This window comes from Leclercia sp. W6 (genome assembly GCF_003336345.1).
In the GTDB taxonomy this organism is placed as follows: domain Bacteria; phylum Pseudomonadota; class Gammaproteobacteria; order Enterobacterales; family Enterobacteriaceae; genus Enterobacter.
The window spans coordinates 1,319,043-1,433,465 of record NZ_CP031104.1 but is presented as its reverse complement, the minus strand read 5'-3'; the positions used below and the strand labels follow the sequence as shown (position 1 = coordinate 1,433,465).

At 55.6% G+C, this 114,423-nt stretch carries 108 protein-coding genes and 4 pseudogenes (2 of these 112 running past the window's edge); 73 read left to right on the top strand and 39 right to left on the bottom strand.

What is annotated here, in order from left to right; all coding sequences use genetic code 11:
- The 15 genes from DVA43_RS06940 to DVA43_RS06870 all read left to right on the top strand — a co-directional run.
- Positions 1-201: the 3' portion of a terminase large subunit domain-containing protein gene (locus DVA43_RS06940; RefSeq protein WP_114315055.1), read on the top strand. Its footprint begins 1,104 nt before the window's first position; the window shows 201 of its 1,305 coding nt (coding positions 1,105-1,305); its start codon lies off the left edge, out of view; it ends in the stop codon at positions 199-201.
- A gap of 3 nt (positions 202-204) precedes the next feature.
- Positions 205-1,608, top strand: a complete 1,404-nt coding sequence (locus tag DVA43_RS06935; RefSeq protein WP_114315054.1) for a DUF4055 domain-containing protein — start codon at positions 205-207, stop codon at positions 1,606-1,608.
- A gap of 1 nt (position 1,609) precedes the next feature.
- A complete protein-coding gene (locus DVA43_RS06930) occupies positions 1,610-2,713 on the top strand; it encodes a phage minor head protein (protein ID WP_114315053.1) in 1,104 nt (367 codons plus the stop codon).
- A 124-nt stretch (positions 2,714-2,837) separates the two neighbouring features.
- On the top strand, positions 2,838-3,590 hold the full coding sequence (locus tag DVA43_RS06925) for a DUF6651 domain-containing protein (RefSeq protein ID WP_114315052.1): 753 nt from the start codon (positions 2,838-2,840) through the stop codon (positions 3,588-3,590).
- Positions 3,591-3,609: 19 nt separating this feature from the next.
- Complete coding sequence (locus DVA43_RS06920; protein ID WP_114315051.1) at positions 3,610-4,746, top strand: P22 phage major capsid protein family protein; 1,137 nt, start codon at positions 3,610-3,612, stop codon at positions 4,744-4,746.
- Positions 4,747-4,785: 39 nt separating this feature from the next.
- Positions 4,786-5,019 (top strand): hypothetical protein, encoded by a 234-nt coding sequence (locus DVA43_RS06915; RefSeq protein ID WP_114315050.1) that lies wholly within the window; start codon positions 4,786-4,788, stop codon positions 5,017-5,019.
- 2 nt (positions 5,020-5,021) lie between these two features.
- A complete protein-coding gene (locus tag DVA43_RS06910; protein WP_114315049.1) occupies positions 5,022-5,504 on the top strand; it encodes a DnaT-like ssDNA-binding protein in 483 nt (160 codons plus the stop codon).
- A gap of 1 nt (position 5,505) precedes the next feature.
- Entirely contained in the window at positions 5,506-5,859 is a 354-nt protein-coding gene (locus tag DVA43_RS06905; protein ID WP_114315048.1) for a hypothetical protein, read from the top strand.
- 2 nt (positions 5,860-5,861) lie between these two features.
- Positions 5,862-6,461 (top strand): hypothetical protein, encoded by a 600-nt coding sequence (locus DVA43_RS06900; protein ID WP_114315047.1) that lies wholly within the window; start codon positions 5,862-5,864, stop codon positions 6,459-6,461.
- Positions 6,439-6,900, top strand: a complete 462-nt coding sequence (locus tag DVA43_RS06895; RefSeq protein WP_246842283.1) for a DUF4128 domain-containing protein — start codon at positions 6,439-6,441, stop codon at positions 6,898-6,900. Before DVA43_RS06900 ends, DVA43_RS06895 begins: the two co-directional genes overlap by 23 nt.
- 46 nt (positions 6,901-6,946) lie before the next feature.
- A complete protein-coding gene (locus tag DVA43_RS06890; protein WP_114315045.1) occupies positions 6,947-7,879 on the top strand; it encodes a phage tail tube protein in 933 nt (310 codons plus the stop codon).
- Positions 7,880-7,919: 40 nt separating this feature from the next.
- The gene (locus DVA43_RS06885) at positions 7,920-8,258 is read left to right on the top strand and encodes a phage tail assembly chaperone (protein WP_114315044.1); all 339 of its coding nucleotides are present in this window, start codon (positions 7,920-7,922) and stop codon (positions 8,256-8,258) included.
- Positions 8,259-8,275: 17 nt separating this feature from the next.
- Positions 8,276-8,563 (top strand): DUF1799 domain-containing protein, encoded by a 288-nt coding sequence (locus DVA43_RS06880; protein WP_114315043.1) that lies wholly within the window; start codon positions 8,276-8,278, stop codon positions 8,561-8,563.
- Positions 8,563-11,481 (top strand): phage tail tape measure protein, encoded by a 2,919-nt coding sequence (locus tag DVA43_RS06875; protein ID WP_246842282.1) that lies wholly within the window; start codon positions 8,563-8,565, stop codon positions 11,479-11,481. The genes DVA43_RS06880 and DVA43_RS06875 overlap by 1 nt, the downstream gene beginning before the upstream one ends.
- A 336-nt stretch (positions 11,482-11,817) precedes the next feature.
- On the top strand, positions 11,818-12,204 hold the full coding sequence (locus DVA43_RS06870; protein ID WP_127472154.1) for a hypothetical protein: 387 nt from the start codon (positions 11,818-11,820) through the stop codon (positions 12,202-12,204).
- A 506-nt stretch (positions 12,205-12,710) separates the two neighbouring features.
- Here the strand turns inward: DVA43_RS06870 and DVA43_RS06865 are convergent.
- Positions 12,711-12,986 carry a DUF4236 domain-containing protein gene (locus tag DVA43_RS06865; RefSeq protein ID WP_114315042.1) on the bottom strand — a complete coding sequence of 92 codons (276 nt, stop codon included), beginning with the start codon at positions 12,984-12,986 and terminating at the stop codon, positions 12,711-12,713.
- A gap of 315 nt (positions 12,987-13,301) precedes the next feature.
- Here DVA43_RS06865 and DVA43_RS06860 point away from each other — a divergent pair, with 315 nt between their 5' ends.
- The 7 genes from DVA43_RS06860 to DVA43_RS25250 all read left to right on the top strand — a co-directional run bounded on the left by DVA43_RS06860 (position 13,302) and on the right by DVA43_RS25250 (position 23,853).
- Positions 13,302-13,652, top strand: a complete 351-nt coding sequence (locus DVA43_RS06860; protein WP_114315041.1) for a phage tail protein — start codon at positions 13,302-13,304, stop codon at positions 13,650-13,652.
- Positions 13,652-14,422, top strand: coding sequence for a phage minor tail protein L (locus tag DVA43_RS06855; RefSeq protein WP_168194647.1), 771 nt, complete (start codon positions 13,652-13,654; stop codon positions 14,420-14,422). The genes DVA43_RS06860 and DVA43_RS06855 overlap by 1 nt, the downstream gene beginning before the upstream one ends.
- A gap of 12 nt (positions 14,423-14,434) precedes the next feature.
- Complete coding sequence (locus tag DVA43_RS06850) at positions 14,435-15,166, top strand: C40 family peptidase (RefSeq protein WP_114315039.1); 732 nt, start codon at positions 14,435-14,437, stop codon at positions 15,164-15,166.
- The gene (locus DVA43_RS06845) at positions 15,154-15,747 is read left to right on the top strand and encodes a tail assembly protein (protein ID WP_114315038.1); all 594 of its coding nucleotides are present in this window, start codon (positions 15,154-15,156) and stop codon (positions 15,745-15,747) included. The genes DVA43_RS06850 and DVA43_RS06845 overlap by 13 nt, the downstream gene beginning before the upstream one ends.
- A gap of 54 nt (positions 15,748-15,801) precedes the next feature.
- Positions 15,802-20,736, top strand: a complete 4,935-nt coding sequence (locus tag DVA43_RS06840; RefSeq protein WP_114315037.1) for a DUF1983 domain-containing protein — start codon at positions 15,802-15,804, stop codon at positions 20,734-20,736.
- Between the two features lie 54 nt (positions 20,737-20,790).
- Positions 20,791-22,830: a pyocin knob domain-containing protein gene (locus DVA43_RS25080; protein WP_246842281.1), complete on the top strand. Its 2,040-nt coding sequence runs from the start codon at positions 20,791-20,793 to the stop codon at positions 22,828-22,830.
- A gap of 891 nt (positions 22,831-23,721) precedes the next feature.
- A complete protein-coding gene (locus DVA43_RS25250) occupies positions 23,722-23,853 on the top strand; it encodes a hypothetical protein (protein WP_256387105.1) in 132 nt (43 codons plus the stop codon).
- A gap of 122 nt (positions 23,854-23,975) precedes the next feature.
- Here the strand turns inward: DVA43_RS25250 and arsC are convergent, their stop codons facing one another.
- Genes arsC through DVA43_RS06820 form a run of 3 tightly spaced genes read right to left on the bottom strand, consistent with a single transcriptional unit; the run spans position 23,976 to position 26,068 of the window.
- Complete coding sequence (gene arsC / locus DVA43_RS06830; protein ID WP_114315036.1) at positions 23,976-24,401, bottom strand: glutaredoxin-dependent arsenate reductase; 426 nt, start codon at positions 24,399-24,401, stop codon at positions 23,976-23,978.
- A gap of 12 nt (positions 24,402-24,413) precedes the next feature.
- Complete coding sequence (locus DVA43_RS06825; RefSeq protein WP_114315035.1) at positions 24,414-25,703, bottom strand: arsenic transporter; 1,290 nt, start codon at positions 25,701-25,703, stop codon at positions 24,414-24,416.
- A gap of 44 nt (positions 25,704-25,747) precedes the next feature.
- Positions 25,748-26,068: a transcriptional regulator gene (locus DVA43_RS06820; protein ID WP_114315034.1), complete on the bottom strand. Its 321-nt coding sequence runs from the start codon at positions 26,066-26,068 to the stop codon at positions 25,748-25,750.
- 85 nt (positions 26,069-26,153) lie between these two features.
- Here DVA43_RS06820 and arsH point away from each other — a divergent pair, with 85 nt between their 5' ends.
- From arsH to DVA43_RS06800, 4 genes and pseudogenes are all read left to right on the top strand, one after another.
- The gene (gene arsH / locus DVA43_RS06815; protein WP_114315033.1) at positions 26,154-26,852 is read left to right on the top strand and encodes an arsenical resistance protein ArsH; all 699 of its coding nucleotides are present in this window, start codon (positions 26,154-26,156) and stop codon (positions 26,850-26,852) included.
- 327 nt (positions 26,853-27,179) lie between these two features.
- Positions 27,180-28,475: pseudogene (locus DVA43_RS06810) on the top strand (MFS transporter); the annotation flags it as partial.
- A gap of 127 nt (positions 28,476-28,602) precedes the next feature.
- Complete coding sequence (locus tag DVA43_RS06805; RefSeq protein WP_114315031.1) at positions 28,603-30,147, top strand: MFS transporter; 1,545 nt, start codon at positions 28,603-28,605, stop codon at positions 30,145-30,147.
- 228 nt (positions 30,148-30,375) lie between these two features.
- The gene (locus tag DVA43_RS06800; RefSeq protein WP_114315030.1) at positions 30,376-31,836 is read left to right on the top strand and encodes a mannitol dehydrogenase family protein; all 1,461 of its coding nucleotides are present in this window, start codon (positions 30,376-30,378) and stop codon (positions 31,834-31,836) included.
- A gap of 39 nt (positions 31,837-31,875) precedes the next feature.
- Here DVA43_RS06800 and DVA43_RS06795 read toward each other — a convergent pair whose 3' ends face one another.
- Complete coding sequence (locus tag DVA43_RS06795; protein WP_103824467.1) at positions 31,876-32,562, bottom strand: GntR family transcriptional regulator; 687 nt, start codon at positions 32,560-32,562, stop codon at positions 31,876-31,878.
- Between the two features lie 91 nt (positions 32,563-32,653).
- The gene (gene ydfG, locus DVA43_RS06790) at positions 32,654-33,400 is read right to left on the bottom strand and encodes a bifunctional NADP-dependent 3-hydroxy acid dehydrogenase/3-hydroxypropionate dehydrogenase YdfG (RefSeq protein ID WP_114315029.1); all 747 of its coding nucleotides are present in this window, start codon (positions 33,398-33,400) and stop codon (positions 32,654-32,656) included.
- Between the two features lie 153 nt (positions 33,401-33,553).
- On the opposite strand from ydfG, the gene dcp reads away from it, so the two are divergent.
- Both dcp and DVA43_RS25075 read left to right on the top strand, forming a co-directional pair.
- Positions 33,554-35,599, top strand: coding sequence for a peptidyl-dipeptidase Dcp (gene dcp / locus DVA43_RS06785; protein ID WP_114317091.1), 2,046 nt, complete (start codon positions 33,554-33,556; stop codon positions 35,597-35,599).
- Between the two features lie 308 nt (positions 35,600-35,907).
- A complete protein-coding gene (locus DVA43_RS25075) occupies positions 35,908-36,042 on the top strand; it encodes a hypothetical protein (RefSeq protein WP_246842280.1) in 135 nt (44 codons plus the stop codon).
- A gap of 117 nt (positions 36,043-36,159) precedes the next feature.
- Here the strand turns inward: DVA43_RS25075 and DVA43_RS06780 are convergent, their stop codons facing one another.
- Positions 36,160-37,293, bottom strand: a complete 1,134-nt coding sequence (locus tag DVA43_RS06780; protein WP_114315028.1) for an acyltransferase — start codon at positions 37,291-37,293, stop codon at positions 36,160-36,162.
- Positions 37,294-37,363: 70 nt separating this feature from the next.
- Between DVA43_RS06780 and DVA43_RS06775 the strand changes: the two genes are divergently transcribed.
- The 12 genes from DVA43_RS06775 to DVA43_RS06720 all read left to right on the top strand — a co-directional run bounded on the left by DVA43_RS06775 (position 37,364) and on the right by DVA43_RS06720 (position 48,469).
- Positions 37,364-38,484, top strand: a protein-coding gene (locus DVA43_RS06775; RefSeq protein WP_087451024.1) for an IS3-like element ISSen4 family transposase whose coding sequence is annotated in 2 segments (ribosomal slippage) — positions 37,364-37,622 and positions 37,622-38,484 — 1,122 coding nt in all. Because the reading frame shifts where the segments join, the coding sequence is not laid out codon by codon here.
- A gap of 332 nt (positions 38,485-38,816) precedes the next feature.
- Entirely contained in the window at positions 38,817-39,140 is a 324-nt protein-coding gene (locus DVA43_RS06770) for a hypothetical protein (protein ID WP_114315027.1), read from the top strand.
- A 311-nt stretch (positions 39,141-39,451) separates the two neighbouring features.
- Positions 39,452-40,555 (top strand): cobalamin-independent methionine synthase II family protein, encoded by a 1,104-nt coding sequence (locus DVA43_RS06765; protein ID WP_114315026.1) that lies wholly within the window; start codon positions 39,452-39,454, stop codon positions 40,553-40,555.
- A gap of 203 nt (positions 40,556-40,758) precedes the next feature.
- Positions 40,759-42,030, top strand: coding sequence for an urea ABC transporter substrate-binding protein (gene urtA, locus DVA43_RS06760; protein ID WP_114315025.1), 1,272 nt, complete (start codon positions 40,759-40,761; stop codon positions 42,028-42,030).
- A gap of 23 nt (positions 42,031-42,053) precedes the next feature.
- A complete protein-coding gene (gene urtB / locus DVA43_RS06755; protein WP_114315024.1) occupies positions 42,054-43,628 on the top strand; it encodes an urea ABC transporter permease subunit UrtB in 1,575 nt (524 codons plus the stop codon).
- Positions 43,628-44,701: an urea ABC transporter permease subunit UrtC gene (gene urtC / locus DVA43_RS06750; RefSeq protein ID WP_114315023.1), complete on the top strand. Its 1,074-nt coding sequence runs from the start codon at positions 43,628-43,630 to the stop codon at positions 44,699-44,701. Before urtB ends, urtC begins: the two co-directional genes overlap by 1 nt.
- Positions 44,701-45,498 (top strand): urea ABC transporter ATP-binding protein UrtD, encoded by a 798-nt coding sequence (gene urtD, locus DVA43_RS06745; RefSeq protein WP_114315022.1) that lies wholly within the window; start codon positions 44,701-44,703, stop codon positions 45,496-45,498. The genes urtC and urtD overlap by 1 nt, the downstream gene beginning before the upstream one ends.
- A gap of 9 nt (positions 45,499-45,507) precedes the next feature.
- Entirely contained in the window at positions 45,508-46,206 is a 699-nt protein-coding gene (urtE, locus tag DVA43_RS06740; RefSeq protein WP_114315021.1) for an urea ABC transporter ATP-binding subunit UrtE, read from the top strand.
- A 67-nt stretch (positions 46,207-46,273) separates the two neighbouring features.
- Complete coding sequence (gene zinT / locus DVA43_RS06735) at positions 46,274-46,915, top strand: metal-binding protein ZinT (RefSeq protein WP_114315020.1); 642 nt, start codon at positions 46,274-46,276, stop codon at positions 46,913-46,915.
- A gap of 142 nt (positions 46,916-47,057) precedes the next feature.
- The gene (locus DVA43_RS06730; protein ID WP_114315019.1) at positions 47,058-47,774 is read left to right on the top strand and encodes a hypothetical protein; all 717 of its coding nucleotides are present in this window, start codon (positions 47,058-47,060) and stop codon (positions 47,772-47,774) included.
- Positions 47,775-47,777: 3 nt separating this feature from the next.
- Entirely contained in the window at positions 47,778-47,972 is a 195-nt protein-coding gene (locus tag DVA43_RS25070; RefSeq protein ID WP_114315018.1) for a hypothetical protein, read from the top strand.
- A gap of 17 nt (positions 47,973-47,989) precedes the next feature.
- Positions 47,990-48,469: a type VI secretion system tube protein TssD gene (locus DVA43_RS06720; RefSeq protein ID WP_114315017.1), complete on the top strand. Its 480-nt coding sequence runs from the start codon at positions 47,990-47,992 to the stop codon at positions 48,467-48,469.
- 68 nt (positions 48,470-48,537) lie between these two features.
- Here DVA43_RS06720 and ydeE read toward each other — a convergent pair whose 3' ends face one another.
- Positions 48,538-49,731 (bottom strand): efflux MFS transporter YdeE, encoded by a 1,194-nt coding sequence (gene ydeE / locus DVA43_RS06715; RefSeq protein ID WP_114315016.1) that lies wholly within the window; start codon positions 49,729-49,731, stop codon positions 48,538-48,540.
- Positions 49,732-49,922: 191 nt separating this feature from the next.
- Here ydeE and eamA point away from each other — a divergent pair, with 191 nt between their 5' ends.
- Positions 49,923-50,822: an O-acetylserine/cysteine exporter gene (gene eamA, locus DVA43_RS06710; protein WP_114315015.1), complete on the top strand. Its 900-nt coding sequence runs from the start codon at positions 49,923-49,925 to the stop codon at positions 50,820-50,822.
- A 32-nt stretch (positions 50,823-50,854) separates the two neighbouring features.
- Here eamA and marB read toward each other — a convergent pair whose 3' ends face one another.
- The 3 genes from marB to marR are packed head-to-tail and all read right to left on the bottom strand — an operon-like array spanning position 50,855 to position 51,960.
- Positions 50,855-51,070 carry a multiple antibiotic resistance protein MarB gene (gene marB, locus DVA43_RS06705; protein ID WP_103179554.1) on the bottom strand — a complete coding sequence of 72 codons (216 nt, stop codon included), beginning with the start codon at positions 51,068-51,070 and terminating at the stop codon, positions 50,855-50,857.
- Between the two features lie 53 nt (positions 51,071-51,123).
- Positions 51,124-51,507, bottom strand: coding sequence for an MDR efflux pump AcrAB transcriptional activator MarA (marA, locus tag DVA43_RS06700; protein WP_139156372.1), 384 nt, complete (start codon positions 51,505-51,507; stop codon positions 51,124-51,126).
- 18 nt (positions 51,508-51,525) lie between these two features.
- Positions 51,526-51,960: a multiple antibiotic resistance transcriptional regulator MarR gene (gene marR, locus DVA43_RS06695; protein WP_103824448.1), complete on the bottom strand. Its 435-nt coding sequence runs from the start codon at positions 51,958-51,960 to the stop codon at positions 51,526-51,528.
- Between the two features lie 257 nt (positions 51,961-52,217).
- On the opposite strand from marR, the gene DVA43_RS06690 reads away from it, so the two are divergent.
- Positions 52,218-52,883, top strand: a complete 666-nt coding sequence (locus DVA43_RS06690) for a MarC family NAAT transporter (protein ID WP_103824447.1) — start codon at positions 52,218-52,220, stop codon at positions 52,881-52,883.
- Between the two features lie 39 nt (positions 52,884-52,922).
- Here DVA43_RS06690 and DVA43_RS06685 read toward each other — a convergent pair whose 3' ends face one another.
- Positions 52,923-54,119 (bottom strand): sugar transporter, encoded by a 1,197-nt coding sequence (locus DVA43_RS06685; RefSeq protein WP_114315014.1) that lies wholly within the window; start codon positions 54,117-54,119, stop codon positions 52,923-52,925.
- A 175-nt stretch (positions 54,120-54,294) separates the two neighbouring features.
- Between DVA43_RS06685 and DVA43_RS06680 the strand changes: the two genes are divergently transcribed.
- Positions 54,295-55,083, top strand: a complete 789-nt coding sequence (locus tag DVA43_RS06680; RefSeq protein ID WP_114315013.1) for a PhzF family phenazine biosynthesis protein — start codon at positions 54,295-54,297, stop codon at positions 55,081-55,083.
- Positions 55,084-55,100: 17 nt separating this feature from the next.
- Entirely contained in the window at positions 55,101-55,898 is a 798-nt protein-coding gene (locus DVA43_RS06675) for a PhzF family phenazine biosynthesis protein (RefSeq protein ID WP_114315012.1), read from the top strand.
- Here the strand turns inward: DVA43_RS06675 and DVA43_RS06670 are convergent.
- The 7 genes from DVA43_RS06670 to DVA43_RS06640 all read right to left on the bottom strand — a co-directional run bounded on the left by DVA43_RS06670 (position 55,895) and on the right by DVA43_RS06640 (position 62,375).
- Positions 55,895-56,431, bottom strand: a complete 537-nt coding sequence (locus tag DVA43_RS06670; RefSeq protein WP_114315011.1) for a DUF924 family protein — start codon at positions 56,429-56,431, stop codon at positions 55,895-55,897. The two genes, DVA43_RS06675 and DVA43_RS06670, sit on opposite strands and share 4 nt — an antisense overlap.
- A gap of 179 nt (positions 56,432-56,610) precedes the next feature.
- On the bottom strand, positions 56,611-57,288 hold the full coding sequence (locus tag DVA43_RS06665; RefSeq protein ID WP_114315010.1) for an SDR family NAD(P)-dependent oxidoreductase: 678 nt from the start codon (positions 57,286-57,288) through the stop codon (positions 56,611-56,613).
- A gap of 1 nt (position 57,289) precedes the next feature.
- Positions 57,290-57,760, bottom strand: coding sequence for a YhcH/YjgK/YiaL family protein (locus DVA43_RS06660; protein WP_114315009.1), 471 nt, complete (start codon positions 57,758-57,760; stop codon positions 57,290-57,292).
- Positions 57,757-58,836, bottom strand: coding sequence for an exo-alpha-sialidase (locus DVA43_RS06655; protein WP_114315008.1), 1,080 nt, complete (start codon positions 58,834-58,836; stop codon positions 57,757-57,759). Before DVA43_RS06655 ends, DVA43_RS06660 begins: the two co-directional genes overlap by 4 nt.
- 1 nt (position 58,837) lies before the next feature.
- Positions 58,838-60,250 (bottom strand): sodium:solute symporter family protein, encoded by a 1,413-nt coding sequence (locus DVA43_RS06650; RefSeq protein WP_114315007.1) that lies wholly within the window; start codon positions 60,248-60,250, stop codon positions 58,838-58,840.
- Between the two features lie 77 nt (positions 60,251-60,327).
- Positions 60,328-61,212 carry a dihydrodipicolinate synthase family protein gene (locus DVA43_RS06645; RefSeq protein ID WP_114315006.1) on the bottom strand — a complete coding sequence of 295 codons (885 nt, stop codon included), beginning with the start codon at positions 61,210-61,212 and terminating at the stop codon, positions 60,328-60,330.
- A gap of 17 nt (positions 61,213-61,229) precedes the next feature.
- A complete protein-coding gene (locus tag DVA43_RS06640; RefSeq protein ID WP_114315005.1) occupies positions 61,230-62,375 on the bottom strand; it encodes an iron-containing alcohol dehydrogenase in 1,146 nt (381 codons plus the stop codon).
- Between the two features lie 169 nt (positions 62,376-62,544).
- Here DVA43_RS06640 and DVA43_RS06635 point away from each other — a divergent pair, with 169 nt between their 5' ends.
- The 3 genes from DVA43_RS06635 to DVA43_RS06625 are packed head-to-tail and all read left to right on the top strand — an operon-like array spanning position 62,545 to position 65,507.
- Positions 62,545-63,765, top strand: coding sequence for a four-carbon acid sugar kinase family protein (locus DVA43_RS06635; protein WP_114315004.1), 1,221 nt, complete (start codon positions 62,545-62,547; stop codon positions 63,763-63,765).
- Positions 63,758-64,744, top strand: a complete 987-nt coding sequence (locus DVA43_RS06630; RefSeq protein ID WP_114315003.1) for a D-threonate 4-phosphate dehydrogenase — start codon at positions 63,758-63,760, stop codon at positions 64,742-64,744. Before DVA43_RS06635 ends, DVA43_RS06630 begins: the two co-directional genes overlap by 8 nt.
- 1 nt (position 64,745) lies before the next feature.
- The gene (locus tag DVA43_RS06625) at positions 64,746-65,507 is read left to right on the top strand and encodes a DeoR/GlpR family DNA-binding transcription regulator (protein ID WP_103179569.1); all 762 of its coding nucleotides are present in this window, start codon (positions 64,746-64,748) and stop codon (positions 65,505-65,507) included.
- A gap of 3 nt (positions 65,508-65,510) precedes the next feature.
- Here DVA43_RS06625 and DVA43_RS06620 read toward each other — a convergent pair whose 3' ends face one another.
- Positions 65,511-66,455 carry an L-lactate dehydrogenase gene (locus tag DVA43_RS06620; protein ID WP_114315002.1) on the bottom strand — a complete coding sequence of 315 codons (945 nt, stop codon included), beginning with the start codon at positions 66,453-66,455 and terminating at the stop codon, positions 65,511-65,513.
- Between the two features lie 150 nt (positions 66,456-66,605).
- Here DVA43_RS06620 and DVA43_RS06615 point away from each other — a divergent pair, with 150 nt between their 5' ends.
- Positions 66,606-67,088, top strand: coding sequence for a GNAT family N-acetyltransferase (locus DVA43_RS06615; RefSeq protein ID WP_114315001.1), 483 nt, complete (start codon positions 66,606-66,608; stop codon positions 67,086-67,088).
- Here the strand turns inward: DVA43_RS06615 and DVA43_RS06610 are convergent.
- Positions 67,042-67,920, bottom strand: a complete 879-nt coding sequence (locus tag DVA43_RS06610) for a LysR family transcriptional regulator (protein WP_114315000.1) — start codon at positions 67,918-67,920, stop codon at positions 67,042-67,044. The two genes, DVA43_RS06615 and DVA43_RS06610, sit on opposite strands and share 47 nt — an antisense overlap.
- A 99-nt stretch (positions 67,921-68,019) precedes the next feature.
- Here DVA43_RS06610 and sad point away from each other — a divergent pair, with 99 nt between their 5' ends.
- The 12 genes from sad (at position 68,020) to DVA43_RS06545 (ending at position 83,751) form a co-directional block, all read left to right on the top strand.
- Complete coding sequence (gene sad / locus DVA43_RS06605; RefSeq protein WP_114314999.1) at positions 68,020-69,402, top strand: succinate-semialdehyde dehydrogenase; 1,383 nt, start codon at positions 68,020-68,022, stop codon at positions 69,400-69,402.
- Positions 69,403-69,659: 257 nt separating this feature from the next.
- Complete coding sequence (locus DVA43_RS06600; RefSeq protein ID WP_114314998.1) at positions 69,660-71,237, top strand: methyl-accepting chemotaxis protein; 1,578 nt, start codon at positions 69,660-69,662, stop codon at positions 71,235-71,237.
- 63 nt (positions 71,238-71,300) lie between these two features.
- Positions 71,301-72,206: a glutaminase B gene (gene glsB / locus DVA43_RS06595; RefSeq protein WP_114314997.1), complete on the top strand. Its 906-nt coding sequence runs from the start codon at positions 71,301-71,303 to the stop codon at positions 72,204-72,206.
- Positions 72,207-72,389: 183 nt separating this feature from the next.
- The gene (locus tag DVA43_RS06590) at positions 72,390-73,841 is read left to right on the top strand and encodes a GGDEF domain-containing protein (protein ID WP_114314996.1); all 1,452 of its coding nucleotides are present in this window, start codon (positions 72,390-72,392) and stop codon (positions 73,839-73,841) included.
- A gap of 181 nt (positions 73,842-74,022) precedes the next feature.
- On the top strand, positions 74,023-75,015 hold the full coding sequence (locus DVA43_RS06585; protein WP_114314995.1) for a diguanylate cyclase: 993 nt from the start codon (positions 74,023-74,025) through the stop codon (positions 75,013-75,015).
- A gap of 51 nt (positions 75,016-75,066) precedes the next feature.
- Positions 75,067-76,032, top strand: a complete 966-nt coding sequence (locus DVA43_RS06580) for a sensor domain-containing diguanylate cyclase (RefSeq protein WP_114314994.1) — start codon at positions 75,067-75,069, stop codon at positions 76,030-76,032.
- 166 nt (positions 76,033-76,198) lie between these two features.
- Positions 76,199-77,650 carry a tagaturonate reductase gene (locus tag DVA43_RS06575; protein WP_114314993.1) on the top strand — a complete coding sequence of 484 codons (1,452 nt, stop codon included), beginning with the start codon at positions 76,199-76,201 and terminating at the stop codon, positions 77,648-77,650.
- A 231-nt stretch (positions 77,651-77,881) separates the two neighbouring features.
- A complete protein-coding gene (locus tag DVA43_RS06570; protein WP_103824423.1) occupies positions 77,882-78,796 on the top strand; it encodes a bestrophin family protein in 915 nt (304 codons plus the stop codon).
- 152 nt (positions 78,797-78,948) lie between these two features.
- Complete coding sequence (locus DVA43_RS06565; RefSeq protein ID WP_114314992.1) at positions 78,949-79,944, top strand: alpha/beta fold hydrolase; 996 nt, start codon at positions 78,949-78,951, stop codon at positions 79,942-79,944.
- Positions 79,945-79,992: 48 nt separating this feature from the next.
- Positions 79,993-80,733 (top strand): response regulator, encoded by a 741-nt coding sequence (locus tag DVA43_RS06560; RefSeq protein ID WP_114314991.1) that lies wholly within the window; start codon positions 79,993-79,995, stop codon positions 80,731-80,733.
- The gene (locus DVA43_RS06555) at positions 80,730-82,025 is read left to right on the top strand and encodes an ATP-binding protein (RefSeq protein WP_114314990.1); all 1,296 of its coding nucleotides are present in this window, start codon (positions 80,730-80,732) and stop codon (positions 82,023-82,025) included. The genes DVA43_RS06560 and DVA43_RS06555 overlap by 4 nt, the downstream gene beginning before the upstream one ends.
- A 535-nt stretch (positions 82,026-82,560) precedes the next feature.
- Positions 82,561-83,751, top strand: a complete 1,191-nt coding sequence (locus tag DVA43_RS06545; protein WP_114317090.1) for a cytochrome c biogenesis protein/redoxin — start codon at positions 82,561-82,563, stop codon at positions 83,749-83,751.
- Here DVA43_RS06545 and tam read toward each other — a convergent pair whose 3' ends face one another.
- Together tam and DVA43_RS06535 are read right to left on the bottom strand one after the other, a co-directional pair.
- A complete protein-coding gene (tam, locus tag DVA43_RS06540) occupies positions 83,752-84,510 on the bottom strand; it encodes a trans-aconitate 2-methyltransferase (RefSeq protein WP_114314989.1) in 759 nt (252 codons plus the stop codon).
- Between the two features lie 87 nt (positions 84,511-84,597).
- Positions 84,598-85,183: pseudogene (locus tag DVA43_RS06535) on the bottom strand (NUDIX domain-containing protein).
- A gap of 86 nt (positions 85,184-85,269) precedes the next feature.
- On the opposite strand from DVA43_RS06535, the gene DVA43_RS06530 reads away from it, so the two are divergent.
- From DVA43_RS06530 to DVA43_RS06500, 7 genes are all read left to right on the top strand, one after another.
- Positions 85,270-86,025 (top strand): DeoR/GlpR family DNA-binding transcription regulator, encoded by a 756-nt coding sequence (locus DVA43_RS06530; RefSeq protein WP_103179585.1) that lies wholly within the window; start codon positions 85,270-85,272, stop codon positions 86,023-86,025.
- 82 nt (positions 86,026-86,107) lie between these two features.
- The gene (locus tag DVA43_RS06525) at positions 86,108-86,449 is read left to right on the top strand and encodes a hypothetical protein (protein ID WP_114314988.1); all 342 of its coding nucleotides are present in this window, start codon (positions 86,108-86,110) and stop codon (positions 86,447-86,449) included.
- A gap of 152 nt (positions 86,450-86,601) precedes the next feature.
- On the top strand, positions 86,602-86,904 hold the full coding sequence (locus DVA43_RS06520; protein ID WP_327061351.1) for a metalloregulator ArsR/SmtB family transcription factor: 303 nt from the start codon (positions 86,602-86,604) through the stop codon (positions 86,902-86,904).
- Entirely contained in the window at positions 86,894-87,325 is a 432-nt protein-coding gene (locus DVA43_RS06515) for a YeeE/YedE family protein (RefSeq protein ID WP_114314986.1), read from the top strand. The genes DVA43_RS06520 and DVA43_RS06515 overlap by 11 nt, the downstream gene beginning before the upstream one ends.
- A 9-nt stretch (positions 87,326-87,334) precedes the next feature.
- The gene (locus tag DVA43_RS06510; protein ID WP_114314985.1) at positions 87,335-87,748 is read left to right on the top strand and encodes a DUF6691 family protein; all 414 of its coding nucleotides are present in this window, start codon (positions 87,335-87,337) and stop codon (positions 87,746-87,748) included.
- An 88-nt stretch (positions 87,749-87,836) separates the two neighbouring features.
- Positions 87,837-88,472, top strand: coding sequence for a glutaredoxin 2 (grxB, locus tag DVA43_RS06505; RefSeq protein WP_114314984.1), 636 nt, complete (start codon positions 87,837-87,839; stop codon positions 88,470-88,472).
- 111 nt (positions 88,473-88,583) lie between these two features.
- Positions 88,584-88,901, top strand: a complete 318-nt coding sequence (locus DVA43_RS06500; protein WP_114314983.1) for a YebG family protein — start codon at positions 88,584-88,586, stop codon at positions 88,899-88,901.
- A gap of 173 nt (positions 88,902-89,074) precedes the next feature.
- On the opposite strand, the gene catA is transcribed toward DVA43_RS06500, so the two are convergent.
- Positions 89,075-89,737, bottom strand: a complete 663-nt coding sequence (gene catA, locus DVA43_RS06495; RefSeq protein ID WP_114314982.1) for a type A chloramphenicol O-acetyltransferase — start codon at positions 89,735-89,737, stop codon at positions 89,075-89,077.
- Positions 89,738-89,968: 231 nt separating this feature from the next.
- On the bottom strand, positions 89,969-90,925 hold the full coding sequence (locus DVA43_RS06490; protein WP_114314981.1) for a sensor domain-containing diguanylate cyclase: 957 nt from the start codon (positions 90,923-90,925) through the stop codon (positions 89,969-89,971).
- A 132-nt stretch (positions 90,926-91,057) separates the two neighbouring features.
- Here DVA43_RS06490 and DVA43_RS24680 point away from each other — a divergent pair.
- A pseudogene (locus DVA43_RS24680) lies at positions 91,058-91,228 on the top strand (AbrB/MazE/SpoVT family DNA-binding domain-containing protein); the annotation flags it as partial.
- 137 nt (positions 91,229-91,365) lie between these two features.
- On the opposite strand, the gene DVA43_RS06480 reads toward DVA43_RS24680, so the two are convergent.
- Both DVA43_RS06480 and DVA43_RS06475 read right to left on the bottom strand, forming a co-directional pair.
- Positions 91,366-92,133, bottom strand: coding sequence for an alpha/beta fold hydrolase (locus tag DVA43_RS06480; protein WP_114314979.1), 768 nt, complete (start codon positions 92,131-92,133; stop codon positions 91,366-91,368).
- A gap of 74 nt (positions 92,134-92,207) precedes the next feature.
- Positions 92,208-93,029: an alpha/beta fold hydrolase gene (locus DVA43_RS06475; protein ID WP_114314978.1), complete on the bottom strand. Its 822-nt coding sequence runs from the start codon at positions 93,027-93,029 to the stop codon at positions 92,208-92,210.
- A 150-nt stretch (positions 93,030-93,179) separates the two neighbouring features.
- Between DVA43_RS06475 and DVA43_RS06470 the strand changes: the two genes are divergently transcribed.
- Positions 93,180-93,647 carry a MarR family winged helix-turn-helix transcriptional regulator gene (locus tag DVA43_RS06470; RefSeq protein WP_114314977.1) on the top strand — a complete coding sequence of 156 codons (468 nt, stop codon included), beginning with the start codon at positions 93,180-93,182 and terminating at the stop codon, positions 93,645-93,647.
- Here DVA43_RS06470 and DVA43_RS06465 read toward each other — a convergent pair.
- Positions 93,591-94,013, bottom strand: coding sequence for a hypothetical protein (locus tag DVA43_RS06465; protein WP_246842279.1), 423 nt, complete (start codon positions 94,011-94,013; stop codon positions 93,591-93,593). The genes DVA43_RS06470 and DVA43_RS06465 overlap by 57 nt on opposite strands.
- Before the next feature lie 35 nt (positions 94,014-94,048).
- Positions 94,049-96,592 carry an excinuclease ABC subunit UvrA gene (locus DVA43_RS06460; protein WP_168194646.1) on the bottom strand — a complete coding sequence of 848 codons (2,544 nt, stop codon included), beginning with the start codon at positions 96,590-96,592 and terminating at the stop codon, positions 94,049-94,051.
- A gap of 228 nt (positions 96,593-96,820) precedes the next feature.
- Between DVA43_RS06460 and DVA43_RS06455 the strand changes: the two genes are divergently transcribed.
- Entirely contained in the window at positions 96,821-97,708 is an 888-nt protein-coding gene (locus DVA43_RS06455) for a LysR family transcriptional regulator (protein ID WP_246842278.1), read from the top strand.
- A 61-nt stretch (positions 97,709-97,769) separates the two neighbouring features.
- Here DVA43_RS06455 and DVA43_RS06450 read toward each other — a convergent pair whose 3' ends face one another.
- From DVA43_RS06450 to DVA43_RS06435, 4 genes and pseudogenes are all read right to left on the bottom strand, one after another.
- Positions 97,770-98,096, bottom strand: a complete 327-nt coding sequence (locus tag DVA43_RS06450; RefSeq protein ID WP_114314974.1) for a multidrug efflux SMR transporter — start codon at positions 98,094-98,096, stop codon at positions 97,770-97,772.
- On the bottom strand, positions 98,093-98,419 hold the full coding sequence (locus DVA43_RS06445; RefSeq protein WP_114314973.1) for a multidrug efflux SMR transporter: 327 nt from the start codon (positions 98,417-98,419) through the stop codon (positions 98,093-98,095). Before DVA43_RS06445 ends, DVA43_RS06450 begins: the two co-directional genes overlap by 4 nt.
- Before the next feature lie 343 nt (positions 98,420-98,762).
- Positions 98,763-98,961 (bottom strand): annotated as a pseudogene (locus tag DVA43_RS06440) (ISNCY family transposase); the annotation flags it as partial.
- 258 nt (positions 98,962-99,219) lie between these two features.
- The gene (locus tag DVA43_RS06435) at positions 99,220-100,125 is read right to left on the bottom strand and encodes a LysR family transcriptional regulator (RefSeq protein WP_114314972.1); all 906 of its coding nucleotides are present in this window, start codon (positions 100,123-100,125) and stop codon (positions 99,220-99,222) included.
- Positions 100,126-100,241: 116 nt separating this feature from the next.
- Here DVA43_RS06435 and DVA43_RS06430 point away from each other — a divergent pair, with 116 nt between their 5' ends.
- Together DVA43_RS06430 and DVA43_RS06425 are read left to right on the top strand one after the other, a co-directional pair.
- Entirely contained in the window at positions 100,242-101,651 is a 1,410-nt protein-coding gene (locus tag DVA43_RS06430; RefSeq protein ID WP_246842309.1) for an MFS transporter, read from the top strand.
- 92 nt (positions 101,652-101,743) lie between these two features.
- A complete protein-coding gene (locus tag DVA43_RS06425) occupies positions 101,744-102,580 on the top strand; it encodes an alpha/beta fold hydrolase (RefSeq protein ID WP_114314970.1) in 837 nt (278 codons plus the stop codon).
- Between the two features lie 47 nt (positions 102,581-102,627).
- On the opposite strand, the gene DVA43_RS06420 is transcribed toward DVA43_RS06425, so the two are convergent.
- The 5 genes from DVA43_RS06420 to DVA43_RS06405 all read right to left on the bottom strand — a co-directional run bounded on the left by DVA43_RS06420 (position 102,628) and on the right by DVA43_RS06405 (position 107,599).
- A complete protein-coding gene (locus DVA43_RS06420) occupies positions 102,628-103,809 on the bottom strand; it encodes a PLP-dependent aminotransferase family protein (protein WP_114314969.1) in 1,182 nt (393 codons plus the stop codon).
- Positions 103,810-103,942: 133 nt separating this feature from the next.
- Positions 103,943-105,937 carry a TonB-dependent receptor domain-containing protein gene (locus DVA43_RS06415; protein WP_114314968.1) on the bottom strand — a complete coding sequence of 665 codons (1,995 nt, stop codon included), beginning with the start codon at positions 105,935-105,937 and terminating at the stop codon, positions 103,943-103,945.
- Positions 105,938-105,947: 10 nt separating this feature from the next.
- Positions 105,948-107,009 (bottom strand): YncE family protein, encoded by a 1,062-nt coding sequence (locus DVA43_RS06410; protein ID WP_114314967.1) that lies wholly within the window; start codon positions 107,007-107,009, stop codon positions 105,948-105,950.
- Positions 107,010-107,114: 105 nt separating this feature from the next.
- A complete protein-coding gene (locus DVA43_RS24465) occupies positions 107,115-107,255 on the bottom strand; it encodes a type II toxin-antitoxin system HipA family toxin (RefSeq protein ID WP_147271012.1) in 141 nt (46 codons plus the stop codon).
- 92 nt (positions 107,256-107,347) lie between these two features.
- Positions 107,348-107,599 (bottom strand): helix-turn-helix domain-containing protein, encoded by a 252-nt coding sequence (locus tag DVA43_RS06405; RefSeq protein ID WP_103824398.1) that lies wholly within the window; start codon positions 107,597-107,599, stop codon positions 107,348-107,350.
- 815 nt (positions 107,600-108,414) lie between these two features.
- Between DVA43_RS06405 and DVA43_RS06400 the strand changes: the two genes are divergently transcribed.
- Positions 108,415-112,206, top strand: coding sequence for an NAD(P)-binding protein (locus tag DVA43_RS06400; RefSeq protein WP_114317089.1), 3,792 nt, complete (start codon positions 108,415-108,417; stop codon positions 112,204-112,206).
- Positions 112,207-112,261: 55 nt separating this feature from the next.
- Here DVA43_RS06400 and DVA43_RS06395 read toward each other — a convergent pair whose 3' ends face one another.
- Positions 112,262-114,423, bottom strand: the 3' portion of a protein-coding gene (locus tag DVA43_RS06395; RefSeq protein ID WP_168194645.1) for a DEAD/DEAH box helicase. It continues 1,096 nt past the right edge of the window; only the last 2,162 of its 3,258 coding nucleotides appear in the window; the start codon falls outside the window, past its right edge; its stop codon occupies positions 112,262-112,264.

The window sequence follows — 114,423 nt, the reverse complement described above, 5'->3', positions numbered from 1 at the left end:
AACGGCGAACGGCGCTACAAAGTGAACGTCACCCGCTGCCCGGTCTATACCGACAGCCTCGAGCAGCAGGTATGGGCGGCCAACGGCGAGCCGGACAAATCCGCTGATAACGATCACCCCAATGATGCTGGTGGGTATTACATCGTGAAGCAATTCCCGATCATCAAGCCAACAGGCAAAGTCACCAAACTACGGATGTAAACCATGCCCGATATCTCTACCCCCAATCTGGACTATGGGAACATGGTGCAGGCGTGGGACATTAACGACGCCCTGATGGGCGGCACGCTGTACATGCGCCAGCTTGGTGAGGCTTATCTGCCGCGCTGGCCGAAAGAGGACAAAGAAGATTACAAAAAGCGCCTGGCGGTGGCCACGCTACTTCCTGCCTACGAAGAGACGATCAACCAGAACGTCGGGCGCGTATTCGCTGAACCAATCCAGTTGGGCGAAAACGTGCCGGACCAGCTGCGTGAGTTCGCGAAAGACGTGGACCTTGAAGGCACCCGCCTCGATGTATGGGCGCAGGCGTTCTTCAGCCTGGCGATGCAGTACGGTCTGTCCCATGCGCTGGTGGACTATCCGCGTGTGGACGCAGAGCAGGTCAGGACGAAAGCTGACGAAAAGGCGACCGGCGCGCGCCCGTACGTCACCATGCTGAATCCCCGCCAGGTGATCGGCTGGAAGTCGAAGATGACCGGCGGTAAGGTCGTGCTCACGTCGCTGCGCATCAAAGAGGTGGTGGTCGAGGATGGTGACGATTTCGGGCAGACAAAGGTCGAGCAGATTCGACTGCTGACGCCCGGGCATGTGCAGATTTACCGCAAGGCCACTGGTACTGATGGCCAGGTGGGCTGGGCGCTGCATGAAGAGTGGCAGACCTCCCGCCGGGACATCACCCTGGTCACGCTCTACACCAAACGCACCGGTTTTATGTGCGGCTCACCGCCGCTGCTCAACATGGCGCTGCTGAACGTCAAGCACTGGCAGAGCCAGAGCGAGCAGGACAACATCCTGCACGTCGCCCGGGTGCCCATCCTCACCGTGTTCGGGCTGGAGGAGGGGCAGGAACTGGTAATTGGTTCTTCATCTGCGGCAAGTTTCAATGATCGGCAGAAACAGGGCCTCGAGTACGTCGAGCACACCGGCTCCTCCATTGGCGCTGGCAAAGAGTCGCTGGCTGAGCTGGTGGAGCAGATGCGCCAGGCTGGCGCGAAGCTGCTGCGCACCGACAATACCTCGACCAAGTCCGTAGACCAGACCTCAGAAGAGAAGATGCAGGAGCAGTCCCCGCTCTACACCATGGCAACCAGCCTGGAAGACGCGATCGACAACATCCTGCAAATCATGGCCGAGTACATCGGCGAGAAAGAAGGCGGCAGCGTCGATGTCAGGACCGAGCTGGATGTTGAGTCGAAAGAGTTCAACCCTCCGGCGGCGCTGGCTATTCAGTCGCTGCGCCAGGGCGGTGATATTCGCCGCGTGGATGCGATTAAGTCATTGCAGAAGCTGAACATCATTGATGCTGATGCGGATCCTGATGTGGTGCTGAGCGAGCTGCTGGCCGAGTCAGCCACGTTGGCCGAACCGCCACCGGGCGAGGTGTGATATGGCCCGCTCGGTTAACGATCGCCTACAGGACGAGACGATAGCGCATGGCCTGTATGTGACCCGCTATGGTAATGGCGTCGCTCGGCGCATGGTGGCGCTACTGAACAAGCTGGATGCAGACCTGGCGGCCAGGCTGCTGGTGCTGCTGGACGGCAAGCGTGCCGACACCTACAGTGCTCGCCGCCTCGCTTCGCTGCTGGCTGGCGTACGTGACCTGAACCAGAAGGCTTACGAACCGGTCAATGATGCGCTGGCGCGCGAACTGATGCGCTACGTTGAATATGAGGCCGGGTATCAGCTGGACCTGTTCAGCAGCATCATTCCCCGGCAAGTGCTAAAGCATGTACCGCTGCAAAGTATTGCTCCGGAGCAGGTGTACGCCGCTGCGGTGGCGCAGCCGTTTCAGGGGCGTCTGCTGAAGGAGTGGGGCCAGAAGCTCGAATCGGATCGGCTGGACAAAATCACCAACGCTGTGCGCTCCGGCTTTCTCCAGGGTGAAACGGTAGAGCAGATCGTTAAGCGCGTTGCCGGCACGCCGAAACTCAACCGTGAAGACGGGGTGATTAACGCATCCCGCCGTGACCTGGCTGTGGTGACCCGCACCGCGGTCAATCATATGGCCGCCACGGCGCGCCAGGAGTTCGCCCAGGCCAACAGCGATATCGTGAAGGCCAAACAGTGGTCCTCCACGCTGGATACGCATACCTCTCAGTGGTGCATTATCCGCGACCGCAAACTCTACACCCTCGACGGCAAGCCGCTGGGCCATGTGGTGCCGTATCTGCGCGGCCCCGGCAAAATCCACTTCTGCTGCCGCTCCGGCGAAATCCTGATTACCAAATCATGGGAAGAATTGCAGATATCCTCTGGCGAGCTGAGCAGCGCTACGCGCGCCTCGATGGACGGGCAGGTACCAGCGCAAACCAGCTATGCCGACTGGCTTACCCGTCAACCGTACGCACGGCAGGAGCAGGTGCTGGGCGTCACCCGCGCCATGATGCTACGTGACGGCAAAATCACGGTGCCGGAGATGTTCAATGATGCCGGGGAGTTTCTTACCTTGGACGAACTGCGCCGCGTGGATGCGTCGGCATTCGAGTAACACAAACCTCATCAACATCAGGCTGCCTCCGGGCGGCCTTTTTTATGCCTGCCGCTGAGCGGATGCGACGCGGTGACCGGGTCGGATGACCCACAACCAATGGCCGGAAGGCTGGAGCAAAACAATGAAACTCAAACTCGATGCTAACGGAAATGTGGTTGTTGAAAACGGTATGCCTGTGTACGTCCATGATGACGGCAAAGAGTTCCCGTTCGATGCAGCCGCAGCGATGACCAAAATTACCTCCCTGAACGGTGAGGCCAAAACCCACCGTGAGGCGAAGGAGGCGGCGGAAGCCAGTCTCGCGAAATTCGCTGGCATCTCCGACCCGACCAAGGCGCTTGAGGCCCTGGAAATGATGACCAAAATCGACCAGAAGAAGCTGATTGACGCTGGCGCCGTTGACCAGGTGAAGGCCGAGATCACCAAGGTTTACCAGCAGCAGCTGGACGAAGCGAACGGCAAGACCAAACAGCTCGAAACCCAGCTCTACGACGAGATGATCGGCGGCCGCTTCGGTGGTTCGAAGTTCATCTCCGAGAAGATGGCGATCCCGGCTGAGTTCGTGCGTTCCCACTTCGGACAGAACTTCAAAATCGAAGATGGCAAGGTCGTGGCTTACGACGGGCAGGGTAATAAGGTGTTTTCCCGTACCAAACCCGGTGAACTGGCTGGCTTCGATGAAGCGCTGGAATCTCTGGTCGAGTTGCATCCGCAGAAAGACTACATCCTCAAAGCGTCCGGCAATAGCGGTGGTGGCTCCCACCAGTCGCAGCATCAGGCCGGGCAGAAAACCATGAAACGCGGTGCGTTTGATGCTCTTGATGGCGCAGGCAAGCAGGCTGCGCTTAGCGACGGCATCAGCATCGTCGATTAATCGAAAGGATATTTAGAATATGAGCAATACGCTTACTGGGTTGATTCCTACTCTGTACACCGCACTGAACCGCGTATCCCGCGAGCAAGTGGGCTTCATCCCTGCCGTGGCGCGCAACGCGAAAGCTGATGCTGCGGCTAAAGACCAGACCGTCACCGCGCCGGTGGCACCAAAAACCACCACCGTCGATATCACCCCTGCAGCGACCGCACCGAACGATGGCGATCAGAACATCGGTACCGTGGATGTCAAAATCACCAAATCCAAAATGGCCCCGGTCAAATGGAACGGTGAAGAACAGCTGGCTATCGGGCCGTCAGGTAATTACGACGTCATCCTGGCTGACCAGTTTTCCCAGGCCTTCCGTGCGCTGAGCAATGAGATGGACGCTGACCTGGCGGCGCTGTACTACAAATCATCCCGTGCAGTGGGCGCGCCGAAGGATACCCCGTTCAGCATCAAAGACGACCTGTCTGATGCGGCGCTGGCTCGCCAGATTCTGGTTGATAACGGTGCGCCAACTACCGACCTGCGTATGGTGCTGGGCGGTGAGGCGATGGCCTCCATTCGTGGTAAGCAGTCCGTGCTGTTCAAAGCGAATGAAGCCGGAACCGACCAGCTATTGCGCGAAGGCATCATCGGTCGCGTGATGGGCTTCAACCTACATGAATCCGCCAACATCAAGCGCACCGCGAAAAGCACCGCTGCTGGCTATAAGGTCAACGGCGCGAAGAAAGAAGGCGACATCATCGTTGCTATCTCTGCAGGTACTGGTGGGATTGCAGTCGGCACCGCAGTGAAATTCGACGGTGACGACAATCAGTATCTGGTGGTGGCCGCTACCTCTTCCAGCATCACCATTGCTGCACCGGGCCTGCGTCAGGATTTGGCAGACCAGGCAGCCGTCACCGTGCTGAGCGAGTTTGCGCCAAACATGGCGTTCGACCGCAACGCATTCCTGCTGGCGTGCCGCACCCCGGCAATGCCAAAAGGCGGCGACACCGCCGACGATGTGATGAACGTGACCGACCCGGTATCCGGCATCACCTTCCAGATCGCGCTGTATCGCCAGTACCGTCAGGTGCGTTATGAAGTTGGTGTGGCGTGGGGCGTTGCAGCCGTGCAGCCTGAGCATTCCACCATCATCATGGGTTAACCAATGGGGCTTCGGCCCCTTTGTGATTCAGGAGGCCCAATGGCCGGATTAACTAAAGAGCAGCGCGCGCAGCGTGAGGCTGAAAAGCTTGCTGCGCAGAACGATGTTGAACATGCTCCTACCCAGCAGGACCAGCAGCAGGAACAGCCTGGCATTGAGCTGGTGGCCATGGTGCGTGACGTGCCAGAGTTCCCCGGCGGCCCGCTGAGCGCTGAGGTTCACCCTGACGAAGTGGATAACTGGCTGGCGCTGGACTGGCGTCTGGAGGAATAACCATGCTGGTTGCCGATCCCCATTCGCCCGATTTCAACACTTACGCCAGCGTCGTTGACCTGCGCGCGTTCGCGGCAGGGCGCGGATATACCGTTCCTGCCGATGACGACGAGTGCAGCATGTTGTTGATGCAGGCAATGGACTATCTGGAAGGGAAGGCATGGCGCGGCCAACGTTCAAGCGCCTCACAGCCGCTGTCGTGGCCGCGTGCAGGCGTGCGCTTCGATGGCGTTGACCTGCCGGATGACTTCATCCCGCAGCGCCTGGTTGACGCGCAATGCCGCCTGGCTATCGAATCGCAGGAGATTGATCTCACGCCGTCGGTTGCTGGTGGCGGGGCGGTGGTCATGGAGCGCGTCGAGGGCGCGGTGACAGTGCAGTACGAACCGGGCACGAACAAGGCCGCGCCGTCATTCCCCTGGCTCTATTCCTCGCTGCGCGGGCTGGTGGTGGGCGGCAATCAAATCCGTATCGAAAGGGGGTGATATGTCAATCGACTACCGTCGCATGCGCGCGACCGCAACCCGGCTACTGACCGAGAATGGGAAGGCTTATCAGCTTACCCGCGGAGGCGGCACGATCCGCGACCAGTTCGGGAAGGAAGTCACCACCCCGGCCATTACCGCGACCGTAACCGGCGTTATCACCGAATACTCCTCCCGCGAAATCGACGGCTCCCTGATCGCCACCGGCGATAAGAATCTGGTGGCCACGTTCGAAACGGAAGTGCGCATCGATGACCGCATCGAAATCGACGGCAAAAAGTGGCGGGTGGTGCAGCCGAATCCGGTTAAGCCTGCCGATATGGTGATCTCCTACAACATCCAGCTGAGGGCGTAACTATGGCCGGATCTGTTAATCAACCGTTCCTGGCTGCCATTCAGTTGTTCGTGGATAGTTCAAAGCAGGAGATGGACGAAGTGGTCCGCCGGACGGGTATTAAAATCCTCGGACGCCTAGTCGAAATGTCCCCGGTAGGCCAGCCTGATATCTGGCAGGTCAACCAGACTGCGACAGCCTATAACACTGCGGTGCGGGAGCATAACGCGACCCTGCGTGATGACCCGGCCAACCTGACCAAATCAGGACGTCTTAAGCGTGGCCTGCGAGTTAACGACTCGATGGACATCAAAAAGCCTGATGGCTATGTCGGCGGGCGCTTCAAGAACAACTGGTATGTGGGTTTTGATAGCCAGCCGACCCAGTCCAATGATACGCCGGACGCCTCAGGTCAGGGCTCAAACTCACGCGGCCTGGCGGTGCTCGAGGTATTCCGGGTAGGGCAGGTCAGCTCGATTTACTTCACCAATAACCTGCCGTATGCACAGGCGCTGGAGAACGGGCACTCCGGTCAGGCCCCTGGCGGCATGGTGGGCATCACTGCGCTGGATGCCGCGCAGCTGTTCCGTGAGGCAATGAGTGAGGTGCGCAATGGCCAGTGACCAGTCAATACGGATCGCTGACCTGCTGGAAGGTCGTGTAGCGGTTATCTGCTCCTCGCTCGGGCTGCCTGTGGCATGGCCGAACATCGCGTTTACTCCCCCGGATAATGCGCCTTATGGGCGCGTTTATGTCTTGCCTGCACAAACCGTGGGGCAGGATCTTGAAGGCCAGTTGCGTACGTACCAAGGCATTCTCCAGCTCAACATCATTGCCCCTGCTGGAAGTGGCGTGACTCAGGCCAGGCGGCTGGCAAAATCGGTCGCTGACGCCTTCCCCGAAGGTTTGCCGCTAGTGGATGGTGATCTGACTGTGTACATCAACGGGCCGCCGCAGGTGCGCACGCCGATACAGGATCGCCCGACATCTGCACCAAACGGCAGTAGCGGCTCCATCACCTACACTACCCCTGTCAGCATGCAGTACCGCGCTGATTACTGACCCGCCACCCGGCGGGTTTTTTATTTCCTCAATTCAGGAGAATGCAATGGCATTCGCAATCCCTAACGGGTCACGTGTGAACGTGGCCAAGGCCTATCTTGCGCCGATTGTCTTCACTGCAGCCTCCAACGCGACGGAATGCGAACTGACCGTTGCCTCGGCTGCCGGGATCCTCGCGGGCGACGTGGTCCAGGTAAGCTCTGGCTGGCTCAAGCTCGATAATATGGTGCTGCGCGTTAAATCGGTGACCGGCACCAAAATTGTGCTGGAAGCCTTCGATACCACCGACACCAAGAAATTCCCGGCGGGCATCGGCGCGGGTACTCTGCGAAAAGTCGATTCGTGGATCACCATGCCGCAGGTCATGACGCTGTCCACTGAGGGTGGTGACCAGCAGACCATCAGCGTGCAGTTCCTGGAAGATGATAAGGCCCGTACCATCCCGACGTTCAAAAATGCCGTGGTTCAGGTCTACACCTTCGCGCATGACCCGCAACTGGCGATCTACAAACGCCTGATTGACCTGGACGACTCCAGCGACACCACGGCGGTGTGGTTCCATAACCCGCGTGGCAAAGCGGATCGTTATTACTCCGCCAGAGTCTCATTCCAGCGTGTGCCGCGTACAGAAATCAACTCCGTGGAAAGCAATGAAACGCGTATGAACTTCGAGTCGGATATGCAGATTTACCCGATCGCTGATTCCTCTGCTATGCCGCTGGCATTCCTGACTAACCTGCCGGGCACCAAGTCTGCAGCTGTTGGCTCAGCGCTGGACCTGGCTGTAGTTATGCAGGGCGGCTCAGCGCCTTACACCTACGTGTGGAAGAAAGGCGGCACGGCAATCCCAGGCAAAACCGCTTCGACGTTCAACATCCCATCTGTCGCATCCGGTGATGCCGGTTCATACACCTGCGACGTTACAGACGCCGCTGGCAAAACCCTTTCCTCTGCTGCGTGCACCGTCACCGTCAGTTAACCTCCAGGCCCGGTTCGCCGGGCCATTCTGAGATGAATCAATGACCCAATTTTCCCTGATCCCGAACCCAACGTTTCCCGCTACCGCCAGTATCCCGCAAGCCGGTAAAGAGGACGGCAAACTGAGCTTTACCTTCCGCCACAAGACGCTTGAAGAGCTACGCGTGATGGACGAGAAGCTGCAAAAAAAGGCCGATGGCAAAAAGGCTCCTATTGAGCCACAGGCCGATTACCTTATGGAAATCGTCGAAGGCTGGGCGCTGCAGGACGAGTTTACCCGCGGTAATGTGGTCATCCTCCTGCAGAACTATCCGCGAGCGTTCGACAGCATCGGTCTGGCCTACACCAAAGAGCTGATGGGCATTCGCGAAAAAAACTGAGGCAGGTCGCCGCAGCGATGTATACACCGGGACCGACACTTGCGGAGTTAGCCGCTTTTGGTTTAACGCCTGAGGACGTGGAGGAAGAGGTGGGGATCCTGCCATCCATATGGGAGGCCTTTACCGTCTTCTCCGCACTGGCGACTCAATGGCGCGTCGGCGCGAGCGGTGCGACCGGTCTTGATTACAACGTTCTCCCCTGGGTGTTTCAGTTGCACGGGGTCGAGGATGCGGCGGCCTGCATGGCTGATATTCGAATCATGGAAAGCGAGGCTCTCAAAGTGATGCATAAGGAGACGGCCTGATGAGTGACCAAATCGCCTCGATCACATTGCGCGCTGACGTATCCGATCTGAAAACGGCCAGCAATGAACTGGATAAACTCGGTGAAGCTGCGGCGGGTGCTGTAGGCAAAGCGGATGACCTTAACAGCGTATTCCGCGCTGGCGCTGAGTCTGCGAAGCAGGGCAGTGAAGGTATTAAAGAGCAGCAGGCTGCTCTGAAAGGGCTGCTGGAGAACATCGACCCGGTAAACAAGGCGCTTAACCGGCTGGATGAACAGCAGGCTGCGCTTCGTAACTTCCAGACCAAAGGCTTCCTGGATACCGACGATTTTCAGCACTACAACAAAATCCTCGACGACACGCGGCTTAAGCTGACGGATACTGGTGAAGCGGCAGCCAGGGCGCAAGCTGAACTGGCAGCGACCCAGGCCGCCGAGAAGCAGTCCGCCGCGCTGAAGAACCTGCTGGGCTCCATCGACCCGACTATCCGCGCGTTCAACTCGCTGGATGAGCAGCACGCGCAGCTGGTGGCCCATTTCGAGTCAGGGCGCATCAATGGCGTGCAGTTCGAGCACTTCAACACCATCCTCAGCCAGACGCGGGAGCGGCTTTCATCTGTCGCCAGTGCTCTACCTGATGCCCTATCGAGACAGGAGATTGCAGCTCAGCGTGCGGGTATTTCAGTGGGGCAGTACAGCGCCGCGTTGCGCATGCTCCCGGCGCAGTTTACCGATATCGCTACGCAGCTGGCTGGTGGGCAATCCCCGTTCCTGATCCTGCTCCAGCAGGGTGGACAGATTAAAGACTCCTTCGGCGGGTTTGGGGCCATGTTCCAGGCCCTGAAAGATGCCCTGTTTGGGTTCAACGAAGAATGCAAAGAAACCTCAGAGACTGCGGACAATATCAATGATGCGGCGGAGGGGCTCAACAACACCTCTGAAGCAGCTGAGAAACTCGGTAGGGCTGGTGGGCTGCTTAACGGCTTTAACCTTGCCATTGCAGGAACAGCTGCAGTGCTCGCTGTTCTGGCGGGGGCCGCATACAGTTCATCCCAGCAGTTTGATACCGTCGCCCGATCGCTCATCTCGATGGGCGGCGCTGGCTTTTCTTCCATGGTGCAGCTTAATGATGCGGCGAGTGAGGTTGCCGGCAATGCAGGATCTTCGCTGGCGGACGCCGTGGATATATTGGTTAAGCTCAACGATACGGGCAAATACACCGACGTTCAGATGAAGAAAGTGGCCAGCGCGATACTGGCTATGGGAGATGCTGGGCTTGATACCAAAGCAGCACTTGCTGACTTTTCACGTCTCGCGAGCGATCCCGTTAAGGCGCTGGCCAGCATAAACCAGCATTATGGCTTCGTTGATGAAGCCATGATGAAGCACATCATCATCCTCGAAAAAACGAAGGGAAAAACAGCCGCGGCAAACGAAGCGATTACGCTGTTCGCCAACACCATGGAGGATCGCAGTAATAAAATTGTAGAGGCTACCGATAATATCGGGCAGGCCTGGCAGGGGTTAAAGGCTTTTGCGTCTGATTCCTTTGGGCAGATTGGGATCACGGTCCGCGCCTGGGGAAGCCAGATACTGGATATTTTTGATCTGGTTAAGGCATCGATAAAGGATCTCTTTCTCAATATCACTTCGCTGGATGCCAAATTTACCGGGACATTAGCTGGCTGGGCTGAAAAAATACCCGGCGGCGGTGCAATAACTGAGTTCCTCGGCATGGATGTTGAGGCTATGAAAAAGGCCGGGACTGAAGCTGACAAAGAGATTGCGGCGAACAAAAAACGCTACGATGAACTCTGGAAGCGGGTTACTGCGCCTAACGCACAGGCAAACTATGAAGCTGAAGCGCGAGGAGCCAACGTTAAAGGGGAGGGAGGCACGAGCCGCGAATCAAGGGATGCGGTAACAAAACTTGCCGAGGACTCTGCCAAAAAGACCAAAGAGGCAAGAGCTACGCTGGATGCTGGCGATCGCACCCTGGAGAACTACCGCGCCCAGGCCAGAACCCTAACGGAAACGCTCGAAACGCTGCGTCAGACGGGAGATGTTCACGCCAAAAATACCGAGTTCAGCAAACAGCAATCTCATTTTGCCGAGCTGGACGAGGCTGCTAAGTCTCGCGCTCTGAGCGCACAGGAGAAATCTCTTCTATCGAACCGTGAGGCCATCCTCAACGCCGCCAAAGTTGTGGATCAGAAAAATAAGGAAGTTGAGGCCCAGCAGAAGATTAACGGGCTGGCGCAGCAGGCAAACAAATATGTCACCCAGATGGCTGAAAAAACCGATGCATTGCGTGATAGCGCCGGGTTAAGTAGTCGTCAAACGCAGCGCCTGATGGAAGAAGCTCAGCTTCGACAGGGATGGCTGAATGGCGGTGGCAAGCTTGAAGATGCTAGTTATGAAAAAGAGCTGGCAGCACTTCGCAATTACTACGCCGAAGAGGATAAGCTGCGCGGTGACTGGAAAGCTGGTGCAGTAAGCGGCTGGAATGAGTATCTGGACGCCGCCACAAATACCTACGATGCCGTAAAGAATGTTGCCAGCTCCACGCTAACAGGACTGAGCGACATGCTGACCGAGCTTATGACAACAGGCAAAGCATCGGTTAAAGAGTTCGGGAAATCGATGCTCAAGATGATCCTGGATGTGACGAACCGCCTCATGGTTGCCTATTCAGTACAGGCTGCGATGGGGTGGGTAAGTGGGGGATCAGGAGGTGGCAACACACCTGGTGGAGCATACGCGAACGCAGCTGCAGGTTTAACATTTAACGCTAAAGGCGGAGTATATGAATCTCCGGGCCTCAGTAAGTATGTGAATGGCGTGTACGATACACCTCAGTATTTCACATTCCAGGGGCCTCTAAGTTTGCCAAGGGGGGTGTCTTCGCTGAGGCTGGCGCTGAGGCAATCATGCCGCTGACGCGTGATTCCGCTGGCCGGCTTGGTGTCAGGGCACAGGGTGGGGGTGGTGCGCAGCCGCAGGTCAACATAGATATTTATGTGGATAATAAGGGCAATGCATCATCTAACACGTCTGGGGATGGCAGCGCTGCAGCGCGGGCGTTAGGGAAAGAAATAGAAACTAAGGTAACGGAGATCCTTGTGAGGGCTGCTCGAAGCGATGGCCTTCTTGGCAGGCAGTTCCAGAGCAAGTGACCCTAGGTTGTGATCCTGAGATGGCAATATCACGCGCGCCTGGTTACAGCAATGCATCCCCTGGTTATCATGTTTAAAACATACTAATCAGGGGATGATAGTGCTTAAAAAAATATTTATGAAAATTCTCAAGACTGTTGGGATGCTTATTCTTCTCATCATTGTGGTCGGTATTGCTGCTGTACTTAATAAGCCGTCCGAAGCAGAAAAGAAGCAGAAAGAGGCCAAAGAACTTTCTGATGCGAAACTGGATCAGCTTCGTGAATCCTGTGATGCTTACGTTAAAAAATCAGTCCTTAACAAAAGCACCCTGAATATGTCTGCGTTTGGTGCAAAAAGGTTGCTGGGTAATGACGGGAAGTTTTACGCAACACAGGAGTTTAGCGCCAAGAACAAATTCGGCCTTGAGCAGAAATTCAGAGCTGTATGCGTCGAAGATAAAGACGGTAAAACTGATTACCGACTTGAAGAATTGAGCGGAAGTTAAACATAACTGACCATAACCACCAAGTCCTGGCCGGACTTCAATAACAGCCCACTCAGATGGGCTACATGTTCTTGCAACCATGCCCAATCACACATGACTGTCTGATTGTAGTAATGCGTTCAGCTGCTTTTTCAGTTATGTAATCCTGCGCCAAACCAGCGCAAATTGTGACAATCAACACGATTAGCCAAACCCGGTTCATGTGACCCTCTGAACAAATATGAAGCGATAGTGCAGGGCTGCTCTGTGGAGGCTTGATAACCTACTCAGATGTGCTTTTGATATTAAAAGGGCGACCGAAGCCGCCCAACTGTTAGTAGCAAGTGCCGCCCGCGTGATGCGAACCAGTTCCACCATGCGGATGTGTACCTTTCGGGCAGGCCATTGAGTTAGTGGTCATCAAGCCGAATGCTACTACCAGTAACAGTGCTAGTACTTTTTTCATTTGTTAATCCTTACCAATATTAATGTAATGCGATGTTTATGCAGGTTATTGTAATAAGAATTTATGAAGTAAAAACTTTGTAAATCACAAATAAAATAAATAAGCAAATAAGATTGCTAATTATGCTGCTGCCTTTCTTATTAGCAGATTTTTTCCCTGAAGTACCGGCAGTGTATGAAATTCCAGTGCCAGGGATGCCAAGCGTTGTTTTTACGCCTCTACTGCTGATATTTGTGGTACAGCCGCTTTTACCGATTGATGTGCTTACGCCGCTTTTGCTGATATTTATAGCGAGTCCGGGAGCAATTCGGATTCGTTTGCGAAATCTAAACCCCATTGGAAACTCCTTTAATTAAAGATGCGATGGGGCAGGGCCGCTCTGTGGCAGCTTATAACTCCATGTTAGATTTTGACATATCAAAGGGTGTCTTAGCTAATCTTAGTTGATTGAAAAGCGAGCAGTTGATTTGAATGGCGCGCAATATTACAGCAATCTATTAAGAAGCACATTGTCATCTGGGCTCTTAAATTTGTCGCTGTGGTGCTACACCTTCCGAATGAGTTCATGCAGAACCGACTAACAACCAAGCCCAGTCCGGGGCTTTCAACCACCCCAAGCCTCGCTAATGCGGGGCTTTTTTATGGAGCAAACATGGCAGTCGAAACCTACAGCTGGCGCTCGCAGCTCGGCGCTGGCCCTGTTGAATACAGCCAGACGGTGCGTACGGCGCAGTTTGGCGATGGCTATGAGCAGGTTGCCGAGAACGGCATCAACTCCACCGCGATCCAGGTGCCGATGAAACATACCGGCACTGAGACAGAGGTAAACGCAGTGCGCGATTTCCTTCTGGCTCATACCGTGAAGGCCTTCATCATTACGCCGCCGGGCGAAGAGAAGGGAATGTATCGCGTTGTCGCCGACTCTGTTCGCAAAAACCAGATCAGCAGCAAATTCGCAGAGCTGACGTTCACTATTAAACGGGCCTACGGGGTATACGCATAATGGCACTTGTTGATCAGGCGGCGAAGCTGGCGCCAGGTGGCAGGGTCCGCCTAGTCGAAGTGGATGCCTCAGAGTTCAGCGGCGGGATCCACCGCTTTCACTACAGCCCGTTTCCCCATTCACCTGCCGAGATAGACGCGGCGAAAGGCGACGAGGCCAGGCTGGGGCCGAAGCCCATCATCTGGGATGGCAACGCCTACGAGTTCTGGCCCTTCCAGATTGCCGACCTGGCGCTTTCAACGGATCAGGCCGCCGAGCCAAAGCTCAGCGTGTCTAACCTCGACGGCCATATCACTGCGCTGTGTCTCCAGTTTAAAGACATGGTGAATGCAAAGGTAAGCATCATTGACACCTACGCGGTTTACCTGGATGCGGTGAACTTCCCGGGCGGTGTTAATCCGACAGCAGACCCGACGATGTTCTCCCTACAGACCTTCTGGCTGGACACCAAAACCTCTGAAGATGACGAGATGGTGTCCTGGTCGCTCAGTAGCCCGGCAGACCTGCAGAACCTGGTTATACCCACCCGGCAGATCACCTCTCTCTGCGAATGGGCACTGCGCGGACAATACCGCAGCGGTGACGGCTGCACCTACAACGGCACGGCATATTTCGATGCGAAGGGTAATGCGGTAGCTGACCCGGCGTTTGATGTATGCGGGGGTTGCCTCAGTGACTGCCGCAAGCGTTTCGGCGCCGGGCTGGCAGAACCGAACACTGCCGTTCTTGATTTCGGCGGCTACCCGGCGACAGTTCTCTTCACCCGATAACCGGATATACCCATGAACAAAATCATTATGACGGCGATCCGGGCGCATGCGCTGGAGGAATCCCCACGCGAGTGCTGCGGCTTCGTCATTCAGTCAGGACGGCGCCAGCGCTACATCCCGGTGCCGAACAGCCACGAAAACCCGACCGAGCATTTCAGAATCGATGGTCTGCACTGGGCGAACGCCGAGGACGCAGGAACCATTATCCGCGTCATTCACTCCCACCCGGGCGATGGCGCACGACCTATTCCGTCTGACCTCGATCGCCAGCAGTGTAATAACTCTGGTGTGGTCTGGGGCATTTACGCGCCGGACTGCGATGAATACGCAGAGATAACACCGGACGCCATCCCGCTGATTGGCCGCCCGTTCCTCCTTGGCTCGCACGACTGCTGGGGCCTGGTCATGGACTGGCACGCCATACAGGGCGTCACGCTGAACGATTTCCGCGTGGATTATCCGTGGTGGGAAAGCCAGTACCCCGACAACCTCTATTTCGATAACTGGGAGTGTGAGGGGTTTGTCGAATGCGACCCCGCGCCCGGGTGCATGGTGATCATGCAGGTCGAGTCGGACAAGTGGAACCACGCGGGGATCATCACCGAAGAGGGCGAGCTGCTGCACCACCTGTACGGCCAGCCATCCTGCATCACGCCTTATGCCCGTGGATATTTTAAAGACCGGACGATGATCTGCGTTCGGCACAAAGACCTGCCGCAGGAGATTAAGCCATGGCGCGCTTAACCACGATTCGATTGTATGGCGCGCTGGGTGCCCGGTTTGGCCGCGTTCACCGGCTGGCGGTGCAGACGTCAGCGGAAGCGGTAAAGGCGCTGTGCATCAACCTAGACGGGCTGGAAAGCTTTCTCATGAATGCCAAAAAAAACGGCATGACGTTCGCGGTGTTTCGCGGCAGACGCAACATCGGCGAACAGGATTTCAAGGAGTTGGGTGGTGACAGTGATATCCGCATCGCGCCTGTGCTTGAAGGGGCGAAAAAGGCAGGTTTATTCCAGACGATCCTTGGCGCAGTGATGGTAGTGGCGGGCATCGTAGTGTCTGGCCTCTCTGCTGGCTGGGCCAGTCCGGTCGGTAGCGCCATGATTTCTGCTGGTATCGGCATGGCTGCGGGCGGTATCTACCAGATGCTCTCGCCGCAGCCCAAAGGCCTTCAGGGGCGTGATGACCCCGACAATAAGCCCAGCTATGCCTTCGGCGGCGCAGTGAACACCCTGGCGATGGGCAACCCGGTCGCGCTGCTGTATGGCGAGCGCGAAATTGGCGGCGCCATAATCAGTGCGGGGATCGTGGCCGAGGACATCTGAAAATTTCTTACTCTTCAATTAGCACCCAATCGGGTGCTTTTTTATGGATGCAATATGGCAACGATTACTGGTGCAAAAGGCGGCAGTCAGAAGCAGCACACGCCTGTTGAACACCCCGATTCCGCGCAGTCGATGGCGCGCTGCCGTATGCTGCTGGCGCTCGGTGAAGGCGAGTTTGCTGGTGGACTGGATGCTACCCGGATTTTCCTTGACGGCACGCCGCTGGGCAACGCCGACGGCTCGATGAACTTCGAGAATGTCTCCTGGGACTTTCGTCCGGGCACGCAGACGCAGTCGCCGATCCCCGGGTTCCCCGCCGTAGAGAACGAGACCAGCATTGGTGTGTCGCTGACGAAGGTCACTCCCTGGACCCGGGCCATCAGTAATACCCAGATTGACGCAGTGCTGGTGCGTATCGGCATTACCGGTCTGCAGCAGCAGGAAAATGATGGCGATATCGTCGGCACTTCCGTCACTTATCATATCGATGTGGCGGTAGATGGCGGGGCATACAGCACCGTGCTCACCAAAACCGTAACCGAAAAGCTCAGCTCGCTGTACGAGCTGACCCACCGCATCAATCTGCCGAAGGCAAACACCGGCTGGCAGATCCGCGTGGTTCGTGATACCGCCGACAGCACCAGCCAGATGCTACAGAACAAAACGCAGGTGCAGGCCATCACAGAGGTGATCGACGCGCGCCTGCGCTATCCGCATACCGCGCTGCTGTATGTGTCGTTCAACGCAAAATCCTTCAACAACATCCCGAAGATATCCTGCAAGCCAAAAGGGCGGATTATCCGCATCCCGCAGAACTATGATCCGGTTAGCCGGGTTTATAACGGCACCTGGGATGGGACATTCAAATGGGGCTGGTCGAATAACCCGGCGTGGATCTGGTTCGATGTACTCACGGAGCCGCGCTTTGGCCTGGGTCGTCGGGTAACGGCAGCCATGCTGGATAAGTGGGAGCTGTACCGTATAGCCCAGCGCTGTGACCAGAAGGTGCCCGATGGCAAGGGCGGCACCGGTACCGAGCCGCGCTTCCTGTTTGACGTCTATATCCAGTCGCAGGCCGATGCCTGGCAGGTGATTAAGGATATCGCCGCTGGCTTCAACGGTATGACGTTCTGGGGCAACAACATGTTCAATGTTGTCTCGGACATGCCGGCAGACACGACGAAACTGCAGATCCTCACCCGCGCCTCGGTCGTCGGTAAGCCGAACTATTCCAGCGGCAGCGAGAAGAACCGCTACAGTTCGGCGCTGATTAACTTCAGCGACCCGGACAACCACTACCAGGATCGCACCACTGCGGTGATGTTTCCTGACCTGGTGAAGCAGTTCAAATTCAAGCAGACGCAGCTGACTGCCATTGGCTGTACGCGTGAGAGTGAGGCGCAGCGCCGCGGCGGGTGGGCGGTATACTCCAACTATCTCGATCGCCTGATCACGCTGCAAACCGGGCTGGATGGCTTTGCCTATGTTCCCGGCACCGTATTCGCTTTTGCGGATGAACGCTTTTCCGGGCGTGTGTACGGTGGGCGCGTTGTGAGTTACAACGCCGGGCTTAAAGCCGTTACAACCGATCGCGGGACCAGCGCCGTCCCGGGCGACACGCTGATGATCCGCACACAGGGCGGCATTGTGGAAAACCGGGTCATTCAGGCGGTCAACGGCACGCAGTTAATCGTGGCCACGGCGTTTTCCTCTGCGCCAGCGCCAGATGCCGTTTTCGTTATCGATGCCGGACAGCTGCGCCTGCAGTATTTCCGTGTGATGAACCTGACATTCAACGACGAGGAGAACACCTACACCATTGCCGGCGCGGAATACAATGCGTCCAAATATGATGCAGTTGACCACAACGCGCGGCTAGATATCCCACCGATCAGCCTCATCCCAACTGGGGTTGTCTCGCAGCCCGGCAATATTGTGGTGTCGAGTTATGAGTCGGTGCGTCAGGGCCAGCGCATAGCGACGCTGACGGCATCCTGGGATGTACCGCTCGATAAAGCCGGTAAGCCTCAGGCCGATGTGATCGCTTATCAGGCTCAGTGGCGCAGAAATGAGAGTGAGTGGGTGAATGTTCCGCAAACCGGGCTTCGAAACATTGAAGTGCCGGGGATCTTCGAAGGCGATTATCTTGTGCGTGTTCGGGCGATTAACGCCGGAGGCGCTTCCAGCCTGTGGGCAACATCAGTACTGACTCATCTCAAGGGCCGTGCCGGTGATGTACCTAAGCCAGTCAATTTCCGCACAACACCACTGCTCTGGGGTGTACAGCTGGACTGGGATTTTCCTGCAGGCACCGGCGATACCCTGCAGACTGAAATTCAGTATTCCACCGTTTCAACGGGCGCGAATCCCATGCTGCTGGCTGGCGTGCCGTATCCACAGCAAATATACCAGCAGCTTGGTCTAAAGGCCGGGGTGGGGTTCTGGTACCGGGCGCGGCTTGTTGATCGCACTGGCAACCAGTCGGCATGGACGGACTGGATTCAGGGCAGTAGCAGCTCAAACGCTGCTGATTATTTGGTAGACATTGATAACCAGATTAAGCAAACGGACGCGTATAAGGAACTTACCGAAGATATCCAGGACCTGACTGACGACATTCAGTCGGCGCGTGATGACATCAAGATGGTGACGACTGAGTCGGCGGCGACGAAAACAGGCCTCGCGCAGGAGGTGGCTGACCGTAAGAAAGCCATCACCGACGAGGCAACGGCTCGCGGGCAGGCGCTGCTGACCGAGAAAAACGAGCGCGTCGCGGATATCAGCAACGTCAACCAGACGATTCAGACCACCTCTGACTCACTGGCGCAGCAGATCGCGCAGATTTCGGCGGGTACCGGTTCGCAGTTCGATCCTGCCAAAATCTGGTACTTCGATTCGACAGTGGAGGGCTGGACCGGGAACGGAACTCCCACAATCGTTGACGGGTGGATTCGCCCGGCTAACCATGCCACCGATCCGTGGGTGGCATCACCGGGTTCACTGGCTATCAACTCCTCGTCCTATCGCTTCGTTAAACTCCGCATCAGGAAATTCGGTGCTCCGGGCTGGACGGGGCAGTTACGGTGGCGTGGTACAGGTGGTTTCAACGACACCAACATGTTCACCGTCGCCGAGCCTGCCTATGACGCGAACGGTATCGCCACGGTGGAGTTCGACAATATCCCGTGGCTGACCGAAACCACAATGAATCAGTTCAGACTGGACCTGTCCACCAAACAGGACGCGACGAACTATTACCTGATTGACTGGGTGGCGGTGGGACGGCCAACGCCTGGGGCAGGGATGGCGGCGCTGCAGCAGGAGACGACTGCCCGTGTCACTGGTGACCAAGCGGAAGCCACGGCCCGTGAGACGCTGGCGACGCAGATCCGGGGCGGCTATACCGGTGACGACCCGTCAAAACTGGCATCGGGCCTGCTGTACACCGAACGCCAGGCGCGCATTACGGCGCAGGAAGCGGAGGTGACAGAGCGGAAGAAGCTGGAATCGACCGTAAACGACAACCATGCCGCTGTGACCCAGGAACTGGCAACGCTGACAACTGAGCAGGAGGCTCAGGCCACCACGCTTTCGGGCCTGCAGACTACCGTCGGCAAAAACTCCGGCGCTATTACGCGCATCGATAAAGCCGTTGCTGATAACGACAAGGCGCAGACCACCGCGCTGGCGGCGGTTAAGGCTACGACTGACCAGAACACAGCAGACATCAGCACTGAAACCACGGCCCGCACGGATGGTGACAGCGCGCTTGGCCGCCGCATCGACAGTCTGAAAGTTGATGTTGACGGCAACACGGCCAGCAGGGATGCCGGTATTGTCGGCAACGTCACCAATGCGCTCGCCAACTTCATGGCATTCTCGGATCAGCGCGTCACGTTTGCCGTTGCCGATACGAAAGCAATGGCCGAGATAACCGACGTGCGGAAAACATCAGCGGATGCCACCAGTGCCCTGGCGGAGCAGGTCACCACGCTTAAAGCGACTGTTGAAACCAATGGCCAGACCAACGCGGCTGCGATCACCCGCATCGATCGGACGGTTGCGGATCTGGAGAGCGCCACAGCGACCAGCATTCAGCAGGTGACGGCGTCGATTGGGCAAACCAACGCCAATGTCCAGACTACCAGCCAGGCTGTTGCTGATATCAACGGCAAGTTGAGTGCGCAGTGGGGTGTTAAAGTCCAGGTGGAGGCGAACGGCATCAAACGCATCGCGGGTATTCAGCTGGGCATTGATGCCACTGGCTCCTCTAACTTCCTCGTCAGCGCTGATACGTTCGCAGTTTATAACCCGACGACGACCGGGCAGGAACTGGTGTTTGCGGCGACCGGCGGGCAGATGTTTTTGCGATCGGTGTTTATCCAAGATGGCTCGATTGATAACACCAAAATCGGCAATTACATCCAGTCCAGTACGTGGGATGGAACCGGCAATGTCGGATGGCATATCAACAAATCCGGGTATGCAGTGTTTAACAACGTGACCGTGCGAGGGACGGTTTATGCAACCGATGGAAGTTTTAAAGGAAGAGTTGAGGCGACAAGCGGGAGCTTCAAAGGGGCGGTGGAAGCTACGTCATTCGTCGGAGACGTTGCCAATCTGGGGGTTGCTGCTGATGTTACTGCATCAGGCGCCGCCAACGCATATAGTGCGATTGCCTTTACTGATTCCTCATCTTCGGCACTGACTAAGTCGGCACTGCTTGAGGCGCTTATTTATATTTCCTCCTCCACCGCCACCACTGTAAATATTGCTCTCAACATCAACAATAATGTCCGTGATTTTGGCTCTGTCAGCGTTCCTTCCGGGACGGGAGGGCTATGGATGCCTGTGCGCCACGCTGTGCGAGGCATTACTGACAATGTCGTTGTGGCAACTATTACGGTGATTGGCACTGGCACGGTAAGTAAGCGTATTTCCGCTCCGACATTAACCATAACCCGCGGTACCGGTTCCTTCTCTTTCTAACTCAAATCCTCATACCCCGCCGAGCCGGGGTTTTTCATTTTAAGGACATCACGAATGGCCACGATTGATGACAATTTAGCAAAAGCCGTTACGGAAGCATTGCGCCAGGCGCAAATCGATATATCCAATCAGGATAAATTACTGGTGGGCCCGGGCGATGTGACCCTTACGCGGGCAGACGGTACTACAGCCACCGGCCCGTCATGGCCGAAGATGTCATCAGTCGTTAATGCGGCGGTGCAGTGGCGTGGGGCGTTACCATCAGGAGCAAACCTCAACAATTATGGTCCTACATCAGCTTATTCTGGCTCATGGGGTCAGGGTTCATCAACAGGCGCAACAATTGCCAATGGATTCCCAGAAGATAGTGCTGTCGGGGTGCTGGAAGTAATTCAAGGTGGTCAGTTTGGCTGCACTCAGCGCTACACTGTTAGATCTGGAAATATTTACATCCGGTCGCTTACTGGATCATGGAACGGCACAGATGGGCCATGGGGCGCATGGTTGCCAGTGGGGTTCAGTTCGATGCCAGGCTATTTCACTGGCGATATGAATGTGCTGGTAACTCCTGGGATCTGGTCGATTACATCCGCTGTCACCAATGGGCCGATCCCTGACGGGCAAACAGCAACGCCTACTGGAATTTGCACCGTTGAACTACGGTCAAGCACAAACTCAGTGGTTCAGACATTCAAATCAGTTGTCACCAATGCAGCCTTTATTAACCGGACGTGGACGCGCACCCTCTCAGGCACTACATGGTCGAACTGGGATCTGCAAGGCAAAGGGGCGCTGGCTGATGTGGGTATCGGTTCGCCAATAGCCATGCTTCCCGCTCTGGACTGGCAGACGTTTAACTTTGTTCCTGGCGCTCAACATGTTTGCCTGCCATCTAACCAAACCAATATTCCATCAGGCCTGGCTTATGCTGGCACATCATCGCCTACCAATATCAATGTTCTTGGCGGTCGTGCCGGCACTACAGCGCTGGTGATGCTGGTTACTCAATTCACGCAATCGGCATCAGGAAAAAGTTATTTCATTGTTATGTCCGGCGTAGCAGGTAGCCGCACATTTGCTGTTTATGAAAACTTCACATCCGCCAGCGTAATTCCGGTGGCTAATGGCGGTACAGGCGGGAATACGCAGGCCACAGCCCGCACTGGCCTCGGCCTCAAATCAGCTGCGATCTATGATGTTTACGACAGCAACATGGTTTTCCAGAGTGAGCGCAAGGTAGCGATGCAGGCGATCAGCGATTATCGCGGAATAACCGCCTATGCTGGCATTCTTAATTTTCCTCAGGGCCTCAGCGGCGGTGTCTCGCTTGGCGGGCATCTGCCGCAATCCGGGCTTGGAGCTTCGGATCTTGTCGGACAGCTTGTCTGCGTTCCGTGGGTAGATGCTTCAGGTAACAACGGCGCATTCAAGATTTCCGCGCGCGGCAATAAAGTATGGTTCACGGGCACGGACACAAATGACTTCTTTTCCAGAGCATATGCCTTCAGGACGGAAGCAAACACCGCTGTTGACGGTAACGGGTTTATAAAAACAGCATCGCCAATTGTGAATGTTTATGGTGATGGTTCGGTCGTTACAAATGATGAGTCAGAAGGCTGCACAGTGACCCGCATTGCTGTCGGGCAGTACCTGATTGAAGGGTGTCTTGGTCTCAATTCAGATGCGGCCTGGGGAGGTATCGATGGTGGATTTGAGATACCGCTGGATCGCAATAAGCAGCCGAAGGTATGGCTTGATTATGAGGTTAACCCTGACGGATCGGTGATGGTTAAAACCTATCACCGGGAGCATGCCGGCGCGCCTAAATTTGCACGGAACATTATTGAGGGCGTGGCAGACGGCGATCCTGTAGATATCCCGGCGGGCCAGTTTATCTCTGTTCGTGTTGAGATGCCGATGGACAGCATCTGGAACCAGCAGCAGGAGAAGGCAAGGATTCGCAACGAGGAGGCGCTGGCCCAGGCAGTGCTGGAAGCAAAATTGAAGGCGGAGGCAGAAGCTGAGGCCGAAAGGCTGAAAGCAGAGGAAGAGGAGCCGGATGATCCAGCAGAACAGCCAGATGTTCAGCAGTAATTATCAATAGGCATAGCTGCCGATTTCTTCGCTGATCGCTCACCTCTTACCTACCAAGTAATACAGGTGCTGAAGTAAAAATTTCCTGACCCTAGTGACACTAGAAAAATACGTTCTAAGATTCCTTAAGAGCAAATCTGAGAACATGGAGTTTCTTATGACGATGGCTATTCTGGCTGGTTTAACCGCGCTTATGATTCCTTCTGGGCTTATCTATATTTTGAGACAGTTGATGAGCGCCTGGTGTGACCCGGAACGTCATTAGGGTTGTGAACCTATTCCTGAAGCAGCTGAAGAGCAAAAAAGCCCGTACGGGAACGGGCACAAATCCCTTAGTTTTGTTATCAATCCCGCGTTCAGGACGCAGGTAAGTAACATATCGGCAGCATTAGCTATTACTTTAACAGCGCGACTTAAGACATTTCGACTGGCTCAACTGCGCAGGAAGAAGCGGGAAGGGCAGGTCAGACAGTGAGCGATAAAAGGATGTTAAGAAGTGTTGCAATGATTCGCTATGAGCTCTATAAAAATATTATGATTTTAGTGCAGCCAGCGGCCAGGGAGCGTCGTATCTGTTATGAAATTCATCTGTCCTGTTTGTAGCAGCAACCGGTTCTTTTTCACCACCTTCAATCCCGTGCACAACCAGCCACACGGAGCGGTATGTTCTGTATGTGGTACCCGGCTTACCACCCGCTCCATCATTCCAAAGCCACGGAAAAGGCGATGGCCTAAGCAGGTGGTTTAGATCTTCCTCCGATAGTTGCTACAGCCCTTAGAGCCATTCAGGCCCAATCCGAAACCTATCACATATTGATTTCATCAAAATCGGTTAACCAAGGGCAGGTTCTGCTGATCCTTAATGGCTGACAGACACAATTTGCACGATTCATGGGGAAAGCGTTAATCACTGATGACGGCGAGGCGATCGAGGGGCCAGCGGCGGAAGAGGTCGAAGTTATGGGCAGGGTGACGTACTTCATCAACAGCGTCGATAGTGATGGTGATAAGTGCCCGGTGTAAGAAGCGATGCGTAGTTAGGGGGGATCAGATGATACTCCCTAATGAGTTTAAATGTCCGCTATGAACGAAAAGCGGACGCCCGCAAAACGTAAACAGGCGCCCGATATTTTGAAGTGGGCAGATTACTTAACCCGCTTCCCCGTTTCGTCAATGACCTTCTCGCCATCCTCTTTGGTAAACGCTCCTTTCTGGCTTTCCGGTAGAATATCCAGCACTATTTCTGAAGGGCGGCAAAGACGAGTGCCAAGCGGCGTAACGACAATCGGCCGATTAATCAGGATCGGATGTTGAAGCATGAAATCAATCAACTGCTCATCACTAAATTTCTCTTCATCAAGTCCCAGTTGCTCATAAGGCTCAACATTCTTACGCAGCAATGCACGTACCGTAATTCCCATATCTGAAATAAGTTTAATAAGCTCATCGTGGGTCGGGGGCGTATCGAGATAATAAATTATCGTCGGTTTGTTGCCGCTGTTACGGATCATCTCCAGCGTGTTGCGTGAGGTGCCACAGGCCGGGTTGTGATAGATGGTAATGTTGCTCATATCAGTATCTCATTACAAAGTGACAGAGAGCCGCCACGCCAGCGCGGCCAGAGTGACAAACAGCACCGGCACAGTCATGACAATGCCGGTACGGAAGTAATATCCCCAGGTTATCTTTATATTTTTCCGGGCAAGCACATGCAGCCACAGCAGGGTTGCCAGACTGCCAATCGGGGTGATTTTCGGGCCTAAATCGCAGCCAATCACATTGGCATAAACCATTGCCTCTTTGACGACGCCGGTCGCCGTACTCCCGTCAATCGAGAGCGCGCCAATCAGTACCGTCGGCATATTGTTCATCACCGATGAGAGAAATGCCGTCAGGAAGCCGGTGCCGAACGTCGCTGCCCATAACCCTTTGTCTGCCAGAAGATTTAACACGCCCGACAGATACTCCGTGAGCCCTGCATTGCGCAGGCCATAGACCACCAGGTACATGCCGAGCGAGAAAATAACGATCTGCCATGGCGCACCGCGCAGGACTTTCCCGGTGTTGATGGCATGGCCTCTTTTCGCCACCACAAACAGCACTGCTGCGCCAGCCGCCGCTATCGCACTGACCGGGATCCCCAGCGGCTCCAGGACAAAGAAACCGACAAGCAGCAATAAGAGGACAATCCAGCCCGCCCTGACGGTTGCCGGATCCTTGATCGCACTGGCAGGCGTCTTCAGCAGCGAAACGTCATACGTGGCCGGAATATCCCTGCGGAAGAAGAGATGCAACATGACCAGGGTGGCCGCAATCGCTGCCACATCCACAGGGATCATAACGGAGGCGTACTGCGTAAAGCCCAGACCGAAAAAGTCCGCCGAGACGATATTCACCAGGTTAGAAACAATGAGCGGCAGGCTGGCCGTATCTGCGATAAATCCTGCGGCCATGACAAAGGCCAGAGTCGTGCCCTGGCTGAACCCCAGTGCAAGCAGCATCGCAATCACAATCGGCGTCAGGATCAGCGCGGCGCCGTCATTGGCAAACAACGCAGCAACAGCGGCACCGAGCAACACTATCCAGGTAAACAGCAGGCGGCCACGTCCGTTACCCCAGCGGGAGACGTGTAGTGCAGCCCATTCAAAGAAGCCGGACTCATCGAGCAGCAGGCTGATGATGATGACTGCAATAAATGCTGCTGTCGCGTTCCAGACGATATTCCAGACAACGGGAATATCAGCGACATGGATGACACCGGCTCCCAGCGCCAGCACAGCCCCGATACTCGCGCTCCAGCCAATACTCAGGCCTCTGGGTTGCCAGATCACCAGTACCAGCGTCAGTAAAAATATACTCCCTGCCAAAAGCATCTCAGACTCCGTTATATATGATTATGTAAATGTGTTTTTCTTTCTCAGCAGGAGGTGCAGGCTGATTTATCCAGCCATTCACGTACTTCCTCCCGCATACACTGCCAGGACGTAGTGATTGTCTCAGCTGCCCATGCCGGTATGTGGGGTGACAGGCGATAATGGATCCATTTGCCTTCACGACGGTCAAGAACCAGCCCGGCTTCGCGCAGGATAGCCATATGTCGCGAGATTTTGGGCTGCGATTCGGAGGTGACCGCACAGATATCGCAGACGCACAGTTCTCCGGACTCCCGGAGAAGCATGACGATGGCGAGCCGAGTTTCATCCGACAGGATTTTGAAAAGCTGAACAGGTTGTAGCATTTTTCTCTCCGTTCCCTTTAGAATACACATATGTTAAATCATATATAATGATTTTAAAATCACCTGTTCTCTCCGGAGGAGAAAAATGGAACAATTTCCTGCCCTGAATACTGAATGCTTTGATCAACACATTGCTGAACGCCTGCACCTGCAGGAGCCGCCACGGATTCTGATCCTGTATGGTTCAGTAAGAGAGCGCTCCTACAGCCGTTTTGCCGCGGAAGAAGCTGGTCGCCTGCTGGCGGCGATGGGCGCGGAGGTAAAACTCTTTAACCCCTCCGGTTTACCCCTGCCGGATGATGCGCCGGACACGCACCCTAAAGTCACCGAGCTACGCGGTCTGGTCAGATGGTGTGACGGGATGGTGTGGAGTTCTCCGGAGCGGCACGGGGCTATGAGCGCAGTTATGAAGGCGCAGATTGACTGGATACCATTAAGTGAAGGCGCGGTTCGTCCTTCGCAGGGCAAAACACTTGCGGTAATGCAGGTCTGCGGTGGTTCCCAGTCCTTCAATGCAGTGAACCAGATGCGTATTCTGGGCCGCTGGATGCGGATGTTTACGATCCCCAACCAGTCTTCCGTAGCCAGGGCATGGCAAGAGTTCGACGAAAACGGCCGAATGAAACCTTCGTCATGGTATGACCGCATCGTCGATGTAGCCGAGGAGCTGTTTAAAATCACACTGCTGCTTAAGGGACAAACCGGTTATCTTGCGGATCGTTACAGCGAGCGAAAAGAGAGCCATCAGGAGCTTTCATCCCGTGTCAATCAGGACAAAATATAACGTCTGTTCTTCGTGAATCCATACTGCATGAGCTTAACAACGTCCGCTATTGGCACATAGCGGTCTGCGGTAAAGGAAGCATTGCGCACCCTGAAAATATACAACGGATCGGTAAAGATACTGCCAGGGAGTTTCGCCTCGTCAAAGAAGGGTGGGATTTCTCGAAGGAATTATGCAAAGAAATTCTTTGGGGCATGGGTGGGGCATAAAAGTACCGCAGGTGATATGCAAAAGAACAAATGGATGCATTTCACGAGCGGCAAGTTACTGTTAAATACTCAGGAATTAAGGATAATCCCACAAAGACCCTTTACAGCGCTTTAAATCATGGACTTCCAGCTTTATTCGCTGGGCGCGGCATTAGTCTTTCACGAGATCTTCTTCCCGGAACAGTCGGCGGCGATGGCGCTGATTCTGGCGATGGGTACCTATGGGGCGGGCTATATTGCCCGTATCGTTGGCGCCTTTGTCTTCGGCAAAATGGGTGACCGCGTCGGACGCAAGAAGGTACTGTTTATCACCATTACCATGATGGGGATCTGTACCACGCTGATTGGTGTGCTGCCAACCTATGCACAAATTGGCATTTTCGCGCCGGTGCTGCTGGTGACGCTGCGTATTATCCAGGGGCTGGGCGCAGGGGCGGAGATCTCCGGTGCGGGCACGATGCTGGCGGAATATGCACCGAAAGGGAAACGCGGCATCATCTCTTCACTGGTGGCGATGGGCACTAACTGCGGCACCCTGAGCGCCACGGCGATCTGGGCAGTGATGTTCTTTGCCCTCGACCGCGAACAGCTGCTGGCCTGGGGATGGCGCGTGCCGTTCCTGGCAAGCGTGGTGGTGATGATCTTTGCCATCTGGCTGCGTATGAACCTCAAGGAGAGCCCGGTATTTGAGCAGGTTAATACCGACGATGCGCCTGTTCAGGCTGCGGTTGAAGAAAATACCCTGGGTGGGATGCTGAAAAGCAAATCCTTCTGGCTGGCGACCGGTCTGCGCTTAGGTCAGGCGGGTAACTCCGGCCTGATCCAGACCTTCCTCGCCGGGTATCTGGTCCAGACGCTGCTGTTTGATAAGGCTATTCCGACCGACGCCCTGATGATCAGCTCTATTCTCGGCTTTATTACTATCCCGCTGTTGGGCTGGTTGTCCGATAAATATGGTCGTCGTCTGCCTTACATTCTGCTGAGCATTTCCGCCATTATTCTGGCCTACCCGATGCTGTCGATTATTGTCGACAAGTCGTACAGCCCTGGCGTGATCATGACCTCGATTATTGTTATACATAACTTCGCGGTGCTGGGACTGTTCGCCCTGGAAAACATCACCATGGCCGAGATGTTTGGTTCCCGTAACCGCTTCACCCGGATGGCAATTTCAAAAGAGGCGGGTGGTCTGATTGCGGTTGGTTTTGGTCCGGTCCTGGCAGGGATCTTCTGCAACATGACCGGCTCCTGGTGGCCAATCGTGGCGATGGTGGTGGTTTACTCCTTCATCGGCCTGATCTCAGCCCTGCTGATGCCAGAGGTATGTGACCGCGATCTGAGTACGCTGGAAGATGCTGCAGACGATAAAGCTGCCGCGCTAAAGATTCACGGTAAACATCGCGCCATCTCGTAATGACTGATGACTCCTCTGTAAACGCAGGGGAGTCTTTTTTTATGCCTCTCAATAATCAACGCTAATAAAAAAACTTCACAGAAGCATCGGAAATTAACTGGATTTTTTTTTCAGGTAAGGAAACTGTATGTCTCGTGCAACGAAAAACGTCACCATTCCGGTGAGTATTGGATATGGCCTGACCGATATTATGGGTGGCGGCGCGTTTACCGTAATTGGCGCATGGCTGTTATTTTTCTACACCACCTTTGTTGGCTTATCGCCAATTGAAGCGGCCTCGATCGTCGCCATTGCCCGTATTGTTGATGCGGTGGTCAGTTTATTTATGGGCAGCTTAACGGACCACTTTTATAAAAACTATTTTGGCAAGAAATTTGGCCGTCGGCGTTTTTTCCTGCTGATTGGCGCGCCGTTGATGCTGGTCTATGCCTTACTGTGGCTCGATGGCATGAGTTACGCCTTTTATCTAGCGGTCTATCTCGCCTTTGAGATCATCGCCGCGATGGTCCTCATTCCCTGGGAAACCTTGCCTTCCGAAATGACCAAAGAGTTTAATGGCCGCACTAAACTCTCAACCTGCCGGATGTTTATGTCGGCGTCCGGCACCTTTCTGGCGACTTTTATTCCTGGACTGCTGATTGGCTATTTTGGCGAGCAGAACGCCAGCGCCTATCTGATTAATGGTGTGATTTTCGCCGTGCTGTTTATGATCTGCGTCTTTATCTCATGGAAAGTAACATGGGAGCGGGAGCTCACCCCGCAGATGCAGGCGGAACTGGAAAAGTCAGCTATGCCTGGCAGCCTGTCTGACAAACTGCGCGCCATTATCGATCTGTTTAAATCCTACGCCTCGACGCTGAAAATCCGCGCTTTCAGAAAACATCTGGCGATTTATCTCCTGTCGTTTACCGGCAAAGATGTCTATAACACCGTGTTCGTCTTCTTCTGCGTCTATTGCCTTAACGTCTCGTCATCGCTGGCGGGAAGTCTGCTGTCGATGAGTATCGTGGGCCTGCCGGTAACGCTTATTGCAGGGCTTGGGATCATCAAATATGGCCCGGCCCGGCTCTATGTCTTCGCCTATGCCCTGATGATGCTCTGTCTGGCTGGTTTCCTGGCGGTCTATCAGATCCCGTCGCTGAATACCGTTGCCACGCTCTTCATCCTCGCCGGACTCTATCAGGTGGGCCGCTGTGTGCTGGAGTTCACCCCGTGGAACGTGTTCCCGTTCATTCCTGATATTGACGAAATGGTCAGCCGCCAGCGCCGGGAAGGGTTGTTCGCCGCCGTCATGACTTTCTCCCGTAAAACCACTGTGGCCATCGCCACCTTTGTGGTCGGCTTGCTGCTGCAAAGCGGCGGTTTCGTGAAGGGGAGCCAGGTTCAGCCGCCGGAAGCGATTCATACGATCGCCATGCTGATGTTTATCGGTACCGCCGGGCTGCTGATGCTGGCCCTCTGGCAGGCGCTGACGTTCCGTCTGAATAAACAGACACACCAGATCTTCGTGGAAGAGGTCGAGCGCCTTCGCGCCAACGGTTCCAAAACGGCGGTTGATCCTTATGTTCGACGTATCGTGGAAGATCTGACGGGCCATGACTATGACAGCCTCTGGACGGAAGCGGCTCCAGCATCAATGATGCCAAAAGAGAGAGCCACAACCGTGGGTTGAGTGGTTCACAACCTTGCGGTTTATAGCGAATGTTGTCACACAACTTTGCATTGGTGTCACACCAGATGGTGAAAAGTTAACGTAAATCAATATCGACGTATCAACAATCAGTATGGTTAAAGGCAGAGAATTTTTTATGCCACCTACCATTCTAGTTGGGTTAGTAAGCCGGGTCAGGGAGTCAAGCCGGCCCGGATTCATCGCTTAATCACATTAACGAGTACTATCATGAATAATCCGTTATTACAGGCGCAAGCTACGATTCCTCACTACAACCGGGATAACCTGCAATCTCGCATCGTGCACCTGGGATTTGGTGCCTTCCACCGCGCGCATCAGGCGGTTTATAGCGATATCCTCGCCGCCGAACACGGCAGTGACTGGGGCTATTGCGAAGTCAATCTGATCGGCGGTGAGCAGCAGATAGCCGATCTGAAAGCCCAGGATAATCTCTACACCGTTGCTGAAATGTCCGCGGATGCATGGACAGCGCGGGTCGTTGGCGTGGTCAAAAAGGCGCTGCATGCGCAGGTGGATGGTCTTGAAGCGGTGCTGTCCGCCCTGTGTGAACCGCAGGTGGCGATCGTCTCATTAACCATCACCGAAAAAGGGTACTGCCACGCCCCGGCGACCGGGCAGCTGATGCTGGATCATCCAATGATCGCCGCCGATCTGCAGAATCCTCATCAGCCTGTTTCCGCTGTTGGTGTAGTGGTGGAAGCGCTGGCGCGACGTAAAAACGCCGGGTTGCCAGCCTTCACCGTGATGTCCTGCGACAATATGCCGGAGAACGGTCACGTCATGCGCAACGTTACCTGCGCCTATGCCCGCGCGGTCAACGCTGAGCTGGCGGAGTGGATTGAAGCCAACGTCACTTTCCCGTCAACCATGGTCGACCGTATTGTGCCTGCCGTGACTGCCGACACGCTGAACAAAATCGAAGAGATTACCGGCGTGCGCGATCCGGCGGGTGTGGCCTGTGAGCCGTTCCGCCAGTGGGTGATTGAAGACAACTTTGTTGCAGGTCGTCCGGCGTGGGAAAAAGCCGGGGCCGAGCTGGTGGCGGATGTTATTCCGTTTGAAGAGATGAAGCTGCGCATGCTGAACGGCAGTCACTCCTTCCTGGCGTATCTGGGCTATCTGGCGGGTTATCAACACATCAACGACTGTATGGAAGACGCGAACTACAAGCGCGCCGCCCATAGGCTGATGTTAAACGAGCAGGCGCCGACGCTGAAAGTGACTGGTGTGGATCTGGGGCGTTATGCCGATCTGCTGATCGACCGTTATAGCAACCCGGCGCTGCGCCACCGGACCTGGCAGATCGCGATGGATGGCAGTCAGAAGCTGCCGCAGCGTATGCTCGACTCCGTGCGCTGGCACCGGGTGCACCAGAAGCCATTCCCGCTACTGGCGCTGGGTATTGCGGGCTGGATGCGCTATGTCGGCGGTGTGGATGAGCGCGGCGAGGCCATCGAGGTATGCGATCCACTGCTGTCGGTGATCCAGTCGGCGGTAAACGGTAGCGCTGAAGGGGCATCCCGTGTGAAGGCGTTGATGGGTATCGAGGCGATCTTTGGTAAGGAACTGCCGCAGGATGCGACCTTTGTCGAGGCGGTAACCGCGGCGTATCAAATGTTGCTGGAGAAAGGGGCGAAAGCCGCGGTGGCACACTATATCGCGGGCTAACTCTGCCGAATGCCGCCGCCATGGCGGCATTAATTTTGGCTACTCTTCGCTAAACCAGTCACTATTTTCCTGACGAATTAACTGTACTGACTCGCCAATTTCCTGCAGATGCAGGGTCATCGCTTTTTCTACCGCATCGGCGTCACGCTTTTCCAGGGCATGGAAAATATCCAGATGCTGGCGCAGCAGCATCTCTGGCGGCGATACGTGATTAAGGCTCATGTAACGCACCCGGTCCATGGTCGCCTTGATGTTCTCAATGGTATCCCACGCCAGCTGACAGCCAGCAATTTGCGCCAGCTTCTGATGAAATTCATCGTCGAGCAGGAAGAAGTCATTCAGCTGTTTACGCTCAATGGCGATACGCTGCTGATGCAGATTCTGCTCCAGCTGATAGCACTGATGATCGTCGACCAGGCTTGCCGCGCGACGGACGACGGCGCACTCGATGGCCTGGCGAACAAAACAGCCGTTTTGTACCTGACTGAGGGAGATCTTATTGACGTAGCTGCCGCGCTGGGGGCGGATCTGAATCAGGCCATTTTCCGCCAGCTTGATAAAGGCTTCGCGAACCGGCTGCCGGGAGACATCAAAACGTACCGACACCTCTTTTTCTGATAAAGGGGTTCCCGGCGGGATCAGACAATGCACGATGTCGCTGCGCAAAATACGATAAATTTGCTGATTTACGGGTTGTGTCGGATTAAGTTGCGATTCAGCGGCCATTCGATGTGATTTCTCAGAGGGTTAACCCGGAAATACTACCATTCTTTTACCCGGTATCCCAGACCCGGCCCGCAGGCCGGGCGGGGAAAGATCATCCGCGATGGACGCTCAGGCCAGCAAAGCTCTGCGTCACCGGCATCATCTCAACGGTGTTGATGTTGACGTGCTTCGGCAGCGTGGCTACCCACCAGACGGCTTCGGTGACATCATCCGGGGTCAGCGCAGTGGTGTTCTCATAAGTTTTGTCCGCTTTCGCATCATCGCCCTTAAAGCGAACATTGGAGAACTCCGTACCGCCCACCAGACCCGGCTCGATATCCGTTACGCGGATAGCGGTGCCGTGCAGATCGGTGCGCAGGTTCAGGCTGAACTGGCGTACAAAGGCTTTGGTCGCGCCATAGACGTTACCGCCGGCATAGGGCCAGCTACCGGCGGTCGAGCCGATATTGATCACATGACCGCGGTTGCGCTCTACCATGCCGGGCAGTACGGCGCGGGTCATATAGACCAGGCCTTTGTTGTTGGTGTCGATCATCGTTTCCCAGTCTTCCACACTGGCTTTATGTGCGGGCTCAAGACCCAGCGCCAGCCCGGCGTTGTTGACCAGCACGTCGATGTCACGCCATTCCGCTGGCAGATTGGCAATCATCTCTTCAATGGATGCGCGGTTACGCACGTCCAGCTGGGCGGTCAGAATGCTGTCGCCGAGCTCCTCTTTCAGCTCCTGCAGACGCTCCTGACGGCGGCCTGTGGCAATCACTTTATGGCCGTTTGCGACGAAGCGACGCGTAATGCTTTCACCAAATCCAGCTGTCGCCCCGGTAACTAAAATAATCATGTCACTGTTCCTCAACGCTTTTTGTGTAGTACTACCATAGCATGTGATCTGACGCAGAGTAAGGCGACTTTTTAGCCCCTTCAGGTGACAGAGATTGCAGTGGCTGCCGGGCTGGCCTACTCTGGTGAAATTTACCGTATTCAGGAGTCTGATATGTCTGGCACCAACCCGTTTTTCACAAGCAGCACGCTGCCGTACCAGGCACCGCATTTTGATTTGATCCGCGACGAACATTATCGTCCGGCCTTTGACGAAGCCATCCGCCAGAAGCGCAAGGAGATCGCGGCGATAGCTGGCTCCGCGGATGCGCCTGATTTTGCCAATACCGTCCTGGCGCTGGAGAAAAGCGGCGAGCTGCTGAGCCGGGTGAGCAACGTCTTCTTCGCCATGACCTCGGCGCACACCAATGACTACCTGCAGCAGCTGGAAGAGGCGATCTCCACCGAACTGGCGGCGCTCTCTAACGATATCTGGCTTAATGACGCGCTCTTCGCCCGGGTGGACGCCATCTACAATGACCGCCAGACGATGGCGCCAGATGCCGAGTCCCTGCGGCTGATTGAGGAGCTGCATCAGCGCTTTATTCTGGCTGGGGCCCGGCTGGGGGAGGCGGAAAAGCAGGCGCTGAAAGCGCTCAATACCGAATCCGCCGCGCTAACCAGCCAGTTTAACCAGCGTCTGCTGGCGGCAGACAAGGCGGGTGGGCTGGTGGTGGATTATCAGCATCAACTGGATGGCCTGAGCCCGGCTGAACAGGCCGCGGCTGCCGAGGCCGCAGCGGAGAAGGGACTCAGCGATCGCTGGCTCATTCCGCTGCTGAACACCACGCAACAGCCGGCTCTGCAACAGCTACGCGATCGTCAGACCAGGAAAAACCTCTTCAACGCGGGCTGGCTGCGCACGCAAAAAAACGATGCTAACGATACCCGCGAGGTGGTCGCACGTCTGGTGGCGCTCCGGGCGCGTCAGGCTGAACAGCTGGGCTATGACAGCTACGCCAGCTGGAAAATTGCCGATCAGATGGCCAAAACCCCCGACGCTGCGCTGCAGTTTATGCGGGGTATCGTTCCTGCTGCGCGCGGTCGCGCCCTGCAGGAGCAGGCTGACATTCAGAAAGTGATCGATGAAGAGCAGGGCCATTTTCAGGTTCAGGCCTGGGACTGGGCCTTTTACGCTGAACGCGTGCGTCTGGCGAAGTACGCCCTGGACGAGTCGCAGGTTAAACCCTATTTCGCCCTTAACAGGGTGCTGACCGACGGCGTCTTCTGGGCGGCGACTCAGCTTTTCGGCATTACGTTTGCCGAGCGCAAGGATATCCCTGTCTACCACCCTGATGTGCGAGTCTGGGAGATTTTCGATCACCACGGAGAAGGGATGGCGCTCTTTTACGGTGACTTCTTCGCCCGCGACTCGAAAGGCGGCGGGGCGTGGATGGGTAACTTTATCGAGCAATCCCATGAAGCCGGGACGCGGCCGGTGATCTACAACGTCTGCAATTATCAAAAACCGGCTGAAGGTCAGCCAGCGTTAATCTCGTGGGATGATGTGATCACCCTGTTCCACGAATTTGGCCATACTCTGCACGGCCTGTTTGCCAGCCAGCGTTACGCCACGCTCTCTGGCACCAACACGCCGCGGGATTTCGTGGAGTTCCCGTCACAAATCAATGAACACTGGGCCAGCCATCCCGAGGTCTTTGCCCATTATGCCCGCCATTACGAAACCGGGGAGCCGATGCCCGACGCGCTGCGCGAGAAAATGCTCAGTGCCACCCAGTTTAATAAAGGCTATGACATGACCGAGCTGCTCAGCGCCGCACTGCTGGACATGAACTGGCACGGAATAACCGCCAGCGAAGCCCCAGCAAACGTGGAGGCGTTCGAAGCCGCGGCGCTGGAACGCGAACAGCTGGATCTCCCTGCCGTACCACCGCGCTATCGCAGCAGCTACTTCGCCCATATCTTCGGGGGCGGCTATGCCGCAGGCTATTACGCCTATCTCTGGACCCAAATGCTGGCCGACGACGGCTATCAGTGGTTCGTGGAAGAGGGCGGGCTGACTCGCGAAAACGGGGATAAATTCCGTGAGGCGATTTTGTCTCGTGGGAATAGCACTGATTTAGCTGAACTTTATCGCGCGTGGCGTGGGCACGATCCGCAGATCGAGCCGATGCTTGTGAATCGCGGGTTGAGCGCGTAAAGGTTTATCAGGCTGAAAACAGAACCGGGCGCAATGCCCGGCTTTTTCACCTGAAAGATGCATTTGCCAGCTCAGTTGAACCTTCTGTTTATCCTCTCGCCTCGCTCGATATAACCATAAGCATGCCTTATATTTTAAAGGTGGCGATTTGCCGCATATGCCAACAGGAGTTCAAAATGAAATCTAATGAGCAAGGTTCAAACAGAGATCAATCTAAGCAGTCTCAAAAGAACCCGAAAGATGACCAGTCCAAACAGAAACCGGGTAAGTCTAAGTAGACTCTCATAACCAAGTTTGACGGAGGCTTTATGACCGATCGTCCAGATTACGTTGATCCTCTTCCTGATGATGAATCGCTTCCTGATGATGATATACCTGACACACCAGATGTGAACGACCCGCCGGTCGTGGATGACCCTGATGTAACCAAGAGACCGCTATGAAATTCATTAACCGCCTTCGGGCGGTTTTTTGAGGCTTAGGTTAAGTGATTAAGCCAGGCGGATGGCAAATTTAGTTATCAGTCATATCACAAAACAGAACTCAGGCGGTAGAACCGCCTATTTTTTGAGAAATTTATACTCAATGTATTTAAATGTATAGGCTGTGAGGAGTGTTGTGATTCCTACGAGCGAGGCTATTACGCACCAAAATAAGAGAGGCGAAGCCTTATTTAAATCAGTTAAACTAGACAAGCTCTTGATGACAAGCGCATTGACAATTAAATGAAGCAGGTATGAGCTATAGCTCGCCTCACCTAAATAGACTAATGGTCTGAGTGTTAATATGCCAGGCTTTAGCCATATAATAAATATAAATAGTATGCTTATGATTGTAAATCGCTCAAATCCATATCCGCTCAAATCGCAATTTAGCAAATAGATCAAGCAAATTATGACGGCAAAAGAAGAAATAACATCAATTGCAACCGTCTTTTTACGGAGTGTGAGTTTGGCGGTGTTATTTACAATAGCGGCTGCTGCTCCTGATATAAAATAAACCCAAACAACTTGCCCAGTATAGAGATCGTTCAATGCATAAAGAAATGCTAAAACAAATGAAAAATAAAATAGACGCTTATATCTTATAAGGGTACATATTACGGGTAAAATGCAGTAAAATCGCCATTCGTAAGGAAGTGTCCAGATTACAGCATTTAATGAATATGTCCTGAAGCCATTTACCCATATGTCACTGCCAAGAAATCCAAAGCCATAAATATTTATCAGCTGTCTCAGTGTCGTCAGGGGGGATTGTTGACCCTGCGACCATAATAGCGTGAGAATCGCTACTATGGTTGTTGCCATTATATACATAGGTACGAGTCGTTTTACCCGAGCTTGAAAAAAGCCACCCCAGTCAATGTTATTATTGGTCTTGATGATCTTATCAAAAAAAAGAAATCCAGTAATGCTGAAAAATATCTGTACGCCTGTGTCTCCAGCATGGGCGAATATCCAGAAATTGGAGGTGTCTATTTCATCAGGTGTAAAACCATTATTTGCAAAAGAAAAAACCGCATGATTCATTACGACAAATAATGCTGCTAATCCTCTTATGCCATCAAGATGGAAATAGCGCCTGCCAGAGAAATCTATATGATCATAAAAATTGACTCGGCACAATAATGAATTGATGTATATCGCCAAGATAATACAGACTAAAAACATCAAGTTATATAACACATAATCCATGACCTGCTCCCCGTTGATTAGTACACCCCGATGTTAGTAATGTCTTCATAAGCCACATGAGGACATCCCCATGAAGAAGCGTTTTTCCGACGAACAGATCATCAGTATTCTCCGCGAAGCCGAAGCTGGGGTACCCGCCCGTGAACTCTGCCGCAAGCATGCCATTTCCGATGCCACGTTTTACACCTGGCGTAAGAAGTATGGCGGTATGGAGGTGCCTGAAGTTAAGCGCCTGAAGTCGCTTGAGGAAGAGAACGCCAGACTCAAGAAGCTGCTTGCCGAAGCCATGCTGGATAAAGAGGCGCTTCAGGTGGCTCTTGGGCGAAAGTACTGACGACAGACCAGAAGCGGGAAGCCGTGATGTTGATGTGTGATGCGACCGGTCTGTCGCAACGTCGTGCCTGCAGGCTTACAGGTTTATCCCTGTCGACCTGCCGCTATGAGGCTCACCGTCCGGCTGCTGATGCGCATTTATCAGGGCGCATCACTGAGCTGGCACTGGAGCGCAGGCGTTTTGGCTACCGTCGTATTTGGCAGTTGCTGCGCCGTGAAGGGCTTCATGTTAATCATAAGCGCGTGTACCGGCTTTATCACCTCAGTGGCCTGGGCGTAAAACGCAGAAGACGTCGTAAAGGGCTGGCAACAGAACGTCTGCCGCTGCTCCGTCCGGCGGCGCCCAATCTGACCTGGTCGATGGATTTCGTCATGGACGCACTTTCCACCGGTCGCAGGATCAAGTGTCTTACCTGCGTCGATGATTTCACAAAGGAATGCCTGACGGTCACTGTTGCCTTTGGGATTTCAGGCGTTCAGGTCACGCGTATTCTGGACAGCATTGCACTGTTTCGAGGCTATCCGGCGACGATAAGAACTGACCAGGGGCCGGAGTTCACTTGCCGTGCACTGGATCAATGGGCCTTTGAGCATGGTGTTGAGTTGCGCTTAATCCAGCCGGGCAAGCCAACGCAGAACGGATTTATTGAGAGCTTTAACGGACGATTTCGCGATGAATGTTTGAATGAGCACTGGTTCAGCGATATCGTTCATGCTAGGAAAATTATTAATGACTGGCGGCAGGATTATAACGAATGCCGCCCGCACTCCACGCTGAATTATCAGACACCGTCTGAATTTGCAGCGGGCTGGAGAAAGGGTCATTCTGAGAATGAAGATTCCGACGTTACTAACTGAGTGTTGTATCTAATCGTGGGGGCAGGTCATCCATGTTAAATTGCCATATTGAATTTTTGAAAAAAGTATATGCTAAATCTTTTACATTTTCGAGAACTATTTATAAATAACGTGAGGTGGAAATGAAAAAATCAGTCCAGCAAGTCGGCCATTTCTTACTACATAACATATTTGTAAGGCTGGCTGTGTGTAATGTAAGGAGCCAGCCATAAAAAATTCGAATGTTGCCGTGTTTGCTGAAGCTATCTTCGCAAAACACTTCACCCGAGCCGCTTTTACCCGTATGTTGCTGTGCTCATATTGAACTAAAGATGAACTCGTCAGGCAAAGTAATGGATTTTTCCCCTTTTATGCACGCGTTAGCGGCACTTCTTGTCCAGTGTCTGTGCGGTCTGAAATGGAATCGGTGGGGTACGGGCGGGGCGCTGGGTTCGCTGTGGTTTATCGCCCGGGAACAGACCCAGGCTGAATACCGCTGGATTGCCCTGTTTGGTCACGGCAAGCGCGCCAATATGCCGTGGTGGGGCGGGTTTGACTGGAAGGTCTGGAACGTCGCCAGCCTGCTCGACTGGCTGGTGCCGGTGGTTGCTTGCACCCTTATCTGGCTTTTATCCCGCTCCATGCGTCAGAAAAGGGCAAATATCCCGCAGCTATAGCGCATGTTTAGTCTTTATTTATCTTCCCCATGCTAGCTTATTGAGGATCCGCAGCCTGGTATGGAATGCCGGGTCCGTAGATAGCAAAATACAAATCTATCCATGCAAGCATTTACCGCCAGTCTCTGGCGGTTTTTTTTGCCTTTCAGCCGCAACATGAATTTTTTTCAACACCAGTGAATTTTTCTCGTTTGCCGTAAGCCCGGCACTATGACATTTTTTTTAGACATTTAGCCATCCAGAAGGCTGAATATTCAAAAGATGAATTATCACTGTCGGCAATTACCTGGCGGCAGTTAAAGGAGAAAAGCATGCAGCGACAACACGCCCCGTACCGTGCCGATGTGGTAGGCAGTTTCTTACGTCCCGACGCCATCAAGCAGGCACGGATCCAGTTCGCCAGCGGTGAGATTAACGCGCAGCAGCTGCGTGCAGTAGAAGACGAGGCGATTCGCCACGTGGTTGAACAGCAGTGCGCCTGCGGTCTGCAGGTGGTGACCGACGGGGAGTTTCGCCGCGCCTGGTGGCACTTTGATTTCTTCGACGGCCTGCAGGGGGTGGAGCGCTACGAATCTGAGCAGGGGATCCAGTTTAACGGCGTGCAGACCAAAGCCCACGGCGTGCGCGTCACCGGCAAGCTGGGATTCGGCAGCCATCCGATGCTGGATGATTTCCGCTATTTGCAGAGCGTCAGCGGCAACGCCCAGCCGAAAATGACCATCCCGAGCCCGAGCGTGCTGCATTTCCGCGGCGGACGTAAAGATATTGATGCCACCGTCTATCCGGATCTGGAGGTTTATTTCGATGATCTGGCGCAAACCTGGCACGACGCTATTCATGCCTTCTATGCAGCCGGCTGTCGCAACCTTCAGCTCGATGACACCGTCTGGGCCTACCTCTGCTCCGACGATCAGCGCCGCCAGATCCGCGAGCGCGGCGATGACCCGGACCAACTGGCGCGTACCTATGCCCGCGTGCTGAACAAGGCGCTGGAAGGTAAGCCGGACGATCTGATCATCGGGCTGCACGTCTGCCGCGGTAACTTCCGGTCAACCTGGATCTCCGAAGGGGGCTACGAGCCGGTGGCCGAGATTCTGTTTGGCACCGTCAACGTCGATGCCTTCTTCCTCGAATATGACAACGATCGCAGCGGCGACTTTGCCCCGTTACGCTTTGTCCGTCCGGGCAAGCAGCAGGTGGTACTGGGGCTGATCACCACCAAAAGCGGCGAGCTGGAGAACCCGGAAGGGGTGAAAGCGCGTCTGGAAGAGGCGGCGAAGTATGTTGCGAAAGAGCAGATCTGCCTCAGCCCGCAGTGCGGCTTTGCCTCCACCGAAGAGGGGAACGCCCTGACCGAAGCGCAACAGTGGGACAAGGTGCGTCTGGTCACGCAAATCGCCAGCGAAGTCTGGTAAACGCTTCTCACAGCGTTGCATTAATAAAGTGCAACGCTGTGCCATCCTGATCCGCGTCTGCTTCAAAAATCCTCTCCAGCACACTGATACTGCTCTCTTTTCGATCTGGCATCCTTTTTGCTCTGTCTCCTCCTGAATGCTTTTTCTGCGTCCACGCCGTAACGGACGATTTCGCACAGCGTTTCTTTTCAGGAGTGAAAATTATGCATCGTCGTACCTTGTTAAAAGCCTTTGCTTTATCGGCCTCTGTGGTGGCCATGGGGATGAGTTTCAGCGTGCAGGCCGCCGACACCATTAAAATTGGCATCATGCACTCCCTCTCCGGAACGATGGCGATTTCCGAAACGCCGCTTAAGGACGTGGCGCTGATGACCATCGATGAGATCAACGCCAAAGGCGGCGTGCTGGGCAAAAAACTGGAGCCGGTGGTGGTGGATCCCGCCTCGAACTGGCCGCTGTTTGCCGAGAAAGCCCGTCAGCTGTTAAGCCAGGATAAGGTGGCTGCGGTCTTCGGCTGCTGGACCTCGGTCTCACGCAAATCGGTTCTGCCAGTGTTTGAGGAGCTGAACGGTCTGCTGTTCTACCCGGTGCAGTACGAGGGGGAAGAGATGTCGCCGAACGTTTTCTACACCGGCGCGGCACCTAACCAGCAGGCTATCCCGGCGGTGGAATACCTGATGAGCGAAGACGGCGGGGCGGCGAAGCGCTTCTTCCTGCTGGGCACCGACTACGTTTATCCGCGCACCACCAACAAAATTCTGCGCGCCTACCTGCACTCCAAAGGCGTTCAGGATAAAGATATCGAAGAGGTCTACACCCCGTTCGGCCACAGCGATTACCAGACCATCGTCGCCAGCATCAAGAAATTCTCAGCCGCAGGTAAAACCGCGGTGGTCTCCACCATCAATGGCGACTCCAACGTGCCGTTCTACAAAGAGCTGGCGAACCAGGGCGTAAAAGCCACCGAAGTACCGGTCGTCGCCTTCTCGGTAGGGGAAGAGGAGCTGCGTGGCATCGATACCAAACCGCTGGTGGGCAACCTGGCGGCATGGAACTACTTCGAGTCGGTAGATAACCCGGCTAACCAGGCCTTTGTCGCGGCCTATAAAAACTGGGCCAAAACACAGAAGCTGCCTAACGCCGGAACGGTTGTGACCAACGATCCGATGGAAGCTACCTACGTGGGGATCCATATGTGGGCCCAGGCGGTAGAGAAAGCGGGCACCACCGACGTGGATAAGGTGCGCGCTGCTATGGCGGGTCAGTCCTTTAAAGCGCCGTCGGGCTTCACCGTGACCATGGATGCCACTAACCACCACCTGCATAAGCCGGTAATGATTGGTGAAATCGAGGGTAACGGCCAGTTCAACGTGGTGTGGCAGACCGAAGCACCGGTTCGCGCCCAGCCGTGGAGTCCGTTCATCGCCGGGAATGACAAAAAACCCGACACCCCGATTAAAACTGCCAGTAACTGAATCCGGATCAGAGAGGTAAAGCCATGAACGTCATGCGCACAATCTTCGCTCTCGTATGGCTTGCCGGACTGCTGCCAGGGATGGCGCAGGCAACGGACGCCGATAACTTTGTTGCCGCCAGCCGCAGCCAGCAGGCCGTTCTGCTGGAGCAGTGGGCCGCCGCGCCGGATCCGTCCAGGCTGCCGCTGCTGCGGGCTCTCAAGCAAGAGAACGTCGTTGTCGACGACAACAAACACGCTTTTGCCCGCCAGGCGAGCGGGTTAATCGCCCTCGGTGATGCGGCTCAGGCGCAGGGCTCACCGAAAGCGGTGCGCCTGACCAACCGCCTGAGGGTGCTGGCCGCCACCGCGCTCGCTACCCATCAGCTGACAGGTGACAGTGTCACCGAAAGGCTGGCGGCGGCGCGTCAGCTTCAGCGCGATCCCCAGCCACAAATGCTGCCGTTTTTACAACGCCAGCTGGCGAGTGAAAAGGACGATGGGGTGCGGGAAGTGTTGAGCCTCGCCGTCGCCAGTCTGCAACTGACCAGCCCGCAACCCGCGGTGCGCAAGCAGGCGGTGACGCTGCTGGGAGAATCGAGCGATCCGGAAGTGCAGGCCCGCCTGCTGCCCTATACCCGCGCCCAGACGGAGCCGGATGGTGAAGTACGCGAGGCCGCGGCGGAAAGCCTGCGCCAGATCCAGCATCGTCAGACGATAAGCGACCTGCTGGGGCAGACGTTTATGGGGCTGTCGCTGGGCTCCATTCTGCTGCTGGCCGCGCTCGGGCTGGCGATCACCTATGGATTGCTGGGGGTGATCAATATGGCGCACGGGGAGATGCTGATGCTCGGGGCTTACGCCACCTGGCTGGTGCAGCAGGCGATGGCGCAGTTTACCCCGCAATGGCTCACTTTTTATCCGCTGGTGGCGCTGCCGGTGGCGTTCATGCTGACGGCGACGGTAGGTATGGCCCTTGAGCGCACGGTGATCCGTCATCTGTATGGCCGTCCGCTGGAAACCCTGCTCGCCACCTGGGGTATCAGTCTGATGCTCATCCAGCTGGTGCGCATGCTCTTCGGGGCGCAGAACCTTGAAGTGGCGAATCCGGCATGGCTCTCCGGCGGCGTCCAGGTCTATGCCAGCCTGATCCTGCCGTGGAACCGGCTGGTGGTGCTGGGCTTTGTGCTGCTGGTGCTGTTTTTCACCTGGCTCATCCTCAACAAAACCCGGCTGGGGCTGAACGTGCGGGCGGTAACGCAAAACCGCAGCATGGCCGCCTGCTGCGGGGTACCGACCGGGCGCGTCGATATGCTGGCTTTTGGGCTGGGATCGGGGATTGCCGGGCTCGGCGGCGTGGCGCTGTCGCAGCTGGGTAACGTCGGACCGGAGCTGGGCCAGGGCTACATCATCGACTCCTTCCTCGTGGTGGTGCTCGGCGGTGTGGGTCAACTGGCTGGCAGCGTGGCGGCCGCCTTTGGTCTGGGGATTTTCAATAAGATCCTCGAGCCGCAGATGGGGGCCGTACTGGGCAAAATTGTGATTCTGGTGGCGATTATTCTGTTTATTCAGAAGCGCCCTCAGGGGTTGTTTGCACTGAAAGGGAGGGTAATCGACTGATGAGCCAGCCACTGACCTTAACCCTGGCGCGGAAAGCGCCGCGCAGCGTACCGATACTCGGCGCCCTGATCCTCGCCGCACTGCTGGTGCTGCCGTTTCTGGCGCTGCTGCCCGCCAGCCATCCGCTGGCCGTTTCGACCTGGATGCTGACCCTGGTAGGCAAAATTCTCTGTTACGCCGTTGTCGCCGTGGCCCTTGATCTGGTGTGGGGCTACGCCGGGATGCTCTCGCTTGGCCACGGTCTCTTTTTTGCCCTCGGCGGCTACGCCATGGGAATGTACCTGATGCGTCAGGCAGCAGGCGACGGATTACCGGCGTTTATGTCATTCCTCTCCTGGAGCGAATTGCCCTGGTACTGGTGGGGCACCCAGCATTTCGCCTGGGCGCTGGTGCTGATCGTCATGGTGCCCGGCCTGCTGGCGTTGCTGTTCGGCTGGTTTGCCTTCCGCTCAAAAATCAAAGGGGTCTATTTTTCGATTATGACCCAGGCGCTGACCTTCGCCGGAATGCTGCTGTTCTTTCGCAATGAAACCGGCTTTGGCGGCAACAACGGCTTTACCGGCTTCACCACGCTGCTGGGCTTTTCCGTGACCGCCACCACCACGCGTATCGGATTGTTTATTGCCACCGTGCTGCTGCTGGCCGCCTCGCTGGCGGTGGGCTATGCGCTGGCGAAAAGCAAGTTTGGCCGCATCCTGACGGCGGTGCGGGATGCGGAAAACCGGCTCACCTTCTGCGGCTACGATCCGCGCGGTTTTAAACTGCTGGTCTGGACCCTGTCCGCGGTGCTGTGCGGACTGGCCGGAGCGCTCTACGTCCCGCAGGTGGGCATTATCAACCCCGGCGAGATGTCGCCTACCAACTCCATCGAAGCGGCGATCTGGGTGGCCCTCGGCGGACGCGGCACGCTGATCGGCCCGGTGATTGGCGCGGCGTTGGTCAACGGCGCAAAAAGCGTTTTCACCGTGGTGATGCCGGAGTACTGGCAGCTGTTTCTGGGGCTGATCTTTATTGCCGTCACGCTGTTTTTACCGCGCGGGGTCACGGGCCTGTTACGCAAAGGAGATAAATAATGCAGCCAGCCGAAGCGTTATTTACCCGCCAGCTTCCCGGGGATCGTTACCGCGATCAAACTGACCCGGTGTTGCAGCTGGAGGGGATCAACGTCAGCTTTGACGGGTTTAAAGCACTTACCGATCTGTCGCTCAATATCGGCGTGGGGGAGTTGCGCTGCGTGATTGGCCCCAACGGCGCCGGGAAAACCACCCTGATGGATGTTATCACCGGTAAAACGCGGCCCCAGAGCGGACGGGCAATTTACGATCAGACGACCGATCTCACTACCCTCGACCCGATAGCCATTGCCCGCCAGGGCATCGGGCGCAAATTCCAGAAGCCGACGGTGTTTGAAGCCCTGACGGTATGGGAAAACCTTGAGCTGGCGATGAAGGGGGATAAGTCAGTGTGGGCCAGCCTGCGCGCCCGGCTGAGCAGCGAGCAGGGGGATCGGATCAACGAAATGCTGAGCCTGCTGCGCCTCGGCGGGGAGCGGCATCGCCGGGCGGGGCTGCTGTCTCACGGCCAGAAACAGTTTCTGGAGATCGGCATGCTGCTGGTGCAGGAGCCGCATCTGCTGCTGCTCGATGAGCCAGCCGCCGGGATGACCGACGCCGAAACCGAGTATACCGCCGAGCTGTTCCGCACCCTGGCGGGTAAACACTCCCTGATGGTGGTGGAGCATGACATGGGTTTTGTTGAAACCATTGCCGATCACGTGACGGTGCTCCATCAGGGGCGGGTGCTGGCGGAGGGGTCGCTGCGTGAGGTGCAGGCCAACGAGCAGGTGATTGAAGTCTATCTTGGACGCTAAGGAGCGCGGATGTTACAGGTTAGCGAACTGAATCAGTATTACGGCGGGAGCCACATCCTGCGCGGGGTCAGCTTTGAGGCGCTGCCCGGCGAAGTCACCTGCCTGCTGGGGCGCAACGGCGTAGGTAAAACCACGCTGCTGAAGTGTCTGATGGGGCTGATCCCGGCGCGCAACGGGGAGATCCTCTGGCAGGGCAAAAATCTTACCCAGGCTAAACCGCACCAGCGGGTACAGGCGGGCGTCGCCTATGTGCCGCAGGGGCGGGACATTTTTCCCCGGCTGACGGTGGAGGAGAACCTGCTGCTCGGCTTATCGCGCTTTCCGGCGCGCGAGGCGAAGCAGGTGCCCGACGAGATCTGGCGGCTGTTTCCAGTATTACAGGAGATGAAGCAGCGTCGGGGCGGGGATCTTTCAGGCGGACAGCAGCAACAGCTGGCGATTGGCCGGGCGCTGGCCAGCCGTCCGCAGCTGCTGATTCTGGATGAGCCGACAGAGGGGATTCAGCCGTCGGTCATCAAGGAGATCGGCCAGGTGATCCGCCAGCTCGCCAGCCGGGGAGATATGGCGATCCTGCTGGTGGAACAGTTCTATGATTTTGCCGCCGAGCTGGCTGACAGTTATCTGCTCATGTCCCGGGGAAGCATTATCCAGCGCGGGCGCGGGGAGAATATGGAGCAGGAGGGTGTCCGCGGCCTTGTCGCAATTTAACAGGGTTGTTTTGCGCAATGTTATACTATAACATCCTCACTCACTTAAACGGAGTGAGGATATTATCTTGGCAGGACATATTGGTAAGTTTGCAATAACTCTGGGGGCGCTGCTGGTCAGCGGCCAGCTATATGCCCATTCCCACGGACATCAGATGACCGAGGCGGAACAAAAAGCGGCAAACGGCGTGTTTGACGATAAAGATGTAAAGGATCGCCCGCTGTCCAACTGGGACGGCGTCTGGCAGTCGGTCTATCCGTTTCTGCTGAGCGGCGATCTCGACCCGGTATTCAAAAAGAAGGCGGAGAAAGACAAGAGTAAAACTTTTGATCAGGTAAAAGCCTACTACCGCACCGGTTACGCCACCGACGTAGAGAGCATCGGCATCGAAAATAATGTGATGGAATTTCATCGCGGGAAAAACGTCGCCAGCTGCGAATATGTCTCTAACGGCTATAAGATCCTGACTTACGCGTCCGGTAAAAAAGGGGTGCGCTACCTGTTTGAATGTAAGGACGCCAGCAGCCAGGCGCCGAAATTTGTCCAGTTCAGCGACCATATTATCGGCCCGCGCCAGTCCAGCCATTTCCATATCTTTATGGGCAATACTTCCCACGAGGCGTTATTAAAAGAGATGGACAACTGGCCAACCTACTATCCAAACGAAATGTATAAAGAGCAGGTCGTTGAGGAGATGTTGCACCATTAATTTCGGTGCGATATGTGTGCCGGGTGGCGGCTGCGCCTTACCCGGCCTACTAATATTTCGGAATTCATTAATACTTTCTTCAAGTTATGTGTGCTTATATCTCATCCTGTAATGCTAATAAAAAATTACTGATGGGAGGAGTATGTATTTCAATGATGCAATCATTACTTCTGTGCAAGCTGATAAAATCCTTGCTCTTAAGTTGGATAAGGCGGTAGCAGGCGTCAAGGATAACGTCACCTCCACTCTTAAGCAAATGGAAGGTGGTGTAACCCGTGCATCGTATTATATATCTTGCTTTTTAGAGAATTATCAGGATGTATGTGCGAAACTTAAGCATGAGGATGCAAGGTTTATCTCTGGTCTTATCCAGTTATATAAAGATCGAGATGTTATTTTTGAAATGATTCGACTGTATATAGAAATTCATTTTAAAAATAAAACAGAAGGGCGTATTCAACATATCCTTCGCAAACTTGTTAAAGCTGGTGTTTATCTATCAACAACAGGCACGACGAACCGGCTGCTCACTATTTCTGTGGCAACTGCGATCTGCCAAAGCTACAGTTTTCATGCCATAGTACACGGGCGACTAAGTCAAGCCAGATCGCTGATTCTAAAAGGAAGCGTAACAGCTACAGCAGTTTCGCTCAGCGTTTATGGTTTAGTTCATGAAGCAGCGCTTTGTGCTGATAATCTTAAGACATTTAATGCGTTTTATTATCAGGCGCTCTATGCGCGTAAACTTGAGATGATGTATTTCATTATCGAGCCATTAATTACCCGTAGCCCCTATCTAAACCCCATGATTATATCAGATGATGAGCTTGTTGATTTAATTGTCAGGCTAATGAGGTAAATTATGCGGTTCTTAAAAAAATGGTTGAAAGAAGAGTTTGTCCTGTTTCTATGGGGATGGGGATGTTGTTTATCAATTGTTGTATTTGCTATGTTCGCTGTCTCTCACTTTCCTGATGTTGCCATCGAGTTAACAGGATTATTTATTTTATTTCTTATTGGTTTTCACGTTTTTCTCTGGTTTAAATTTAAAAAGTGATAGAGAGGATATAAAATATGTCTAACCCCGCACATTTATGGCTTACGGATGACAACGGTTCACCCATAGTTGGTCCTTGTCTTATGCCTGCCCGACTTGGTTCTATTGAACTGCGGTCTGTTAGTCATCATGTTTGGTTACCCTCGGATCCAAATACGGGTAAACTAAGTGGGACCAAACTTCATACTCCTGTAAAAGTCCAGAAAGAGTTTGATAGAACGACGCCATTGCTGTTTCGGGCACTTTGCGAAGGCCGTACTTTAAAAACAGCAACGCTGAAGATGTATCAAACCAACGACGCTGGTATTGAGGTAGAGTATTTCAATATTGTCATGGAAAACGTCAAAATTTGTGCCATTACGCCGAATTTGCATCCCAGTGGTATGACAAGCACGCACCTTGAAGATATTGAGTTACGGTATGAAAAGATTCTGTGGAAGTACATTGATGGAAATATTCTCTACGAAGATAGCTGGAACCATCGTGTATTCGCGTAAAATGTGAACATTAAGCTCCAGTGTTATTCAGACTGGCCCGGCAAGCGCCGCGTCGCCGGGCGCTGCTCTCAAGCTACACGAGGTAATTCATCCCACGCCTTCATCCGCATCCCGCGCAAAATCATCATCCATGCCAGCACAATGGCGACCATCATTATCACAAACAGCGACCAGTGCGGAAGATGGGTTAGTATCAGCCCGGTAATCATCGGGTTAAACGCCGCACCCAGCCAGCCAAGGGCCTGGGCGGAGAAGTAGCTGGCCTTCATGCCCGGTGGGGCGATGTTGTCGATCAGCATATATTCACCTGGCGCATAAATAATTTCGCCGATGGTAAACACCGCCGCGGCAATACCCCAGTAGACCAGATTCTCGCCGGAGAGCATAAACCCCGCCAGTCCAAGGACGAAAAATAGGGTGCCCAGGGTCATCAGCGGGCGAATATTACGTGCCGACAGTTTGCGACCAATGATGTATTGCAGGGAGACCACCAGCGCGGCATTCACCGGCAGCACCACGGCCACCACCTTTTGGGCAAAATCGCTGTCGTAATCGGCCGCCAGTACATACTGAGAGATACAGCTGGCGAATGAGCCGCCCACATAGGAGGCCAGCAGCCCGGAGAGGGTATACCAGAACAGTGCCCGGTCACGAAGCAGCACTGACGGCTGCCACGGCACCGGGGCGTTTTCACCGTCGGCCGCCACGCTTTTTTGCACATAGCGCTGAACTAAAACCAGCGGCAGCGCAGCGCAGAAGGCGGCAACCCAGAACGGCAGTTGCAGGCTGTACATCACCAGCAGGGTGCTCAGCGGCGGTCCAATGGTCCAGCCAATGTTCAGAAAACTGTAGTTAAGCGAGAAAACGCGCGCCTTTTCCGCCGGGTTCAGCACATCGGAAAACCAGGCTTTCAGCACCGTGGAAAAGACCGAATAGGCGCAGTTGATGAGCGAGAATGCCAGCACCACCATGACTGCATTATCCACCAACGGGATCGCCAGAAAGCCCAGCGCCACTGCGGTAATGGCGATCAGCATATAGCGGTTTTTATCGAACTTGTCGGCCAGAATGCCAAACCCTAAGCTGAAGACCACGCCAATCGTCAGGGCCACCGTCAGGGCATAACCAATATTCTCCACGCTCATGTTGAAGACGCGGGTTAAATAGATGGTCATAAACGGCAGCGTGGCGCCGCGGCCAATGGTGAGTAATAGCGATGAGGCCAGCAGCGCTGCGGTTGAACCCCTGAGAGACTGTTTCATTTTCCTGCCCGACAAATGCATGTAAATTTTTGTAATATCTATCAGGATTATCACGCCATAAGCGTCTTGTATAGCACCCAATTTATCCCTAAGTGCTTTGCCTGCCTGTCAGAATTAATGATCTGTTCCTCGCCCGTTTTTTTCGTTACTTTGATAAGTGTTTACAAAAATTTAATAAACAGGGGCTGGGTATGACGCGCAAAGATGGGCTGCTGGCATTGCTGGTGGTGGTGGTATGGGGGCTGAATTTTGTGGTGATCAAAGTCGGGTTGCATAATATGCCTCCGCTGATGCTGGCCGGTTTACGTTTTCTGCTGGTAGCCTTCCCGGCGCTGTTTTTTGTTGCCCGCCCAAAAATCCCGTTTCGACTGTTGCTGGGTTATGGCCTGACCATCAGCTTCGGGCAATTTGCCTTTTTGTTTTGCGCCATTAACTTCGGCATGCCTGCCGGACTCGCCTCGCTGGTGTTACAGGCTCAGGCGTTTTTCACCATTATCCTGGGGGCGCTGGTGTTTGGCGAGCGGCTGCAGGGCAAACAGTTGGCGGGGATCGCTCTGGCCGTCGTCGGCGTGCTGGTGCTGGCAGAGGCCAGCCTGAACGGGCAGCACGTCGCGCTACTCGGCTTTGTACTGACTCTGGCGGCTGCATTCAGTTGGGCCTGCGGCAATATTTTTAACAAAAAGATCATGCAGCTTGAGACGCGTCCGGCGGTAATGTCGCTGGTGGTGTGGAGCGCCTTGATCCCGATCGTGCCCTTTATGGTGGCGTCATACCTGCTTGATGGCCCGACGGTCATGCGCAACAGCCTGGTCAGCATCGACCTGACCACGATTTTATCGCTGATCTACCTGGCGTTTGTCGCCACCATTGTTGGCTACGGCATCTGGGGCTCACTGCTCGGACGCTACGAAACCTGGCGGGTGGCGCCGCTGTCGCTGTTAGTACCGGTGGTGGGGATCGCCAGCGCGGCGCTGCTGTTGGATGAAAAGCTCGGGGCATTGCAGCTTGCGGGAGCGGTTCTGGTGATGGCAGGGCTCTATATTAATGTCTTTGGTTTTTGCGTGCGCCGGACGGCGCGGGTGAGAAGCTAAAAAAAAGCCCCGCGCGGGCGGGGCAAAACGAATTAATTGTGCTGATTGTAGTACGGCACCCCTAATTCGTCGGATTTGTCGCTGCCTGCGCCCATATGGTTAAAATCGTGAGGCGACTGACCGTTAGCGGTCGGCAGAATCATCGTGTCGCGGCTGTGTGGCTGCGGCACGGATGGCGTTTGCTCCGCAAAACTCTGGCCTGAGACCAGCACCAAAGCGGTAAAGGCGGCGGAAGCGAATAGTTTCATGATTTCCTCGATACGTCTTAGAGCCTAACTCATCAGGCTCTTAATACAGGCGATTAGCAGTTACAATGATTGATCGGAAGCAGATACCGGGATTCCCCATGCATATTGGTAATACGGTATTTATGCGGCGGCACATCGAAGTAGTTCTTGAACGTGCGGGTCAGGGTCTGTTGTGATTCAAACCCGTAACGCTCAGCCAGATACAGGATCGGCTCGTTACTTTCCTTCAGCTTCTGTGCGATTTCCGTTAATTTGCGGCTGCGGATGTACTGGCCTAATGAGTGGCCGGTCTCTTTTTTAAACATCCGTTGCAGGTGCCATTTTGAGTAACCTGAGCGCTCAGACACTTTTTCAAGCGAGAGCGGTGACTCCAGGTTATCTTCGATCCAGTCCAAAATGCTATGAATAGTGATGGCGTCAGTATTGCGTCTGGACATCGTCATACCTCTTTCTGTTTACGGCAGGATTTTCTTAAGCAAACGCTCAAGAGTTGCCACTTCGTCCGCCGTTAAGTTTTTTGTTAGTTCCTGGTGCAGCTCTTGTCCTACTAATTGATGACATTTTTCACACATTTCCGCGCCGTTGCTGGTCAGTTGCAACAGCACGCCGCGTTTGTCATTCGGATTCGGGCGGCGTTCAATCCACCCTTTGCAGACCAGCCGATCGATCATTCGGGTCAGCGCGCCGAGGTCCACAGATAAGATTTTCTTCAGCTCAACCGGGGTAATACACCCTTCGCAGCGCACAGAACAGAGCACTTTAAACTGCGTAGCGGTGATATCCAGCGGCGACAGATAGTCATTGAGCAGGCGATCTTTCTTCTGGTTAACCATATAGATAAGACGACCCAGCGGAATGATTTCGTTGAAGAGGTCACTGGTGCTTTTCACAATGGTTGCCCTGGCAAGTAGTTTAATCACGGCAGATATTATTGCTCAGGCAACTATAAGTCAACTGAATGCATTTGCTTATGACACGATTTGCTAAAGCGATTCAGATCAAGTTTTTGCCCGTTTTGACGTTCTATCCATCACCAGAATAAATTGATTCCGTAACGAAAATATTACTTACGATGTGTGCGTGGCTGAAACAGGCGGTTTAACCTTATACTTGCCCGGTTAAATTTTGATAAGGACAACTCAGTAAAATGGTTGATTTAATTAAAGCAATTGGGCTTGGGCTGGTGGTATTGCTGCCGCTGGCTAACCCATTAACTACCGTTGCGCTGTTCCTGGGTCTGGCGGGCGATATGAACCGTGAGCAACGTAACCACCAGTCGCTCATGGCATCCGTATACGTCTTCGCGATCATGATGGTGGCGTACTACGCCGGGCAGCTGGTCATGAACACCTTCGGGATCTCTATTCCCGGCCTGCGTATCGCGGGTGGGCTGATCGTTGCTTTTATCGGCTTCAGAATGCTGTTCCCGGCGCAAAAAGCGACGGATACCACCGACGCGCAGGACGCGCTTGAGGAGAGGCCGGGTAAAGAGGTGCCGAATATCGCTTTTGTGCCTTTGGCGATGCCAAGCACCGCAGGGCCGGGGACCATTGCGATGATCATCAGCTCCGCCTCAACGGTGCGCAGCGGGTCAACTTTTCCGGAATGGGTGGTGATGCTTGCGCCGCCGCTGATCTTCGCTCTTATCGGCGTGATCCTGTGGGGCTGTCTGCGCAGCTCCGGCGCCATTATGCGCTGGGTAGGCAAAGATGGTATCGAAGCGATCTCCCGCCTGATGGGCTTCCTGCTGGTCTGCATGGGTGTGCAGTTTATCATTAACGGCGTGCTGGAAATTATCCAGACCTACCCCTAATCATTGAACCGGGTGGCATTCCGCCACCCGATCGCCTCGCTAGCCGTGATGAGGCTGCTCTTCCAGTGCGACGGGCCATTTGCGGAAAATCAGTACCGACCAGATTAACGCCGCCAGCGCCGGTATCGCCCCCAGATAGCCGATTGATGCCATCGACAGATGCAGGCTTATCTGATTCCCCACCAGCGCACCTGCGCCAATCCCCAGATTGAAAATGCCGGAAAAGAGCGCCATCGCCACGTCGGTGGCATCGGGCGCCAGCGCCAGCACTTTCACCTGCATCCCGAGGCCGATAATCATGATCGCCACGCCCCAGACCAGGCTCAGCAGCGCCAGATGCATTTCACTCCCGGAGGCGGGAAGCAGAAGCAGCAGACACGCCAGCAACAGGCCAATAGCGCTGCTGACAAGCGTAGAGGCGTGACGATTGCCGAGCTTACCGAACAGCAGGCTGCCGATAATGCCGGCGCCGCCCAACAGCAACAGCAGTACCGTGGCAAAGCGGGCGCTGAATCCGGCAACCGACTGCACAAACGGCTCGATATAGCTGTAGGCGGTGTAGTGCGCAGTCACCACGACGACCGTCAGCAGATAGAGACTCATCAGCGCAGGGCGACGCACCAGCAGCGGCAGGCTTTTCAGGGAGCCGGAGTGCTCGCTCGGCAGTTTCGGCAACAGTTTGATCAGACACAGCAGGGTGAACAGCGCCCCGAGGCCGATAATGAAAAAGGTGGTACGCCAGCCAAAATATTGCCCGACAATGCGGCCCAGCGGCAACCCGAGCACCATTGCCAGCGCGGTGCCGGTCGCCAGCAGGCTCAGCGCCTGAGCGCGCTTCCCGGCAGGGGCCAGACGGATAGCCAGCGAGGCGGTAATCGACCAGAAAATGGCGTGGGCAAACGCAATCCCGATCCGGCTTATCACCAGTATCGTAAAGTTCCACGCCAGAAACGACAGCACATGGCTGGCGATAAACAGCACGAACAGGCCGATCAGCAACGCGCGGCGCTCTACCTGGCTGGTGAGCAGCATAAAGGGAAGCGACATCAGCGCCACCACCCAGGCGTAGATGGTGAGCATGATCCCCACCTGCGCCGTCTCCATGCCGAAGCTGCTGGCGATGTCCGAAAGCAACCCGACAGGGACGAACTCCGTGGTGTTAAAGATAAATGCGGCGACGGCGAGGGTCACCACCCGTAGCCATGCGACCCGGCGGGAAACTGTGTTGGTTGTCATAGGAATGTCAGGGATTGGTTACGTATATGAGGTGTTTTGATCTTAAAACCATCACTGATGGAAATACAATCATTTTGTGATGCAGATCTCACTGTGGTGGCAAAGTAATCGCTGGTGAAATCGGTTATTTTCCATGAATATAGGATGCAACATTAAGTTAACAGTAGGTAGAGCGATGCAGGAAATTGAGTTTTATCTCGTTGATGCGTTTAGCGATAGCGCATTTGGCGGTAATCCGGCGGCAGTGTGCCCGCTCGCGGAGTGGTTGCCGGATGAGACGCTGCTGAAGATGACGCAGGAACATAACCAATCGGAGACCGCCTTTTTTGTGCGCCATAAAGGTGGCATCGAACTGCGCTGGTTTACCACCCACGGCGAGGTCAACCTCTGCGGCCACGCGACGCTTGCCACCGCCTGGGTGTTGTTTAACGAGATGGACTATCCCGATGCCCGGATCCATTTTGATACTGCTTCCGGCAGGCTCACCGTCAGCCGCGACGGTGACTGGTTAACCCTCGATTTCCCGGCCTGTCCGACGGAGGCCCAGACCCCACCGCCAGAGATGCTCCGCGCGCTGGGGATTGACCACTATGTCGAGGCACGTAAGGGACGCGCCTGGGTGCTGGTGCTGGAAAACCGTCAACAGGTTGAGGCGGTTACGCCTGATATTCAGGCCATGACCCCCGGCGAGCACAAAGTGTCGATTACCGCCCGGGGCGAGGGCGAATACGATTTTGTCAGCCGCTTTTTCTCGCCGGGCGTGGCATTGTGGGAAGATCCGGTTACCGGCTCGGCGCATACCATGTTGATCCCATACTGGAGTGAAAAGCTGAACAAAACCTCGCTGTTTGCCCGCCAGGTCTCTGCGAGGGGTGGCGATGTGCGTTGTGAACTGAAGGGCGACCGGGTGCTGATGAGCGGCAAGGCATCACTCTACATGAAAGGTCATCTGTTTTTACGCTAATAACAAGGGTTAACCCAATGAAAGAAATAGCATTCTATCTGGTCGATGCGTTTAGCGACCGCGCATTTGGTGGGAATCCTGCAGCGGTATGCCCGCTCGAGAAGTGGCTGCCGGATGAGATTCTGTTAAAGATGGCACAGCAGCATAACCAGTCGGAGACCGCGTTTTTCGTGCGCACCGATACCGGTTTTGAGCTGCGCTGGTTTACCACGCTGCATGAAATTAACCTGTGCGGTCACGCCACGCTTGCCAGCGCCCACGTGATTTTTGAATATCTCGACTACCCGCACACGGAGATCGTTTTCTCCACCCGCTTTGTCGGCGAACTGCGGGTTAAGCGCAGCGGCGACTGGCTGACGCTGGACTTCCCGGCATGGGGTTGTGAGGCGGTGGAAAACCCACCCGAACTGCTGTTCAGCACCCTGGGTATCCGCGAGGCGAAAGAGGTGCGGGCAGGACGCGATTATATGGTAGTGCTGGAAAACCAGCAGCAGGTTGAGGCCCTAACCCCGGATATCGACGGCATGATGCCGCTGGGTAAGATGGTCTGCGTCACCGCCCCGGGGGATGAGTATGACTTTGTCAGCCGCTTCTTCTGCCCGGGCGAAGGGGTGGCGGAAGATCCGGTTACGGGCTCCGCCCACAGCATGTTGATCCCTTACTGGAGCGAGAAGCTGGGTAAAACTGCAATGCAGGCTCGCCAGGTCTCCGCCCGCGGGGGCGATCTGCGCTGCGAGCTGAAGGGCGACAGGGTGTTGATTGGTGGCCAGGCGGCGCTCTATCTGAAGGGCACCGTCTTCCTCCGCACGCTTTAGAAGCCTTTATTGTGCTTTAACCACTCCACCTCTTCAGGGGTGGAGCTTCTCCCCATAATGCTGTTGCGGTGCGGATAGCGGCCAAAGCGCGCAATAATCGCCCGGTGTTTGATTTCCGCACTAAGAAAGCCCGGCTCATTCAGGGCGGTAAACAGCCGCTCTGCTTCCTGATGAATGACCCGTGATTCCGCATGCATCATCGGCAGTAGCGAGACGCCCTTTTGGTTGCTGTCCAGATCATGCCACATCGGCTGATAAACCAGCTCCTGAGCCAGAATCAGAGCCATACCATCCTGCTGCCAGGCGCGGGGATCGTTGCGGTTCAGGTTACGCGAAAGCTGATCCAGCAAAATAATTTCCGCCAGCCGTCCGTGCGGCCTGTCCCGCCAGTGAAAAAGCTCTCCCCGGCAGGCGGCCTGCCACAACGGGTAGAAGCGATGTTTGCACTGGGCGTCAAAATCATTGTTACGGGAAAACCAGAGCGCCTGGTGTTGGTCGTGAAACCAGAATTCAAGAAGCGGGGTGTATTCCATGGCAGCTCCGGCGTTGGGGATAGTGGTTAAAACGTAGCACAATTGTTGCTCACTCTCTGTGGGAGAGGGGCACTCATTACCCTCGTCGGCATCGCCCGGCGGCGCTGCGCTTGCACGGGCCTACAACCCCCCGTAGGCCGGGTAAGGCGTAGCCGCCACCCGGCTAAAGGCCGTACAATCTACCCCAACGACGCCCCTCCGCACAGCACCAGCTCCTGCCCGGTGATGGGCGCAGCCTCGGCGCTCAGCAGGTAGTTCACCATCGCCGCCACCTCTTCTGGGGCGATGAGCCTCCCCATCGGCGGTACTTTTGGCGGCGACGTTTCCCGCCCTGGCGCGCTAAGCATCGGGGTTTGCGTCGCTCCGGGCGCGACCACGTTAGCGGTGATCCCCCGCGGCGCCAGCTCTGCCGCCCAGCTGCGCACCATGCCTACCAGTGCCGCTTTGGTGGCGACATACTGCGACCGGCCCGCCGCACCCCGTGAGGTGCGGCTGCCGATAGCCACCAGCCGCCCACCGTCGCTCATCCGTGGGGCAAAGTGGTTGAACAGGATCTCGGCGGCGTGAATATGCAGCCCCCACAGGCGGGCGCTGACTGCCGGATCCAGCTCACCGAGCGGGGCGGCAGCCATCATCCCAGCGGCGTGAATAATCGCCTGTGGCACCGGAAGGGCGTTGAGCGCGGCAGAAATCGTGACAGTGTCACTTAAATCGACGCTCAGGCTGGTGAAGTTCGGATGGGCGTTGTCCACCCCGCGACGACTGATCCCCGTTACCTGCCAGCCCTCGGCCAGCAGGCGGTTAACGATCGCTTCGCCGATGCCGGAGCTGGCCCCCGTGACGATGGCTGAACGCATATCACCCCTCCAGCAGCGCGCGCGGCACTTTAAATACCGCCTTGCGCACAGTCATGGGTTCATCCACGGCACACAGCGCCTGATGGGGTTCCCCGGGCAGGAACACCGCAAAATCACCGGCGCGTAGGGTGATGCTCACCGGATGCACCGCGCCGGGAGCGATAAAGAGATCCGGCTTGCGCTCTTCATCGCCCGCCTGGGCCAGCGACTGCATGCCAGCGTTAATGATCTCTTCACCCGCAAGCACCACCTGAATATCGGCCCACTGATGGTGATATTCAGTATGGCGCTCGGCCTGCGGCTGGGTCTGCGCCGGGCCGATATGACAGAACCACGTACAGCCTTCCGGCTGCCAGCGTCCGTCATCCCGGGCGGCCAGCGCCGCCAGAGTGCACTCCGGGCGCTCGAGGATCTCACGGAGAACCGAGGGAAGCCCTGCCAGCGGCAGGGCGTTAAGGTGACCGATAATCACTGTTGCGACTCCTTCACCCATTCCGGCGATACACGTACATATTTGATCGCCTGACGGAAATAGGTGTAGGCGATATGCAGCGTGCCGTCGGGGCTCTGCTTGATGCTAGGGTAGGAGAACTCACGGTTGAGCTTCTCCAACGAGTTGTTGGTCATGCAGTAGCCGTCGCCTTCATCAAGATTGCGCTGCCAGGGCCAGCTTTTCCCGTCGCCGTCGTCGATCTCGTCATACAGCGAGGCGCGGCGCTCCAGCGCCCCCGCCGCGCTCATGTGGTTAAACACCAGCGCCAGCTCGCCGCTCGCAAGGGTGGTGGCCTGAATCGACGAGTTGTTGTTCGGCAATTCAGTCGGCTCCGGCACCGACCAGCTTTCGCCGTTGTCCAGCGACTGGCTGATGTAGATATTATCCGCCCAGCGGCTGCGATACAGCGCCACCAGATTACCGTTTTTCAGCGCCGTGATGTTCATGTGCACGCAGCCCAGGCTCTCCGGCACCTCGACATCGCGCCAGCTTTTCCCCTGATCTTCCGAGATCTTCACCGCGCTGATGTCGTCGTTACCCACCCATTTTTCGCCCGGCTTAGTGCGGCAGTAGAAGACCGGCAGCAGCCAGTTGCCGTTCTCCAGCACCACGATGGGCTGGCGAATAAAGGTGCCGGGCTTATCGAGCAGGGTGGCGATCTCCCCCCAGCTCTGGCCCAGATCCTGCGACTTGCGGTAGCGCACGATGGCGGTATCCTGGTTGCCGGAGATCTGCGCGGTCCACAGCAGCCACAGCACATTGTCCGGGGCGAGGAACAGCACCGGGTTCTGCTCCGAGCGGCTGGCGTCGTCGGAGAGCTTCACCGCCGCGCTCCACTGATTGCTGCCGGGGGCCAGGCGCGACCCCCACACCGAAATATCAGCGATCCCTTCCTGGGTGCCGCCGAACCAGACGCACATCAGGGTGCCATCCGGCAGCGGCAGCAGATTGGCTGCGTGGTTCTGCGGGCAGGAAGAGGGCAGCATCGCTGTTTCCACGCGGGCATCCTCTGGCTGCGGGCGAACAATCCCGTCACGGGTTACGGTTACAGACATATCAGACTCCATTATGTTGAACAGGGGCAGGCGCTTTGCGATCCGCTTTATTAGGGATCAGGCGGTCGAGGACCATAATCACCGCCGGGGTGATCAGCGCGATGTACATATTGTTAATACCAAACGGGTCGCCCAGCAGATACCACAGCGAGGTCATCACGCAGGCACCAATCAGGCCAGCGTTGGCACCGCGGGTGCTTTTGAAGAACGGGGCGTAGAAGGCGATCACCGCCACCACCGAAATCGACAGACGAATGGCGCGGGTGAAGAACGACAGCTTCAGCACTTCCGGTACCAGCAGGACGAAGATCAGCGGCAGGAAGCCAATCAGCAGCGACAGCCAGCGGGTCGCTTTAAACTCCTGCTCCGGGGTCGGGTTGCGGTAGGGCACGTAGAAATCTTTCACCACCAGCGAAGCGATAGCCAGCGCCACGGTACTTACGCTGACGAAAATCGAAGCCACAAGTGACGTTGTCACCAGACCGGCCAGCCACGGATTCATGTCCTGCAGGAAGATCGGCATGGCGTAGAGGCTGTCGATCTCCGGGTGCAGATACTTCGCCGCCACGCCAATCACCGCAATCGCCAGCGCAATCGGCAGGCAGAAGAAGAAGGCGACCCAGGTGGAGCGTTTAGCTGATTTCACATCCTTGGTGGACGAGATGGCCTGGATAACGAACTGGGTACAGAAGATGGAGCCGATGGTGCCGATCAGCCAGGCGACAATGGTGCTGGCGCCGATGTTGCCGTCCCAGGTCCAGTAGTAGCTCGGCATCTGCTCAATCATAGGCGTAAAGCCGCCGGTTTTAGAGAGCGCGAAGCCCATGATGATCAGGATGCCGAAATACTTCAGGGCGCTGTGCAGCAGCGTCACCCACGCTACCCCTTTCATGCCGCCAAAGGCGAAGTAGAAGGTACTGACAACCGCGGTAATAAAGGCTGCCACCGGCAGGTTGACCTTCAGTACGGTGGAGATCGCCGCCGCGCCGGAGACATAGTTGCCGACGTTTACTAGCAGCAGGGCGTAGATCATGATGATGGAGATGATGTTTTTGGTGCTGTTGCCGTACTTCTCGGCAATCGCCCCGGAGATGGTGATTTTGCCGGTGTTATAGATGCGCTTCACCAGCAGCAGGCCGAACAGCGGGAAGCCGATGGCTGCGCCAATCACCGACCAGGAGGCGGCAAAACCATCCTCGAACGCCGCCTGGGCGGTCCCGATGGTGGACTTGGCACCGATATATTCGGACATCAGCAGGATCCCGACGATAAAGGCTGGCATCGCCCGGGAGCCTTCCATAAAATCACCGGTGTTTTTACTGCGTAACCGGAAGGTCAGCCAGGTGGTAAACAGGATGTAGACAATCACGATGCCTACGATGATCAGGGTATCTTCAGCGGTAAAATTGTTCATCTTTGCCTCTCTTCAGGGCGTAGGAAACCTGGGCACACCCGGTGCCCGGTATTCTTATGGACGAAATCAAACGCCGGTTACTGCAGTGACTTCGTCACTATCTGGCGGATCTGTTCAGTCTGTTGCGCATCGAAAGCCACCGCGTAGCGGCTTTCACCCACCTCTTCGCCCATCACCTGCAGCGCTTTTTTTACCGCCGCCGGAGAGAAGGCCACTTTATACAGATTCGTGCGCAGTTCAGTCACGCCATCCTGCGCCCGACGCGAGCCCTCAACATCGCCCGCATGGAAACGCGTCCAGATGGCGTTGATCGCCTCCGGCGCCACGTTCGCCAGCCCGGAAATACAGGCCGAACAGCCCTCAACAAAGCCCTGATGGATGAGCGAATCGGGGCCGTTGAGCACGTCAAAATCGTCGATATCCGCTACGGCTTTCAGAAATCCGCTCAGGCTCTCGTAGCTGCCTGCGCTGTCCTTAATGCCGATGATGTTCGGGTGCGAAGCCAGCACCCGCGCTGTCTGCGGCTCGATGGTATTGCCGGTACGCGCCGGGATGTTGTAGAGAAATACCGGCACGGTCAGGGCATCGGCGATAGCGGTGTAGTGGGCGATCAGTTCCGCCTGGTTCAGGGGAACAAACCATGGGGTGATTACCGAAACGGCATCCACGCCGAGGGTTTCGATCTGCTTGCCGAGACGAATAGTGGCGCGGGTGGAGATCTCTCCGATATGCGCCACCACCGGCGCACGCCCGGCGACCTCTTCCACGCAGGCGCGAGTGACGGCCACTTTTTCCTCTTCGGTCAGCACGAAAAACTCCCCGTTGGTGCCGCCACAGAAAATGCCGTTACCCGCCGCCAGCTGACGCTGGATCTGGCGTTTCAGCCCCGGCAGATGCAGGGCGCCGTCGTCCGTAAAGGGGGTGACGATCGCCGTCAGCACGCCTTCAATCTTGTTACGCATTGTTCACTCCTTCGATATTAACGTTTGGGGAACAGGGTCTGGTAAATACCCTGTACCTCGGCATGACTGACCTGACGCGGGGCATTGTTCATCAGGCGTTTTACGTTCAGGGCGGCATCGCTCAGCGAAGCGATATCATCCCGCGGGACGCCCAGCGTCTCGAGGTTGTCCGGTAAGTTCAGGCGACGCACCAGGGCGGCAAACCACTCCACCAGCGCATGGGATTTCGCCTCCATCGACAGGGAGGTATCGGCACCCGGCACCAGATCCCACACCTGGGCAAATTTTTCCACCGCGTCCGGGCGCACCACGCGCATGCAGGGCGCTAACATGATGGCGTTCGCCACCCCATGCGGCAGGTGATATTTCCCGCCCAGCGGATAGGAAAGGGCATGCACCAGATGGGTTCCGGCATGGGCGATGGCTACGCCGCCGTAGTAGGACGCCCACAGCATTTCGAGCTTCGCCGCCAGGTTGTGCGGCTCGGCGCAGGCGGTTTCGATGTTATTGACCAGCTTGCGCAGACCAATCAGCGCTGCGTTATCGCTCACCGGATTCGCGACGGTGGCGGTAAAACACTCGATCAGGTGGCACAGGGCGTCGATCCCGGTCGACGAGGCGATGTGCGGCGGCATGCTGGTGGTCAGTTCCGGCAGCAGCGCCACGTAATCGGGCAGCAGTACCGGGGAGATAATGCCGATTTTGGTGCTCTGCTCAGGAATGGCGAGGATCGCGTTTGGCGTGGCTTCGGAGCCGGTACCGGCGCTGGCGGGAAACAATAATGAAGCAAGGCGCTGGGTCGGTTTTTCACCTGCCAGCAGGGCGTCCAGCCCCGGCGAGGCCGGATGGCACAGCACGGAGAGCAGTTTCGCTACATCCAGTACGCTGCCGCCGCCTACGCCCACCACCAGATCAAAAGCGGTATCGTTGATGTCAGCCAGCAGAGCGTGAACGTCGTGATGGGTGGGCTCTGGCGGCACGCGCTCAATCACGCTGACGCTGCGGTTATCGGCTTCCAGCAGGGCGCGGATAGCGCGGGCGGCCTCCAGACGGGCGATATTACCGTCGGTGACCAGTAAAAGGCGCGACTTGCCTGCCAGCAGTGGCGCGAGGGCCGGGATCGCACCCGCACCGCTGATTATCGTACTGTTAATGGTTAACACATTGCTCTCCTGTTGCTGTGTCTGTGATTGATTTCGCTCAAAACAGGCAATCACAGTCATCGTGTCTCTAAATTTATAATTTATTCGCAAACCGAATAACTTGATATTGCTCACATATAATCAATCATGATTGAATATAATCATTAACAGGAACGACGAACCTTTGAGGATGAACGTGAACAACCTGAACAGAGAGATCGTGGTGATCGCCGACGACTTTACCGGTGCCAACGATGCGGGGGTGAGCCTGGCGCTAAGCGGCAAAAAAGTCAGCGTGGCGTTTCAGACGCCTTTTACCGACGACACCGATGCGCTGGTTATTAATAGCGATAGCCGGGCGATGAAGGCATCAGAGGCGGCTGAAAAACTGACGCAGTATGCGACCGACGTTCACGCGGCCAAATGGCTGATTAAGAAAATTGACTCAACGCTTCGCGGCAACCCGGGCGCTGAAGTAGAGGCGCTGCTGAGGCTTAGCGGTAAGGGCCAGGCGATTATCGCCCCGGCATTCCCGGCCGCCGGGCGCACCACCGAACAGGGCCTCTGCCTGGTGAACGGCGTGCCGGTGACGGAGACCGAGTTTGCCAGCGACCCGAAAACCCCGGTGCGCCACGCGCAGGTAGCGAAGGTGCTGGCGGAGCAAACCCGACTTAAAAGCAGGGTGGTCACGCCGGCGGAACTTGCCACAGCGCTCGCGAGCGATGCGCGTCTGGTGATTGTGGATGCGCAGACCGACGCGGAGCTGGACCAGATTATCAACATGGCGTTTGCCTGCGATGAAAAGCCGCTGCTGGTGGGCTCCGCCGGGCTATGCGATGCCCTGGCGCGCCGTCTTGCCACGCCGCGCCAGCTGCTGGCGGTTATCGGTTCGATGAGCGAAATTGCGCAAAAGCAGATCCAGCGCGTGCGCGACCAGCACAATGTCAGCACGGTATTAATTGATATCAATGATGTGTTTAACGGGACGATGGCGGGATACCAGCAGCAGATCGCCCAAGCGCTTGCGGCAGGCCAGCACTGCGTGGTGCATACCTGCGCCGACATCCAGGCACGGCATCAGATAGAGACGCTCTGCCAGCAGCGCGGATTAAGCCGCGCGGCGCTGGGGGAGACCATCAGCGCCTTTCTGGGTGCGCTGACGCGTAACGCGCTGGAGACCCGCCGCCCGGCGGCGCTCTATGTCTCCGGTGGCGATGTGGCGATGGCGGTCGCCAGCGCGCTTAACGCGCAAGGTTTTGCCATTCGCGGACAGGTGGCGCAGTGCGTGCCGTTTGGTCGATTTTTGGGTTGTCGCTGGCAAGGGCCAGTCATGACCAAAGCGGGCGGTTTTGGTACTGAAACCACGCTGCTTGAGGTTTTGCATTTTATCGAGGAGAAGATGAGTGACTAATATCATTGCTGTAACAATGGGTGACCCGGCGGGCATCGGCCCGGAAATCATTATCAAATCCCTGACCGAGGGGGAGCTCTCCGGCGCGCCTGTCGTGGTGGTGGGTTGCGCCCGTACCCTGCAACGGGTGTTGGAAAAAGGTATCACCGCGCCGGCAGAGTTACGTGTGATTACCCGCGTCAGCGAGGCGCAGTTTGGCCCGGCGATCATCAACGTGCTGGATGAGCCGCTGGCGGACCCCGAAGCGTTACAGCCAGGCGTCGTACAGGCGCAGGCGGGGGATCTGGCCTACCGCTGCGTGCGTCGCGCTACCGAGCTGGCGATGGCGGGGGAAGTGAAAGCCGTTGCCACCGCGCCGCTGAACAAAGAGGCGCTGCATCTGGCGGGCCACCACTATCCGGGCCATACCGAACTGCTGGCGCACCTGACCGACAGCAAAGATTACGCGATGGTGCTCTATACCGATCAGCTGAAGGTGATCCACATCACCACCCACATCGCGTTGCGCAAATTCCTTGATACCCTCAACCAGGATCGGGTAAAAACCGTGATTGGCATTGCCGATACCTTCCTCAAGCGGGTGGGCTACACCAATCCGCGTATTGCGGTGGCCGGGGTTAACCCGCACGCCGGGGAGAACGGTCTGTTTGGTGACGAAGAGATCAAGATTGTCGGCCCGGCCGTTGAGGCGATGAAGGCCAAGGGGCTGAATGTGTTCGGACCGTGTCCGCCGGATACGGTGTTTATGCAGTGCCACGAAGGCATGTACGACATAGTGGTGGCGATGTATCACGATCAGGGCCATATTCCGTTAAAATTACTCGGTTTTTACGACGGGGTGAACATCACCGCCGGGCTGCCGTTTATCCGTACTTCTGCTGACCACGGCACCGCATTTGACATTGCGTGGACAGGTAAAGCGAAGTCTGAGAGCATGACGGTTTCTATCCAGTTAGCGATGCAAATCACACGGGAATAATATGAAGGGATATAGCCGGTTAGAACAGATAATGGACTACCTGAAAGGGCACAATCTGGTGACAGTGGATCAGCTGGTGGCGGCAACGGATGCCTCGCCTGCGACCATTCGCCGGGATCTGATTAAGCTCGATCAGGAGGGGGTCATCAGCCGCACCCATGGTGGCGTGACCCTGAACCGGTTTATCCCTTCCCAGCCCACCACCAGTGAAAAGATGCAGCGCAGCCTGGCGGAGAAACACGCCATCGCCTGCGCCGCCGCCAGCTTTGTTAAGGCCGGTGATGCGGTGGTGCTCGATGCGGGCACCACCATGATTGAACTCGCGCGTCAGCTGACCCATCTGCCGCTGCGCGTGATCACCAGCGATCTGCATATCGCCCTGTTTTTGTCAGAGTTTAAGCAGATCGAGGTGACGATCATTGGCGGGCGCATCGACGATTCCAGCCAGTCCTGCATCGGCGAGCACGGTCGCCGTCTGCTGCAAAATATCTGGCCGGATATCGCCTTTGTCAGCTGTAACGGCTGGGATCTGGAGCGCGGCATTACCTCGCCGACGGAAGAGAAAGCGGCGCTGAAGCGCGATCTGATTGCCAACGCCCGACGCCGCGTACTGCTCGCCGACAGCACGAAATATGGCGCCTGGTCGCTGTTTAATGTAGCGCACCTCAACTCTCTGACCGATATCGTCACCGATAAACGTCTGGATGAGAATGTGCAGCAGACCTTAAGCCAGTTGGATGCCACGCTGACCTTAGCCCCTTAAGGCTCAGGGCAGGCGGGCGATATTGGCCTTAATCACCTCTACCGAATGGCGGAACTTCTGCTGCTCCTCTTCCGCCAGTTTTAATTCAATGATCTGCTGGACCCCGCTCTGGGCCAGCACCGCCGGTACGCCAATCGCTACCCCATCAACGCCATACTCACCCTCCAGAATGCAGGAGATCGCCAGCGCCCGGTGGCTGCCGGTGAAAATATTGCGGCAGATCTCGGCGATGGTGGCGGCGATACCGTACTCCGTGCAGCCCTTGCGGGCGTAGATCTCAAAGCCCTGTTTGCGCACGCGCTCGGCCAGCTCGTCAAAATCCAGCGTCTGGCCGGTATGGCGTTGATATACCTCGGCAATGGGTGAGCCATATACCGACGAATGGGACCAGACCGGGAACTGCGTATCGCCATGCTCGCCGAGGATAAAGGCGTCGATGCTCTGGGCGCCGATATCGAGCGCCTGCGCCAGGGTCCGCCGTAGACGGGTGGTATCCAGCCAGACGCCGGTGCCGATCACCTGATTACGCGGCAGGCCGGAGAGCTGCCACACCTGCCAGGTGATGATGTCGCACGGGTTGGTGGCAATCAGAAAGATGCCGTTAAAGCCACCCGCCATCATCTGCGGAACAATGTTTTTCACAATGCGGGCCGTGGCGTTCAGCTCATCCAGCCGCGTCTGGCCCGGTTTGAGGGCGCCGCCGGAGACGGTGATCACCGCGATATCCACATCGGCACAGTCGCTCGCCTCGCGGGTGGAGATGCTCATCATGCCGGGCATATAGGCGGCAGCATCCGCCAGATCCCAGGCGTGGCCTTCACTGCGCGGCTGGTTGATATCCACCAGCAGCAGCTCTTCGCAGATATTCTGGTTCAGCAGGGCGTAGGCAGCGGAGGTGCCGACGTTTCCGGCCCCGATAATCATCACTTTACGGGCTTTGGTGTTCATTGTTTTCCTGAGATGTTAACCGTGACTGTGCCCAAACTTACGCTGCAGTCGCGGGGGGCGCAATGGTCAGGCGCAGCTATAAGTTAAAAATATGCCGTTGCGTTTGTCGGCCAGCGTTATGGTGGAGAAAAACGACAAAAGGAGCCTGCCATGTATTCCATCACCTCTGAATCGCCCGCCCATCCCGACATCATCAACCTGATTGCCGCCCTGGATCGTTACCAGAGCGCGCTCTATCCGGCAGAGAGCAATCATCTGCTGGATCTGACCGGGTTGCCCGACCATGCGCTGATAATGATGGTGATCCGCGATCGCCAGCTTAACGCCGTCGGCTGCGGGGCGATCGTGCTGAACGGCGACGGCAGCGGCGAGATGAAGCGGGTCTATATCGATCCGACTCATCGCGGACAGCAGTTGGGTGAAAAGCTGCTGGCGGCGCTGGAAGATGAAGCGCAAAGCCGGAGTTGCCACACCCTGCGGCTGGAGACGGGGATCAAGCAGCTTCCGGCCATCCGCCTGTATGAACGCTGTGGCTACCAGCTGTGCGAGGCGTTTCCTCCCTATGCCCCCGATCCCCTGAGCCTGTTTATGGAGAAGATGCTGGTGGCTGACCTTCGTTTAGCAGCGCTATAAACGCCTCCAGTTGCCGGGTCATCGCGCCCCGGCGCCATACCAGCCAGGTGGTGAGCCAGCGCCAGTTTTCCGCCAGCGGCCAGGCAGCCACCTGGTGATGTCCGGGCATACTTTCCAGCATTGATCGGGGCATCAGCGCAATGCCCGCCCCGGCAATGACGCAGGCCAGCATCCCGTGATAGGACTCCATTTCGTGGATGCGCCCCGGCGTGGCGCGATCCGCATGAAACCAGCTCTCGAAATGGCGGCGGTAAGAGCAGTTGGCGCGAAAGGCATAGATATCGTGCCCGCTGATGTCGGCGGCCCGCGCAACCTTTGGATGCCCGGCAGGCACCACCAGCATCATCTCCTCCCGGTAGACCGGCATGCCCTCCAGTTCCGGGTGGTTTAATGGCCCGTCCACAAAGGCCGCGCTCAGCGTCCCTTCCAGTACCCCGTCAATCATTGTCCCCGAAGGGCCGGTCGCCAGCGCAAACTGAATGCGCGGGTAGCGCTGGTTAAACTGCGCCAGCGAGGCCGGGATACGTACCGCCGCGGTGCTCTCCAGCGACCCGAGGGTAAACAGCCCCTGGGGTTCATCACCGGCCACCACCATCCGCGCCTCATCCACCAGGGCGAGGATCTGTCGGCTATAGCGTAAAAAATTATGCCCTGCGGGGGAGAGGCGCAGCCGCTGGTTCTCGCGGATGAACAGCGCCACGCCGAGGTCGGCTTCCAGCTGTTTGATGCGGGTGGTCAGGTTTGAGGGCACGCGATGCACTTTCTGCGCGGCCTGGGTAATGCTGCCGGTCTGGGCGACGGCGTTAAACATCTCCAGCTGGGTCAGATCCATATCGTTCTCATTTCGTGAATAAGGTGGTTATTATTATTCATTTTTAAGAAATAGCAGATCGCGCCACACTGTAGCAACTGTTAATACACGGAGCCGATCATGACGACACCTTCTGCTACCCATGCCCTGTCCATTAACCCGGCAAACGGCGAAACCCTGGCCGTCTGGCCGTGGGCGACCGCTACCGCGGTTGAACAAGCCCTTGCACAGACCGATACCGCTTTTCGCCAGTGGCGCAGCGTGCCGGTGGCGGCGCGTGCGCAAAAGCTACGCGATCTGGGCGCCGCGCTGCGCAACCGTGGCGAAGAGATGGCGCAGATGATCATGCGCGAAATGGGCAAACCCATCGCCCAGGCGCGCGGAGAGGTGGCGAAATCCGCCGGGCTATGCGACTGGTATGCTGAACATGGCCCGGCCATGCTCAATACCGAGGCAACCCAGGTGGCGGACGCGGTCATTGAGTATCGCCCGCTGGGGCCGGTGCTGGCGGTGATGCCGTGGAACTTCCCGCTCTGGCAGGTGCTGCGCGGTGCGGTGCCGATTATTCTGGCGGGCAACAGCTATCTGCTGAAACATGCCCCGAACGTGCTGGGCGCCGCGAACCTGATTGAAGCGATCTTTAACGACGCCGGATTCCCGCAGGGGGTGTTTGCCCAGCTGAACGCCACTAACGACGGGGTGAGCCAGATGATCGCCGATCCGCGCATTGCGGCGGTAACCGTGACCGGCAGCCTGCGTGCCGGGGCCGCCATTGGCGCCCAGGCCGGGGCCGCGCTGAAAAAATGCGTCCTTGAACTGGGCGGTTCCGATCCCTTTATTGTCCTGAACGATGCCGACCTGGATCTGGCGGTGAAAGCGGCGGTGACCGGTCGCTATCAGAACACCGGGCAGGTGTGTGCGGCAGCCAAGCGCTTTATCGTCGAGGCGGGTGTTGCCGATGCGTTCAGCCGTCGCTTTGTCGAGGCCACCGCGGCGCTGAAGATGGGCGCGCCTGATAACGAAGAGAACTACCTCGGCCCGATGGCGCGTTTCGATCTGCGTGACGAGTTGCATCAGCAGGTTCAGGCGACGCTGGCCGAGGGAGCGACCCTGCTGCTGGGCGGCGAGAAGATTGCCGGGGCAGGGAACTACTATGCGCCGACCGTGCTGGGAGATGTGACTCCAGCGATGACCGCGTTTCGTCAGGAGCTGTTTGGTCCGGTAGCGGCGATTAGCGTAGCAACCGATGCCGATCACGCGCTTGCCCTGGCTAACGACAGCGATTTTGGGCTTTCGGCGACGGTCTTTACCGCGAATGGAGAGCTGGCCGACCGCTTTGCCCGCCAGCTCGAGTGCGGCGGGGTGTTTATCAACGGCTACAGCGCCAGCGACGCCCGCGTGGCGTTCGGCGGGGTGAAGAAGAGCGGCTTTGGCCGGGAGTTGTCACACTTTGGCCTGCATGAGTTTTGTAATGTGCAGACGGTGTGGAAAGACCGGGTTTAACTTTGAGCCCATTGTTCCGCCGGGTGGCGCTGCGCTTACCCGGCCTACAAAACCTGTAGGCCCGCGCAAGCAAAGCGCCGCCGGATTTGACGTTGAGTCCGTATTCCTGCCGGGTGGCGCTGCGCTTACCCGGCCTACATAACCTGTAGGCCCGCGCAAGCGAAGCGCAGCCGGGCGTCTGTCATTATTCTGAAATAGTTCTGTCATTTTCACTGCGTAGACTCGCCCACGTCTAAGTCCTTGTTAATGAAGAAATCATGAACTTAATGCAAATTTTTCGCCGCATTACTCCCCGGCAGTTTGGTTTGTTGGCGGGGATCTTCTGTATCATCGGCCTCTTTTCCGCGTTGCAAATCTCTTCATCGGTCTTACTTTCCGTCTCCCTGCGCGATGCCCAGCGCAACGAACAGCGCAACCAGATGGCCTGGCTGCAACAGGCAAAGGTCGATCAGGCCCGCATCTCGTTGCTGGCAGCAAGCGATCTGCTTAACCGCGCGGGGGTTTATTTTATGCAGGATAAAGAAACCGGCTCGGACGGCAGCTGGCACAGCCTGATGGACGAAGCGCAACAGGCGCTACGTGATTCCCAGCAGGCCTGGCAGGCGTGGCAAGCAATGAACCCGCCGCAGGATGAAGCACTGCTCAATAGCTACCAGTTGTTTTTCGACGCTATCCGTGAGCAGGCCGACGGGCTGGTCAACGGTCAGTCGATCGATGCCTTCTTTGCTGTACCCGCTCAGGCCTTTCAGGCCGATTTTAATGACAACTATGCCCGCTATCAGCAGGCCAGCGCCCAGCGCGCCACGGAGGGGCGACAGCGGCTGACCGCCAGCCTGTCCGACCTACAATCGCTGTTCCTGCTGGCCCCGGTTGTTCTGCTGGGGATTGCGGTTGCGGTGTGGTTTGCCATGTCCCGCTGGGTGATCGTCCCGCTGCGTCGCCTTATCGCCCATATTAATTTGCTGGCGGCGGGGGATCTCTCTTCGCCGCTACCCACCGTGACCCGGTTTAACCGCGAGATTGCGCAACTGGGCGGTAGCGTGGAGACGCTGCAACAGGGCCTGCAACAGCTGGTGACCCAGGTCAGCGAGGCGACCACCTCGATGGTGACCAATATTGGCTCGCTGGCGCAGGGCAATCAGGATCTCTATCAGCAGTCTGCGCGTCAGGCGCAGGAGTTGAAAGAGGTGACCGCGCATATTGCCGCGCTGGAAATCCACGTCGAGGGAAACAGCGGCTACGCAAAACTGGCAAGCTCACGGGCGGACGAGGCGCGGGCGATGGCGGCAGGGGGAGACCGGATGATGGAGACGGTCAATGCCTCGATGGCGGCCATCGTGGAGCGCTCTTCGGAGATGCGCGGCATTGTGGCGATCATCGATAATGTAGCGTTCCAGACCAACATTCTGGCGCTGAACGCGGCCATCGAAGCGGCCCATGCCGGCAACCAGGGGCGTGGATTCGCCGTGGTGGCCCGGGAGGTGGGGCTGCTGGCGCGTAAAAGCAGCCACTCGACCCAGACCATCCAGCAATTGATCAACCACTCGTTGCAGGGCATTGAGGATGGCTCGAAAGCCGTCACCCGGCTGGAGGATAACCTCCAGCAGGTGATTGGCCTGGTGGGTAATCTTTGCAGTCTGCTGAATGAGATCTCCGTTGCCACCCTCAGTCAGGGCGAGAGTATTCACCGTATGACCAGCCAGCTTCAGGCGCTGAACCAGGTAGCTCGCCAGACCGATGCGCTGGTCAATACCGCCTCCGAAGCCTCCCAACGGCTGCATGATGAATCGGGCCTGCTGTTGCAGGCCGTCTCGCGGTTCCGACTGCCTGCCTGACGCCATCCATCAGCCTCTGTTATACTCGCAGGCCGTTTTTGGCCTGTGAGCAAGGAGCAACCGATGGCTGCGAACATCAATAATCAGATGCTGGACGCCATTCTGGCGCAAGTACGCTCCCTGTTGGGCAAGGGTAAAGTTGCCGATTACATCCCGGCGCTGGCCTCGGTCAATGGCAACAAACTCGGGATTGCCATCACTACGGTGGACGGGCAGCACTTTCAGGCCGGTGATGCCACCGAGCGTTTTTCCATTCAGTCGATTTCGAAAGTCCTGAGCCTGGTGGCGGCGATGCGTCAGTATGACGAGGATGAGATCTGGCAGCGGGTAGGGAAAGATCCCTCCGGTCAGCCGTTCAATTCGCTGTTGCAGCTGGAGATCGAACAGGGCAAACCGCGTAATCCGTTTATTAACGCCGGGGCGCTGGTGGTATGCGACATGCTGCAAAGCCGCCTGAGCGCACCGCGCCAGAGAATGCTGGAGATCGTGCGTCAGCTCTCTGGAGTAAGCGATATCGGCTACGATTCCGCCGTTGCCCGTTCGGAGTTTGAACACTCGGCGCGCAATGCGGCGATCGCCTGGCTGATGAAATCGTTCGGCAATTTCCATAACGACGTGCCTACAGTGCTACAAAACTACTTCCACTACTGCGCCCTGAAGATGAGCTGTGTCGAACTGGCAAAAACGTTTCTTTTTCTGGCTGCTCAGGGTTATGCCCCGCATCTCTCAGAGCCCGTTGTTACGCCGATGCAGGCCCGGCAGGTCAATGCGTTGATGGCGACAAGCGGGATGTATCAGAACGCCGGTGAGTTCGCCTGGCGGGTGGGGCTGCCTGCCAAATCGGGGGTAGGTGGCGGGGTAGTGGCGATCGTGCCACACGAGATGGCGATTGCGGTCTGGAGCCCTGAACTGGACGACGCGGGGAACTCCCTGGCGGGCGTCACAGCGCTGGAACACCTGACTCAGTAGCTGGGGCGTTCAGTCTATTAAGCACTGCCTGTGCCGTCACGCTGACGGCGCAATTGATAAGCACTGCTAACTGGAAGATGATAGTTATCCCCTTAATGTGATATACATTAATCCCAAACTTTTAACATTCATCCGCGTGGATGTGTATTCAATGTTAAAAGCAAACCTATGGATTGATATTGCATGTCTTCTGCTCACGCCAGAACATTCACACTTTTTCAGCCGCACAGTCCGTTCCGAAACGCGGCGGGAATAGTGGTATTGACCACGCTGTTCTATTTTATCGGCGCGCAGCTTCGTCTGATGGAGTCGCTGTCGATGTTCTGGCCGCTGAATGGCGTGATGGCAGGGGTGTTTGCCCGCTACGCTTACCTGAACCGGCCTCGCTATTACGTGATGTCCTATATCGCCATGCTGGTATACGACGCCATCACCACCGACTGGGGCATCTCCTCGCTGGGCATTAACCTCTCGAATATGGTGTTTATTGTCACCGTAGCCCTGTTGGTCCAGCGCGACAAGCAACTGAAAAACCGCACCCCGGATCCGGTGAATGCCCTGCGGCTGTTTAACTATTGTCTGCTGGCTGCGCTGCTGAGCGCCCTGCTCGGGGCGGCGGTGGCGGGCGGGGTGGACAGTCGCGCCTTCTGGCCGCTGGTCGCCGACTGGTTTAGCGAACAGTTTTCTACCGGGGTATTGATTGTCCCCTGTATGCTGACCATGACCTGGCCCACGTTCAACCGGGCCATACGTGCCAGTCATTTGATGCCGGTGGTGTTACTGATTATCTCGGTGATGGCCTCGGTCGCAATCGGCGGGGCCGGTGCGCTGGCGTTTCCGCTGCCGGCGCTGATCTGGTGCGCGGTGCGCTATTCGCTGCCAGCAACCTGCTTGTTAACCTTTGTCACCGGGACGGTAGAGATCACCCTGATTGGCAACTCCATCATCACCATCGTGGCAACCACGCCGCTCACCACCCCGATGATGTTCTCTGCCCGTCTGGGGATCGCCACCCTGGCAATCTGCCCGGTTATGGTCTCGGTCAGCATGGCGGCGATCAATTCTCTGATCCGCCAGGTTTCCCTGCGTGCCGATTACGACTATCTGACTCAGGTTTACTCCCGCTCCGGGCTGTATGAGGCGCTCAAAAATGTTGAAGGGAAGCGCAAAAGCCCGCGGCTAACCGTCATGCTGCTGGATATCGACTATTTCAAAAGCATCAACGACAACTATGGTCACGAGTGTGGCGATACCGTTCTGGCCGCTTTTGCGCACAAAGTGCAGGAGACGGTAGGTAATGCAGGGTTGGTGGCGCGAATGGGCGGCGAAGAGTTTGCCGTGGTGGTTAACTCCGCTTCAGCCGGGCAGGCATATGCTCTGGCGGAGCGTATTCGTACCACGGTTGAACAACATCCCTTTAACTGGCGGGGGCAGACGCTGTTTTTAACCGTCAGTATTGGTCTGGGCAGCGGAAGGTCGGAGCCGTCACAGCTCACAGAAGTGTTTAATCGTCTGATGACTGAAGCGGATGATTATCTGTATCGTTCGAAAAAAGCAGGTCGAAATCGTACCAGCGCCCGAATGACAGAGATAAAAACTACCGAACAGGCGGTAGCGCCTTCGGAACAGCTGTAATCGTTTGCCAGGGCGCGGTGACGCCCTTTACCATGTATTCACGAAACTGATAAATGCCTTGATACAAAAATTCAACGTCAATAATATAAAAGGGTGATTATATCGGAAAAATCGTGTGATGAACGGAACTGACAGACTCAGTAAATCCCCTCGCGTGCCTGGCAGTCGGTTTATCAAACGCATGTATCTGATGCGAATGCTTGGAACCTTCCTCTGCTTTATTCCTATTCTCTCTGTCCTGCTGGAACAGCAACGTTCCGTCTGGCTTATGGGATTGTTGGCCATCAACGCCTTTGTCTGGCCAACTTTGGCCTGTTGGCGCGCCCGGCGTTCTTCGACGCCGCTCCTTACCGAACATCAGAACCTGGTTTTAGACGCCGGGGCAGGCGGCTTCTGGATCGCCATGATGGCGGTCAATCCGCTGCCTTCCGTCGCCATTGCCACTATCTTACTTGCTGACCGGCTGGCGGCGGGTGGCTTTCCGTTGATGAAAAAGGCCGGGGCGGTGATGGTGGCGGTCTTTATGGGGAGCTGGCTGTCGCAGGGAATGGCGCTGGTGCCGTGGATGTCGCAGCGTACCCTCTATGCCACGCTGCCGTTGATTGCTATCTATACCGTGGCGCTGAGCGTGCTCACCAACAGTATCGCCATGCGGCTGCGCTTCAAATCGCGCGAGCTGGAGCGCATTGCGATGATGGACCCGCTGCTGGACATTGCCAACCGGCGTCTGCTGGAGGAGCGTATCGATCATGAGCTGCATAAACTGCAGCAAACCTGCCACGATTCGGCGCTGATGTTTATCGATATCGATAACTTTAAAGAGGTCAACGATCGCTACGGGCACAAGGTAGGGGATATGCTTTTAGTGACAGTGTCACAAATCTTGCATATCGCCAGCCGTCAGAGCGACACCCCGGCGCGACTGGGCGGGGACGAGTTTGTGATCCTGCTGCCCGATACCACCCTCGACGAAGCGCGAGTGGTCGCTACGCGCATTATGGATGCGGCAGCGGTTATCGGTGACGTCGCGGAAGAAGCCGTCCACTGCACAATGAGTATTGGCATTGCCTGCGCCACCCAGGAGATGGGAAATGTTACAGACTGGTTACAGGCTGCCGACGCCGCACTGTATCAGGCTAAACGCGATGGTAAAAACCGCATTTTTGCCCACTGACCCGCCTCAGGATGCGCTAAGCTTTTAAAAAGCCTGACGTACGGAGCCCGTATGAAATCACCCTCACTACCCAGCAATGAAGCAAAGCGTCTCAGTGCCTTGCGTGAATCCGGGCTGCTTGAACCAAAAAATCACCCGACTTACACGCGCATTACCCGGCTGGCAAGACGCGTGTTTGGCGTGCCGGTGGCGATGATCAACCTGGTTGACGAGCACGTTGTGGTCGTTAAATCCACCGATGGCGGCGACCCGACCAATTTGCCGCGAAATCTCTCGTTTTGCGGCCATACCGTCCTTAGCGATGCACCGCTGGTGATCCCCGATACCCTGGACGATACCCGCTTTGCCGATAACCCCCTGGTCACCGACGATGATCCTATCCGCTTTTACGCGGGTTATCCGCTGCGCCTGCCCGGTGGGGCCACGGTGGGATCGCTCTGTATTATCGATCACTATCCACGGCCTTTTTCGCCTTCTGACATTGAGGCGCTGGCCGATCTGGCGGCACTGGTGGAAGCGGAGTTTGCCGCCGCCAGCGCCAGTATCACCGACCCGCTGACCGGGCTCTACAACCGCCGGGGCTTTCATCATCTGGCGACCTATGCCATTCGCGCTGCCCGCCGTCGGGCTGAGCCTTTAACCCTGGCCTGGCTGGATCTCGATCGCTTTAAGCAGATAAACGCCCGCTATGGCCGCACAGATGGCGACAACGCCCTGAAGGCGATGGCCGGTCTGCTGAGCTCCACTTTTCGTGAAGCCGACGTGCTGTCGCGCTACGGCGGAGATGAGTTTGCCATTCTGTTTGCCAACAGCGACGAAAAGGGGGCATGGATCGCCATGCAGTTTCTTACCGAACAGGCGGCGAACTGGAACGAGCATGCCGAATATCCGTGGGCGCTCTCCTTTTCCTGGGGCGTGCGCGAGTTCGATCACGACCGCGACGATCTCAAGAGCTGGCTGGCCACTGCCGACCAGATGATGTACTCCATGAAACAGCAGCGAGGTACCGGATGTTGAGAAGGGAGAAGTAAAACCCGCAGGCGTTCTGGTCTACAAATTCATATAGATCCTGTCACAATTCACACCGGAATTGATCAAAACAGGGGTTCGTGGTCGTAAAGTTTGATAAGTTATCGTACCAATCTTATCAGGCTGTATGACTAATCATTACAAGGACCCCATTGTGAACACACTAAACCGTCGTGATTTCCCCGGTGCTCTCTATCCTGAACGTATCATCCAGTTTGGTGAGGGCAACTTCCTGCGCGCGTTTATTGACTGGCAGATCGATCTGCTTAACGAGCATACCGACCTGAATGCCGGTATCGCGATTGTGCGCCCCATCAAAAGCGATTTTCCGCCTTCGCTGAGCACTCAGGACGGCCTGTATACCACCATCATTCGCGGCCTGAACGAGCAGGGCGAAGCGGTCAGCGACGCGCGTCTTATCCGCTCGGTGAACCGTGAGATTAGCGTTTACGATCAGTACGATGAATTCCTGAAGCTGGCGCATAACCCGGAGATGCGCTTTGTCTTCTCTAACACCACGGAAGCGGGGATAAGCTATCACGCCGGGGATAAGTTTGAGGATGCGCCTGCGGTCAGCTATCCGGCAAAACTGACCCGCCTGCTGTTCGAGCGTTTCAGCCATTTCAACGGTGCCGCCGATAAAGGTTGGGTGATCGTGCCGTGCGAATTAATTGACTACAACGGTGATGCCCTGCGTGAGCTGGTGCTGCGCTATGCCCAGGAGTGGGCGCTGCCTGCGGCCTTTATCCAGTGGCTCAACGATACCAACACCTTCTGTTCTACCCTGGTGGACCGTATCGTCACCGGCTATCCGCGCGATGAAGTGGCTGAGCTTGAAGCCTCTCTGGGCTATCACGATGCCTTCCTCGATACCGCTGAACACTTCTATCTGTTTGTGATCCAGGGGCCTAAATCGCTGGCGCAGGAGCTGCGTCTCGATAAGCTGGCGCTGAACGTGCTTATTGTTGATGACATCAAGCCATACAAAGAGCGCAAAGTGGCGATCCTCAACGGCGCACATACCGCGCTGGTGCCGGTGGCGTTCCAGGCGGGGCTGGATACCGTGGGTGAAGCGATGAACGACACCGAAATCTGCGCCTTTGTCGAAAAAGCGATTCATGAAGAGATTATTCCGGTGCTGGATCTGCCGCGCGATGAGCTGGCCTCGTTTGCCAGCGCGGTAACGGGCCGTTTCCGCAATCCGTATATCAAGCATCAGCTGCTGTCGATAGCCCTGAACGGCATGACCAAGTACCGCACCCGCATTCTGCCGCAGCTTCTGGCGGGGCAGCAGGCCAGTGGCAAACTCCCGGCGCGCCTGACCTTTGCGCTGGCGGCCCTGATCGCCTTCTACCGTGCGGAACGTAACGGCGAAAGCTATCCGGTGCAGGATGACGCGCACTGGTTAACCCGTTTCCAGCAGCTGTGGACGCAGCATCATGACCAGCAGATTAGCACGCGTGAGCTGGTGACAGCGGTGCTGAGTGTCAGCGAGCACTGGGAGCAGGACCTGACCCAAGTGAGCGGGCTGGTAGAACAGGTTGCGCAGGATCTGGATGCCATTCTGCATCAGGGCATGCGCGCCGCCGTCAAACCACTCTGCTAAGCCATTGAACCTCCCTCTCTCCTGACGGGAGAGAGGGAATGCCCGCATCGGTTACCCTGATCGGTTACTTGCTTTAGTTACAACATACTTTAATTCCTTCTTCTTTTCCCAAAATGAAACACCGTGCGGTCTGAACAGGCTTAGCAAAACGACAGCATTTTTTAACATACTTGCAACCGTGATAACGATCACGTTTAATAGTCACCGCTCTTTTTCCCGATGAAGCTGACTATGATCGTTCGACCCCAACAGCACTGGTTGCGTCTTATTTTTGTCTGGCACGGTTCCGTGCTGACCAAAATCTTTTCCCGCCTGTTCCTCAATTTTTTGCTCTCCATCGTGGTGATCCTGATGCTGCCCTGGTATACCTCGCTGGGCATCCGGCTGACGGTCGCGCCGTTCAGCATTCTTGGGGTCGCCATCGCAATCTTCCTCGGTTTTCGAAATAACGCCTGTTACGCCCGCTATGTTGAGGCGCGACAGCTGTGGGGGCAGTTGATGATTGCCTCGCGCTCCCTGTTCCGGGAAGTGAAAAACACGCTGCCGGAGGATCCGGCGTTAGGGGAGTTTGTCCGCCTGCAGATCGCCTTTGCTCACTGTCTGCGCATGACCCTGCGCAAACAGCCCCAGGCTGGCCAGCTCTCAAAATACCTGTCAGCAGAGAACCTGCGAGCGGCGATGGACTCCAGCTCCCCGGCGAACCGCATCCTGCTGATTATGGGGGAGTGGCTGGCAGTAAGACGCCGCAATGGTGAACTGTCGGATATCCTCTTTCACAGCCTGAATATTCGCCTGAATGATATGTCCACCGTGCTGGCGGGCTGCGAGCGGATCGCCAACACCCCGGTGCCGTTCGCCTACACGCTGATTCTGCACCGTACGGTCTACCTGTTCTGTATCATGCTGCCGTTCGCGCTGGTCAGCGACCTGCATTACATGACGCCGTTCGTCTCGGTATTGATTTCCTATACCTTTATCTCGCTCGATACCCTGGCGGAAGAGCTGGAAGAGCCGTTCGGCGTCGAGAATAACGACCTGCCGCTGGATGCCATCTGCAATGCGATGGAGATTGATTTGCTGCAGATGAACGACGAGCAGGAGATCCCGGCGCGCAAACTGCCGGACAAGTACTACCAGCTGACGTAATTTCCCCGGGTCATCAGGCCGACTTTTGTATCGCAGTGTATCTGCGCGCGAGCGCGATACACCGCCTTGCAAAACGGCCAAATCTGCACACATTCGCCATACATCAGGGTGATGAGATAAGCGGGTCGAATAACTGACCCGGAGAAATCACCATGATGAACAAACTGGCTTACTCAACCCTGGCTTTAACCCTCTCATTCGCCACCGTATCCGCCTGTCAGGCCGAGGCGGCGGGCAGCGACTATCATGCGGCCTTTAAGCAGATCCTCCAGATTGACGCAGGCGATCTGAATATTGGCTATGTCGATATCGGGCCGAAAAACGGCGAACCGGTGATCCTGCTGCACGGCTGGCCGTACGATATTCAGAGCTATGCCCAGGTGGCTCCCGCGCTGGCGGCAAAAGGCTACAGAGTGATCGTGCCGTACAACCGCGGTTTTGGCACCACGCGTTTCCTGTCGTCTACCACCCCGCGTAATGGCCAACCGGCGGCTATGGCGAAAGATGTGATTAACCTGATGGACGCCCTGAAAATCAAACGCGCGGTCTTTGCCGGTTACGACTGGGGCGCGAGAACGGCGGATATTGTGGCGGCGCTGTGGCCTGAGCGCGTGAAATCGCTGGTTTCGGTGAGCGGGTATCTGATTGGTAATCAGCAGGCGGGGGCGAAACCGTTGCCGCCGAAGGCCGAACTGCAGTGGTGGTATCAGTTTTACTTCGCCACCGAGCGCGGTGAGAAGGGATATGCGGCCAACACCCACGACTTTGCGAAACTGATCTGGACCCTGGCATCCCCCGGCTGGAAATTCAGCGATGCGACTTTCAACGTCAGCGCCAAAGCGCTCGATAACCCGGACCACGTGGCGGTGACCATCAGCAACTATCGCTGGCGTCTGGGGCTGGAGCGGGGTGAAAGCCGTTACGACAGCTATGAGCAGAAGCTGGCGGCCGCACCGACCATCAGCGTGCCCACCATCACCATCGAAGGTGATAACAATGGCGCACCGCATCCGGAGCCTGCGGCGTATGCGGCAAAATTCACCGGCAAGTATCAGCATCGCACCTTTACCGGCAATATCGGCCACAATCCGGCCCAGGAAGATCCGCAGGATTTCGTCAAAGCGGTGGTGGATGCGGACAAGTTATAAGCCAGCTATGCTATTTTTTTGCCCATCGCTGAAAAACAGGAGCTTAGGGTGGAGACAACCGATCACATTCTTGTCGTGGATGATGACAGAGATATACGCGAGCTGATCGTCGATTACCTGGTGAAGTCCGGCTATCGCGCCACGGGTGCGGCCAACGGCAAGGAGATGCGCGCCGTGCTCGACAGGCAGGCCGTGGATATGGTGGTGCTGGATATCATGATGCCGGGGGACGATGGCCTCACGCTCTGTCGCCAGCTGCGCAGTGGTCAACATAAGGATCTGCCGATTTTGATGCTGACCGCGCGCCATGACGATATGGATCGCATTCTGGGCCTCGAGATGGGAGCAGACGACTATGTGGTTAAACCCTTTGTGGCGCGTGAGCTGCTGGCGCGGATCAAAGCGATACTGCGCCGGTTTCGCACGCTGCCGCCCAATCTGCAGGTGACGGAAGCCGGGCGGATCATCGCCTTTGGCGACTGGCAGCTCGACACCAGCGCCCGTCATCTGCTGGATGCTACCGGCACCATCGTGGCGTTGAGCGGGGCGGAGTACCGTCTGCTGCGGGTATTTGTCGATCATCCTCAGCGTGTATTAACCCGCGATCAGCTGCTTAACTTCACCCAAGGGCGGGATGCAGAGCTGTTTGAACGTTCAAACGATCTCCTGGTCAGCCGGGTGCGCCAGCGCTTAAATGAGGATGCGCGCACACCACTGTATATAAAAACAGTACGTAGTGAAGGCTATGTCTTTTCGATGCCCGTCAGCATTGTTGAGGCCAAAGAATGAGGCTCTGGCCGCGCTCGCTCCATTACCGCCTGCTGCTGATTGTCCTGCTGGGGTTGCTGCTCGCCAATGGTCTGAGCCTGACGCTGGTGCTGGCCGAGCGCATGAGCAGCGCCCGGCACGTGATGCTCGGCAATCTGGAAGATGATGTTTCCACCAGCGTGGCGATTCTGGATCGACTGCCGGCAAACGAGCGGGCGCAGTGGCTCCCGCGTCTTGAGAGGGGCAACTATCGTTATCTGTTGGGGCCAGGTGAGCCGGGGGCGCCTCCGGCGGATGCCCGTTCACGGGATGCAGTCCGGACCCTGACGGAAACGCTCGCGACCCACTATCCGCTGCGCTTCACGGCAGTGCCGGGGCCGGTTTCGCACATTCAGGCCCACCTGACGCTAAGCGACGGCTCGCCGCTGACGCTGGATCTCACTCCCCGCATGCCCCCGATTGCCCGCTGGCTGCCGGTGGTCTTTGTGATCCAGCTTTTATTAGTGGTGATCTGCGCCTGGCTGGCGGTGCGCCAGGTGGTGCGGCCCTTTACTCACTTTACCCGGGCAGTGGACACGCTCGAACCCGCCAGCCCCAATCCGCTGACGCTCACCGAACAGGGGCCGCTGGAGGTGCGTCAGGCGGCGCGCGCCTTTAATGCCATGCAGGCGCGGATCCAGGTGTCGCTGAAGGAGAGGGCGCAGATCCTGGCTGCTATTTCCCACGATCTCCAGACCCCCATTACCCGTATGCGGCTGCGCGTGGAGATGGCCGACCAGCCGGATCTGCGCGACAAGCTCACCCAGGATCTGGACAGCATGACGCGCCTGGTGCGCGAGGGGATAGACTACGCGCGCTCGTCCGGTGTGGCGCCTGAACCGGTTCGTAATGTCGATCTCTATACCTTTATTGATACGCTGGTCTGTGACTACAGCGATACCGGCAAAAACGTGCAGTTCTCGGCGGCGAGAACGCACGTGCCCTTTGCAACCCGTCCGCAGGCGCTGCACCGGATCCTCACCAATCTGCTGGATAACGCTCTGAAGTTTGGGGATAAGGCAGAGGTGACGCTGACGACAGGTGATAGCAGGGTGCAGATTGTCGTGGAGGATAACGGGCCGGGTATTCCGGAGCATGAGCTGGCGGCGGTGTTGCAGCCGTTTTACCGGGTGGAGTCTTCCCGTAACCGTGAAACCGGGGGGACGGGGCTGGGGCTGGCGATAGCGGCACAGCTTACGGGGCAGTTGAATGGGGAGTTGCAGTTGGTGAACCGGGCTGAAGGGGATTATCGGCTCGAATCATGTTGCCGGTAGGGTGAGACAGGGCATGTGGCTTCTGAGGGGGTTCCGTTCACTATACGTTCGCTGCCTCTCTGTAAACCATGTCACCGGTGAACGTGTTAAGGGGGCTATCGCCGCCCCCTTAACAATCCCGGCTCCCGGCAAAGAAAATCGCCGCTTCGCGGTTCCCTCAGCTTATTCCCTCCGGCTATCGGGTCGGGGGCGATCCTACATCCCTGTAGGTCGCCCCCTCTCGGCGCATCCCTGCGCCTCGCCCCGGCCTGCGGTCAACGCTTCGGCGATTTTCAGCCGGACCAGGGAGCCGCTGTAATTTTTCTCTTCATATCAAACTTCTTCAGCGCTGATTTTTTGATTTTGTAGGCCGGGTAAGGCAACGCCGCCACCCGGCAATACCGCACGGTGCCCCATAATTCCTCGCCATTTGTACCGGCATGTATCCACCAGCCACCCAGGTACACTCCCTGACAAAAACCCCCATTCCTCAACACACCGCAAACACATCCCCACGCTGTAATGGCCTCACTATCAACTGGTAAGTGAGGTGTTTATGTTTCTCGTGATTGCATTTTTAGGCGGCATGGTCAGTCTGCTCAGCCCCTGTACGCTTCCCGTTATTCCTCTGCTGTTCGCCGGATTCCGCGGCCAGCGGCGTCAGCTTGTCGCTATGCTGTGCGGTATGGTGATGATGTTTACCCTGGTCGCCAGCCTGATCGCCGTCGCCAGTGACTGGGTGGTCAGCGCCACCATCGTGGGACGCTGGGTGGCGCTGGTACTGCTGAGTCTCGCCGCCCTGGCGTTGATCTTCCCATCTTTTGCACAGCGCATCGCCGGGCCAGCGTTACGCCTCGGCAATGTGATCAATTCCCGGAGCAACTCTACCCGCGGCTTAGCCTCGGCGGTGCTCGCCGGGCTGGCAGTCGGGCTGCTGTGGTCGCCCTGCGCCGGTCCGGTGTTAGGGGCTATTCTCAGCCTGAGTCTCGCGGGACATAACCCGATTGCTACCGGCAGCCTGCTGGCAGCGTATGGCAGCGGCTGTGCAGTGATGCTCGCGCTGCTTGGCTTCAGTGGGCAGGCGCTTATCGCCCGCCTGAAAGCCAAATCGGGCCTGATGGAGGGGCTGCGAAAAACCGCGGGGGTGATGATGCTGATGTCCGTCGCGTTTACGGCGTTCGGTCTGAACAGCCTCTTTCAAGGGGCAAACGGGCTGGCCGACCGGCTGGAGAAAACGCTGCTGCAACTGGCGCCAGGGAGCCAGACTCCACCGATGCTTCAGCCGGTGGCACAGCCAGTCACCACCAGCGCGATGCCCTCTCTGGAAGGTGGTACCGGATGGCTCAATGGCGAGCCGGTTAGCCCGGCGTCGTTAAAAGGCAAAGTGGTGCTGATCGACTTCTGGACCTGGGACTGCATTAACTGTCAGCACTCGCTGCCGTACGTTCGCGACTGGGCCAACAAATATTCGTCACAGGGTCTGGTGGTGATCGGCGTCCATACCCCGGAGTATCCGTGGGAGAAACCGCTGGCCTCGGTGCAAAAAGCCATTAACAAATGGCAGCTGCCGTACCGGGTGGTGACTGACAATAACTATAAAATCTGGACCGCCTTTGGCAATCGCTACTGGCCTGCGCACTACTTCTTCGATGCCAAAGGGCAACTGCGTTACGCCTCTTTCGGCGAAGGGAATACTGACAAACAGGAGCAGGTGATCCAGCAGCTGCTGAAAGAGGCAAAAGCGTAGCTACGGTGTGCGTCGGGCGATGATAAACAGTCGCGGAAAGGCCAGCAGTATCTGCCCGTTTTCCTGGAGTGGATACTGCTCCTCCAGCAGCTGATGATAGCGATGCAGATAGCGCTGCTGCTCACTCTCATTGAGATCCTGAAGCCACGGACGCAGGCCAGTGGCGCTTACCCAGTCGACGATCGCCTGGTGGGAGGCCATCTGGTGATAATAGGTCGTACGCCAGATATCCACCTCGCAGCCCGCTTCGGTCAGGATATCGTAATAGGCATGGACGCCGGGGAGCGCTGCCCGGCCGCGATCCGGATAATCCTGTTCAAACGCCACCTCACGCATCAGCACGTGGGTGGGCTCCAGGTCGTTATCCGGCATCTGGATAGCCAGTACGCCGTGCAGTTTCAGCATTGAGACCAGATGCGGCAGCAGTTCATAGTGATTCTCTACCCACTGCAAGGAAGCATTGGCGTAAACCACGTTCAGGGTGCGTTCGGGACGGTAGTGGCGAATATCCGCCTCAATAAACCGACACCCTGGCAGGGCGGCTCTGGCTTCTGTGAGCATGGCGGGCGAGGTATCGACGCCGGTTATCTGCGCCGTGGGCCAGCGCTGCTGCAACAGCGCCGTGCTGTTGCCCGGTCCGCAGCCGAGATCCACCACATCGGTAACGTTATCCAGCGCAATCCGGGACAGCAACTCTAAGGCGGGGCGGGTGCGTTCCGCGCCATATTGCAGATACAGGCCAGGGTTCCAGTCGGTCATGCGGGCATCTCCAGTTTGCTCTTTTCTGAAGTGTAGATGATGAGGTTTCAGACATGACAGAAATCCCTTTCTGTCGGTGCGCGGATGTTAGACGATCTTCTTCAGGGCAACGTGATAGAGCAGCATGATGGTTTTGCCGTCGACGATAGTGCCGTCATCAATAGCCCTGAGGGCCTGTTCAATGGGCCATTCCAGCACTTCGATATCTTCACCTTCGGCCTCGATACCGCCTCCTGCGCCGGTGCGATCCCCTGCGTGATATTCCGCGATGTAGAAGTAGAGCTTCTCGGTGACGGAGCCCGGGGCTCATAAAGGCTTCGAACACCTTCTCCACCTGGTCAATCTGGTAGCCGGTCTCTTCTTCCACTTCGGCTTTAATGCGCTTTTCCGGGGCCATGTTATCAAGCAGGCCTGCGGCAGTTTCGATCAGATAACCGTCGTGACCGTTTATATAGACCGGAAAGCGAAACTGGCGGGTGAGGATCACCGTTTTTTTCTCGCGGTTATAGAGCAGGATGGTTGCACCATTTCCCCGATCGTAGGCTTCGCGGTTCTGACGCTGCCACTCCCCGTTGCGACGACGCAAATCGAAGGTATATTTTTTGAGTGTGTACCAGTCATCTGACAGCGTTTTGCTGTTGAGAATGCGTACTTCTGCACGAGTAGATTGCACGATGCCTCCTGTATAGGTAGAGTGACCATCATAATCTGCACATTCGTGCAATATCAAGATCAAACATGCAACCTCAGGAATCCCTCATGCTCACCCGTCAACGCAAACAGCTGATCCTTGAAAAACTGAATACCGAAGGAGAGGTGCTCTCTAAAACCCTCAGCATCGAATTTCAGGTGTCGGAAGATACCATTCGCCGGGATCTGCGCGAGCTGGCAGCCGAGGGGCGTTTACAGCGGGTGCATGGCGGCGCGCTGCCAGCATCAAAAGCGGTATCCAGCTTTGCCGAGCGCAGCCACCTTGGCATCGACGCCAAAAAGCGGGTGGCGCAGAAGGGCGTTGAGCTTATCTCCCCGGGACAGGTGGTGATCATTGATGGCGGGACGACCACGACCGAGCTGGTTCGCTGCTTGCCGGCGGATCTCTCCTTTACGGCGGTCACCCACAGTCCCGGTATTGCGTTGGCGCTGGTGGACCATCCCCGGGTTGAGGTGATCCTGATTGGCGGGCGTTTGTTCCGCCACTCTATCGTCACGGTGGGAGCCGCCGCGATTGAGGGAATCGAACGTATCCATGCGGATCTCTTTTTCATGGGGGTAACCGGTATTCATCCGGAAGCGGGGTTAACCACCGGTGATTATGAAGAAGCCTGTATCAAACGCGCATTTTCCGGCAGGGCCGCCGAAACGGTGGTGCTGGCGTCGCCGGAGAAGATTAATACCGCTTCACCCTTCCTGATTGGCGAGCTTTCGCTTATCAATACCGTGGTGGTTGAACCGGATACCGACAGTCGCTGGGTTGAGGCGGTGGTCGGGCAGGGCGTGTCGGTTGTGAAAGCGTGACGCGAAAATGCTAATCGCAGGAAGAGCGTAGCCGTATAAGCTACGCTTTTGCAGTAACCTGTTCATTACTAAGGACTACGTGATGCTGCAAAAAATCAGCCTTATATCCCTTGCCTGTTTACTCTTCACCGGCTGTATGTCCATGCCCAGTGAGGGCACTTCGCCCGAAGAGAAGAAGTTTCGTAAAGTCGAGGCCGCGGCGAAAGAGTGCGCCGAGATTGTGAAAAACCAGACTATCGAACTCACTGCCGAGGGCAAAGACGCCGACACCCGCTGGACGACCATCGACTATGTGGGGCCCGATCAGCGTACCCGCACCGTAGAATATCGTACCTCGTCGGTGCTGGATAACGGCGAACCGGGTAGAGCGTGGCAAACCTGTATGTCGGATAAAAAAGCGCTGGCGCCTGAGCTGAAATTATAAGGTCAGGCCACCTGGGGAAGAAAAACTACCGGCTGCCACCTGCCGGTTTTTTTTGCTATGCGTCCCGGCAAACAATATACTAAAATACATTATATAAATATGTATATTGATGGATGCATATCGTGACTACGAATAGCGATATTCAGGATGCAATGAAACAGGCGGCACTGGGGGCTGCGGAGCTTTTGCGCGGTTTGTCTAATGCGGACAGACTCCTGTTGATGTGTCAGTTAAGTCAGGGGGAAGCGAACGTTGCGCAGCTTGAAGAGGCGGTGGGGATCCGTCAGCCTACGCTGTCCCAGCAGCTGGGGGTCTTGCGGCGTTTAAAGCTGGTGGAGACCCGACGTACAGGTAAACAGATTTTCTACCGGATTGAGGATCCGCGGATCTTCACGCTGCTTAACACCTTATATGACCTCTATTGCCCACAGAAAGGTGTCGATCATGAGCGTTGATTTCTCTCACTTCACGCCACTGAGTAGCCTCGCGGGCGGGGTATTAATCGGGCTTGCCGCCATACTGCTGATTCACTTCTGCGGGCGAATCGCCGGGATCAGCGGCATTGTGGCGGGGATGCTGACGAAACAGACCCGTAAAGAGGGGTGGCGGATAGCCTTTTTAGTCGGTCTTATCGGTTCACCTCTGCTGTTCAGCCTTTTCTTTCCCTTACCTGAGATAACGGTTCATACCTCGTGGCCGCTGATTGTCGTGGCGGGCCTGCTGGTGGGCGCCGGGACGCGTCTGGGATCCGGGTGTACCAGTGGGCATGGCGTCTGCGGGCTGTCGCGTTTTTCCAGACGCTCCCTGGCGGCCACGCTGACCTTTATGGCGGTCGGTATTGTTACCGCAACGCTGACCGGTTTCTGGCTCGGTTAAGGAGAAGATATGTTAATGGTCATTGCCGCGTTTCTGTGTGGCCTGATTTTTGGCGTGGGTTTGCTGATAAGCGGGATGGCAAATCCCGATAAGGTGCTTGGCTTTCTGAATCTCTCTCAGCCCTGGGATCCCTCTCTTGCCTTCGTGATGCTTGGGGCGATTGCGGTGGGGATAGTCGGCTTCAGGTTAGCTAAAGGCAGACAAATGTCGTTTTGCGGGGCGCCGATTCGACTGCCGGAGAATAACACCGTAGACCGCGCGCTGCTGGTGGGCGCCATCCTGTTCGGCCTGGGTTGGGGGCTGGCAGGTATTTGTCCCGGACCGGCGCTGGTCTTGCTGGGGGCGGGCGCAGGGAAGGGAGTGCTGTTTGTGTTGTCGATGCTGGCCGGAATGTGGATCGTGAACAAAGCCCGGCCAGCGTAAAAAATTAGGCTGGAAACCTTGACCCGATTTGCCCGATCCTGTCAGGTAATTCATCCCATCATCCATCTGTTTAGAGAAAGAGAACGCTATGAAACTCTATGTGTATGAGCATTGCCCGTTCTGTATCCGCGCGAGAATGATCTTTGGTCTTAAAAAGGTGCCCTTCGAGCTGGGCGTGATAATGGAAGGGGATGTCGACACGCCAACCCGTATGGTGGGCAGAAAGGTCGTGCCGATCCTGCAAAAAGAAGAGGGCGTTTACATGCCGGAAAGCATGGATATCGTCCATTATGTCGATGAGCTTAATGGTGCGCCGGTCATCAAGGGTGAATGCGACCCAGTGATTGAGGCCTGGTGCAAAGAGAACACGCGCACCGTCTTTAACCTGGCGATCCCACGTTTTACCCGGGCGGATTTTAAAGAGTTGTCCACCCCAGCCGCGCGCGAAGCCTATACCCAGCGTGAGATAAAAGCGTTTGGCGATCTGGAGGCGTTAATGGCCAATAGTCAGGCCTTTATCGATACGCTGGTGGATGAACTGGCTAAAATCGAGCCCTATCTCCGAGCCAGACACCCGATAAGCATCACCGATTTTTATCTTTTCCCGGTGCTGAACTCGCTGACGATTGTAAAAGGCTTCCCGTATCCGGACTACCTGAGCGACTATCTGGACCACGTTGCGACATCCTGTAACGTACCGCTGTTTACCGATAAAGCATTGTAACTGAAGGGGGCTCGCCCCCTGAACATAAGCAAGTTTATCCAGCGCATTTTTGGCTGCAACACAAACAAGGAAGTGCTATACTGTATATAATTACAGTATAGGGGGTGCATAATGGCTGTTGAAACAAAATATGTTGTCGTAAGAAAAGGTGAAGAGAAAATGACATTTGCCAGTAAGAAAGAGGCTGACGCTCACGACAAACTGCTCGACCTCGCAGAAGCGTTCACCGACTGGCTGGTGCAAAGTGACATGCAGATGGATGAAACGCAGGCTGAAAATCTGGGGCTGTATCTCGCCGAGCAGAAAGAGGCCGTGCAGCATATTCTGCGTACTAGCAAACTTCCCGATCTCAATGCCGCTACAGCAGCAGAAAAGACAGCGTCAGATGAGAGTGGCAGTAAAAAAATCAGAGCAGTCAAAGCTGCCTGATTAATACATCATCGCTGATCCTGTCGCCGCGAGTGGGAAACTGCTCGCGGTTTTTTTGCCATATGCCCGGCTCAGGTGGGCGGAAGTGGTGAGGAAGGCAGGAAACAGGCAGGGCATTAACGTAATCGTCATCGCTGATGCCTGTTCCTCGCTTGATAACAGAAGTGGCCCGTTTAAGCACGGTGCGGTAAGTCGCTCATTATCTCTTGTATTTCATTAAACAGTCTTGCCAGATGGAAACCATCGCAAACGGAATGGTGGACCTGAACGGCGAGCGGCAACAATGTTTTTCCATCCTGTTCGTAGTATTTGCCAAAGGTGAACATGGGCGCGAAAAAGTTCTTCATGTTTGCAACGTTGACATTGAAACTGGTAAACGTTGCCCAGGGAATAGCCGATACGAAAAATATATTGTCCGGTGACTCGCCCTTAGGCCAGTAAGAAAGGTTATTACCGTAGCGTGTAACGTCTTCAGAATAGGTTTTTTGGAAGTGCTCCATATTGCCATCGTAATGACTCCATAATGATGAAAACGTCTCCGTTTCATTATGGAAAATGGTGTAGCTTGGGTAAACTTCCTTCCATATAACCAGCTCATCGTCCTTCATGGCCATACGAAACTCGGTATGCCTGTTTACGACTTCAGAAATGATGGAGATGATAGTAGGGTAAAACTTCCAGCCCACGTCTTTAATATGTTTCAGCAGATCGGTGATGTCTAAATTAACAGTCTGGTTAATGGTGCTCTGAGCAAAAGACTGAAATACTGCAAAATGTTCCTTCCTGGCCCAACGAGATAAGTCAACAGGCGTATAGTCTGGGATTGTTTTTTTCATTTTTAACCCTTTGATTAGCGATGTAATCCTGCGTTCAGCGTAAGATTTTTCCATGATAAACCAGCATATCTCATTATCACTCTGATATGCATCGGTAAAGTGAGGCTGATTGCCAGTGACTGGCGCTTGTCAACGCTAAGTTCAGATGTCCGGGGCAGGGTAATGAAAAAATGTCCGCTATGTAGCAGGCGCGGACATCCAGGTTGAATCGAGGTGCGCAAAGCACTCCTTTTAAAGCTGTTTCCTGCGCTTCACTGAGTACATCACTTCGTCACTTTTTTTGATCATTTCGTCAAGCGACGAATACTGGCCCTGATCATTGTACAGAACGCCAGAAGAGTAATTGATATTATAGGGTTTACCTGATTTTTCGTTGTAATCGTCAACTCCCCGACGAAGCGCATGCAAAAAATCCTCCGTACTGCTCCGGGTGGTAATGAGCACGGCGAATTCGTCTCCACCCAGCCGACCGGCAATATCGCCGGGCTTCAGGAACTGAAACAACAGTCCTGAGAAGACTTTCAGAACCTCATCGCCTTCAGCATGCCCCCAAAGATCATTGATAGGTTTGAATTTATCCAGATCAAAAAAGATAAGGCTGAACGGTGTATTACGCTCAGTGAGGGTGCGGAACCGTTTTTCTCCTGTCCGGTAAAAACCCCGCCGATTAGCTATTCCGGTCAGGCTGTCGGTCATGGCCATGCCGATGACCTGAAATTCATCCTCAACAATGAAGGCCATATCCTTGAGTGAAGCAATATCCTCGTCGTTAAAGCTGCGAGGGATGGTATGAATGAGGCAAAGCGTACCGGCCACTTTTCCGTCAGGCAGATGCACAGGATAGCCAGCGTAAAATCTGATGTAAGGTTCACCGGTAACCAGGGGATTATCATGAAAACGCTCATCAACAGATGCATCGTTAACGATAAAAGCGCCATCCTGCAAAATGGCATGCCCACAGAACGAGATATTACGTGGCGTTTCCCGGACACCGAGACCCTCGCATGCAATCAACCATTGTCGTTCGCGATCCAGCAGGCTTATCAGAACCACAGGTACCTGAAAGATGCGCCTGGCAAGCCGGGTCAGACGATCGAAACGCTCATCGTCTCTGGTATCAAGCAGGTCTGCGAGATAAAGCGACTTTAGTCTTTCTTCTTCATTTTCCGGTATGCCGGGGAATTTCATAGAACCTCAACGACTTATGCGCGTTTTTGATGTTTTCATCTACATCACAATATTCTTTAGCTGAGTATAGGATAAGCAGAAACTAGCCGCCTGTCTGGACACTGATATCTGTTTCTGTCGGGCCTTGTCAGCTTGAGAACCGTATCCATTTTTAAAAATGGCAACAACCGCGCCATCTGCTTGTTCCGCGAAATTGATTTTGAGGGGGGGGAATTGGAGATCATCAGAAAAAGGTACAGCATCATTCTGCGCCCCGTCCGGCCGACTTGGGACTCGTTCGCGAAGATAGAGAAAACGCCCGCCTTTACCGCAGGCGGACGATCTCTCTTCTGTTTATTTCGAAGGCAGCTGACACTGTATACCCTGGCGGTTGCACCGCAAAAAAAAGTCCGGGACAGTGCCTCTGACGGGGAATGGCGTCAAAGACAGGACAAAGAGAATTATTTCGCGGCTTCCTCAATAAGTGTGGCTACGTCCTGAGGATGAGAAACCATTACGACATGGGATGCCCCTTTAATCACCACGGTGTGCTTTGATCCCGCGCGTTCAGCCATGAAACGCAAACTTTGGGCAGGGATATTTTTGTCGCTATCACCATAAATGAAGTAAGAGGGCACTGTTTTCCAGGCGGGGGCTCCCGATTTTTCAGTTAATGCTGCTTCGGTCACAGGTCGTTGTCCTGCCGCCATCAGCGCAGCTTTTTCAGCTGACACGTCATGAGCGAATTGCTGGTGGAACTTCGACTGCTCAATGGATAGATCGACGTTACCATCAGCCAGCTTAACCGGTGCGGAAAGCGCCTCGCCAAGAGTGCCACCGGGGAATTTCCCCGCCAGTTCAGCGGCAGCCTCACCCGTGTCAGGAGCAAATGCGGCGACATAAACCAGTGATTTAACATTTTTCGTTTCCCGGGCTGCGTTCGTTATCACCTGGCCGCCATAGGAATGCCCGACAAGTACAACAGGTCCTTTAATATTGTTCACAACAGAAGAGACGTAAGCCGCATCAGTCGAAACACTGCGCAGCGGATTAGCCGCTGCGACGACGTTATACCCATCTTTTTGCAGGATACGGGTGACATCATTCCAGCTTGATGAGTCAGCAAAGGCACCATGAACCAGGACAACAGTCGGCTTTGCGTTTTCGGCGAAAGCACTGGCAGACAGCAGAGCGGCAGCAATAGCGAGGGAGGCAGCAAATTTAGACATGATAGTTTCCCTTTTAACACAGTTGATAAGGTATGCGTATGATGGGTGTGGCCTGTATGGAACAGGCCACCTCGTTAGCCGCGAATAAAGCCCAGGACGTCAGCATTAAAGCGGTCGGCCTCTGTTTCAGCCAGACCATGTGAGCCGCCGGCATATATCTTCAGTGTGGCGTTCGCAACGATCTCAGCGGCGCGGTGTGCTGATGCCTTAATGGGCACAATCTGGTCATCGTCACCATGAATAATCAGAGTAGGGCGATCAATCTGCTGCAGATCGCGTGTGTAGTCGACCTCGGAGAACTCACGGATGCAGTCATATTGTCCTTTAATACCTCCCTGCAACCCGATCCTGCGAAAGTTTTCTCGCAGCCCGTCATTGGTTGGTACATGGTCGCGATTGAAGCCATAGAATGGAATGGTCAGGTCGAAGAAGAACTGGGCACGGTTTTTGGCCGTTCCTTCGCGAATGGCATTAAATACCTCCAGCGGAGTGCCGTCGGGATTAGCATCGGTCCGGAGCATCTGAGGTGGTACTGCGCCAACCAAAACAACTTTAGCTACACGGGAAGTACCATGACGACCGATGTAATGTGCAACTTCGCCACCCCCTGTGGAATGACCTACTAAAATCAGGTCCTTCAGATCCAGCGCTTCAATAAGTTCGGCCAGATCGTCAGCATACTGATCCATATTGTTGCCATGGAATGTCTGGTCCGAACGCCCGTGGCTGCGCCGGTCATGAGCGATGACCCTGAAGCCATTCTGGCTGAAGTAAAGCATCTGCTGATCCCAGGCGTCGGACGATAACGGCCATCCGTGAGCAAAGAGGATTGGCTGACCTGAACCCCAGTCTTTATAGAAAATGCCAGTCCCGTCTGTCGTTGTGAATGTGGACATATCTTTCTCCTGTTATGAATTGTATGTTGCTGCGCAATTGATTTGTGCACGACTTGTTTGTGTGTGAATTAATCTGGCATTACTTTTTGTTGTTGTCAATCGCTTGCAATTAAATCGCACACAAATTATTTTAGAGGGACTGGAGGACATATGACTAAAGAGATAAATACCGGGGATTTACTTCCGGATGTGCACGGCATGCTCTGCTTCTCGCTATATTCCGCGGGACATGCGTTTACGCAGCTCTATCGCCCAATGCTCGATAAGCTGGGTTTAACCTATCCCCAGTACCTGGTGATGATCACTCTGTGGAATCAGGATGGACGCACTGTGAAGGAACTGAGTGGAATACTCTTCCTTGAGTCCAGCACGCTGACTCCTTTACTTAAGCGGCTGGAGAGTGCGGGGTTGATCACCCGGACACGCAATCCGAAGGATGAACGTGAAGTGCTTATTCATCTGACAGAGAAGGGGGACACACTGAAAATTGAGGCCAGCAATATCACGCGCTGTATTGTGGATACCCTTGGAATGGATGCGGATGCAGTTGCTGACATTAAATCATCCGTCGATAAGATCCGTGATCAGATACACCGTGCACAGAGACCGGACAAGTGATGTTTCATAGACCGGGACGTCGCGATGCCATCCCAGCTGCGTGCCGGGTAGGTATTCGGTGACGAGCAGATGGGAAATCGTCCCGTGCTCAATCCTCAGCCAGTCGGCGACGCGGTTTCGCAGCGGAACCAGACGTGCATCAAGCCTCGGACTGGGCTTGACGGTATGCGTATTGAAATCGTAAAGCCCGCCGAAGCTGAGAATACGGACCTTTGATTCATACTCTTTATACCGTGCAGGCAGGAGAGGCAGCGTGGCGATAATCTCCAGCAAACCTGTCTCTTCTTCCGGCGTGAGAAAGTCGGCCTGATAAATCAAGCCCGGAATGGAGGGTAGCTTTTCGTCTGCAAACAAATCAAACTGCATGTATCCTCCGAAACCATCACTAAACCTGACCGGCGTTACTCGTCAGGATCGCCATTCCTTTTTTTTAGCCTGGCCGCAAGCCAGGGCGCGGTGAGGCTTTTCTTACTGCGGCTGACCTCTTCCGGCGTGCCGGCCGCAATGATACGTCCGCCGTTTTCGCCCGACCCGGGACCGAGATCGAGAACCCAGTCGGCTTCTGCGGCAATGCGCATATCGTGCTCCGCCATGACCACCGTATCGCCGCGCTGAACCAGACTGTCGAGGACCCGCATCAGCTTGTCCATATCCGCCGGATGCAGCCCCGTGGAGGGCTCGTCAAGCAGATAGAGTGTTTTACCCCGCTGTACGCGTTGCAATTCCCAGGCGAGCTTAATGCGCTGGCATTCGCCCCCGGATAGTTCGGTGGCGGGCTGCCCCAGTTTCAGGTAGCCGAGACCGAGCGAGGCAAGCGCGGCCAGGGAGCGCTGGATGGTGTCATTATGTCTGAACACCTCAACGGCTTCGTCTACGGTGAGATCCAGCACGTCCGCTATCGTTCTGTTATGCCAGCGGACCTGGAGCGTATCCTCATTGTAGCGCCGTCCGCCGCAGGCGGAGCAGGGCGCGCTTGCCTGGGGCATAAACATCAGTTCGATAGTGATCTGTCCCTGTCCGTCGCAGGCGGGGCAGCGGCCGGCGGGCAGGTTAAAGGAAAAGCGGCTGGCGTCAAAACTTCGCTTTTTGGCTTCGTCGGTATCGGCAAATAGCTTGCGCACGGTATCAAAGAAGCCGGTATAGGTCGCCAGGTTAGAGCGCGGCGTGCGCCCGATGGGTTTCTGGTCGATGCGGACCAGACGTTTCAGAGTAGTCCCGCCAGCCGTGATCTTACCCTGTACCTCCGGAACCAGGCTGTCTTCCTCTGACTCCTCATCCTCAGGGGTTTTGTCGAGTCGCTGAAGCAGCGCCGGGAGCACCCGGCCCAGAAGCGTGGACTTGCCCGAGCCGGATACGCCGGTGATGGCGGTCATCCGTTCAAGAGGGATGCGGAGATCCAGCCCGTGAATGTTATTGCAGGTGATTTGCTCAAGCTCCAGCCAGCGATCGGGAAGTCCACGCCGGCGCAGGCCCGGACGGTGTTTGTCGAAGAGGTAGCCTGCGGTAGGTGAGCGGGAAACCCGTGCCAGACCGGATGGCGCGCCGTTATAAACGATCTCACCGCCCAAGTGCCCGGGACCGGGCCCCACCTCCGTGAGCCAGTCGGCTTCGGCGATAACGTCCAGATTATGTTCGACAATAACCAGCGAGTTGCCAGCCTCCAGAAGCAGGCGCAGGGACTGGAGGAGGGCGCGAACATCTACCGGATGCAGACCGGCTGCCGGCTCGTCGAGCACGTAGATCACGCCAAACAGGCGGGAGATAAGCTGCGTGGCCAGTCGGATACGCTGCAGCTCGCCGGACGAGAGCATGGTAGTCCGCCGACCGAGAGAGAGGTGGCCGAGGCCTAGCCTTTCGAGCTGGTCGAGGCGGCCGCAGATATCGGTCGTCATCCTGATGACGGCCTCCCGCAGCGCGGCTTCGCCAGGCATATGCGGCGAATGGCCTTCGGCAAAGGGTAAAAACAACCCCTTTAACTGCGTTATCGTCAGCTCACCCATTTCGGCAATGTCGTGGCCCGCAAAGGTGTAGGCCAGAGCATTGCGGTTAAGCCGCTTGCCATGGCATTCATTGCACGGCGCCACGGTGATGAAGCGGGTGAGGCGTTTTTTCACTGACTCCTTACCGCCCGAATAGCTTTGCAGAAGATATTTTCTGGCACTGGTATAGGTACCGGTATAGGCGGGCTCGGTGCCTGCCGCGATCGCCTCCTGGCGCTGCTCCGCATTTAGCCCCATAAAAATCGGCACTGACGGCTGTTCGTTGGTGAAGAGGATCCATTCCCGATCTTTTTCAGACAGCGTATTCCACGGGGCATCGATGTCGTAGCCCAGCGAGTCAAGAATTGAGCGCAGGTTTTTTGCCTGCCAGCCGTTGGGCCAGGAGGCTATCGCCCCTTCGCGGATGCTAAGCGACCCGTCAGGAACAAGCGCGTCGGACTTCACTTCATGCACCATGCCCATGCCCTGACAGGCAGGGCAGGCGCCCTGAGGATTATTGGGCGAGAAGGCTTCTGCCGGCAGGAACGGGATGTCGGTGGGATGGATGCCAGCACGGGAAAAAAGCAGCCTGAGGGTGACGGAGATCCGCGTCAGGCTGCCAACCGTTGAGCGTTCCTGCGCGCCGGCCCGGCTCTGCTGCAGGGCTACGGCGGGCGGCAGCCCGTCTATGCCGTCCACGTCCGGTGCCGAAGCCTGCTCAATCAGGCGCCGCGCATGCGGCGCAACAGATTCCATAAACCGCCGCTGAGCCTCGGCGTAGAGTGTGTCGAACGCCAGGGAGGATTTACCCGATCCGGATATCCCGGTAAAAACCACCATGGCATCACGGGGAAAGGTGAAGGAAACGTCCCGGAGGTTATGCGTCCTGGCTCCGTGTACAGTGACGCCGGTACGGATATCCTCAGGCTGTACATTTATGCTTTGTGATGGTTTTTCTGATGACATTAGTTCCCCTGATAATGCGTCAGTCTGTCGATATTATTAGTTTCGCCTTTCACGTAAGAGCTCCGCTCTGACTGAAAAGGGCCGGACAGACGGCATGAGAAAAGAACTTCAAGGTTAGTCCCGGGACGCGTATTGGACAATTGCCGGTTTCGGTAATTCAGTCGTGACGAAATGGAATGTCAGTACGGGGTAAGATGGCAGAACTGCTACACCTATTTACAGGAGAAGATGATGAACCTGGTAGACGGTATTGAGGCGTTCGTGAAAATTGCTGACCTGGGCAGCTTCGCGGCCGCGGCGCGCGAGCTGAATATTTCCCCCTCTGCTGTAAGTAAGCTCGTCAGCAAAACAGAAGAGGAGCTGGGTACGCGCCTACTTAACCGTAACACGCGTGGTTTAAGCCTGACGCAAGAAGGTAAAATGTTTCTTGAGCGTAGCCGGGTAATACTTAATGAACTGACAGCAGCGAAGGAGGAGCTTTCGTCTGTATCAGGCGAGCCTAAAGGCAAGCTTCGAGTGAGTATGCCTTATATACCGTCCTTTTTCCTGCCGGTGATCAGCCGTTTTATGGCGCAATATCCGGCAGTAACTCTTGAGGTAGATCTTAGCGACAGACTGGTTGATGTGGTGGATGAGGGATTCGATGCGGTAATACGCGTCGGCCAGTTGTCAGACTCCCGCCTCACGGCCCGCTCGCTCGGTAACTGTGCCATGAATCTGGTGGCATCACCAGATTACCTCAGGCGATACGGGATTCCTGCCTGCGTGGAGGATCTCAATTCCCATACCTGTATTCAATACCGCTATCCCTCAAGTGGGCGCACGGAGCCCTGGCCACTTCTGAATTCAGCATCCGGCGTGCAGAATGTTATCCCTTCTCTCGTCTGCAACAGTACGGACATTCGCCTTGGGCTGGCACTTGACGGCAAAGGTATTGCTTTTATGCCGGGGCTGCTCACGGAAAAATATATTGAATCAGGTGAGCTGAAAATTGTGCTGGGAAATATTGTCGAACAAATCTATGAAATCAATCTGGTCTGGCCCACGAATAAATATGTGCTCCCCAGACTCAAAGCCTTTACGGATTTTATGGTGAATTATTTTACCGGAAACTAATAACTGTCAGAAAGGTTTCTCTCTTTCATTCAGGATACTGTCTGAAAGAGAGAATATGGAATTAAACCAGCTTCAGCATGATCGCACTAAAGATAATAAGAAAGATACTTGCCCCCTTGAGCAGACGAATTTTATCTCCGTTAATCAATACGCCTACCGCAACGGCACCGATGGTACCCACCCCCGTAAAGATGGCATAGGCCACGGAAAGGGGAATCTCGCGCATGGAGATACTCAACGAGCTGAGCGCAATGGCAAAGAGTACAATAGTGGCCAGAAGGAACGTGACCTTACGGCGAGCGGTTCCGGCATTGGCATAGCCATTCAGGGTGGAAATACCCGCAACCTCGAAGCAGCCGGCAACAAACAGAATGAGCCAGGAAATCATGATCTTGCTCCTTTAACACCAATGATGCCCAGCATCAGGGTGACCACGAATACGATACGGAGGATTTCTGGCTGACCTCCGTGAGACAGGGTGTGGGTCATTTCTACCAGTACCACAAATAGGGTACCGAGACCGGTATAAACTACATACGCGATACTTGCCCTGACATATTTGAATGACAGCATGAATATGCCGAAGCTGGCCACCACGCAAACCATGGTCAGAAATATTTCAAATGGACCCTGGGCATGCTTAAGACCGAATGCCCAGGCGCACTCAAACATCGCGCCGATGATAATAAGGATGAGACCTCTGGTGTTCATAACAATTCTCTCTTCAACAACTTCAGTGAGTTAAATTTCCATTTCGCCACAAAATATTCACGAAAGATTCTTGTCGCGGAAAAATAATTAAAATAGATCAGAAATGTTTAAATTAATAAACACTGATCGAGTTAAGTTTATTTGGTTACGCACTGGAATGAATGTAATAGTAAGACTCTCATTCTGTCTGGACAAGACACTTTATTGATATTTCAGAAGTGACAAAATGGAAATATCACTCATTGGAACATAACTGAGTCTGAAAGGAGGCTAGGCTTGACCCATGATAACGTTGAGGCGTGATGTGAAGGGCTGTCGCGTTCCTGACAGGATTTTGGGCTTTCTTGTCGCTGGAGAACGCAAGGGGCTTGCCGTGTTGCTCGAGATACTCACGGGTGGCCATCATGTAATCAAAGGCTGATTCAGTCTCACCAAAGCGGAGGTGCATCAGGCGACCAGTCGCGTCATCAATAAAGACGAGCAAGCAGTATTTCGGCGCTTGACCTTCAAACTTCAAACCAGTCATGTGGAGAACCATCAATCCATCAGACACAGCGTCTGACGTTCGGTCAGAGTAAGCTGGAGAGCAGCATCACGACGGCGCATGCGTTTTTCAACAACTGACTGTAGGTTGTGGTTGGTCCGGCTCAGTTCTTTATAATATTGCAGGTATTACCTTGGTGCGCATAATGTATATTATGTTAAATGCGATCTGTGGCAGCAACGCAGCCTCCCTGGTACCAGTACCGGGCCTCGTATTACGCGCCCAGCTTTATCCCCTCGCCTCAGCTTCTCATTCATCACCGTACACTCCGACACACCTCAAGCACTTTTTCTCTCAGCCATCGATGACCGGGATCCCTTTCCATTCTCGGATGCCACATTTGCGACACCGTGATGGCGCGGGTCTTAAACGGCAGTTCGAATACATGCAGCTGCTCCGTCATCTGCGGGTTTTGCAAATACAACGCCGGAACCATGGCGATAAGATCCGATGCCAGCGCCACGGACAACGCCGTCGGAAAGCCAGGCACCACGCTTGCCACCTTACGCGACAAACCTGACTCCGCCAGTGCATCATCCACAAACCCATGTAATGATCCATTCGGCGCGGCCACCACATGGCCCCAGGCGACATAATCCTTTACGCTGATTTCCGGTAACGATGCCAGCGGATGCGTCTTACGAACGGCACCGACAAATCGGTCCTGAAAAAGTCGCTGCAGGCGAATTTCCGGGCCCATATTGCTCTGGACGCCAATTTCCAGATCGACCAGACCCTCACGCAGATAACGTGACGTTTTTTCCGGCTTGGGCGCGAAACGGATACAGACGTCCGGGGCTGCCTCAGCCACAGCGGCAATCAGCGCCGGGCCAAACGCGACGACAAACCCATCGTTGGCCCGGATGGTAAAAATCCGCGCCAGACTTTCCAGCCTGAGCGTCTCCATTGACGGCTGTAACACTGCCCTCGCCTCCTGCACCGCATTTCTGGCGCGATCCCGGGAGGCTTCAGCCCAGGGGGTCAGCACCATATTTCGTCCGGCTCGCACCAGAATCGGATCGCCCGTCACCTCACGCAGCCTGTTGAGCGTGCGGCTCATGGCGGATGCACTTAGGTTTAAGCGCCGTGCAGCACCGGCCACGCTCGCTTCTGCCAGCAGAATGTCGAGTGCGAACAACAGGTTAAAATCGGGATCGGACATGATAAACCTCAGATAAGGCGTTCGGTGCAATGATTAAGTGTAAACCATGCGTCTTCCGCCTTATATACCTCGTACTTATAGTTTCGTCATCAAAACCATATTCAGGAGTTCAGATGATGATGCTATTTTCAAACCAACCCGGTGATGACGGGCTGCCTGGCCCGGAGCGCGCCCGGGTGATGATCGCCGTAATGGTGACCACCCTGATGGGGGTATTTGATGGCACCATGATCAACATTGCCCTTCCCTCTATGGCGCAAGCGATGCGGGTGCCTGCAAGCTACGCGGTCTGGTTCGCTAACGGTTACCTGCTCTCTGCGGCCATGACGCTGATGATCTTCGCCTCGCTCGCGACGATCTTTGGCACTCGCCCCATATTTCTTGCGGGGCTCACCACCTTTACGCTGACTTCACTGGGCTGCGCAGTGGCAACTACCCCTGAAATGCTTGTGGCAATGCGTATCCTGCAGGGGATCGGCGGTGCGGCGACGTTAAGTATTGCTCCGGCGATCCTGCGCAGCGTTTTTCCGGGACGCCTGCTTGGCCGCGTGCTGGGTCTGCATGCCCTGCTTATTGCATCCAGCACCGCCATTGGCCCGGTGCTGGGCGGCACAATACTGGATACCCTGAGCTGGCAATGGTTGTTTGTCATTAACATTCTTCCGGGAACCTTAGCCCTGTTGCTGGCTTTCAGGGCGTTACCCGGAAAATCAACGTCCGGCAAAACGGCGTTTGATCTCCCTGGCGCGGTACTGTCAGCGACCCTTTTGGGGGCAATGATTATGGCGGCGAACAGCCTTCACCTGGCGGCGGTCTGCTGGGGACTCCTCGCCCTGTTCAGCACGATGCTGTTTATCTGGCATATCCGCCGCGCCCGGGCACCCATACTGCCGCCCGTCATATTCAAGAACGGACGTTTCACCCTCGCGACATTAACGTCACTGGCCTCTTTTGTCAGCCAGGGGATCACCTTTGTTGCGTTGCCTTTCCTGTTTCAGAGCGTATATGGCTACAGCCCTGTTGTATCCGCGCTGTTGTTTGTGCCCTGGCCGATAGGTATTGTACTCATCGCACCCCATGCCGGCCGCTGGGCAGACACGGTTTCTGCGCCGCTAATCTCCACTGTTGGGCTGGCCATCTTTGTGGTGGGGTTGATCCTGCTGGCGATGCTGCCCGCCTCGCCTTCCGTATGGGATATCGGCCTGCGTAGCCTGGTTTGCGGCATCGGATTTGGATGTTTTCAGAGTCCTAACAACCGGGAAATGTTGTCGAATGTTGCCCGCGAACAGGCAAGCTATGCATCCGGGGTATTATCCATTGCCCGAACTTTCGGGCAGTGCCTGGGCGCCGCTGTTGTTGGTATCCTTCTGGCTCTGATATCCCCGGAAACCGGCCAGACGTTGAATGAACGGGCTGTCCACTTCGCCCTGTGGGTCGCTGTCGCTGCGTCTGTCGCTTCAGTGTTGTTTAGCCTCAGCCGACTGCGCAGAACGCATGCGCTTTCGTTAGGAGGAAGCAATCGTTAATCTTCTCAACTAGACTTCTTAGCGGCTGTACGTCTTTAACTGCGGACGCAGCCCACTTCACTCAGGTTCTTTTATTCCCCGAGAGGTCTATCATGTCATTTGTTACCACCAACGATGATGTCAGTATCTTCTATAAAGATTGGGGTCCTAAAGATGCACAGCCCATTTTCTTCCACCACGGCTGGCCATTAAGCGCTGACGACTGGGATAACCAGCTGTTGTTCTTTTTAGCTGAAGGTTTCCGCGTTATTGCCTCTGACCGTCGTGGTCATGGCCGCTCAAGTCAGGTCAGCGATGGACACGATATGGATCATTACGCCGCCGATGTGTCTGCCGTTGTGGAACATCTGGATCTGCGTAACGTTATCCATGTTGGTCACTCCACCGGCGGCGGACAGGTTGCACGCTATGTAGCGAAATACGGTCAACCGCAGGGTCGCGTGGCGAAAGCGGTTTTAATCAGCGCCGTACCGCCATTAATGGTGAAAACACCGGAAAATCCAGGCGGCACACCTCTGGAGGTTTTTGATGGATTCCGTAAAGCGCTGGCCGCAAATCGGGCGCAATTTTATCTCGACGTGGCGACGGGCCCCTTCTACGGCTTCAACCGAACGGGGGCTGAAATATCTCAGGGAACTATTCAGAACTGGTGGCGGCAAGGGATGATTGGCAGCGCGAAAGCGCACTATGAAGGCATTAAAGCGTTTTCAGAGACGGACCAGACCCACGATCTGAAAGCGATCACCGTGCCGGTGCTTATTTTGCAGGGTGATGACGATCAGGTGGTGCCTTATAAGAATGCCAGCCTGCTTCAGGATGAACTTATCAGCAACAGCACGCTGAAAGTTTATCCAGGCTATCCTCACGGGATGCACACCACGCACCCTGATACGATCAACAAAGACTTACTCGATTTTATCCGCAGCTAAGTCAATGATTCGGGTGGCCTTCGCCACCCGTTTTATTTCAGCGCCCCTTATAAGGAGGCTTTTAACCGTGCGACCGCCTCTTGCAGATTTTCATCCGTGACGCTGACGTAGGACATGCGCAGCGTGTTGTGATCCGGCTCGTTACAGTAGAAGAACTCCCCTGGCACGTAGACCACGCCGTTGTTGAGGGTCTTTTTCAGCCACTCGGTAGTATTCATCTCATATTTAAATTTCGCCCACAGGAACATGCCACCCATCGGTTTGTGGAACGTCAGGTGATCGCCAAGGTCGCGCTCCACCGCCTGGCAGAGGATCTCGCATTTGTGTTTATAGGCGTCACGGATCAGCGCGATTTGTCCCGCCAGTCGTCCCGTGGTGAGATAGTGATAAGTGAGTGACTGCGACAATGTGCTGGTGTGTAAATCGGTGGCTTGCTTGAGGATCACCACCTGACGCTTCACCCAGTCCGGCAGCACTAACCAGCCTACCCTTGCCCCCGGCGCGAGGATTTTTGAAAAGGTCGAGGTGTAAATCACGTTATCGCTGCACCCCATCTCTGCCGCCCAGGCTTTTAATGGCGTGAAGGTGTTGTCGGTAAAATTAATTTCGCCGTAGGGATCGTCTTCTATAATCACAAAATCGTAGCGCTGCGCTAACTCCACCAACTGCTTGCGGCGCTGCTCTGTCAGCGTTACGCCGCCTGGGTTGCCAAACGTCGGTACGATGTAGACCGCTTTGATCGGCGTGGTCTTAACCAGCGCTTCGAGCTCATCAACGATCATCCCTTCGCCGTCGGTACCCACCGACATCAGGTTAGCCTCGGCTAGCTGCAGAACCTGCAGGGCCGCGAGATAGGTTGGACGTTCAACGACAACAATGTCGCCAGGGTTGATCAGCGCGCGGGCCAGAATATCCAGTGACTGCTGGGAGCCGGATGTGACGACAACCTCGTCGATACCGCAGCGGATCCCCCTGCCGCTCAACAGCTGGCAGATTTCGCCGCGCAGCTCCGGGCTACCTTCGCTCAGACCGTACTGAAAAGCCTCCTTCCAGGTGCTGGAGAGCACCTTTTCCATTGCCATTTCCAGCCCTTCGCGATCGAAAAGATCCGGATTGGGAATGCCCCCGCCGAGTGAAATCACCCCTTCCATCTTGCTGTGTTTTAATAGTTCTCTGATCGCCGATGACTGGAGGTTTTGTACTTTGTGGGCAATTTTGTTCTGCGACATCTTTCGTTATCCTGGTTTGTTGTCTCCCAATCTAAGTATCACATGTCGGCGGGTTTGATAATCACTTTCTGTGGCAGAAAAACGAGGAATAACAATTGCAGAAGCCGGAGCACGACGGCTCCGGCAGTAAGGATCAGAATTCGATACGGGCGCCGAAGTTATAGCGGCGGCCTTCCAGCATCGAAGACTGGTTGTACGAGGTGCGGTAAAGCGGGTTTGCGTCAAACAGGTTATAGATGCCGGTCATGAGTGTAACGTTTTTGTTCAGATGGTAACGCGCGCCTAAATCGACCAGCGCGTAGGCTTCTGTTTCGCTGGAATTGCCGATGTCCGGTGAGGTGCTGCGCCAGCTCGCTTTGCTCCATAACGCCAGGTCGTTTAGCGCATTCCATGTCAGAGAGACGTTAGCCATGCTTTCCGGGAAGTCACTCAGGGCGTAACCTTTATACTCGCCGCTCTGCTGTTCGCTGTGAGTCCAGGTATAGTTGGCATTGGCTCTCAACGATGAGGTGACCTGCCAGTCGCCGTTCAGCTCCACGCCGTAGATTTCGGCATCGCTGACGTTGAAATACTGGAAGACAGAGTCAGCTACGTAACCATTATATGTACACTGCTGCGAAGCCGACGCGGTACAAATGACCCGGTCGCTGATTTTGTCCTTGAATTTGGTGTAGAAGACGGTCGCGTCCAGCGCCAGCGCATCCTGCTGCCAGTAGACGCCAAGCTCGGTGTTGACGCTCTCCTCCGGTTTGAGATCGTCATTACCGATGCCTATTTCCGAATAAGGATAAGCCCCATACACGCTGGTAAAGCCGGCATTATTCTGGCGCAGATCCGGTTTTTTATAGCCCGCCGACACACCCCCCTTCAGCGCCCAGTTTTCATCAAGGGTCCAGTTGCCGTAAAGCTTAGGCGTGACGTGATAACCAAAGTAGCTGTCGTGATCCAGACGCGCCGAGGTCGTTAAGGTGAAATCCGGGACGATCATCCATGCATCTTCGGCGAATACCGCCCAGCCGTTGCGCGATATTTCGCTCACCGGCGTTACGCCCGGCGCCTCTTTATCTTTTATGCCGAACTCATCGTCCAGCTCATTGCGGGTAAAGTTGATGCCCAGCGTCAGCTTGTGGTCGTCGAGGGTAAAGGTGTTGGCGCTGTTCGCCTCGTAGTTTTTCTGGGTAATAAACTGTGATGCCATTCCCGGCACGCGGTACTCGGTTTTCGCTTTCTCGTAGCTGACGAAGTTCTTCACCTCCAGTATATCGCCATACCAGGCGTGCTGCGACAGCGAAGCCGCGTCGCGGTCGAAGCCCCAGTACCACTGTTTATCGTTATGCGTTTTCTCCTGATTGCCTTTCGTAGCGTTCAGATCCCATAGTTGGGTCTCCGTTGGCGACAGGGCGATCGTCGCGTCCAGGTTGCCGGACTGATGCTTCACAAAACGTTCGTCGTTGACGCTGTCATCGTCGCGACGGTCGAGATAATCCGCGGCCACGCTCACCCCCAGTTTACCGGGGATCACCGGGCCCATCACAAAGGCATTGGTCTGGTTGGTGTTGCCGTACTCGCTCTTCTCCTGCAGGAAGTAGTTATCCTCCATGACGCCGGTCCACTTCTCCAGGTTGTACGCTTTTTTAGTGATGACGTTGACCACGCCGCCGATGGCGTCAGAGCCATACAGCGAGGACATCGGCCCGCGGATCACTTCGATGCGCTCGATGGCGGCCAGCGGTGGCATAAAGGCGGCCTCGGTACCGATATGGTGGCCGTACGGGCGGGATTCGCGGGTGGCCTGTTTGATGCCGTTCACCATGTAGGAGGTATAGGTGGAGTCCATCCCGCGCATCTGGACATCGCCAGTCGCCAGGCTGCCGTGGCCGTTACCCACCAAGAGACCCGGCATCTCGCGCAGGGCTTCGGTGACGTTCTGGTTAGAGCGGGTGTTCAGCTCCTTTTCATTCACCTCCGAGATGGTTGCTGGTGCCTCGCGACGTTCCTGGCTGAAGCCGGTCGCGGTCACGACCAGCTCATCTTCGTTAACGGCGGTGGATTCCGCGGCGAAAACGGCCGCAGGAAGGTTTGCCAGGGCGAGCGAAACCGCCACGGCCATGCGTGTCTGCTTTATCACAACAGGATCCTTAGAGCTGGGTTAAATCAATCTTGAGCACGTAGTCAGCTTTGTGAGCTTTCTCATCCTGCTTGACGCTGGCATAGAGCGTGCTGGCATCGGCAGACAGCACCAGGCTGTTTGGCATCGCCGTGGTTTTAATGGTGTGTTTCAGGTGATAAGTGTTTGCATCGATCACGCTAATCTGGCGATCGTTACGATGGGTGACGTAGACCTCTTCACGCGCCGGGTTATACAGCACGCCAACGGAATTAGGGGTCGGTACACGATGAAGCAGCTTGCCGGTGTCCAACTGCACAACCAGCACATCTTTGGTGTTGGTGTCGGCGATATACCCCACCCCTTTGGCACTGTTCAGCGCGATATTCAGGAAATAGTGCTCCGGATCGGCAGGATCGACCTTCACGCGGCTGAGCAGCTTCGATGTTTTAGCATCCAGCGCGATCAGCTCTCCGACACCCGACACGACATACACTTTGTCGCCCGCTTCATCTACTGCAAACCCGACCGGCTCAAGTTTTTCAAGGGTTTGGGCCAGTGCCTGCTTCTCGGTATCCACAACCCAGAGTAATCCTTTATCCTTACGCCCTATCCCCGAGACATAAAGACGCTGATGCTTCTTATCCAGCACCACTTCACGCACGTGCACGCGATTTTCTGGATCTGACGTGTCGCTCAGCTGAATTGTTTTAATGGCTTTATCAGTACGGGTATCGAGCAGCGTGACTGACCCTTCCAGCGAATTACCCAGATAAAGGCGATGATTTTCTTCGTCCAGCGCGACGGCAAATGTGCGACGTTCCGTGGGGATCTTCGCTTCAATTTGCAGCGTCTGCGCCGCCAGCTTAAAGACCAGTCCGTCCGTTTTGTCTTTATCAAAGGAAGGTGCTGACGCGGCATAAAGGGCCTGCTGACCCTTATCGTAGGCCAGCTCGTACACGCCGTGCCCAAGTGGCTGGGTGACGAAATCTTTCTCGGTAAAGGTTTTAGCGAGTGCAGCGCCAGAGTGCATTGCCAGGGAAATGGCGACGGCACACAGGGTTTGCTGTATTAGGGCAGAGGGAATATGCATGTCATTTTTCTTTACAGTTGCTTACGTAAAGAAAAATGATAATGAAAATAAATATCATTAACAATTGCAAATGGCGTTTACTACCCTACCAATTTTTGTACCGATTTAATCGAAGCGGCTTATTCTCGCCGCCTGGCTTGCCAGACCGCGGAAAATCGCCCCGCTTATCTGTTCTGGAAAATCCGTCGGCAATTCCGCCCTGACGGTGGCGATTACTTCATCCGTGCGGTCGGCCATCTCTTTCATCAGCCTCCGGGCGAGTCCGCTTCGATAAACAGACTGAAATTCTTACCGTGACCATCAATTGCGGCCAGCATCCAGAACAGGATCTGCGCTTTTTACCACTCCTTTGTCCAGCTGGGGTTATCGGGCAGCGTCGACCCTCTTTTCACCACATGGAGTTCCAGATCCAGCGCCGCGAGAATTTTGAACAAGGTTTCCAGCTTGGTGGATTCAGGTTTGTTCTCGAAATCCGATACCGTAGTTTGTTTAATGCCAACCTGTTCAGCGGTCTCCGATTGCGTTAACTTATTGACCTTACGCTGATCTCTGACTGCCTGTGCCAGTGCACCTGCCGTTGTTACTTTCATGCTTACCCCTCATAGAGGATATTTTAGAAAAATCCCCTGTAGGGGATAAAACAAAAATAACCCCTATAGCGGTTAAATTCAATTTATCCCCCACAAGGGATAAAAAGGGGCAGCCCACTCTACTTTTCTGTTAAGCGATTGTTCAGGGCACGATGTTTAGGTACGTTTGATTATGAAGGCACATTGTATGTTGTAACTATTAAAAGGTGTTCACAATATCCCGGCATGAGAGAAAACTAATACTCCATTCTTTATATTCTCAAGAGCGAGAAGCCATCGGAATTAAATATCTGAATCAATCATTAATAGGCCATTGCTTCTAAGACAAAAGTGCCAGAAAAAGACAGACTTCATGAAGACGACAGTCCAGCAAACTAACGAAACGGGGAATGGTTATTTAAAGACCCGGTTAAGCATTATTATCGTTTAACCGAAACGCATCCAATAAAAAAAGGACCACCAGCAACCAATGATTTTATTCATCTTTTTAACAGACGAAGCCGGATCTTGCTGAAAAACGCCGCGTAGCGCCAGGAAGTCAGGCTGTCATTGATGAATAAGACTGTGATTTTTTCTCATTGAAGACCAGGGTGTCAACATATAACGGGTGAACTCCGGGGTATTCCTGTTGCCCTGTTTTGCTGGTTGCAAATTATTTGGAGAGGATGGTTATGGTTGAATGTTTTACGAAAAATAATACTCGAACTTTTCCGCGAATGTATTTTTCGCCATAGGCATGGGTAATTAAAAAAGGCCAATAAATTTAAACATACTGGCTATGTATATTTAAAAATGCCCATAAGGGAGCAATGTATATGGCGATATTCAGGTCATTCTGGCAGGCAGGATTCGAAGGCGCTGATTTTATCACCCGGGCGGGTCATCCCCTTTCAATGGATAACGCAACGGCGCATGACGTACGGTATGCCGAGGATTACCGCGCGCTTATGCCCTTCAACATGCACACGGTAAGAGAGAGCGTTGGCTGGCGTCTTGTTGATAAATCAGGCAGTTACGACTTTACCACCGTCGCAAAAAAAATGATGTCGGCAAAAGAGAACGGTATCCAGATTTGCTGGACGATCTGTCATTACGGCTTTCCCGCTAATCTCGATTTTTTCTCACCGGAATTTGTCTCTCGCTTCGCTCATCTGTGTGGCTCGCTGGCCGCGTTTTTGCGCCCTTGGTATGAGGAGCCGCCGGTCTACTCTCCCATCAACGAAATCTCATTCACCGCCTGGGGCATTGCGGAAGGATTGTTTCCTACTACCCCTCCGGGCGTGGGCCAAAGCGAGCTGGTCAAGCGACAACTCGTTCGGGCCGCCATAGCCGCCTGCGACGCCATCCTGGCGGCCGATCCCAGAGCGCGAATTTTACATTGCGACCCGTTAATCCATCTGATTTCTCCGGATGACGCCCCTGCAAACATTGAGCAAACCGAAGCGTTTCGTACCGCGCAGTTTCAGGCGTGGGACATGCTGACGGGCAGGCATGAGCCTGAGCTGGGTGGCCATCCGCGCTATCTGGATCTGATAGGCGCCAATTACTACCACGACAATCAGTGGATGATGGGCAATAACCAGCGCCTGCCGTGGCACCTGGGTGACGGTCGGCGACGGCGATTGCACGAAATGTTGCAGGAGACCTGGGAACATTATCGCCGCCCTATTCTGCTTGCCGAAACCAGCCATGTGGGTAGCGGGCGCGGCGCCTGGATTAACGATGTCGTCTCAGAGGTGGCTCAGGCGCAGCTGGCAGGCGTAGAGCTTGCAGGCATTTGCCTTTACCCGATTATCGACCGCCCCGACTGGGAGAATAACGCAAACTGGCATCACTCTGGCTTATGGGATGTGAGGCCCGACAAAGAGCGAGAGCTGAATGCCGTTTACGCCCGGGCTCTTAAACATGTCCAGACCCGGCTGGAACACTTTCACCAACTAACTGGCGTCACTACCTGCACCAGCACAGAGGTATCAGGCATGAAAAAAATCTATGTTTTTAGTCACCTGCGCTGGGATTTTGTTTTTCAGCGCCCGCAACATCTGATGACACGGCTTGCTCAGCACTACCAGATCTTCTTTATCGAAGAGCCGCTGCATTCCGTTGGAAAACCTGAGCTGAAGATTTCCCAACCCGCGCCGAATGTCACGGTCATCCAACCGCAGACGCCGTCAACAGAGCCGGGTTTCCATGACGGACAGATCGCCTGGTTGGAAACACTGCTGGCGGAGATACGCGAAGAGGATGAAACCCCGGTCGTCTGGTTCTACACGCCGATGGCCCTCCCTCTGCTGAAGGTCTTTGCCCCCGCCGTTGTGGTGTATGACTGCATGGATGAACTGGCCGCCTTTGAAAAAGCGCCCCGCCAGCTGCTGCAACGAGAGTCAGCCCTGCTGACGCGGGCGGATATTGTCTTTACTGGCGGGCCAAGCCTGTATGCGGCAAGAAAAGGACGCCACCCGAACATTCACTGCTTTGCCAGTAGCGTGGATGCGGTGCATTTTGAACAGGCGCTGGATCGGGCAAATCACCATCCTCTGCAGGACGCTATTCCGCACCCGCGCCTGGGCTATTACGGCGTAATCGATGAACGCATGGATTTGTCGCTGATCGCCGCCCTTGCCGATGCGCACCCGGAGTGGCAAATCGTGATGGTTGGACCGGTCGTGAAGATAGATCCGTCTACCCTGCCGCAACGAAGCAATATCCATTACCCTGGCATGCAGCCTTATCAGGCTCTGCCCCATTTCCTTGCCGGGTGGGACGTCTGCCTGATGCCGTTTGCGCTGAATGAATCCACTCGCTTTATCAGTCCGACGAAAGTACTGGAGTACATGGCCGCGCAGCTTCCTGTGGTGAGTACCGCCATCGCCGATGTTGAAAAACCCTATGGCCACATTGTGGCGGTCGCCAGGGATCATGCCGCCTTTGTCGCGGCCTGCGAAGAGGCACTGGCATTGTCTGAGGAAGAGCGCGCTTCGCAGCGGCAGATCATGCAAAACATCGTCGCGAGTACCTCCTGGGACACAACCGTGCAAAAAATGCATGAGCTGATTGGGCAGGCGCTCTCTCGTCATCAGGCGCAGGAGACGGCGACAACGGATGCCGGAGGCGAGGATGTCTCACCTCAGGCAGTTTTACGCCTGATCCCCCCTGCCAGAACGGGTTCAGAAGTAGAGCCATGCTTAATTCTGGGCGCCGGGCCAACCGGTCTGAGCGCAGCCTATCATTTTGGCGAAGGGGCAACCTTACTGGAGCGTAATGAGACGGTGGGAGGCTTGTGCCGCTCGGTTCAGGACAAAGGATTTACCTTCGATTACGCGGGACACATTATGTTTTCCGCCGATGAAGAGGTGCTGGCGTTATACAACATCTTACTGGGTGACAATATCCACTGGCAGATCCGCGAGGCCTGGGTCTATACCGACGGCGTCTATACCCGCTATCCCTTCCAGGGATCGCTTTACGGCTTGCCGGCGCCGGTGATCAAAGAGTGTATTTTGGGTGCCATCGAGGCGCGTTACGGTACCGGGTCAGAGGTGAAAAGCATGGCCTCGACCTGTGGGAATAGTGCCGAGACGCATCGCCGCCATCATCATGACTGCTGTGCCGATGGCGCGGTGCCGGACTACACCAGCACAGGCCAGAACGTACCGCCGGAAGGCAGTTTTGAAGCTTTCATCTATGAAACCTGGGGCAAAGGGATCGCCCGTCATTTTGCCATTCCCTACAATAAAAAATTATGGACGGTGCCACTCTCAGAGATGGAGACCTCATGGCTGGGCGGACGCGTCCCCTTGCCCGATCTGGACCAGATCATCGAAGGTGCGCTGGGCGAAACGGCGAAGCCTATGGGACCCAACGCGCGTTTCGGCTACCCCCTGAAAGGCGGTTTTCAGGCGCTGATGTCCGGCTTTGTGCCGCACATAAAGGGCCGCATTGAGACCGGCGCCGAGGTCAGCAAAATCTACGTCAATCAGCATATTGTCGTGCTCTCTGACGGCAGGCAGTACCGTTATGAGCAGATGATCAGCACGCTGGTGCTGCCGGAGCTTATCCGTCTGATGGGTGACGAAGTACCGCCAGAAATTCGTAAAGCCGCAAAAGGCCTGCGCCATGTCTCCGTCCGCTGCGTCAATCTGGGCGTTAATCGCGACACCCTGACGGATAAACACTGGATTTATTACGCTGGCAAAACCGTATTCCACCGTATTTTCGTACAGGGCAACGCCAGTCCGTTCTGCAGTCCGCCGGGTGCGTGCGGCCTCACCTGTGAGATAAGCTACTCCCCGGAAAAACCGCTGCCCGCTGACGGCCAGGCGCTGATCGACAGATGTATTCAGGAGTGCATCGAGGTTGGGATCATCTCGGAAACCGATGAGATCCTCACCAGCAATCAAATCGATATCCCTTACGCCTATGTCATCTATGACCAGCAGCGTAAAGAGAACGTTGAGATGATCAGAAAATGGCTGTTGCTGCACGGCATCACGCTGGCCGGACGTTACAGCGAGTGGGAATACTACAATTCGGACCATGCGTTTATCGCCGGAAAGGCGGCGGTTGAGAAGGTTCGCCAGTCTGCGTATCGCCACTCTGTTTCATAGTGGTGACAGTGTCACGAAACGTAATAAGAGGGCACGAAATGTGCCCTCTTTCCGTTTACTCAGCGGGTAAACCGTTCGCCAGCGTGGAGAAGTAGCGCTGTTTCTGCCACTCCGCACGATTACCGATGACGTACAAGCGTTGTTTCGCCCGGCTGACTGCAACATTAAGCAGATTAGGCCGGCTGGCCGCCCATGATTTGGCGCCGGGCCGCTGAACATTTCCCCCAAGGACAAATATCACAATGCTGGCCTCTTTACCCTGGGTGGTATGCACTGTGCCGGTCTTTTGAGTGTCAAACCCTAGTTCAGACGCCAGTTGGGATAACTTCTGCGCACAATCTTTGAACGGTGAAACCAGGAAAATATTGTCTGGCTTTACGCCATGACTATCACGCAGGCCCGATAACAACGTTCTGACCGCTTCACCTTCCTCTGCAATCCAGTTCCCTTCACATGCCTTGCCTTCGACATCAATCCAGCAACTTTCCGGCAAGGGCAAGGATACCGCCTTTTTCCCATGAACCATGAGACCGTCATAAGCAACCGCATTACTGACGGTGAACATCGGATCGTCACAGCGGCGATGAACGCGAAGCGGACAGCCAACCCAGACCTGCCCATTATCCGGGTCAGGCAAAAGCGTGCCCAGATCCATCGTGTGATCGGCCAGGATTTGCGCCGACACCATCCCCGGCCACCAGCACGCTGAAACGCCATAATGCTGCGCCAGCGCCCCTTCCACGACTTTAGCGATCCCGCTAACCGGTTCCAGCTGTTTTGGATCCCCTACGACAACCGTTCGGGCTGCACGCCAGATGGCGCCTGCGGCCTGCTGGGGTAACGCCTGCCCCGCTTCATCGATAAGCAACCAGCCAATCGCTTCCCTGCCAATCCGTTTAAACATGCGCGGGACGGAAGCAAAGGTCGTTGAAATGACGGGAACGACAAGCGTCAGGGAATTAAGCGCCAGCTCAGCCTGCTCCTCGGACAAATTCTTGCCTTGTAGCCAGTTACTCACCAGATTGATGTTGCTGATGAACGGCTCCGGATGATGCTCAATAAAGGCCCTGTGAACATCCAGGGCGGCCAGGAACAACGCCTGTCTGGCTTTTTGCCACGCGTCGTCCGCCCAGGGCGCGGACTTCTCCCGCACCTCATCGCTGGCATGGGGATCGGGCCAGACATCACCCAGTGCCGATTTTGCCTGCTCTGACCGCGCTTGCGTTGAGATAAGCTCCAGGTGCATCTCGCTCAGAGCACGATCAATCTCCTGCAACTGCCGCGTCTGGTCCCTAACGCTCTTCTCTGCCTCCTTCTCTTTGCGTTCGAGGGCATCCCGTTCTGTCTGGTATATCCCCATCTTTGCGCGAAGGCGATCGCTCTCCTGGGTTAAACGATGATAACGCTCCCGCCATTCACGATGGGCGCGTCCCCATGTGGAGATCCAGTCCAGGAAGGTGGGCTTATGGGAACCATGCTGTTCCAGGCGCTTGCCGGCAGCCTCAAGCTGCCCGCTCCATTCAGCGTAAAGGGCCTGATGCTCGATTTTTTCGACCTGGATCTTCGCCTGCGTCTCCTGAGCCTGAGTCAGTTGGTCTGCCGTCAGCGTCCGGACGTCGCGCTTTTCCAGAATGCGCTGATGAATCTCATCGATCTGCTTATCCAACGTTGCGTAGTCGATCAGCTGCTTACGTATCGCCTCTTCCCGCTCCTGCGCCTGTTTAAAATTCAATTTCGCCTTATCCCAGGAGATGGCCGGTTTTCTTTTCCCGGCTTTTATCAGTCTGAGATGATAAGCCAGCCCTTCTCCCCGCTGAGGCGTGAACGTATCTGGAGGTAATAACGGCGTATCCTTATTCTCTTCCGGTTTTCTCCACCAGAACACCTTCATAAAAGTGTTCCTGTTGCCTTTGTTGCCCAGTCTGGCCGCCAGCAAACCCCAACCCGGCTTACCGATCAGTTCTGAAACCAGATCGGCAAAATAATCACTTTCACCATGCACGCTTTCCGGCACGGCGTCTGCGCCGGGCAGTTCAAGCGAGATATTTTCCACCGCGCCGTTATTTGCGGAGGCAACGACAATCGAAGACCCCTTTATTGCAGGATGCAGAGGATAGTAAGGGTATCTGTCATCCCCAAGAATCAGCATATTTTTGCCCGCGAAGACCTCATCTTCATGGCGAATCAAACTCCCGGCCCGTTGCGTCACCACCGCGG

What these genes read in the sequence shown, in the direction of transcription:
- DVA43_RS06555 (WP_114314990.1), top strand. Translation starts at nt 80,730, where the DNA reads ATGAGGCTCTGGCCGCGCTCGCTCCATTACCGCCTGCTGCTGATTGTC.
- DVA43_RS06545 (WP_114317090.1), top strand. Translation starts at nt 82,561, where the DNA reads ATGTTTCTCGTGATTGCATTTTTAGGCGGCATGGTCAGTCTGCTCAGC.
- DVA43_RS06460 (WP_168194646.1), bottom strand. Translation starts at nt 96,592, where the DNA reads ATGTCATCAGAAAAACCATCACAAAGCATAAATGTACAGCCTGAGGAT.
- DVA43_RS06475 (WP_114314978.1), bottom strand. Translation starts at nt 93,029, where the DNA reads ATGTCCACATTCACAACGACAGACGGGACTGGCATTTTCTATAAAGAC.
- marA (WP_139156372.1), bottom strand. Translation starts at nt 51,507, where the DNA reads ATGTCCAGACGCAATACTGACGCCATCACTATTCATAGCATTTTGGAC.
- DVA43_RS06580 (WP_114314994.1), top strand. Translation starts at nt 75,067, where the DNA reads ATGAAATCACCCTCACTACCCAGCAATGAAGCAAAGCGTCTCAGTGCC.
- DVA43_RS06635 (WP_114315004.1), top strand. Translation starts at nt 62,545, where the DNA reads ATGAACGTGAACAACCTGAACAGAGAGATCGTGGTGATCGCCGACGAC.
- DVA43_RS06490 (WP_114314981.1), bottom strand. Translation starts at nt 90,925, where the DNA reads ATGAAATTCCCCGGCATACCGGAAAATGAAGAAGAAAGACTAAAGTCG.
- DVA43_RS06855 (WP_168194647.1), top strand. Translation starts at nt 13,652, where the DNA reads ATGGCACTTGTTGATCAGGCGGCGAAGCTGGCGCCAGGTGGCAGGGTC.
- DVA43_RS06860 (WP_114315041.1), top strand. Translation starts at nt 13,302, where the DNA reads ATGGCAGTCGAAACCTACAGCTGGCGCTCGCAGCTCGGCGCTGGCCCT.
- DVA43_RS24465 (WP_147271012.1), bottom strand. Translation starts at nt 107,255, where the DNA reads ATGAAAGAGATGGCCGACCGCACGGATGAAGTAATCGCCACCGTCAGG.
- dcp (WP_114317091.1), top strand. Translation starts at nt 33,554, where the DNA reads ATGTCTGGCACCAACCCGTTTTTCACAAGCAGCACGCTGCCGTACCAG.
- DVA43_RS06585 (WP_114314995.1), top strand. Translation starts at nt 74,023, where the DNA reads ATGTATCTGATGCGAATGCTTGGAACCTTCCTCTGCTTTATTCCTATT.
- DVA43_RS06430 (WP_246842309.1), top strand. Translation starts at nt 100,242, where the DNA reads ATGATGCTATTTTCAAACCAACCCGGTGATGACGGGCTGCCTGGCCCG.
- arsC (WP_114315036.1), bottom strand. Translation starts at nt 24,401, where the DNA reads ATGAGCAACATTACCATCTATCACAACCCGGCCTGTGGCACCTCACGC.
- urtE (WP_114315021.1), top strand. Translation starts at nt 45,508, where the DNA reads ATGTTACAGGTTAGCGAACTGAATCAGTATTACGGCGGGAGCCACATC.
- DVA43_RS06910 (WP_114315049.1), top strand. Translation starts at nt 5,022, where the DNA reads ATGCTGGTTGCCGATCCCCATTCGCCCGATTTCAACACTTACGCCAGC.
- DVA43_RS06625 (WP_103179569.1), top strand. Translation starts at nt 64,746, where the DNA reads ATGAAGGGATATAGCCGGTTAGAACAGATAATGGACTACCTGAAAGGG.
- urtC (WP_114315023.1), top strand. Translation starts at nt 43,628, where the DNA reads ATGAGCCAGCCACTGACCTTAACCCTGGCGCGGAAAGCGCCGCGCAGC.
- DVA43_RS06600 (WP_114314998.1), top strand. Translation starts at nt 69,660, where the DNA reads ATGAACTTAATGCAAATTTTTCGCCGCATTACTCCCCGGCAGTTTGGT.
- DVA43_RS06865 (WP_114315042.1), bottom strand. Translation starts at nt 12,986, where the DNA reads ATGGGGTTTAGATTTCGCAAACGAATCCGAATTGCTCCCGGACTCGCT.
- eamA (WP_114315015.1), top strand. Translation starts at nt 49,923, where the DNA reads ATGACGCGCAAAGATGGGCTGCTGGCATTGCTGGTGGTGGTGGTATGG.
- DVA43_RS25070 (WP_114315018.1), top strand. Translation starts at nt 47,778, where the DNA reads ATGCGGTTCTTAAAAAAATGGTTGAAAGAAGAGTTTGTCCTGTTTCTA.
- DVA43_RS06435 (WP_114314972.1), bottom strand. Translation starts at nt 100,125, where the DNA reads ATGTCCGATCCCGATTTTAACCTGTTGTTCGCACTCGACATTCTGCTG.
- DVA43_RS06925 (WP_114315052.1), top strand. Translation starts at nt 2,838, where the DNA reads ATGAAACTCAAACTCGATGCTAACGGAAATGTGGTTGTTGAAAACGGT.
- DVA43_RS06720 (WP_114315017.1), top strand. Translation starts at nt 47,990, where the DNA reads ATGTCTAACCCCGCACATTTATGGCTTACGGATGACAACGGTTCACCC.
- tam (WP_114314989.1), bottom strand. Translation starts at nt 84,510, where the DNA reads ATGACCGACTGGAACCCTGGCCTGTATCTGCAATATGGCGCGGAACGC.
- DVA43_RS06570 (WP_103824423.1), top strand. Translation starts at nt 77,882, where the DNA reads ATGATCGTTCGACCCCAACAGCACTGGTTGCGTCTTATTTTTGTCTGG.
- DVA43_RS06935 (WP_114315054.1), top strand. Translation starts at nt 205, where the DNA reads ATGCCCGATATCTCTACCCCCAATCTGGACTATGGGAACATGGTGCAG.
- DVA43_RS06805 (WP_114315031.1), top strand. Translation starts at nt 28,603, where the DNA reads ATGTCTCGTGCAACGAAAAACGTCACCATTCCGGTGAGTATTGGATAT.
- DVA43_RS06470 (WP_114314977.1), top strand. Translation starts at nt 93,180, where the DNA reads ATGACTAAAGAGATAAATACCGGGGATTTACTTCCGGATGTGCACGGC.
- glsB (WP_114314997.1), top strand. Translation starts at nt 71,301, where the DNA reads ATGGCTGCGAACATCAATAATCAGATGCTGGACGCCATTCTGGCGCAA.
- DVA43_RS06510 (WP_114314985.1), top strand. Translation starts at nt 87,335, where the DNA reads ATGTTAATGGTCATTGCCGCGTTTCTGTGTGGCCTGATTTTTGGCGTG.
- DVA43_RS06680 (WP_114315013.1), top strand. Translation starts at nt 54,295, where the DNA reads ATGCAGGAAATTGAGTTTTATCTCGTTGATGCGTTTAGCGATAGCGCA.
- DVA43_RS06770 (WP_114315027.1), top strand. Translation starts at nt 38,817, where the DNA reads ATGGATTTTTCCCCTTTTATGCACGCGTTAGCGGCACTTCTTGTCCAG.
- DVA43_RS06520 (WP_327061351.1), top strand. Translation starts at nt 86,602, where the DNA reads ATGAAACAGGCGGCACTGGGGGCTGCGGAGCTTTTGCGCGGTTTGTCT.
- DVA43_RS06425 (WP_114314970.1), top strand. Translation starts at nt 101,744, where the DNA reads ATGTCATTTGTTACCACCAACGATGATGTCAGTATCTTCTATAAAGAT.
- DVA43_RS06730 (WP_114315019.1), top strand. Translation starts at nt 47,058, where the DNA reads ATGTATTTCAATGATGCAATCATTACTTCTGTGCAAGCTGATAAAATC.
- ydfG (WP_114315029.1), bottom strand. Translation starts at nt 33,400, where the DNA reads ATGATTATTTTAGTTACCGGGGCGACAGCTGGATTTGGTGAAAGCATT.
- DVA43_RS06675 (WP_114315012.1), top strand. Translation starts at nt 55,101, where the DNA reads ATGAAAGAAATAGCATTCTATCTGGTCGATGCGTTTAGCGACCGCGCA.
- DVA43_RS25080 (WP_246842281.1), top strand. Translation starts at nt 20,791, where the DNA reads ATGGCCACGATTGATGACAATTTAGCAAAAGCCGTTACGGAAGCATTG.
- DVA43_RS06850 (WP_114315039.1), top strand. Translation starts at nt 14,435, where the DNA reads ATGAACAAAATCATTATGACGGCGATCCGGGCGCATGCGCTGGAGGAA.
- DVA43_RS25250 (WP_256387105.1), top strand. Translation starts at nt 23,722, where the DNA reads ATGGGGAAAGCGTTAATCACTGATGACGGCGAGGCGATCGAGGGGCCA.
- DVA43_RS06420 (WP_114314969.1), bottom strand. Translation starts at nt 103,809, where the DNA reads ATGTCGCAGAACAAAATTGCCCACAAAGTACAAAACCTCCAGTCATCG.
- DVA43_RS06915 (WP_114315050.1), top strand. Translation starts at nt 4,786, where the DNA reads ATGGCCGGATTAACTAAAGAGCAGCGCGCGCAGCGTGAGGCTGAAAAG.
- DVA43_RS06780 (WP_114315028.1), bottom strand. Translation starts at nt 37,293, where the DNA reads ATGGATTATGTGTTATATAACTTGATGTTTTTAGTCTGTATTATCTTG.
- DVA43_RS06620 (WP_114315002.1), bottom strand. Translation starts at nt 66,455, where the DNA reads ATGAACACCAAAGCCCGTAAAGTGATGATTATCGGGGCCGGAAACGTC.
- DVA43_RS06655 (WP_114315008.1), bottom strand. Translation starts at nt 58,836, where the DNA reads ATGTCTGTAACCGTAACCCGTGACGGGATTGTTCGCCCGCAGCCAGAG.
- DVA43_RS06615 (WP_114315001.1), top strand. Translation starts at nt 66,606, where the DNA reads ATGTATTCCATCACCTCTGAATCGCCCGCCCATCCCGACATCATCAAC.
- DVA43_RS06610 (WP_114315000.1), bottom strand. Translation starts at nt 67,920, where the DNA reads ATGGATCTGACCCAGCTGGAGATGTTTAACGCCGTCGCCCAGACCGGC.
- DVA43_RS06795 (WP_103824467.1), bottom strand. Translation starts at nt 32,562, where the DNA reads ATGGCCGCTGAATCGCAACTTAATCCGACACAACCCGTAAATCAGCAA.
- DVA43_RS06405 (WP_103824398.1), bottom strand. Translation starts at nt 107,599, where the DNA reads ATGAAAGTAACAACGGCAGGTGCACTGGCACAGGCAGTCAGAGATCAG.
- arsH (WP_114315033.1), top strand. Translation starts at nt 26,154, where the DNA reads ATGGAACAATTTCCTGCCCTGAATACTGAATGCTTTGATCAACACATT.
- DVA43_RS06875 (WP_246842282.1), top strand. Translation starts at nt 8,563, where the DNA reads ATGAGTGACCAAATCGCCTCGATCACATTGCGCGCTGACGTATCCGAT.
- DVA43_RS06900 (WP_114315047.1), top strand. Translation starts at nt 5,862, where the DNA reads ATGGCCGGATCTGTTAATCAACCGTTCCTGGCTGCCATTCAGTTGTTC.
- DVA43_RS06515 (WP_114314986.1), top strand. Translation starts at nt 86,894, where the DNA reads ATGAGCGTTGATTTCTCTCACTTCACGCCACTGAGTAGCCTCGCGGGC.
- DVA43_RS06565 (WP_114314992.1), top strand. Translation starts at nt 78,949, where the DNA reads ATGATGAACAAACTGGCTTACTCAACCCTGGCTTTAACCCTCTCATTC.
- marB (WP_103179554.1), bottom strand. Translation starts at nt 51,070, where the DNA reads ATGAAACTATTCGCTTCCGCCGCCTTTACCGCTTTGGTGCTGGTCTCA.
- DVA43_RS06890 (WP_114315045.1), top strand. Translation starts at nt 6,947, where the DNA reads ATGGCATTCGCAATCCCTAACGGGTCACGTGTGAACGTGGCCAAGGCC.
- DVA43_RS06765 (WP_114315026.1), top strand. Translation starts at nt 39,452, where the DNA reads ATGCAGCGACAACACGCCCCGTACCGTGCCGATGTGGTAGGCAGTTTC.
- DVA43_RS06500 (WP_114314983.1), top strand. Translation starts at nt 88,584, where the DNA reads ATGGCTGTTGAAACAAAATATGTTGTCGTAAGAAAAGGTGAAGAGAAA.
- urtB (WP_114315024.1), top strand. Translation starts at nt 42,054, where the DNA reads ATGAACGTCATGCGCACAATCTTCGCTCTCGTATGGCTTGCCGGACTG.
- DVA43_RS06690 (WP_103824447.1), top strand. Translation starts at nt 52,218, where the DNA reads ATGGTTGATTTAATTAAAGCAATTGGGCTTGGGCTGGTGGTATTGCTG.
- catA (WP_114314982.1), bottom strand. Translation starts at nt 89,737, where the DNA reads ATGAAAAAAACAATCCCAGACTATACGCCTGTTGACTTATCTCGTTGG.
- DVA43_RS06400 (WP_114317089.1), top strand. Translation starts at nt 108,415, where the DNA reads ATGGCGATATTCAGGTCATTCTGGCAGGCAGGATTCGAAGGCGCTGAT.
- DVA43_RS06905 (WP_114315048.1), top strand. Translation starts at nt 5,506, where the DNA reads ATGTCAATCGACTACCGTCGCATGCGCGCGACCGCAACCCGGCTACTG.
- DVA43_RS06920 (WP_114315051.1), top strand. Translation starts at nt 3,610, where the DNA reads ATGAGCAATACGCTTACTGGGTTGATTCCTACTCTGTACACCGCACTG.
- DVA43_RS06670 (WP_114315011.1), bottom strand. Translation starts at nt 56,431, where the DNA reads ATGGAATACACCCCGCTTCTTGAATTCTGGTTTCACGACCAACACCAG.
- DVA43_RS06645 (WP_114315006.1), bottom strand. Translation starts at nt 61,212, where the DNA reads ATGCGTAACAAGATTGAAGGCGTGCTGACGGCGATCGTCACCCCCTTT.
- grxB (WP_114314984.1), top strand. Translation starts at nt 87,837, where the DNA reads ATGAAACTCTATGTGTATGAGCATTGCCCGTTCTGTATCCGCGCGAGA.
- DVA43_RS06455 (WP_246842278.1), top strand. Translation starts at nt 96,821, where the DNA reads ATGATGAACCTGGTAGACGGTATTGAGGCGTTCGTGAAAATTGCTGAC.
- ydeE (WP_114315016.1), bottom strand. Translation starts at nt 49,731, where the DNA reads ATGAAACAGTCTCTCAGGGGTTCAACCGCAGCGCTGCTGGCCTCATCG.
- DVA43_RS06800 (WP_114315030.1), top strand. Translation starts at nt 30,376, where the DNA reads ATGAATAATCCGTTATTACAGGCGCAAGCTACGATTCCTCACTACAAC.
- DVA43_RS06820 (WP_114315034.1), bottom strand. Translation starts at nt 26,068, where the DNA reads ATGCTACAACCTGTTCAGCTTTTCAAAATCCTGTCGGATGAAACTCGG.
- DVA43_RS06480 (WP_114314979.1), bottom strand. Translation starts at nt 92,133, where the DNA reads ATGTCTAAATTTGCTGCCTCCCTCGCTATTGCTGCCGCTCTGCTGTCT.
- DVA43_RS06525 (WP_114314988.1), top strand. Translation starts at nt 86,108, where the DNA reads ATGCTGCAAAAAATCAGCCTTATATCCCTTGCCTGTTTACTCTTCACC.
- DVA43_RS06825 (WP_114315035.1), bottom strand. Translation starts at nt 25,703, where the DNA reads ATGCTTTTGGCAGGGAGTATATTTTTACTGACGCTGGTACTGGTGATC.
- DVA43_RS06450 (WP_114314974.1), bottom strand. Translation starts at nt 98,096, where the DNA reads ATGATTTCCTGGCTCATTCTGTTTGTTGCCGGCTGCTTCGAGGTTGCG.
- DVA43_RS06885 (WP_114315044.1), top strand. Translation starts at nt 7,920, where the DNA reads ATGACCCAATTTTCCCTGATCCCGAACCCAACGTTTCCCGCTACCGCC.
- DVA43_RS06930 (WP_114315053.1), top strand. Translation starts at nt 1,610, where the DNA reads ATGGCCCGCTCGGTTAACGATCGCCTACAGGACGAGACGATAGCGCAT.
- DVA43_RS25075 (WP_246842280.1), top strand. Translation starts at nt 35,908, where the DNA reads ATGACCGATCGTCCAGATTACGTTGATCCTCTTCCTGATGATGAATCG.
- DVA43_RS06465 (WP_246842279.1), bottom strand. Translation starts at nt 94,013, where the DNA reads ATGCAGTTTGATTTGTTTGCAGACGAAAAGCTACCCTCCATTCCGGGC.
- urtA (WP_114315025.1), top strand. Translation starts at nt 40,759, where the DNA reads ATGCATCGTCGTACCTTGTTAAAAGCCTTTGCTTTATCGGCCTCTGTG.
- DVA43_RS06445 (WP_114314973.1), bottom strand. Translation starts at nt 98,419, where the DNA reads ATGAACACCAGAGGTCTCATCCTTATTATCATCGGCGCGATGTTTGAG.
- DVA43_RS06665 (WP_114315010.1), bottom strand. Translation starts at nt 57,288, where the DNA reads ATGCGTTCAGCCATCGTCACGGGGGCCAGCTCCGGCATCGGCGAAGCG.
- DVA43_RS06880 (WP_114315043.1), top strand. Translation starts at nt 8,276, where the DNA reads ATGTATACACCGGGACCGACACTTGCGGAGTTAGCCGCTTTTGGTTTA.
- DVA43_RS06530 (WP_103179585.1), top strand. Translation starts at nt 85,270, where the DNA reads ATGCTCACCCGTCAACGCAAACAGCTGATCCTTGAAAAACTGAATACC.
- DVA43_RS06650 (WP_114315007.1), bottom strand. Translation starts at nt 60,250, where the DNA reads ATGAACAATTTTACCGCTGAAGATACCCTGATCATCGTAGGCATCGTG.
- DVA43_RS06590 (WP_114314996.1), top strand. Translation starts at nt 72,390, where the DNA reads ATGTCTTCTGCTCACGCCAGAACATTCACACTTTTTCAGCCGCACAGT.
- DVA43_RS06845 (WP_114315038.1), top strand. Translation starts at nt 15,154, where the DNA reads ATGGCGCGCTTAACCACGATTCGATTGTATGGCGCGCTGGGTGCCCGG.
- urtD (WP_114315022.1), top strand. Translation starts at nt 44,701, where the DNA reads ATGCAGCCAGCCGAAGCGTTATTTACCCGCCAGCTTCCCGGGGATCGT.
- DVA43_RS06840 (WP_114315037.1), top strand. Translation starts at nt 15,802, where the DNA reads ATGGCAACGATTACTGGTGCAAAAGGCGGCAGTCAGAAGCAGCACACG.
- DVA43_RS06410 (WP_114314967.1), bottom strand. Translation starts at nt 107,009, where the DNA reads ATGCATATTCCCTCTGCCCTAATACAGCAAACCCTGTGTGCCGTCGCC.
- sad (WP_114314999.1), top strand. Translation starts at nt 68,020, where the DNA reads ATGACGACACCTTCTGCTACCCATGCCCTGTCCATTAACCCGGCAAAC.
- DVA43_RS06685 (WP_114315014.1), bottom strand. Translation starts at nt 54,119, where the DNA reads ATGACAACCAACACAGTTTCCCGCCGGGTCGCATGGCTACGGGTGGTG.